108 protein-coding genes, 2 tRNA genes and 1 pseudogene (1 of these 111 cut by a window edge) are annotated in these 112606 nt (G+C 70.1%); 73 read left to right on the top strand and 38 right to left on the bottom strand.

All coding sequences use genetic code 11. The features are described from left to right. Together BKA18_RS17760 and BKA18_RS17755 are read left to right on the top strand one after the other, a co-directional pair. Nucleotides 1-312, top strand: partial view of a cytochrome P450 gene (locus BKA18_RS17760; RefSeq protein ID WP_366046938.1) — the 3' portion only. It extends 942 nt beyond the left edge of the window; the window shows 312 of its 1254 coding nt (coding positions 943-1254); its start codon lies off the left edge, out of view; its stop codon occupies nt 310-312. A gap of 119 nt (nt 313-431) precedes the next feature. Continuing rightward, complete coding sequence (locus tag BKA18_RS17755) at nt 432-1958, top strand: protein kinase domain-containing protein (RefSeq protein WP_366046939.1); 1527 nt, start codon at nt 432-434, stop codon at nt 1956-1958. Nucleotides 1959-1969: 11 nt separating this feature from the next. Here the strand turns inward: BKA18_RS17755 and BKA18_RS17750 are convergent, their stop codons facing one another. The 3 genes from BKA18_RS17750 to BKA18_RS17740 form a co-directional block, all read right to left on the bottom strand. Next, on the bottom strand, nt 1970-2584 hold the full coding sequence (locus tag BKA18_RS17750) for a hypothetical protein (protein WP_366046940.1): 615 nt from the start codon (nt 2582-2584) through the stop codon (nt 1970-1972). Between the two features lie 264 nt (nt 2585-2848). Further along, nucleotides 2849-3721: an SCO2400 family protein gene (locus tag BKA18_RS17745; protein WP_366046941.1), complete on the bottom strand. Its 873-nt coding sequence runs from the start codon at nt 3719-3721 to the stop codon at nt 2849-2851. A gap of 867 nt (nt 3722-4588) precedes the next feature. Then, entirely contained in the window at nt 4589-4936 is a 348-nt protein-coding gene (locus BKA18_RS17740) for a MerR family transcriptional regulator (protein ID WP_366046942.1), read from the bottom strand. 578 nt (nt 4937-5514) lie between these two features. Here BKA18_RS17740 and BKA18_RS17735 point away from each other — a divergent pair. The 3 genes from BKA18_RS17735 to BKA18_RS17725 all read left to right on the top strand — a co-directional run bounded on the left by BKA18_RS17735 (nt 5515) and on the right by BKA18_RS17725 (nt 8025). Then, nucleotides 5515-5718 (top strand): cold-shock protein, encoded by a 204-nt coding sequence (locus BKA18_RS17735; protein ID WP_006604579.1) that lies wholly within the window; start codon nt 5515-5517, stop codon nt 5716-5718. 397 nt (nt 5719-6115) lie between these two features. Beyond that, entirely contained in the window at nt 6116-7648 is a 1533-nt protein-coding gene (locus tag BKA18_RS17730) for a DEAD/DEAH box helicase (protein WP_366046943.1), read from the top strand. 95 nt (nt 7649-7743) lie between these two features. Beyond that, entirely contained in the window at nt 7744-8025 is a 282-nt protein-coding gene (locus BKA18_RS17725) for an SCO5918 family protein (protein WP_366046944.1), read from the top strand. 58 nt (nt 8026-8083) lie between these two features. On the opposite strand, the gene BKA18_RS17720 is transcribed toward BKA18_RS17725, so the two are convergent. The 8 genes from BKA18_RS17720 to BKA18_RS17685 form a co-directional block, all read right to left on the bottom strand. Further along, a complete protein-coding gene (locus BKA18_RS17720) occupies nt 8084-8371 on the bottom strand; it encodes a hypothetical protein (protein WP_006604582.1) in 288 nt (95 codons plus the stop codon). 73 nt (nt 8372-8444) lie between these two features. Beyond that, nucleotides 8445-8708, bottom strand: a complete 264-nt coding sequence (locus BKA18_RS17715) for a hypothetical protein (RefSeq protein ID WP_366046945.1) — start codon at nt 8706-8708, stop codon at nt 8445-8447. After that, nucleotides 8705-8938: a hypothetical protein gene (locus BKA18_RS17710; RefSeq protein ID WP_366046946.1), complete on the bottom strand. Its 234-nt coding sequence runs from the start codon at nt 8936-8938 to the stop codon at nt 8705-8707. The genes BKA18_RS17715 and BKA18_RS17710 overlap by 4 nt, the downstream gene beginning before the upstream one ends. Nucleotides 8939-9429: 491 nt before the next feature. Further along, complete coding sequence (locus BKA18_RS17705; protein ID WP_366046947.1) at nt 9430-9852, bottom strand: nuclear transport factor 2 family protein; 423 nt, start codon at nt 9850-9852, stop codon at nt 9430-9432. A gap of 88 nt (nt 9853-9940) precedes the next feature. After that, nucleotides 9941-10648 (bottom strand): helix-turn-helix transcriptional regulator, encoded by a 708-nt coding sequence (locus BKA18_RS17700; protein WP_366046948.1) that lies wholly within the window; start codon nt 10646-10648, stop codon nt 9941-9943. Between the two features lie 418 nt (nt 10649-11066). Next, nucleotides 11067-11294 carry a type A2 lantipeptide gene (locus BKA18_RS17695; protein WP_366046949.1) on the bottom strand — a complete coding sequence of 76 codons (228 nt, stop codon included), beginning with the start codon at nt 11292-11294 and terminating at the stop codon, nt 11067-11069. Between the two features lie 526 nt (nt 11295-11820). Then, on the bottom strand, nt 11821-12444 hold the full coding sequence (locus tag BKA18_RS17690; RefSeq protein WP_366046950.1) for a class F sortase: 624 nt from the start codon (nt 12442-12444) through the stop codon (nt 11821-11823). 43 nt (nt 12445-12487) lie between these two features. Continuing rightward, entirely contained in the window at nt 12488-13492 is a 1005-nt protein-coding gene (locus tag BKA18_RS17685) for a hypothetical protein (RefSeq protein ID WP_429638343.1), read from the bottom strand. Nucleotides 13493-14221: 729 nt separating this feature from the next. Between BKA18_RS17685 and BKA18_RS17680 the strand changes: the two genes are divergently transcribed. The 6 genes from BKA18_RS17680 (at nt 14222) to BKA18_RS17655 (ending at nt 22669) form a co-directional block, all read left to right on the top strand. Beyond that, nucleotides 14222-15316 (top strand): alpha/beta hydrolase, encoded by a 1095-nt coding sequence (locus tag BKA18_RS17680; RefSeq protein WP_366046952.1) that lies wholly within the window; start codon nt 14222-14224, stop codon nt 15314-15316. Nucleotides 15317-15365: 49 nt separating this feature from the next. Next, nucleotides 15366-17396: an NACHT domain-containing protein gene (locus BKA18_RS17675; RefSeq protein WP_366046953.1), complete on the top strand. Its 2031-nt coding sequence runs from the start codon at nt 15366-15368 to the stop codon at nt 17394-17396. Then, nucleotides 17344-17802 carry a hypothetical protein gene (locus BKA18_RS17670; protein ID WP_366046954.1) on the top strand — a complete coding sequence of 153 codons (459 nt, stop codon included), beginning with the start codon at nt 17344-17346 and terminating at the stop codon, nt 17800-17802. Before BKA18_RS17675 ends, BKA18_RS17670 begins: the two co-directional genes overlap by 53 nt. A gap of 293 nt (nt 17803-18095) precedes the next feature. Continuing rightward, nucleotides 18096-18884 carry an ABC transporter ATP-binding protein gene (locus tag BKA18_RS17665; protein WP_366046956.1) on the top strand — a complete coding sequence of 263 codons (789 nt, stop codon included), beginning with the start codon at nt 18096-18098 and terminating at the stop codon, nt 18882-18884. 77 nt (nt 18885-18961) lie between these two features. Next, complete coding sequence (locus tag BKA18_RS17660; protein WP_366046957.1) at nt 18962-21562, top strand: ABC transporter permease; 2601 nt, start codon at nt 18962-18964, stop codon at nt 21560-21562. Between the two features lie 180 nt (nt 21563-21742). Continuing rightward, complete coding sequence (locus tag BKA18_RS17655; protein ID WP_366046958.1) at nt 21743-22669, top strand: squalene/phytoene synthase family protein; 927 nt, start codon at nt 21743-21745, stop codon at nt 22667-22669. Between the two features lie 20 nt (nt 22670-22689). On the opposite strand, the gene nshR is transcribed toward BKA18_RS17655, so the two are convergent. Then, nucleotides 22690-23499, bottom strand: coding sequence for an NshR/TsnR family 23S rRNA methyltransferase (gene nshR / locus BKA18_RS17650; protein WP_366046959.1), 810 nt, complete (start codon nt 23497-23499; stop codon nt 22690-22692). A 135-nt stretch (nt 23500-23634) separates the two neighbouring features. Here nshR and BKA18_RS17645 point away from each other — a divergent pair, with 135 nt between their 5' ends. The 7 genes and pseudogenes from BKA18_RS17645 (at nt 23635) to BKA18_RS17615 (ending at nt 29806) form a co-directional block, all read left to right on the top strand. Next, a complete protein-coding gene (locus tag BKA18_RS17645; RefSeq protein ID WP_366046960.1) occupies nt 23635-24306 on the top strand; it encodes a TetR/AcrR family transcriptional regulator in 672 nt (223 codons plus the stop codon). Between the two features lie 18 nt (nt 24307-24324). Continuing rightward, nucleotides 24325-24453 (top strand): hypothetical protein, encoded by a 129-nt coding sequence (locus BKA18_RS17640; protein WP_366046961.1) that lies wholly within the window; start codon nt 24325-24327, stop codon nt 24451-24453. After that, nucleotides 24434-25837, top strand: coding sequence for an NAD(P)-binding protein (locus BKA18_RS17635; RefSeq protein ID WP_366046962.1), 1404 nt, complete (start codon nt 24434-24436; stop codon nt 25835-25837). Before BKA18_RS17640 ends, BKA18_RS17635 begins: the two co-directional genes overlap by 20 nt. Nucleotides 25838-26121: 284 nt before the next feature. After that, nucleotides 26122-26493: pseudogene (locus BKA18_RS17630) on the top strand (GTP cyclohydrolase I); the annotation flags it as partial. Between the two features lie 697 nt (nt 26494-27190). Then, entirely contained in the window at nt 27191-27466 is a 276-nt protein-coding gene (locus tag BKA18_RS17625) for a hypothetical protein (RefSeq protein ID WP_366047064.1), read from the top strand. Between the two features lie 468 nt (nt 27467-27934). Beyond that, a complete protein-coding gene (locus BKA18_RS17620; RefSeq protein ID WP_366046963.1) occupies nt 27935-29077 on the top strand; it encodes an LCP family protein in 1143 nt (380 codons plus the stop codon). A gap of 393 nt (nt 29078-29470) precedes the next feature. Further along, the gene (locus BKA18_RS17615; protein WP_366046964.1) at nt 29471-29806 is read left to right on the top strand and encodes a hypothetical protein; all 336 of its coding nucleotides are present in this window, start codon (nt 29471-29473) and stop codon (nt 29804-29806) included. Nucleotides 29807-29917: 111 nt separating this feature from the next. Here the strand turns inward: BKA18_RS17615 and BKA18_RS17610 are convergent, their stop codons facing one another. The 3 genes from BKA18_RS17610 to BKA18_RS36600 form a co-directional block, all read right to left on the bottom strand. Next, nucleotides 29918-30634, bottom strand: coding sequence for a hypothetical protein (locus BKA18_RS17610; protein ID WP_366046965.1), 717 nt, complete (start codon nt 30632-30634; stop codon nt 29918-29920). Continuing rightward, the gene (locus BKA18_RS17605; RefSeq protein ID WP_366046966.1) at nt 30631-30978 is read right to left on the bottom strand and encodes a PadR family transcriptional regulator; all 348 of its coding nucleotides are present in this window, start codon (nt 30976-30978) and stop codon (nt 30631-30633) included. The genes BKA18_RS17610 and BKA18_RS17605 overlap by 4 nt, the downstream gene beginning before the upstream one ends. Before the next feature lie 760 nt (nt 30979-31738). Continuing rightward, nucleotides 31739-32032 (bottom strand): hypothetical protein, encoded by a 294-nt coding sequence (locus tag BKA18_RS36600; RefSeq protein ID WP_488169140.1) that lies wholly within the window; start codon nt 32030-32032, stop codon nt 31739-31741. An 866-nt stretch (nt 32033-32898) separates the two neighbouring features. On the opposite strand from BKA18_RS36600, the gene BKA18_RS17600 reads away from it, so the two are divergent. Together BKA18_RS17600 and BKA18_RS17595 are read left to right on the top strand one after the other, a co-directional pair. Further along, entirely contained in the window at nt 32899-33555 is a 657-nt protein-coding gene (locus tag BKA18_RS17600) for a YeeE/YedE family protein (RefSeq protein WP_366047065.1), read from the top strand. Next, the gene (locus BKA18_RS17595; protein WP_006604602.1) at nt 33555-33971 is read left to right on the top strand and encodes a YeeE/YedE thiosulfate transporter family protein; all 417 of its coding nucleotides are present in this window, start codon (nt 33555-33557) and stop codon (nt 33969-33971) included. The genes BKA18_RS17600 and BKA18_RS17595 overlap by 1 nt, the downstream gene beginning before the upstream one ends. A gap of 900 nt (nt 33972-34871) precedes the next feature. On the opposite strand, the gene BKA18_RS17590 is transcribed toward BKA18_RS17595, so the two are convergent. From BKA18_RS17590 to BKA18_RS17575, 4 genes are all read right to left on the bottom strand, one after another. Then, nucleotides 34872-36365: an MFS transporter gene (locus BKA18_RS17590; protein ID WP_366046967.1), complete on the bottom strand. Its 1494-nt coding sequence runs from the start codon at nt 36363-36365 to the stop codon at nt 34872-34874. A gap of 218 nt (nt 36366-36583) precedes the next feature. Further along, the gene (locus tag BKA18_RS17585; RefSeq protein ID WP_366046968.1) at nt 36584-37819 is read right to left on the bottom strand and encodes a cytochrome P450; all 1236 of its coding nucleotides are present in this window, start codon (nt 37817-37819) and stop codon (nt 36584-36586) included. A 1-nt stretch (nt 37820) separates the two neighbouring features. Beyond that, nucleotides 37821-39026 (bottom strand): NAD(P)/FAD-dependent oxidoreductase, encoded by a 1206-nt coding sequence (locus BKA18_RS17580; RefSeq protein ID WP_429638342.1) that lies wholly within the window; start codon nt 39024-39026, stop codon nt 37821-37823. A gap of 16 nt (nt 39027-39042) precedes the next feature. Continuing rightward, complete coding sequence (locus BKA18_RS17575) at nt 39043-39234, bottom strand: ferredoxin (protein ID WP_361121489.1); 192 nt, start codon at nt 39232-39234, stop codon at nt 39043-39045. A gap of 441 nt (nt 39235-39675) precedes the next feature. Here BKA18_RS17575 and BKA18_RS17570 point away from each other — a divergent pair, with 441 nt between their 5' ends. Together BKA18_RS17570 and BKA18_RS17565 are read left to right on the top strand one after the other, a co-directional pair. After that, nucleotides 39676-40167: a hypothetical protein gene (locus tag BKA18_RS17570; RefSeq protein WP_366046970.1), complete on the top strand. Its 492-nt coding sequence runs from the start codon at nt 39676-39678 to the stop codon at nt 40165-40167. Between the two features lie 379 nt (nt 40168-40546). After that, nucleotides 40547-41188: a TetR/AcrR family transcriptional regulator gene (locus BKA18_RS17565; protein WP_366046971.1), complete on the top strand. Its 642-nt coding sequence runs from the start codon at nt 40547-40549 to the stop codon at nt 41186-41188. 497 nt (nt 41189-41685) lie between these two features. On the opposite strand, the gene BKA18_RS17560 is transcribed toward BKA18_RS17565, so the two are convergent. After that, a complete protein-coding gene (locus BKA18_RS17560) occupies nt 41686-42441 on the bottom strand; it encodes a GntR family transcriptional regulator (RefSeq protein ID WP_366046972.1) in 756 nt (251 codons plus the stop codon). Nucleotides 42442-42520: 79 nt separating this feature from the next. Between BKA18_RS17560 and BKA18_RS17555 the strand changes: the two genes are divergently transcribed. The 5 genes from BKA18_RS17555 (at nt 42521) to BKA18_RS17535 (ending at nt 46464) form a co-directional block, all read left to right on the top strand. Continuing rightward, a complete protein-coding gene (locus BKA18_RS17555) occupies nt 42521-42799 on the top strand; it encodes a hypothetical protein (RefSeq protein ID WP_366046973.1) in 279 nt (92 codons plus the stop codon). A 382-nt stretch (nt 42800-43181) separates the two neighbouring features. Continuing rightward, nucleotides 43182-43394, top strand: a complete 213-nt coding sequence (locus tag BKA18_RS17550; RefSeq protein ID WP_429638421.1) for a hypothetical protein — start codon at nt 43182-43184, stop codon at nt 43392-43394. Further along, nucleotides 43394-44137, top strand: a complete 744-nt coding sequence (locus BKA18_RS17545; protein ID WP_366047066.1) for a GntR family transcriptional regulator — start codon at nt 43394-43396, stop codon at nt 44135-44137. The genes BKA18_RS17550 and BKA18_RS17545 overlap by 1 nt, the downstream gene beginning before the upstream one ends. Nucleotides 44138-44196: 59 nt before the next feature. Next, nucleotides 44197-44481, top strand: a complete 285-nt coding sequence (locus BKA18_RS17540) for a hypothetical protein (protein WP_429638341.1) — start codon at nt 44197-44199, stop codon at nt 44479-44481. A gap of 495 nt (nt 44482-44976) precedes the next feature. After that, on the top strand, nt 44977-46464 hold the full coding sequence (locus tag BKA18_RS17535) for a hypothetical protein (RefSeq protein ID WP_366046975.1): 1488 nt from the start codon (nt 44977-44979) through the stop codon (nt 46462-46464). Between the two features lie 734 nt (nt 46465-47198). On the opposite strand, the gene BKA18_RS17530 is transcribed toward BKA18_RS17535, so the two are convergent. Beyond that, nucleotides 47199-48077, bottom strand: a complete 879-nt coding sequence (locus BKA18_RS17530; RefSeq protein WP_366046976.1) for a hypothetical protein — start codon at nt 48075-48077, stop codon at nt 47199-47201. Nucleotides 48078-48634: 557 nt separating this feature from the next. Beyond that, nucleotides 48635-49102: an NUDIX hydrolase gene (locus tag BKA18_RS17525; protein ID WP_366046977.1), complete on the bottom strand. Its 468-nt coding sequence runs from the start codon at nt 49100-49102 to the stop codon at nt 48635-48637. 18 nt (nt 49103-49120) lie between these two features. Here BKA18_RS17525 and BKA18_RS17520 point away from each other — a divergent pair, with 18 nt between their 5' ends. The 10 genes from BKA18_RS17520 to BKA18_RS17475 all read left to right on the top strand — a co-directional run bounded on the left by BKA18_RS17520 (nt 49121) and on the right by BKA18_RS17475 (nt 56103). Further along, nucleotides 49121-49900 (top strand): GntR family transcriptional regulator, encoded by a 780-nt coding sequence (locus BKA18_RS17520; protein ID WP_366046978.1) that lies wholly within the window; start codon nt 49121-49123, stop codon nt 49898-49900. 139 nt (nt 49901-50039) lie between these two features. Next, nucleotides 50040-50396 (top strand): SCO3933 family regulatory protein, encoded by a 357-nt coding sequence (locus BKA18_RS17515; RefSeq protein WP_366046979.1) that lies wholly within the window; start codon nt 50040-50042, stop codon nt 50394-50396. A 2-nt stretch (nt 50397-50398) separates the two neighbouring features. Beyond that, on the top strand, nt 50399-51754 hold the full coding sequence (locus tag BKA18_RS17510) for an FtsK/SpoIIIE domain-containing protein (protein ID WP_366046980.1): 1356 nt from the start codon (nt 50399-50401) through the stop codon (nt 51752-51754). Nucleotides 51755-51835: 81 nt separating this feature from the next. Next, nucleotides 51836-52522 (top strand): DUF2637 domain-containing protein, encoded by a 687-nt coding sequence (locus BKA18_RS17505; RefSeq protein ID WP_366046981.1) that lies wholly within the window; start codon nt 51836-51838, stop codon nt 52520-52522. 18 nt (nt 52523-52540) lie between these two features. Next, nucleotides 52541-52732 carry a mobile element transfer protein gene (locus BKA18_RS17500; RefSeq protein WP_366046982.1) on the top strand — a complete coding sequence of 64 codons (192 nt, stop codon included), beginning with the start codon at nt 52541-52543 and terminating at the stop codon, nt 52730-52732. 18 nt (nt 52733-52750) lie between these two features. Continuing rightward, nucleotides 52751-52906, top strand: a complete 156-nt coding sequence (locus BKA18_RS17495) for a hypothetical protein (protein WP_106974817.1) — start codon at nt 52751-52753, stop codon at nt 52904-52906. A gap of 23 nt (nt 52907-52929) precedes the next feature. Next, nucleotides 52930-53238, top strand: coding sequence for a SpdD-like protein (locus BKA18_RS17490; protein ID WP_366046984.1), 309 nt, complete (start codon nt 52930-52932; stop codon nt 53236-53238). A gap of 89 nt (nt 53239-53327) precedes the next feature. Then, nucleotides 53328-54731 (top strand): replication initiator protein RepSA, encoded by a 1404-nt coding sequence (repSA, locus tag BKA18_RS17485; protein WP_366046985.1) that lies wholly within the window; start codon nt 53328-53330, stop codon nt 54729-54731. Beyond that, on the top strand, nt 54728-54943 hold the full coding sequence (locus BKA18_RS17480; protein WP_366046986.1) for an excisionase family DNA-binding protein: 216 nt from the start codon (nt 54728-54730) through the stop codon (nt 54941-54943). Before repSA ends, BKA18_RS17480 begins: the two co-directional genes overlap by 4 nt. Further along, nucleotides 54943-56103, top strand: a complete 1161-nt coding sequence (locus tag BKA18_RS17475; protein ID WP_366046987.1) for a tyrosine-type recombinase/integrase — start codon at nt 54943-54945, stop codon at nt 56101-56103. The genes BKA18_RS17480 and BKA18_RS17475 overlap by 1 nt, the downstream gene beginning before the upstream one ends. Before the next feature lie 51 nt (nt 56104-56154). Here BKA18_RS17475 and BKA18_RS17470 read toward each other — a convergent pair. Continuing rightward, nucleotides 56155-56228: transfer RNA gene (locus BKA18_RS17470), tRNA-Gly, on the bottom strand. A gap of 258 nt (nt 56229-56486) precedes the next feature. Here BKA18_RS17470 and BKA18_RS17465 point away from each other — a divergent pair. The 4 genes from BKA18_RS17465 to BKA18_RS17450 all read left to right on the top strand — a co-directional run bounded on the left by BKA18_RS17465 (nt 56487) and on the right by BKA18_RS17450 (nt 59797). Continuing rightward, nucleotides 56487-56645, top strand: a complete 159-nt coding sequence (locus BKA18_RS17465; protein ID WP_006604620.1) for a hypothetical protein — start codon at nt 56487-56489, stop codon at nt 56643-56645. 155 nt (nt 56646-56800) lie between these two features. Beyond that, the gene (dcd, locus tag BKA18_RS17460; protein ID WP_006604621.1) at nt 56801-57376 is read left to right on the top strand and encodes a dCTP deaminase; all 576 of its coding nucleotides are present in this window, start codon (nt 56801-56803) and stop codon (nt 57374-57376) included. Between the two features lie 92 nt (nt 57377-57468). Beyond that, the gene (locus BKA18_RS17455; protein WP_040898916.1) at nt 57469-57966 is read left to right on the top strand and encodes a phosphoribosyltransferase; all 498 of its coding nucleotides are present in this window, start codon (nt 57469-57471) and stop codon (nt 57964-57966) included. A gap of 247 nt (nt 57967-58213) precedes the next feature. Then, nucleotides 58214-59797, top strand: a complete 1584-nt coding sequence (locus BKA18_RS17450; protein ID WP_429638340.1) for a ricin-type beta-trefoil lectin domain protein — start codon at nt 58214-58216, stop codon at nt 59795-59797. A gap of 109 nt (nt 59798-59906) precedes the next feature. Here BKA18_RS17450 and BKA18_RS17445 read toward each other — a convergent pair whose 3' ends face one another. After that, complete coding sequence (locus tag BKA18_RS17445; RefSeq protein WP_366047068.1) at nt 59907-60845, bottom strand: Yip1 family protein; 939 nt, start codon at nt 60843-60845, stop codon at nt 59907-59909. Between the two features lie 99 nt (nt 60846-60944). After that, nucleotides 60945-61508 carry a GNAT family N-acetyltransferase gene (locus BKA18_RS17440; RefSeq protein ID WP_366046988.1) on the bottom strand — a complete coding sequence of 188 codons (564 nt, stop codon included), beginning with the start codon at nt 61506-61508 and terminating at the stop codon, nt 60945-60947. Between BKA18_RS17440 and BKA18_RS17435 the strand changes: the two genes are divergently transcribed. Continuing rightward, nucleotides 61501-61668: a hypothetical protein gene (locus BKA18_RS17435; protein WP_366046989.1), complete on the top strand. Its 168-nt coding sequence runs from the start codon at nt 61501-61503 to the stop codon at nt 61666-61668. The genes BKA18_RS17440 and BKA18_RS17435 overlap by 8 nt on opposite strands. 72 nt (nt 61669-61740) lie before the next feature. Here the strand turns inward: BKA18_RS17435 and BKA18_RS17430 are convergent, their stop codons facing one another. Both BKA18_RS17430 and BKA18_RS17425 read right to left on the bottom strand, forming a co-directional pair. Next, complete coding sequence (locus BKA18_RS17430; RefSeq protein ID WP_366046990.1) at nt 61741-63066, bottom strand: FG-GAP repeat domain-containing protein; 1326 nt, start codon at nt 63064-63066, stop codon at nt 61741-61743. Between the two features lie 173 nt (nt 63067-63239). Continuing rightward, on the bottom strand, nt 63240-65507 hold the full coding sequence (locus tag BKA18_RS17425) for a (Fe-S)-binding protein (protein ID WP_366046991.1): 2268 nt from the start codon (nt 65505-65507) through the stop codon (nt 63240-63242). Nucleotides 65508-65795: 288 nt separating this feature from the next. Here BKA18_RS17425 and dnaK point away from each other — a divergent pair, with 288 nt between their 5' ends. The 4 genes from dnaK to BKA18_RS17405 are packed head-to-tail and all read left to right on the top strand — an operon-like array spanning nt 65796 to nt 69977. After that, nucleotides 65796-67649 carry a molecular chaperone DnaK gene (dnaK, locus tag BKA18_RS17420; protein ID WP_006604629.1) on the top strand — a complete coding sequence of 618 codons (1854 nt, stop codon included), beginning with the start codon at nt 65796-65798 and terminating at the stop codon, nt 67647-67649. Next, on the top strand, nt 67646-68305 hold the full coding sequence (gene grpE, locus BKA18_RS17415; RefSeq protein WP_366046992.1) for a nucleotide exchange factor GrpE: 660 nt from the start codon (nt 67646-67648) through the stop codon (nt 68303-68305). Before dnaK ends, grpE begins: the two co-directional genes overlap by 4 nt. Before the next feature lie 45 nt (nt 68306-68350). After that, nucleotides 68351-69523: a molecular chaperone DnaJ gene (gene dnaJ, locus BKA18_RS17410; protein WP_366046993.1), complete on the top strand. Its 1173-nt coding sequence runs from the start codon at nt 68351-68353 to the stop codon at nt 69521-69523. 1 nt (nt 69524) lies between these two features. Further along, nucleotides 69525-69977 (top strand): heat shock protein transcriptional repressor HspR, encoded by a 453-nt coding sequence (locus BKA18_RS17405; RefSeq protein WP_006604632.1) that lies wholly within the window; start codon nt 69525-69527, stop codon nt 69975-69977. Nucleotides 69978-70059: 82 nt separating this feature from the next. Here BKA18_RS17405 and BKA18_RS17400 read toward each other — a convergent pair whose 3' ends face one another. The 3 genes from BKA18_RS17400 to BKA18_RS17390 all read right to left on the bottom strand — a co-directional run bounded on the left by BKA18_RS17400 (nt 70060) and on the right by BKA18_RS17390 (nt 71595). After that, the gene (locus tag BKA18_RS17400) at nt 70060-70464 is read right to left on the bottom strand and encodes a hypothetical protein (protein ID WP_147246099.1); all 405 of its coding nucleotides are present in this window, start codon (nt 70462-70464) and stop codon (nt 70060-70062) included. 80 nt (nt 70465-70544) lie between these two features. Continuing rightward, nucleotides 70545-70949 carry a pyridoxamine 5'-phosphate oxidase family protein gene (locus tag BKA18_RS17395; protein ID WP_006604634.1) on the bottom strand — a complete coding sequence of 135 codons (405 nt, stop codon included), beginning with the start codon at nt 70947-70949 and terminating at the stop codon, nt 70545-70547. 64 nt (nt 70950-71013) lie between these two features. Beyond that, nucleotides 71014-71595, bottom strand: a complete 582-nt coding sequence (locus tag BKA18_RS17390) for a Uma2 family endonuclease (protein WP_366046994.1) — start codon at nt 71593-71595, stop codon at nt 71014-71016. Nucleotides 71596-71818: 223 nt separating this feature from the next. Here BKA18_RS17390 and clpB point away from each other — a divergent pair, with 223 nt between their 5' ends. From clpB to BKA18_RS17370, 4 genes are all read left to right on the top strand, one after another. Further along, nucleotides 71819-74449: an ATP-dependent chaperone ClpB gene (gene clpB, locus BKA18_RS17385; protein ID WP_366046995.1), complete on the top strand. Its 2631-nt coding sequence runs from the start codon at nt 71819-71821 to the stop codon at nt 74447-74449. A gap of 236 nt (nt 74450-74685) precedes the next feature. Continuing rightward, the gene (locus BKA18_RS17380) at nt 74686-75222 is read left to right on the top strand and encodes a YbjN domain-containing protein (protein ID WP_040898924.1); all 537 of its coding nucleotides are present in this window, start codon (nt 74686-74688) and stop codon (nt 75220-75222) included. 81 nt (nt 75223-75303) lie between these two features. After that, nucleotides 75304-75486 carry a hypothetical protein gene (locus BKA18_RS17375; protein ID WP_366046996.1) on the top strand — a complete coding sequence of 61 codons (183 nt, stop codon included), beginning with the start codon at nt 75304-75306 and terminating at the stop codon, nt 75484-75486. A 49-nt stretch (nt 75487-75535) separates the two neighbouring features. Then, nucleotides 75536-76021 (top strand): hypothetical protein, encoded by a 486-nt coding sequence (locus BKA18_RS17370; RefSeq protein WP_366046997.1) that lies wholly within the window; start codon nt 75536-75538, stop codon nt 76019-76021. Nucleotides 76022-76078: 57 nt separating this feature from the next. Here the strand turns inward: BKA18_RS17370 and BKA18_RS17365 are convergent, their stop codons facing one another. Further along, complete coding sequence (locus BKA18_RS17365) at nt 76079-77257, bottom strand: pyridoxal phosphate-dependent aminotransferase (protein ID WP_366046998.1); 1179 nt, start codon at nt 77255-77257, stop codon at nt 76079-76081. An 823-nt stretch (nt 77258-78080) separates the two neighbouring features. Between BKA18_RS17365 and BKA18_RS17360 the strand changes: the two genes are divergently transcribed. The 13 genes from BKA18_RS17360 (at nt 78081) to BKA18_RS17300 (ending at nt 91898) form a co-directional block, all read left to right on the top strand. Next, entirely contained in the window at nt 78081-78602 is a 522-nt protein-coding gene (locus tag BKA18_RS17360; protein ID WP_006604643.1) for a DUF2617 family protein, read from the top strand. 256 nt (nt 78603-78858) lie between these two features. Continuing rightward, complete coding sequence (locus BKA18_RS17355) at nt 78859-80583, top strand: polyamine aminopropyltransferase (RefSeq protein WP_366046999.1); 1725 nt, start codon at nt 78859-78861, stop codon at nt 80581-80583. Nucleotides 80584-80715: 132 nt separating this feature from the next. Next, entirely contained in the window at nt 80716-81645 is a 930-nt protein-coding gene (locus BKA18_RS17350; RefSeq protein WP_366047000.1) for an SRPBCC family protein, read from the top strand. Nucleotides 81646-81730: 85 nt separating this feature from the next. Then, nucleotides 81731-82624, top strand: coding sequence for an aldose epimerase family protein (locus BKA18_RS17345; protein WP_366047001.1), 894 nt, complete (start codon nt 81731-81733; stop codon nt 82622-82624). A 10-nt stretch (nt 82625-82634) separates the two neighbouring features. After that, nucleotides 82635-83177: an orotate phosphoribosyltransferase gene (gene pyrE / locus BKA18_RS17340; RefSeq protein ID WP_006604647.1), complete on the top strand. Its 543-nt coding sequence runs from the start codon at nt 82635-82637 to the stop codon at nt 83175-83177. A 216-nt stretch (nt 83178-83393) separates the two neighbouring features. After that, on the top strand, nt 83394-84416 hold the full coding sequence (gene fbaA, locus BKA18_RS17335) for a class II fructose-bisphosphate aldolase (protein ID WP_006604648.1): 1023 nt from the start codon (nt 83394-83396) through the stop codon (nt 84414-84416). Nucleotides 84417-84509: 93 nt separating this feature from the next. After that, a complete protein-coding gene (locus BKA18_RS17330; RefSeq protein ID WP_366047002.1) occupies nt 84510-86087 on the top strand; it encodes an MFS transporter in 1578 nt (525 codons plus the stop codon). 69 nt (nt 86088-86156) lie between these two features. Continuing rightward, a complete protein-coding gene (locus BKA18_RS17325) occupies nt 86157-86570 on the top strand; it encodes a DUF3151 domain-containing protein (RefSeq protein ID WP_006604650.1) in 414 nt (137 codons plus the stop codon). Between the two features lie 225 nt (nt 86571-86795). Continuing rightward, nucleotides 86796-87698: a tryptophan 2,3-dioxygenase family protein gene (locus BKA18_RS17320; protein ID WP_366047003.1), complete on the top strand. Its 903-nt coding sequence runs from the start codon at nt 86796-86798 to the stop codon at nt 87696-87698. Further along, complete coding sequence (kynU, locus tag BKA18_RS17315) at nt 87691-89028, top strand: kynureninase (protein WP_366047004.1); 1338 nt, start codon at nt 87691-87693, stop codon at nt 89026-89028. Before BKA18_RS17320 ends, kynU begins: the two co-directional genes overlap by 8 nt. Beyond that, complete coding sequence (locus tag BKA18_RS17310) at nt 89025-89807, top strand: alpha/beta hydrolase family protein (protein WP_366047005.1); 783 nt, start codon at nt 89025-89027, stop codon at nt 89805-89807. Before kynU ends, BKA18_RS17310 begins: the two co-directional genes overlap by 4 nt. A 115-nt stretch (nt 89808-89922) precedes the next feature. After that, entirely contained in the window at nt 89923-91245 is a 1323-nt protein-coding gene (locus tag BKA18_RS17305; protein WP_366047069.1) for a sensor histidine kinase, read from the top strand. Continuing rightward, nucleotides 91242-91898 (top strand): response regulator, encoded by a 657-nt coding sequence (locus BKA18_RS17300; protein WP_006604655.1) that lies wholly within the window; start codon nt 91242-91244, stop codon nt 91896-91898. Before BKA18_RS17305 ends, BKA18_RS17300 begins: the two co-directional genes overlap by 4 nt. A gap of 176 nt (nt 91899-92074) precedes the next feature. Here BKA18_RS17300 and BKA18_RS17295 read toward each other — a convergent pair whose 3' ends face one another. From BKA18_RS17295 to BKA18_RS17285, 3 genes are all read right to left on the bottom strand, one after another. After that, complete coding sequence (locus BKA18_RS17295; RefSeq protein ID WP_366047006.1) at nt 92075-92539, bottom strand: BP74-related protein; 465 nt, start codon at nt 92537-92539, stop codon at nt 92075-92077. Between the two features lie 290 nt (nt 92540-92829). Beyond that, on the bottom strand, nt 92830-94470 hold the full coding sequence (locus BKA18_RS17290) for an ABC transporter permease (protein ID WP_366047007.1): 1641 nt from the start codon (nt 94468-94470) through the stop codon (nt 92830-92832). After that, on the bottom strand, nt 94467-95399 hold the full coding sequence (locus BKA18_RS17285) for an ABC transporter ATP-binding protein (RefSeq protein ID WP_366047008.1): 933 nt from the start codon (nt 95397-95399) through the stop codon (nt 94467-94469). The genes BKA18_RS17290 and BKA18_RS17285 overlap by 4 nt, the downstream gene beginning before the upstream one ends. A 92-nt stretch (nt 95400-95491) precedes the next feature. Here BKA18_RS17285 and BKA18_RS17280 point away from each other — a divergent pair, with 92 nt between their 5' ends. Next, nucleotides 95492-96049: a GbsR/MarR family transcriptional regulator gene (locus BKA18_RS17280; protein ID WP_366047009.1), complete on the top strand. Its 558-nt coding sequence runs from the start codon at nt 95492-95494 to the stop codon at nt 96047-96049. A gap of 15 nt (nt 96050-96064) precedes the next feature. Here the strand turns inward: BKA18_RS17280 and BKA18_RS17275 are convergent, their stop codons facing one another. Beyond that, nucleotides 96065-97072 (bottom strand): diacylglycerol kinase family protein, encoded by a 1008-nt coding sequence (locus tag BKA18_RS17275; protein WP_366047010.1) that lies wholly within the window; start codon nt 97070-97072, stop codon nt 96065-96067. Between the two features lie 206 nt (nt 97073-97278). Between BKA18_RS17275 and BKA18_RS17270 the strand changes: the two genes are divergently transcribed. Then, a complete protein-coding gene (locus tag BKA18_RS17270) occupies nt 97279-98565 on the top strand; it encodes an adenylosuccinate synthase (RefSeq protein ID WP_093483954.1) in 1287 nt (428 codons plus the stop codon). Nucleotides 98566-98602: 37 nt separating this feature from the next. Here the strand turns inward: BKA18_RS17270 and BKA18_RS17265 are convergent, their stop codons facing one another. After that, nucleotides 98603-100447 (bottom strand): serine/threonine-protein kinase, encoded by a 1845-nt coding sequence (locus tag BKA18_RS17265; RefSeq protein ID WP_366047011.1) that lies wholly within the window; start codon nt 100445-100447, stop codon nt 98603-98605. A 386-nt stretch (nt 100448-100833) separates the two neighbouring features. On the opposite strand from BKA18_RS17265, the gene BKA18_RS17260 reads away from it, so the two are divergent. The 4 genes from BKA18_RS17260 to BKA18_RS17245 all read left to right on the top strand — a co-directional run bounded on the left by BKA18_RS17260 (nt 100834) and on the right by BKA18_RS17245 (nt 104800). Next, a complete protein-coding gene (locus BKA18_RS17260; RefSeq protein WP_366047012.1) occupies nt 100834-101628 on the top strand; it encodes a CYTH domain-containing protein in 795 nt (264 codons plus the stop codon). 179 nt (nt 101629-101807) lie between these two features. Further along, the gene (locus BKA18_RS17255; RefSeq protein WP_366047013.1) at nt 101808-103181 is read left to right on the top strand and encodes an aspartate aminotransferase family protein; all 1374 of its coding nucleotides are present in this window, start codon (nt 101808-101810) and stop codon (nt 103179-103181) included. Nucleotides 103182-103376: 195 nt separating this feature from the next. Continuing rightward, nucleotides 103377-104054 (top strand): GntR family transcriptional regulator, encoded by a 678-nt coding sequence (locus tag BKA18_RS17250; RefSeq protein ID WP_006604665.1) that lies wholly within the window; start codon nt 103377-103379, stop codon nt 104052-104054. A 95-nt stretch (nt 104055-104149) separates the two neighbouring features. Next, nucleotides 104150-104800: a hypothetical protein gene (locus BKA18_RS17245; protein WP_006604666.1), complete on the top strand. Its 651-nt coding sequence runs from the start codon at nt 104150-104152 to the stop codon at nt 104798-104800. A gap of 111 nt (nt 104801-104911) precedes the next feature. On the opposite strand, the gene BKA18_RS17240 is transcribed toward BKA18_RS17245, so the two are convergent. Beyond that, complete coding sequence (locus BKA18_RS17240; protein WP_366047014.1) at nt 104912-105673, bottom strand: SLATT domain-containing protein; 762 nt, start codon at nt 105671-105673, stop codon at nt 104912-104914. A 291-nt stretch (nt 105674-105964) separates the two neighbouring features. Here BKA18_RS17240 and purD point away from each other — a divergent pair, with 291 nt between their 5' ends. From purD to BKA18_RS17220, 4 genes are all read left to right on the top strand, one after another. Beyond that, complete coding sequence (gene purD / locus BKA18_RS17235; protein WP_366047015.1) at nt 105965-107239, top strand: phosphoribosylamine--glycine ligase; 1275 nt, start codon at nt 105965-105967, stop codon at nt 107237-107239. Between the two features lie 435 nt (nt 107240-107674). Further along, nucleotides 107675-109525 (top strand): hypothetical protein, encoded by a 1851-nt coding sequence (locus BKA18_RS17230; protein ID WP_366047016.1) that lies wholly within the window; start codon nt 107675-107677, stop codon nt 109523-109525. Nucleotides 109526-109797: 272 nt separating this feature from the next. Further along, entirely contained in the window at nt 109798-111279 is a 1482-nt protein-coding gene (locus BKA18_RS17225; RefSeq protein ID WP_366047017.1) for a N,N-dimethylformamidase beta subunit family domain-containing protein, read from the top strand. Between the two features lie 211 nt (nt 111280-111490). Next, nucleotides 111491-112390: a phosphoribosylaminoimidazolesuccinocarboxamide synthase gene (locus BKA18_RS17220; protein WP_366047018.1), complete on the top strand. Its 900-nt coding sequence runs from the start codon at nt 111491-111493 to the stop codon at nt 112388-112390. Between the two features lie 84 nt (nt 112391-112474). On the opposite strand, the gene BKA18_RS17215 is transcribed toward BKA18_RS17220, so the two are convergent. Beyond that, nucleotides 112475-112547, bottom strand: a tRNA-Gly gene (locus BKA18_RS17215). Nucleotides 112548-112606 lie beyond the last annotated feature (59 nt).

Genomic DNA, 112606 nt, shown 5'->3' with positions numbered 1-112606 from the left:
GGCCAACTGATCAAGGCCGGGGAGACCGTCACGCTCGCGGTGGGGGCCGCCAACCGCGACCCGGCCCGGTTCCCCGACCCCGACACCCTCGACCTGCACCGCAAGGCCACCGGGCAACTGGCCTTCGGTCACGGCATCCACCAGTGCCTGGGCCAGCAACTGGCCCGGGTCGAGATGCGGATCGCGTTTCCGGCACTGTTCCGCCGGTTCCCGACGCTGCGGCTCGCGGTCCCGCCCGAGGACGTGCCACTCCGCCTCCACATGGGCCTCTACGGCGTGCACCGGCTCCCCGTCACCTGGGACGAGGCGTAGTCCGGCAGGCATCGAAGCGGGCGGGGGAGCGGGCCGGGCGCTCGTGCCGCGGCGGAACCCGCCCGCACTCAGGGGCGTCTTCCGGCGTGTCGGCGTCGGCGGTCCGTGGAGGAAACCCGGTGGAGAACAGAATATTGGGGCAGCGCTACGAGCTGGTGGAGCAGCTCGGGCACGGCGGGATGGGAACGGTGTACCGCGCGCACGACCACCGGTTGCGCCGTACCGTCGCCGTCAAGACCCTCTCCGCCGAACTGGCGCTGCAGCCCGAGTTCCTCTCCCGCTTCCAGCGCGAGGCGCATGCCGCCGCCGCGCTCAACCACCCCGGCGTCGCCACCGTGCACGATGTCGGCGAGGACGCGTCCGGCGGCGTCGCCGAGCCCTATCTGGTCATGGAGTACGTGGAGGGCACGACCCTCAGCCACGTCCTCAAGGGCGGGGCGCTGCCGCCGGCGCAGGCGGCCGATGTCGTGGGGCAGGTGCTGGAGGCGCTGGAGCACAGCCACCGGCACGCCATCGTGCACCGGGACATCAAACCCGCGAACGTCATGCTCGCCGGTACGGGCAAGATCAAGGTCGTCGACTTCGGTATCGCCAAGGCGCTCAGCGAGGTGGCCACCCGCCTGACCGGCACGGGCGTAGCGGTCGGCACCCCCGCCTATCTGGCCCCGGAGCAGATCAAGGGCGGCGACACGGACCACCGTACGGACCTCTACGCCGTGGGCTGCCTGCTGTACGAGCTGCTGACCGGGCGTCCCCCCTACACCGGCGATTCCCCGTTCTCCGTCATGCACCAGCATCTGACCGCGGACCCGGTGCCGCCGTCACGGCTCCGCCCCGAACTGCCGCCCGCCGTGGACGCGGTGATCGTCCGGGCGCTGCACAAGGACCGGGCGGACCGTTTCGCCGATGCCGCCGCGATGCGTACGGCACTGAGCGCAGCGGCCCGGGCCACCCCGCCGGCCCCCGTCCCGACACCCACCGCACGCGATCCCCGGGCCGGGGCGGCGGTCCCCGCGGCGGTCGCCTCCCCCGCGCCCCCGGTCGAGGTGCCGGCGCCGCGGCCCGCCCGCCGGCGGCCGGGCCGGGTGGTGTTCCGGCCGACGGCCGAGGGGGCGGTCGCGCTGCTCGGCTGTCTGCTGTCGCTGGTGATTTCCCGGTCCGACGTGATGGAGGGCAGCGCGTTCTCCCGGGTCGCCCTGCTCGCCGCGGTGTCGGGGGGCGTGCTGCTGCTGTGGTCGGCGCGGCTGGCGTGCGCGGTGGCCTGGGGCCCGGTGGCGGAGGCCGTGGCGGTGTTCTCCGAACTCGCCCGCAGCTATATCGGCTGGGACACCCACTACGTCATCCTCGCGCTGATGCTGGGTGTGGCGGCCGCACTGTGCCTGGCCGCCGGGTACCGGGACGAGCGGGCCGGCGGATTCGCGCTGGTGGCCTTCTGGTTCACCGCCCTGACCGCCCTGTGGTTCTTCCTCGACGACGTGCGCAAGGTCGGGGTCTTCTACGTCCTGCTGCTGGGCGTCCCGCTCGCCATCGGCGCCCAGGTCCTCAAGTCCCGCACCCGTCCGCCGTCGCCCGCCCCGTCCGCCGACCCGCACGCCGCGGCGCCGCACGTCGAAGCCGCCCCTGCCGGCCGCCGCCGCGCCCGCTGAACCGGGGCCACCTAGGCCGAACGCCGAGCATCCGGCAGGTCAAGCGGTTCATGGTGGTGCCACAGCAGATGGCGATCGCCCCGGCGCAGCTCGGCGTCTCCCCACTCGAGGCGCATGACGCCTTCGCTCATCGAGCAGGCGTAGGCCAGCAGCACCAGGCGTGCTTCCGGGGCGAGTTGGTCAAGATCCCTGTGGAACTCCTGCTCCTGGAGCTCCTCGAGGCCGAGGTCCAATTCTTCCTGCATGGGCTCGGGCCCGTGACGCCGGATCAGGTCCGCTCGCAGACCGACCGCACGGCGAAGACTGGCAACGGTGACCGGGACATCGCGTTTCGCGTAGCGGATCGGATACAGCACCCGGCCGGCGACGACCATCACCGTGCGCGCTTGCAGACGCACCGCCGTGGCGCCGGGCAGGTCTGTCAGCCCTGCTGCCAGCTCCTCGTACTGCGAGGCGTGCAGACCATGTCCGTACGCTTCCAGAGTCTGTGTCCCCACGCCCCGGTGACCGTCACGCGCACGCTCGTGAGCCCGGAAGATGCACTCCGGGATCAGCTGGGCGAGCGGAGCGGCCAGTTCACCGAAGACGCCCCGCGACCATGACGAGCCCGTGCTCGGTTCCCCCATACGTTCCCCCTCGTACTCGTGGCACTGTCAGAGGCAACTGCCAATGTGACGGTGACTCACACGAGGGCGCCCCGCAAGGGCACATAGCGGGCGTACAGGCTCGGACCAGCGGCAACGCCGAAGTTCCGGCATCACGTCCTACAGCGAGAGCCGCCCGCCTCGGCCCGGGCAACCGCGGGCAGGCCGCTGTGCTCGCCTACGAGTCGGGCCTGCTCGCGGTCCGCTGCCAGGAGGACGGGCAGCGCTGAGGCGCCGCCGGAGCGGTCAGCCGACGCACACCACTCCCAGCAGGCACGTCGGCGAGGTCGGGTCGGCCGTCGGCGCGGTCTGTGCGGGGCTCGTCGTCGCGGTGCCCGTACCGGGCTGGGAGTCGGACGGGGGCGGGGTGGTCTTCGGTGCTGCCGCGGCGCCGTGGTGGTGTGTCGTCCCGGCCGGCGCGGAGGTGGTGTGCGGGGTCGCGCGCGGGGCCGCGGGGTGCCGGGGCGCGGGAGCGGTGGTGGCCGGCGGCTGGCTCGTCGGGGCGGCGGACGGCGTGCTGGCCACGGTGGGGTGCCGGCTGGCGGAACCCCTGGACGGGCGGTTGTCGTGATGCCGTGAAGGATGGCCGTCCGGCTCCTTCGAGGACGCCTTGGTGTTCATCGTCCGGGGGGTGGCCGCGTCCGTCGGATCCGGTGCCGCGGCCGCCTGGGCGTGGTCGGTGGCCGGCTTGTGCTGCAGGAGGCTTGCGGTCAGGCCGCCGCCCACGAGGGCGAGGGCCGTGGCGGCCGCGGCCCGCCGGCGGTACTTCTTCCAGCGCGCCAGCTGCCGGCGCCGGGCCGCCCGGCCGAGCCCATCGGGGGCGCCGCCCTCGTAGTGGCCGGCCGTACCGGCCCCTTCGGCCGCCGCCTCCGACGCGCCGGACGCGGCGTCGCCCTCGGGCGCGTAACCGGCGTTCGGAGCACCGAGGCCGGACAACGAGGCGGGATCATCGTCCTCCCGCATCGGCCAGGCCTCCCATGAGGGAGCGGTGGTGGCCGCATCCACCTGGGAGGCGTTGCGGCGGTGGGTCGGCGGGGCGATGTCGGGTGCGTAATCACCGCATCCCGGGCACACCAGCGCCCCATTGAGATTTCGACGGCACGACGAGCAGTAATCCATCTGCGATCTTTCTGTGCTGACTGCGTCGCCAGGGACGCCGGCGACGTTTTTTCACGTTCGCACGCGGGATCGAGCGGCCAGTAACGCTAACGGCACATACGGAAAGGCAACAAGTAGAGCTTGTAACACTTCCGTGCAGATTCCTTACCAGTCGGTATTTCCGCTCCGGACATGTCCGCATGAATGCCGGGATGCGCCAAGGAAATTGGCGACGTCGGCCGATCCCCCTTATACGGGACGGCAATTCACTTCCCAGATGTCCGCCCCATAGCGGAGAATTCGCTCAGGTGGGTGCGGGGGATCCGCTCCCGGAGCGTGCGTCCGCGACGGGCCCGCATCCGGGCCGTGCCCGCCCGCCCCGCCGGGGAGTGGGCCTGCCGCAGCCGCACGGTGCGTTCCATGATGATCTTCCCGGCACCGTCACGATATAACCCGGCACAGCTGTGGGAATCGCCTACAGGGTAGGGGTTTTGAGGAATCGTCACACACCGGGGAAACGGGAAGAGCGAGGAAAGCCTTCGCCGCCGGGCCGCGGGCGAAGCGACATCGAGATGAGGGGAACGATCGGGCCGAGGCCGGAAGCCGTGCCCCTCGGAAGCGGCGCCCACCGGAAAGGCGTCCGGCGGAAACCGCATCCGCCGGATCCCGGCCCCTCGGAAACCGCGTCACCCAGGATTCGTATCCGTCGGAATCCCTATCCCGCGGGATGCACGCCCCCCCCGGGAACCGCGTCAATTCGGCCATCCGTCCGGCCTCCTCGCGCCCCCGGTCCCTGGCTTCTCGACGCCCGACAGTCAGGAGCTGCCCGGACCGCCCCTCAAGGAGACATCCGGCCCGCCCGTCAGCAGTCCCCCGAACCGTCTCCTGTCAGGACCCGGGCGCCCGATCCGACCGACCCTCGCGCCGACGCAGCTCGTCGTTGAGGCGAAGGGCGTCTTCGAGCTGGTCTTCGAGGATGATGATGCGGCAGGCGACGTCGATCGGCGTGCCCTGGTCGACGAGTTCGCGGGCGCGGGCGGCGATGCGCAGCTGATAGCGCGAGTAGCGGCGGTGGCCGCCGCCGGACCGCAGCGGGGTGATGAGCCGGGCTTCGCCGAGGGACCGCAGGAAGGCGGGCGTGGTGCCGATCAACTCCGCCGCGCGGCCCATCGTGTAGGCGGGGTAATCGTCGTCGTCGAGATGGTCGGCGGCGTTCGGCGGGGGTTCCGGAGCCATGCGCACCCTTCGTCCTGGGCATCGAAGGGCCTCGGTCCGTGTACCCAGGCCCCACCGGGGTCGGTCTCCGCCTGTCCGCCCGGGGAGCCGCGTCCGGGATCGGGGGCGCACTCCGTGGCCCTGCTGCCAGGCAGTGCTTTCTCCGCAGTCCGTGGCCGTCCTGACCGGACGGCTTCGCGCTGCGCGCCCGAGCCTATCCGTTGGTGGTGAAGAATGTCTATTGCGGCCGCTACAGATTTGAGCCGGTCGGGGCCTGGGCCACAGAGGTGGCGTACATGGATTCGGCGTCGAATGGCGATGAATATCTCATGTCGCGACGGGAGAAATTGCGGATGCGCGGGCGCTGCTCCCGGGCTCGTGGCCGGTCGACCGGGAAACCTCTGTGCGGTGTTGTATGAGCCGTGCTACTGTCGATATCAGTTGCAGTTGTGGTTCCCAAAATCTTCAACGCTTCGGTCGGCTCTGAGCCGGTGGGAGCGTTTTGTGTAGCCGGAATTTTTCCGGGTGGGGCAATCATCGCGGCGACGCGAGGCTCGCGCAGTGCGGGTCCAAAGAATTCCCCGAAGGAGAAATCAGATATGGCTACTGGCACCGTGAAGTGGTTCAACTCGGAAAAGGGCTTCGGCTTCATCGAGCAGGACGGTGGCGGCGCTGACGTGTTCGCCCACTACTCGAACATCGCCGCCCAGGGCTTCCGTGAGCTGCAGGAGGGCCAGAAGGTGAGCTTCGACGTCACGCAGGGCCAGAAGGGCCCGCAGGCGGAGAACATCGTTCCCGCCTGACGCTGAAGCGTGTAACGCTGGGGCCCGCGCCTTGGGTGCGGGCCCCAGCGCTTGTCATTTCGCGGCCCACGCAGCCGTGCCGCTCCGGGCGGCGTCCGCCGTCCGGGAGGACGGCTACCGAGGACGGCCGCCGCGGGGACGGCGTATCCGGTCTTTACCTGCCGACGTCGCGGCTTTCGAGTCCTGCCGTTCGAGTCCCGTTTTCGAAGCCCGCCTTCCGAGGTCATCGGACGGGCCGCTGCGCTGAATTCCGCGAATTCCCGGCGCGCACCCCTCGAAAACCTCGTTCGCAGCCGGACCTGTTTCATATCTTGTTCGACTCGTCTGGCGATTCTCCGTGTGGTCCGCAGGGCCGAGATTCCTCGTACGTGTCGCTCTCGACCGAGGAAGGTTCACCATGAACCGCGCAGCACGTACGAACGGCCGCACCGCCCGCACGGGCCAGAGCAGCCCCACCGCCCGGGAGCGTTCGAAGACGCCCCATCGCGCAAAGACATCGACCCGCGGGAAGAATTCCCGTCCGTCGGCCGGCCGGAAAGGCCGCTCCGGTGGGCCGCAGGGTGAGTACAGCGTTCCGGCGTCCCTGACCCCGTCGCTGCCGGCCGTCGCCGCCTTCGATGAGCTGGACATGCCCCAGCCGCTCCTCGCGGCGCTCGGCGCCGAGGGCGTGACCGTGCCGTTCCCGATCCAGGCGGCGACGCTGCCGAATTCGCTGGCCGGTCGGGACGTGCTGGGCCGGGGCCGCACGGGCTCCGGCAAGACCCTGGCCTTCGGCCTCGCCCTGCTCGCCCGGACCGCCGGACAGCGCGCGGAGTCCCGCCGGCCGCTGGCCGTCGTCCTCGTCCCCACCCGGGAACTGGCCCAGCAGGTGACGGACGCGCTCACGCCCTATGCCCGCGCCCTGGCGCTGCGGCTGGCCACGGTGGTCGGCGGCATGTCGATCGGCCGTCAGGCCGGCGCCCTGCGGGACGGCGCGGAGGTCGTGGTCGCCACCCCCGGGCGGCTGCGGGACCTCATCGCGCGCGGCGACTGCCGGCTGGACCGCGTGGCCATCACCGTGCTGGACGAGGCCGACCAGATGACCGACATGGGGTTCATGCCGCAGATCACCGCGCTGCTCGACCTCATGCCCGCCGACGGCCAGCGGCTGCTCTTCTCGGCCACCCTGGACCGCAATGTCGATGCCCTGGTCCGCCGCTACCTGCACGACCCGGTCGTGCACTCGGTCGACCCCTCCGCGGGGGCGGTGACCACGATGGAGCACCACCTCCTGCACGTCCACGACGCCGACAAGCACGCCACGACGACCGAGATCGCCGCCCGTGACGGCCGCGTCATCATGTTCCTCGACACCAAGCACGCCGTGGACCGGCTCACCCGGCATCTGCTGAAGAGCGGCGTGCGGGCCGCCGCGCTGCACGGCGGGAAGTCCCAGCCGCAGCGCACCCGCACCCTGGCGCAGTTCAAGGAGGGCCACGTCACGGCGCTGGTCGCCACCAACGTGGCGGCCCGCGGCATCCACGTCGACGACCTCGATCTCGTCGTCAACGTGGACCCGCCCACCGATCACAAGGACTATCTGCACCGCGGCGGGCGCACCGCCCGCGCCGGCGAGTCCGGCAGCGTCGTCACCCTCGTCCTGCCCCACCAGCGCCGCGAGATGGACCGTCTGATGGCCGACGCCGGGATCACCCCGCAGACGGCCAAGGTGCGCTCCGGTGAGGCCGAACTGAGCCGGATCACCGGCGCCCGGGCCCCCTCGGGCATTCCCGTTACCCTTGCCGCACCGGCCGCGCAGCAGAACGCGCCGCGCACCACGGCCTCGCGCCGGCGGCGGGGAGGTTCCGGCCGGGGGCGTCGCTCCTCCGCGTCGGCGTACGGGCGGGCAGCTGCGCCGCGGGACCGTTCCCGCGGCGGCGCGACCGCATGAATCCGTCCGTCCGGACCGCTCACGCCATGAGCGGCCGCATTGATCCGGACCCGGCAGGAAGCGCCGGTCCCTCCCTTCAACCCTGTTGAGGCACCATGCGATGCGTTATCGCCCACTTCCCCTTCGACTTCCTCAAGAGTGAGGTGGAACAGCTCATGGCGGGGATCGCGCCGGAGCCCGCCCTCGGCCCCTGTGTGGTCATCGGCCGCCGCACCTACCCCGTCAAGCAGGTCGGTGCGGTGATCACCCGGCAGGACCGCCGGGACTTCACGGCGGGCGAGATGACCAGGGCGCTGACCCGCCTGGGCTTCACCTGTGTCACCGCCCCCGCCCCCACGCCGCCGGAGTCCACCGAACTGCCCGGTTTCCAGTTCTGACCGTCTCGGGTGGCGGGCCGGCGAGAGCGGCCCTGCGGCTGCGCGCCCGGCCGCCCGGTCAGCCGTGCTCCGCGCGCGCCTCCCGTTCCTCCTCCTCGGCCTCCATCTGCCGGATGCCCTCATGCGTCAGCGTGACCATCGCCGGCGTGTGGTGCGTCGTCCAGTCGACTTCGACCAGCCCTTCGCCCACCAGATACGTACAGGCCGCGGCCAGATCCTGCTCGGGCAGGCCGAGGTCGTCGAGCAGCCGCGCCCCCGTGGTGCCCGGCCGGTTCTCCTCGGTGGCCTGGTACAGCGCATTCAAGACCGCTCTGCGGTAGTTCTTCCGCTCGTGCAGTGTTGCCATGGCTGCCGCTCGCTCCTCGTTTCGGTACGGCGTGCGCCTCGCGGGCGGCCCGGCCGCGACCGGCACCGGCTCCTCAGATCTCGTCCGCCTGGAGGCGGTCGGACCCGGAAGACCTGCTGGTCACCAGCCAGGACCGGGGCGGCTCCGCGGTTTGGGTGGTGTCCACCGTGAGGTGCAGGCGGGTCGCGCCTTCGCCACCGGCGGGGTAGCTGCGCTGCTCGGTCGCGGCGAAGCGGCTGCGGAGCGCCTCCGCGATCATGCGGGCGACCTCCGGCGTCGCCGCGACGATACGGACCTCGGCCTGCCCGGCAGGAGGCAGCGGCTGGGTGGGTTTCATCGTGCGCCTCCCGGCGGGAACGTGGGCGGCTCGCCGAGCCCGGCTGTCCGTCGGCGCGCTGCGTTCCGGCCCCCGCGCGAGGGCCGGACCCCGCTGCGGGCGGCCGCCGTGCCCCGTCCGCCGTACCGCGCCGTGCCAGGGCCGCCCTGCTGCCCGTTGCGCAGGTTGATCAGGTACGCGACCACGGTGATCAGGGCCAGGATGGCCGCCACGGTGACAACTGTCTCCATGCGCTCACGTCCTTCGTGCCGACGGCATCCCGAGCGGCGTCCGGCCAGCGGAACCGGGAACGCCATCGGGAGAGAAAGAAGGCCGCGCCGGCCGGGCCGAGGCAGCGCGCCGGCGGGCACGGACGGTGCTGGTCTTCTCGGTCATACGACGGCCTGTCCCCGGGCTCGCGGCGGCCGCGTCCCGGTGTTGCTGCTCGCCGGGAACGACACCAACGGGGGAGCCGGTGCGCGAAGCGCTCCCGGTGCTTTCACCCTACTCCGCGCAGCGTTCCCGACGCCTTCCGAGGCTTCCGGGGCTGTGGTCTGAGCAGGGCAGATGGCCTGCAGTGCGGGACCGGCCGGGGCCGTCCACGGCGGGGTCGTGATGACGAGGGCGCCGGAGTGCCCGGCCCATAGGGCGCGTGACCCGCGGAGCCCCTGAGGTGTCCTCCGAAGGACACGGAGGGTGGCCGTCGGTACGTGCATCCGCGCCGGCCGGGGCCGCCCCACGGTCACGCCGCGAAGCGGCGGGCGCCCGTGATCGACCACACCCCGGCGATGCGGCCGCCGTCGAGGGCGAGCATGTCGATGCCGCTCTTGGTGACGACGGCTCCCTCGGGGTCCGGCACGTCGACGGTCCACCGGGCAACCACGTGTCCGGTCCCGGTGTCCACGACGGGGGTGCCGTCGACGGCGTAGCGCGGGCCAGGAGCGGGGTAGCGGCCCCGGAACGCGGCGATGTAGGGGGCGAGGTCATCGGGTCCGCGGAAGGCGTCGGTGTCGGCGGTGGGGACGCCTCCGAAGCGGATGCGGAAGCCTGGGGTGAGAATCCGCGTGGCGAGCGCCAACTCGCCGTTCCACAGCGCCGTCCACTGGTCGAACAGGCTGCTGGCGTGGTCGCGGGTCAGGTCGGTCGTCGGGGCGTGCGTGGTCATTGGGGTGCCTTTCCGCTGGGGCCGGCCGGCCCTCCGCTTGCTGTGGGCACCACTCTCCAGCGCTCCGGCGACACCGTCCCGTCGGTGATTAACCGGACCTTACGACCTCGCTCAGACCGGCCTTCTCCCGGCCGAGGGTGTCCAGTTCCGCGAGGTCGATCAGCCGCGGGGGCGCGGTCTCATCGAGCCGGTGGGCCTGTTGGATCCGGTCGAGCCGGAAACCGCGGACGGCATCGCGCAGCCTGCACCAGGCGATGAGGTACCACTGCTCACCGCCGAGGAACCCCAGCGGTTCGACGAGCCGGTCGGTCGTCGCGCCCCACGCGTCCGCGTAGACGAGCCGCAGCACGCGGCGGGCGGACAGGGCATCCCGCAGGACGCGCGGCACCTCGGGTGACGGCGAAGGGGAAACCAGGAGTTGGACCCGCGCGGCGAACTCGTCCGCCGCCGCCCGCTCCGGTTCCGGCATCACGGCCAGCACTTTGCGCAGGGCGTCGCGGGCGTCCGCGGCGAAGGGGGTCCCGCCGAGGGCATGCAGTCCGACGGCCAGGGCAGTGGCCTGGGCCGGGGTGATGTTCAGCGGTGGAAGGGTGCGTCCCTTGTCCAGGACGTAGCCCCCGGTACGTCCCTGCTCCGCGAAGACCGGCACACCGGACTGCTGGAGCGCGCTGAGATCGCGCTCGATGGTGCGCTTGCTGACCTCGAAGCGCTCGGCGAGCCACCGGGCACTGCGCGGCCGGGGTGAGGCGGCGCGCAACTCCTCGACGAGCGCGTAGAGCCGGTCCGTACGGTTCACGCGGACGACCTTAGCGGGGCCGTGCCGGGGCGCTGCGAGGGCTTCCGCCGGTCCGCGCAAGCGTGTGGTCGCACAGGACCGTCACCGAGCGCCGGCCAGAAGCTTCAGGCGCCTCGGCCTGATAGCGGGTCAACAGCCCGTCGAGCGCTGGCATTTCCGAGGGGCAGGAGGGGCATGCGCAGGGCTTGGCGTTGCCCGGCATTGCGAGAGGCCCCTGAAATGCGGCCGGGCTCTGTGTGCGTTCCGGCCGGACCCGGCAGCGTGTGGCGGTCGCCAAGTGCCGAGCTGCGGGACGGCGGCCGGGTGGCATGCCAGGGGCCCCGGAGCGATGGCTCCGGGGCCCGTGACCACCCCACTGGAATTGGGCTGGACCCGAAGGGTGAGTAATAACCACCCAGGGGTCACCCGGTGGAGAGGCTCAGAGGCCGGCGCCGCCGGAAAAACCTGCCTGGCCGGAGACGGGGCCTATCTGGCCGCTCACGCCGCCGGAGACCGAGCCGCCCAGGGCGGGCAGAGCCGGCAGAGCGGGCAGGGAGTCTGCGGCGCCCGTCAGGTTTCCGGCACCGAGCACTCCGCCGGAGATGTTGTCCAGGTCGCTGTCGGCGATCTCGTGGACCTGGTTCTGGGGCATGGAGGCCTTACGCATGACTGGCCCTTCCCTTCGTGGTTCGTGGTGATTCTGAGCGGTATCGGCCGACCGGCGCGACAAGTGACCCTGCCGTTCTGACGACTCCTGATACCCGGAAGCAGAAGCGGATCTGCAATTTCCGATTGCCGCGAGATCAAACCACGCCCACGGGCGGCCCGGCGATCCCGGACCGGTCGGTTATTTCTGTAGACGGTCCGGTATCACGTGATGTCGTCGAGCAGTATTTTCGACGGGATGGTGACAACTCCTTCACCTACTTTTGGGTGGCCAAGGATTGTGGCGGGTGCCGGCGGGGCCGCTCAAAGGACATATCAACCGCTGAAGCGGGCGCTCGGCGAGCGCCGGCCCGGTGAAACGCGATGCAGCAGCGGTTGCGTGCCCATTCTGCGGAGAGAATGCGCAGGGTTGGCAGGCCACGGAAGTATGAGACTGTGTCGCCGGATGTCGGGTTCACCTGATGTGTCCCGCGCGGGGAGGTTATGACGAGGTAGGGCCTGGCGGGCCGTCAGGGCTCCGATTGACGTCACGTCACCAGGTCGGCGTAGAAAATGATGTTGTCGGCCCGATGGCCCTTCACGATGGGGCCGCCGCAGGTGATCAGTCGTAGTTCGGGGCGGTCCGTCTTTCCGTACACCTTCTGGGTGGGAAAGCCGTCCTTGCCGACCTGCTGGATCTGTCGGACCTTGAATGTCGCCGTGGTCCCGTCCTGGCGTCCGACCTTGATCTCCGAGCCGATTTTGATGTCCCCCGCGTTTTTCATCAGCGCCGGACCCTTATCGGTGTCGTAGTGGGCGACCATGATGGCTGGTCCCGATTCGCCGGGGGTGACCGACTTGGTGTAATAGCCGGGAAGGTTTCCCTGCGAAGCAGGCGGGACTTGCAGCTGACCGGAACTGTCCAGGCCCAGCGGCAGGACCTGGTTCGCCTTCACTTTGGCGTCGGGGATATCCAGGCTGACCGGTGTGGACTTGCTCAGCGGCTTGGCCGGCTTCTGCGGAGCTTGACCGGTAGTGGACTTCACGCTGATATCTGGGGCGGCTTTGGCATCGGCTGTGCCGCAGCCGGAGGCTCCCGCCAGGACTCCGGCTGCGGCGAGCGCAAGGAAGCCTGTCCTGACAGCCTGCGGGAGGTTACCTAGGGAAAGCATGGTCGGTTGGCTCCTCACGCTCTGTTTTCGATGCCGCTGCTGATCAACCCGCCTGGCCGGCACCTATGCGGCGCTTGAGAACGAAGCCCAGACCGGCTGCGGACGCGGCGGCAGCGGCGCCGACCCCCATCAGGCTGCTGCCCCCGTTGTCGGCCGGCTGCTCGTAACCGGCGGCGACGGAGCCGGTCGGAACCTGGCTGACCTGCTTGCCACCGGCGGTGGGCACAACCGCCGAACCGCGGGACTTGGCCTTGGCTGCCACCTGCGCCTTGGAGGCGGCGTTCGCCTCGGACCGGGTCAGCTGGTGCGTGACCTTCTTGCCGTTGGCGGTGGCGCTCACGATGCTGCCGTCAGCCTTGAGGGTGTACTGCGCGTTCTTCCACGTAACGGTCTGACCGGCCTTGTCGATCGTGCCGCACTTGACCGTCTTTCCGGTCTTGGCGTCCTTGCTCCACAGCTCAGCGGCGTATTGCCCGTGCGCATCGACGTAGACCTTGACGGAGACGTTGGCGCTCGCGCTTGCACTCGCGTGGGCGCTCGAGTTGGCGCTCGCGCCAGCCTCCGAGACGGCCTTGGTGGTGACCAAAGTCCTGGCGCCGGCTTCGGCCTTGGCGTTGGCCTCGGCCTTTGCGTCGGCTTCGGAGTGGGAGTGGGTGTGGGTGTTGCCGTTGCTCTTGGCCTTTGCGTCGGCCTCGGCTTTCGCGTTGGCTTCGGAGTTGGCGCCGGCGTTGCCGTTGGCCTTGGCCTTGGCGTCGGCTTCGGCCTTTGCGTCGGCTTCGGAGTGGGTGTGGGTGTTGCCGTTGCTCTTGGCCTTTGCGTCGGCCTCGGCTTTCGCGTTGGCTTCGGAGTTGGCGCCGGCGTTGCCGTTGGCCTTGGCCTTGGCGTCGGCCTCGGCCTTTGCCTGGGCCTCCGGGGAGCTGGCCGAGGACTTCGGTGCCGGAGTTGCATCGTCGGCCATGGCGGAGGCAGTCGGCGCAATGACCGCACCTCCCGCGACGGCAGTAATGGCGGCGGTACGTACGAGACTGCTACGGAGCCTGGTGCGCATGTAGGGGTTCCTCCTGCGTAAACCTAGGAATTTGCTAGTTGTGCCACATGAGCCGTCCTGTCCGGTATATGCGGCAACACGGCACAAGCTACGAGGTGAACCCATCAGGCGAACTGCTGTTGTGTAACAGCGACGCATAGGGTCTATGACCGAAATATCATTGCTTTAAGGGTAATGAGCTTGCGGTGACTTCTCTCCGACGTGAATTCTTGGCGCTAAGCGGCCTGTTGGGTTCCAAATGACCTGTACATGCACTGAGCTGTGGCTTCTGTCGGTTGTCATGGTCTTCGCCAGGTGGTGGCGCGGTACTGGTGAATGACCTCGCTGCGGGGTTATTTCTGCGCCTCGCACTTTGCACTCGCCCGCGATTCGTGGAAATGCCCTGGTGGAGCACCGGCAAGCAGTCCGGGCCGGGAACTTCCGGCCGACCGGATGCCGGCACCACTTCCCATTCGAACGCCAATTCCCTTGGTATAGGGACTAGTTGACACCACCATCGAACCGCTTCACCATCTGGAATCAGATCTGTCCAGGCACCCCAGTACTGCGCACCACCGGCACAACGCTGCACAGACTCCACTGCACTGACAGCACTCCACAGCACTCCGCTCCACTGCACTGCACAGCAACTCCGGTGTCTCCGGGCGCACCACGTGGGTGGGCGCCTTCATCCGTATCCGCTCGCTCAGCTCGCGGAGCGGGTCCGCATTCGAAAACGGGGGAAAGCGTATGAAGATCCTGTCCAGGGCCGTATTACGTGGCTGGGGCGCCGCGTTCGCCGGCCTCGTCGCCACGCTCGGCATGTCCGGGCCGGCCGCGCCCGCCGCGCAGGCCGCGACCGCAGCACCGCACTTCGCAGACGGTTTCGGCCTCACCGTCGTCAGCCAGCCGAAGTGGGCGGGTCCCGAGAAGCGCACGTTCGTCGTCACGGTGAAGTCCCGACAGGTCCCCACCTACGACGCGATGGAGGGCCAGGTCTCGGGCGAGCACGTCCTCATGGTCACCCTGCCGACCGGGTACACCGGCGCCGCCGCCACCCGCTATCCCGTGCTGTACCACCTGCACGGCGCCGGTGACCGCCCGAACTCCGTGTGGACCAAGACCCTCGCCGAACAGGCCACCAAGGGCGTTCCGCTGATCACCGTGACGCCGAACGGCAGCGGTCACGGCTGGTACGCGAACTGGCGGAACCCCGGCTCGCGCGGCCCCCAGAACTGGGAGACCTTCCACCTCAAGCAGGTGATCCCGTTCATCGACGCCAACCTGAAGACCATCGCCGCCAAGGCGGGCCGGGCGATCGTCGGCCACTCGATGGGCGGCTTCGGCGCGTTCCACTACGCCGAGGACCGGCCGGACCTGTTCCGCTACGCGGGCAGCTTCTCCGCCGACCTCGACCTCCAGTCTCCCTGGGGGCGCGGCGCCGTGGTCGGCAGCGGAGTGGTTCCGGCGTACGGCAAGCCGTACGCCGCGCCCGACGCGATCTTCGGGTCACCGTTGTGGCCCCTGGACGGCGCCTGGAACGAGGCGAGCCCCGCCCACCACGTGAAGGCGCTGCGCGGTATGGGCGTCGCGCTGTACACCGGCGACGGCGGCAACCTGTTGGACAACCCGGTCCAGGCCGCGGTCGAGAAGGGGGCACAGGTGACGACCGCGACGATGGCGGAGCATCTGAAGGCGGCCGGCATTCCGTACCGTTTCGTGGACTACGGCGACGGCAGCAGGTGGGCCAAGGGCTGCACCGGCAAGCACGCCCAGTTCCCCTGCCTGCAGGCCGACATGAACGACTACGTGAAGCTGATCATGAAGCGTCTGCGGCACCCGTGAGCAGTGCGAAAGGCCGGCCGGCGGCGCTGCATGACGGAGGGGCAGCGGCGTGAAACGGCCGTCACCGGCCACCGTGGCCCTCGGCGCGATGGTGCCTGTCGTGCGGCTGCTGCTGCTGGCCGGCGGCCTGGTGGTGGCGGGGAACGGTCTGGTCCCGGCCCGGTACGCGCCGTGGGGCCGGGCCGTGGTCCTCGCGCTGGCAGCGGCGCTCGCCGTCCGTGAGGTGCGCCGCCGGCGAACCGGCGGCGCACCGGCGGGCCGGCCGGCACTGCGCGAGGGCGGGACGCACAACGAGCTGAACGGGATCACGTACGGTCACGCGCTCATGGCCGACGTGATCAAACAGGTGACGTTCAACGACGTCCGGATGCCCCCTACTTTCAAGGGCACCTTGGACGATGCCGCGGACCGGCTTGCGGAGTCGGTCCGCAAGCAGTGGCGGGACGAGGAGGAACAGCGCAAGGTCCAGGATCCGATCCCGCTGCCGGTCCGCTGGCAACTGGCGTCCGATGCGCTGTTGGACCACTGGTCCAACATCTGCGCCGTTCGGCCCGGGGCGCTCCCCGTCCCCGGCCCCCTGCCCCTGGCCGGTCAACTGCACGAGATCGTGGACGTGTACCGGCGGATCCCGTCCGGACGGCTGGTGGTGCTGGGCCGGGCGGGATCGGGAAAATCCATTCTGACCATACGGTTCGTCCTGGATCTGCTGAAGGCCCGGACCGCCTCGACCGAACCCGTGCCGGTGATCTTCAGCCTCGCGTCGTGGGACCCGGCCATGCCCCTGCGCCGCTGGATGACCGGCCAACTGGAGCGTGACTACCCCGGACTGGCGGTGATGAGCCCCGGCCCCGGCGCCTCGACACTCGCTGCCGAGCTGGTCGAAAGGGACCGTATCCTGCCCGTCCTGGACGGGTTCGACGAGATCGCCGACGGACTCCATCGCCGCGCGCTGGAGAGACTCAACGGCCACGCGGCCATGCATCTGCTGCTGACCAGCCGTCGCGACGAGTACGCCACCGCCGTGCAGCACACCAAGGCACTCACGGCTGCCGCGGTCGTCGAGCTGACCGACCTCTCCCCGGCCGACCTGGAGCACTACCTGCCGCGCACGGCTCGTAAGGCGACCGCCACCTCGACCGGGTGGGAGCCCGTCCTCCGGTCCGTGCGCGAGCATCCGCAGGACCCGGCCGGCGCCGCGCTCGCCGCGGTGCTGACGACTCCCTTGATGGTCGCGCTCGCCCGCATCCTCTACAGCGACACCCCGGACCGCACACCGTCCGAGCTGCTGGACAGCGGGTTGGGCACGCGCGAGGCGCTGGAAGACCACCTCTTGGACAACTTCATCCCCACCCTCTACCAGGATCAGTCCCCCGCTCGCCGCGCACGCGTCCTGCACTGGCTCGGCTACCTCGCCCGGCACCTGGACCGGCTCGGCACCCGCGACCTCGCCCGGCACGTCGACGGACCCGGCATCCGCGAGCTCGCCCAGCACCCGGCCCGTCCCGGCACCCGCGATCTCGCCTGGTGGCAGCTGGGCCACAGCCTGAGCCTTTCGTCGCGCAGGTGCGTGGTCGGGCTCGTGGCCGGTCTGGCCTTCGGGCTCGTGGACGGGCTGGTGATGTGGGGCGTGACCTGGTTCGCGTTCGGGTTCGGCCCCGTGACGGGACTCATGAACGGGCTCGTGAACGGGTTCGCGTTCACCTCCATGTCCGCTCTGGCCTTCGGGATCGTGTACGGGTACAGGTATGGCGAGGCGGCATGTGAGCCGTCGCGCGTCCGCGTACGGCTGCTCGGCGGCACGAAGGAGATGCGCAAGGAGTTCGCCCCCCCGGATGGCGATCGGGCTCGCGGGCGGATTCGGCGTGGGGGCCCTGACCTGGCTCATGGCCGCGCTGGAGTTCGCGCTCGTGGTCGCGGTGCGGGAATCGCCCGGGAGTGCGGTCACGGCCTTCCTCGCCACCAGGTTCGACCAGGGCTTCAACGCCGCGCTCCTGTACGGCCTGTCGGCCGGTCTCGCGTACGCGCTGATGGCCGGGCTGGAAGCCCCCATCGACATCGAAACCGTCGCCAGCCCCCCTGACCTGCTGCGCACCAACCGTACGACGGCGCTCTTCCAACTGCTCGTGCTCGCACTCGTCTTGGGGGGCATGGGCGGGGTGCTGTACTGGACCGGGTGGTTCAACATCGCCAGCTGGGTCGCGTTCGGGCTCGTGGGTGGTCTGGGGGGCGGGTCGGCGTACGCACTCAGCATGACCGCCTGGGGTCAGTGGGTGGCCCTCTCCCGCATCTGGCTGCCGCTGACCGGGAGGCTGCCCTGGAACGTGAGCGCCTTCCTGGCGGACGCCCACCGGCGCGGCGTGCTGCGGCAGGCCGGCGCGGTCTACCAATTCCGCCATGTCCGGCTCCAGCACCACCTGACCCGCGCCTTCGGGACGACCACCCCACAAGGCGGCGCGGACCGCGTCAGGGCCGAGCGGGCCGGCTGACGAACCGGGCCGCTCGCCGTACGCCCACCGGGGGCGGAGCGGGCTCCGCTCCATCCTGCCGCCGGCCTGCCTTCCTCAGCGGCCTCCGCCCCTGCGCGCACGGACCGCAGAGGTCATCCTTCAGGCGCCTGCGAGGTCATCCTTTGGGCAGAGGCGGGGTCTGCCTCGGGGCTTACGCCCGCCCGGCGATTCTGCCCTTCGGCAGGCCGCTGATCCCCCACTTCAGAGCGACGGATCCGGCCGCCTGCGCGACCACGATGGAAGCGAGTCGAGCACCCCTTCCAGGAGTAGACATGTCGCAGGCAGCCACCACCCCCACAGCTCCCCAGGCCCCGGCCCACGCCGGGGCCGCCGCGTGGGCCGCCGGCCTGAGCAAGGTCTACGGCGAGGGCGAGACCCGCGTGGTGGCCCTCGACTCCGTGTCGGTGGAGTTCGGGCGCGGCCGGTTCACCGCGATCATGGGGCCGTCCGGCTCCGGCAAGTCGACCCTGATGCACTGCATGGCAGGCCTCGACACCATCTCGGCGGGCTCGGCCCGGATCGGCGACACCGAGCTCTCCCGCCTCGGCGACCGGCAGCTCACCCGACTCCGCCGCGACAAGATCGGCTTCATCTTCCAGGCGTTCAACCTGCTGCCCACGCTGAACGCCCTGGAGAACATCACGCTGCCGATGGACATCGCCGGCCGCAAGCCCGACCAGCAGTGGCTGGACCTGGTCGTAGCCACTGTCGGCCTGTCCGGACGGCTCCGGCACCGTCCCTCGCAGCTCTCCGGCGGCCAGCAGCAGCGGGTCGCCGTGGCCCGCGCGCTGGCGAGCCGACCGGAGATCATCTTCGCCGACGAGCCGACCGGCAACCTCGACTCCCGCTCCGGCGCCGAAGTCCTGGGCTTTCTCCGGGAGTCCGTACGGGAGTTGGGACAGACCGTCGTCATGGTCACCCATGACCCGGTGGCCGCCTCCTACGCCGACCGTGTCGTCTTCCTCGCCGACGGATGCCTTATCGACGAGCTTGCCGCCCCCACGCCCGAAGACGTCCTCAACCGGATGCGGCGCTTCGACACCAAGGGCCGCACGAGCTGACGCCGGCTCCCACGCCGGCCCCTGCGCCCCCTCATCCGTCTCGCGATGTCCCTGTCGCGTACCTCCAGGACCACCACATGCTGCGTACAGCCCTGCGCAACGTCCTTGCGCACAAAGCCCGATTGATGATGACCGCGCTCGCGGTCCTGCTCGGCGTCGCCTTCGTCTCCGGCACGCTCGTCTTCGGCGACACCACTGCCCACGCTTTCCGCAACGCCTCCGCCGTGAGCCTCAAGGACGTCGCGGTCGCCGTGCAGGCGCAGATGTCCGAACCGGAGTCCCTCCCCGCCGGTGGCCCGGCCAAGGGCGGGGAGGGCAGGCCGACCACCGTGCTGGACACCGCCCTTGCGCACAAGATCCGCGCGCTGCCCGGAGTCACTGCCGTACGCCCCACCGTCAACGGTGAGGCCATCCTGGCCGACAAGGACGGCCGCCCGGTCAACGCCGACAACCCCGAACAGCACCTCGCCACGAACTATCAGCCCGGCAAGGACGGCAAGGACAGCCGCTTCCCGCTGAAGGAGGGCCGGGCCCCCGTCGGTGGTGGCGAGCTGGCCCTGGACGCCAAGACCGCCGAGAAGGCCGGCTATCGGATCGGTGACACCGTCCGCTTCGCCACCGACGGGCCCACGCTGGCCAAGAAACTGGTCGGCATCGTCACCACCGACGACCCGCGGGTGGCGGCCGGCAGCACGCTGGCGCTGTTCGACACCACGACCGCGCAGAACCTGTTCCTCACCCCGGGCCGGTTCCACGAGATCGCGGTCGCGGCGCAGCCCGGCACCGACGAGCGTGCGCTGACCGCCCGGGTGCAGGCGCTGCTCCCCGCCGACGGGGCCAGGGCCACCAGCGGCGCCGACCTGGCCGCCAAACAGTCCGCGCAGATCACCGCGGACACCGGGTTCCTGACCAAGACGCTGCTGGCCTTCGCGGGCATCGCGCTGTTCGTCGGCGTGTTCATCATCGCCAACACCTTCACCATGCTGGTCGCCCAGCGCAGCCGTGAGATCGCGCTGATGCGGGCGGTGGGCGCCTCGCGCCGTCAGGTCGTACGCTCCGTCCTCATCGAGGCCGCCCTCGTCGGGCTCGGGGCCTCCGCCGCCGGATTCGCGCTCGGCCTGGGGATCGCCACCGCGCTGCACCCGCTGCTCAATATCGGAGACGCCGGGCTGCCCGACGGCCCGCTGGTGATCTCGCCCCAGGCCGTGCTGTCGTCGTTGGCGGTCGGCGTCGTGGTGACCGTCCTGGCCGCCTGGCTGCCGTCCCGCAAGGCCGCGAAGATCGCACCGGTCGAGGTGCTCAGCAGTGCCGGCGTGGCGCCGCCCGCCCGCACCCTGCTGGTCCGCAATGTGCTCGGCACGCTGCTGACCGGACTCGGCATGCTGGTCATGTGCTACGTCTCCACGCTCGACAGCACCGACAAGTCGAACCTGCTGATCGCCATGCTCGGCGGCGTACTGACCCTGTGCGGCGTGATCGTCCTGGCTCCCCTGCTCTCCCGCCCCCTGATCACCCTGACCGGCAAGGTCACCACCCGCTTCTTCGGCGTCAGCGGCAAGCTCGCCAGGGAGAACGCGCTGCGCAATCCGCGACGTACCGCCGCCACCGCCTCGGCCCTGATGATCGGACTCACCCTGATCACCGGTCTCACCGTCGGCGGACACTCCACTCAGCAGGCCATGGACGAGGAGGCGACCCATGGCACCACCGCCGACTTCCAGATCAGCAACAGCAACCACACCGGCTTCGTGCCCACCGACGCGGCCAAGGTGGCCAAGGTGCCGGGAGTCGCCACCGCCGCGCCCCTCACCGGCGGAAACTTCCAGGTACGCGGCCGGCTCGCCGGGATCGCCGGTACCGACCCGGCAGCCTTCGCCAAGGTCTCGGACCTGACGTTCCGCGAGGGTGCACTGGACGGCGTCCGCGCCGGCACCGTCGCGGTGTCCGACAAGTTCGCCGCGAAGAACGGCTTCGGCGTGGGCGACACGCTTGCCGCCGCCACCGACACCACCGAGCCCGGAGCGCACCCGACCACGAAGAAGCTGAAGATCGTCGCCGTGTACGAGGCGAACCCCGCTGTGCCCGACGCGCTGGGCACCCTGCAGGACGTCCTGCCGTACAGCCCCACCCACACGCTCGACAGCATCATGGTCAAGACCGAGCCCGGCAAGGCCGGTTCACTGGAGCACGATCTCCGCGCGGCGCTCGGCAACAGCCCGCTGCTCAAGGTCCAGAACACGGAACAGATCACCAAGGAAGCACGCAAGAACGTCACCACCGCCCTCAACATGATCTACGGGCTGCTCGGCATGGCCGTCGTCATCGCGGTCCTCGGCGTCATCAACACCCTGGCCCTGTCGGTCATCGAACGCACCCGGGAGATCGGGATGCTGCGTGCCATCGGACTCGACCGCTCCGGCATCAAGCAGATGGTCCGCCTGGAGTCCGTGGTGATCTCCCTGTTCGGCGCGCTCCTCGGCATCGGCACGGGCACCTTCCTGGCCTGGGCCGGCGGCCACCTGATGACCTCGTCGATGGCGACGTACGAGACGGCCCTGCCGTGGGCCAAGCTCGGCCTCTTCCTCGCGCTGGCACTGCTGATCGGCGTCCTCGCGGCCATCTGGCCGGCCCGCAAGGCGGCACGGCTGAACATGCTGGAGTCGATCCAGGCGCACTAGGCAGAGCGGCCGCTCCGGCCCGCGCGGTCCCGGGTCCCGGGCCCGAGGCGATAATGCCCCGTTGCCGTCCCATGGAGGGGCAGCAACGGGGCAGCGTCGCTCATGATGACGTCGTTACGAGACCCCGGACCATTCGCTGCGCTCGTATACGGGACCAGCCGCACCACAAAGGAACGCCGGATGAGCATGTGGACCACCAGGCTGGATGCCGCGGGCATTCATGACCCGCAGCTGCGCGAGGACTTCACCCGGCAGCGTTCACTGGTAGCCCGTTACAAACGCGCGGCCTATATCGCGGTACTTCTGCTCCTGCCGCGTCCGCTGGCGCCCCACCTGATCGCGGCCACCGCATTCATGCACCACACCGACAACCTCCTCGACCACGGCCCGCTGCCCCAGCGCGCTGCCGCCTACACGGCATGGGAGAAAGAGGTGAACGAGGCCATTGCCACCGGCGCCGGCGACCACCCCGTGATCCGCCCGCTCCTGCACACCGGCGCCTGTCACCCCCGCTTCCTCGGGTATGTCAGGGACTTTCTCCGCACCGCCTCCACCGATCTCGAATTCACGGGCTTCGCCACGGAGTCGGACTACCAGCGCTACCTCGACGCCTACTCACTGCCGGCTTTCATGCTGGTCGCCGGCCTGCTCGTGCCCGGTGACGAACCTGCCGGATACCGCGCTGCCTGCCGCACCTACATAGACGGCAGCCAGCGACTCGACTTCGTCAACGACCTCGCCGAAGACCTGGCCGACGACAGGCCGACCATCCCTCAGGAAACCCTGCTGAGCCACGGCGTGACCCGTACCGACCTCATACGGGCTCAGGACACCCCCGGAGTCCGCGCCCTGCTGCGGCACCTCCTGCAACAGGCCCGCACCGACCTGGCCGCCAGCCGCCAGGTGACCGGGTTCCTGCCGCCCGCCAACCGTCCCTTCGTCCGGGCCCTGATAGCCCTGGAAGAGGCCACCACGGATGCGGCCGAGGTCAGGGGCCCCGGCCTCCTGAAGGCCCCTGCCCGCCCCGCCGTTTCCGCCACGCTGAAGATCCTCATGCGCGAATTCCGGCACGCGCGCGGCCTGCGCCGTGGACGAGAGGGAGGATGAGCTGCTCGGGCAGCAGCAACTCACCGGCTGACGGCGAAATTCCGCTGAGCCCTCTCGTGCAGCGCGATGCCGACCGACACGGAGACGTTGAGCGACTCGGTGGAGCTGGCCATGGGAATGGAGACCGAGGCTGCGGACGCCTGCTTGAACAGGTTCGACGGGCCGCCCTTTTCGCTGCCGAACGTCAAGGCCAGCCGCTCGCGCTCGTCGCCGAGGTCCTTCACTTCGAGGTCGCCGTCGGCCTCCAGCACCATCAGCCGGATGCCGCTGTCGCGGACGAAGGAGACGGCCTCCTCGCGGCTGGCGAGCACGATGGGGAGCGAGAAGACATAACCCCGGCTGGCCCTGAGCAGACGTCGGTCGGCGATGCTCGTGAGATCGCTGTCGACGAGCACGATTCCCGAAGCTCCGAGGGCGAGCGAGGTCCGCACGATCGCCCCGATATTCCCGACGATCTTCGCTCCGTCGAGAATGACGACGTCACCGTCCCGCTTCGCGATATCGCTGAATTTGGCCGGGCGGGGAACGCGGGCGATGGCGAATGTCTTGGCCTTCCGCTCCCCCTTGAACAACTGATTGACAATCGAGGAGTCGACGAGCCGGACGGGTACCTCGTGCTGCCTGCACAGGTCGAGCAATTCGGGGGAGAACGGAGTGTTGTCGCTCCCGTAGACCTCAATGAATTGGACCCCCGCCCGGAGGCATTCCATGAGCGGTTCGGTGTCCTCGATCAACGTCGTCCTGATGTTGGACCGTGAATGCTTGGTGACGTCGATGATGCGCTGTACCGCAGGGTCGGAATTACTGGTGATCGTGTCCAACTCAGTCATGTGCCGAGTCTAGCCGTGGTCTTTCGGCCGTCGCCGTCCGTGGATGCCGCGGGCGGCTGCCCGCTGTGCCGTCGGCCTGGAGGGCAGGCGGCGTAACTGGAGTTGGCAACTCCAGATAGGTGCTACGGTGGGCTCATGGACGGAACGGATTCATCCTCGTCCCGCGGCGCACGGCGCCTGAGACGCGATGCCGAAGCCAACCGACAGCGCACGCTCCGAGCCGCTCGGGAGGTGTTCGCCGAACGGGGGTTGGGGGTGAACCTCGACGACATCGCCCGCCATGCCGGTGTCGGAGTGGCGACTTCCTACCGGCTCTTCGGCAACAAGCAAGCACTGATCAATGAGCTCTTCGAAGAGCGGGTCGATGCCTTGGCGGTGTTCGCCGAGCAGGCGCTGACGCATGACGACCCGTGGGAGGGGTTCGTCGGCCTGCTGACCATGGCGTTGGAGCTGATGGCAGCCGATCGCGGACTGCGAGAAGTGGTGTTCTCCGAGGTCGGCGGCCGTCCCCAGGTGGCGCAGGCGCGCCGCAAGTTCGTGCCCGCGGCTGACGCGGTGATGCGTCGTGCCCAGGACGCCGGCCTGCTGCGTCCGGACTTGGCGACGACCGACCTGCCGCTGATCTTCTACATGGTGAGCTGCGCAATTCAGCACACCCAGCCGGTCTCGACCGCGGTGTGGCGGCGTTACCTGACGATCGTCCTGGACGGTCTGCGCGTACGCCCCGGGCTGACGGAGATGCCGGTAGCCGCGCTCACGGCCACCGAGGAAGAGCAGGTCTCCGGTTTGAGCCCGTCCGGTTCCTGAGCGTTTCCGTCCCCCCTCATGGCTGACAGCGACGCCGAGACCGAGACCGACACCTACAGCGACGCCGACGCCACGGAGACCACGGGAACCACGGGAACCACGGAAACCACGGAAAGGAAGACATCCGTTGAAACCGACAGCTCTTGAGGTCGACTACCTGATCGTCGGGGCCGGGGCCATGGGCATGGCGTTCGCCGACACCCTCCTTGCCGAAACCGACGCGACGGTGGCCCTTGTCGACCGCTATGACCAGCCCGGCGGGCACTGGACGGTCGCCTACCCCTTCGTACGCCTGCATCAGCCGTCGGCCTTCTACGGCGTCAACTCCCGCGAGTTGGGCAGCGGCGCGATCGACCAGGACGGATGGAACGCCGGACTGCACGAGCTGGCCTCCGCCAGCGAGATCCTGGCCTACTTCGACCAGGTGATGCGCAAGACGTTCCTGCCGACCGGCAGGGTCTCCTACTTCCCCAAGTCGTTCTACGACGGCCCGGATCCGGAGCGGCCCGACGTCCAGCGCTTCCACTCCCTCGTCAGCGGGGCCGGCTTCGAGGTGACCGTCAAACGGCGGACCGTGGACGCCACCTATATGAACGTCACGGTGCCCGCCATGGTGCCGCCCGCGTACGACGTCGCTCCCGGCGTCCGCCTGATCACCCCCAACCAGCTGCCCGCACTGCAGGACCGGCCGTCCCACTACACGGTCGTCGGCGCGGGAAAGACGGGTATCGACGCGTGCCTGTGGCTGCTGAGCCGTGGCACCGATCCGTCCGACATCACCTGGATCATGCCCCGCGATTCCTGGCTGATCGACCGCGCCCACTGGCAGCCCGGGAATCTCGGCGGCGAAGCGGACGCGGCCCGCCTCCAGGCCGTGGCCGAGGCGCAGTCGGTCCAGGACCTGTTCACGCGGCTGGAGAACAGCGGCCTGCTGCTGCGGCTGTCGCCCGACATCGAGCCGACCGCCTACCGCTGTGCGACCGTCGCCCCCGCCGAACTCGCGCAGCTACGCCGCATCGACGACATCGTCCGCGCCGGCAGGGTCCAGCGCATCGACGAGCGGGCGATCGCACTTGACCAGGCCACCCTTCCCGCGCAGGCCGGAACCCTCTACATCGACTGCACCGCCGACGGCCTGGAGCGACGGCCGACGGTGCCGGTGTTCGACCACGCGCGCCTCACGTTGCAGGCGGTCGTTCCCTGCCAGCAAGTGTTCAGCGCCGCCCTCACCGCCCACGTCGAGGCGGCTTACGCCGACGACGACACCAGGAACGCGCTGTGCGCACCCGCGCAGCACCCCCACTCCGCCCTGGACTGGATACGGTTCTTCGGCGACGTCCAGGAGCGGATCAAGCGCTGGACCGCCGACCCCGCGCTCATGGACTGGCTCAGCACCTGCCGGCTCATGGGCCGCCGGCTCCCCCAGCTCTCCCCCGAGCAGCGCACCGCACTCCTGCCCATGTTCCGGGACCAGCAGCTGAAGCTGGCGGAGCTCCTCCGGCAGGCAGACGCAGTCGCGACGGTGAACTGACCGCCTGCACCACCCGCACACCGACCACGCTGCCGACTCCGAACTGGGCCTCACCCCTTGGTGGGGCCCAGTCAGTCCACGTTCTGCGCCGAGCCGGCCGGGGCGGGTCTGCTCCCGCATCGCCGCACTCATCACCTGGGTGATCACCGCTCTCGGCGGCTTCTCCATGCTCGGCACCTGGCTCTCCCGCGGAGGTGCCAAGGCCGGCAACAGCCGCCTGCCCGTCCCCGTCCTCTTCGGGCACTTCGCCCTCGCCGCGGTCGGCCTGGTCGTCTGGGCCCGCGCTGCGCGTCGCCCAGGAAACCGACGGGATCGACCTGGCCGCCGCGGAACGCGCCGCCGGACAGTTCCTGCAGGCGCTCGGCATCAGCACCGAAACCGAGAGCCTGTACGGAACACCGGGGCGCATGGCTCGCGCCTACGCCGAGCTGTTCAGCCCCCGCCCGTTCGACCTGACGACTTTCCCGAACGACGAGGGCTATGACGAGCTCGTCCTGGCCCGCGGCATCCCGGTGCGCTCGGTGTGCGAGCACCATCTGCTGCCGTTCGTCGGCACCGCCCACGTCGGCTACCTGCCCGGCCGGCGCATCCTCGGCCTGCCGAAACTCGCCCGCGTCGTCGAGCACTTCGCCTGCCGTAGCACCGCACGCGGGCGGTCGCCGGTGCTGGAGGTGTGCACGGTCTTGACGGTGGTGTAGGTCGTGGTGCCCGCCTTGCGGAACTGGAGCCGGACGGGCTGGTTGGTGAAGAGGCCCCGCCCAACGGGCAGGGCGGGGTAGTTGAAGCGCAAAGCTGAAGGCTCGGCCTTGCCTCTTCGGCGTGGAGGGGCAGCCTGGCCCGCGCCTGAGCTCCTGTTTGCGAGGCACCGGCAGCCGGGTGTGACACTTTCGCCCGGCGCGCCGCAGGGGGTGGTGCCGATCGTTTTCGGCCGCGCGGTGCCTTGATGTTTGCGGTCCCCCCGCTTCAAGTGGCCGCGCGTGGCGCGGGCGGTCCCCCCGGCCGCCCGCGCCATCGGCCCGTCTACTGCGAAGTGGCGGTCCGAGGACTTCGATGTGAAATAGCGGTGAAGGGAGTTTTGGAATCGTTCAACGGGCAATGCGCGGCACCGTGACTCACCCCAATGACGGCATACCGCAAAATCGCCCATACGGCTCCAGTGCAAACTCTCCCTACTACGGCGGATCAAACTCACCGGCTGGCGGTGATACGGCTCCGCTGCCGAATGCCGGGGCGCACGCTCCGCATGCCGGCAATTCACCCTCGTCGTACCACCCCGCCCCGGCCGACCCGTACCGCCCCGCTTCGCACACCACCTCCCGCACCAGGGAGAGTTGGCGAGGAAACCAGCAAGGCATCGGAGCGCACCGACTCGCCTTGATCATTCACAGCCTCGCGGATGTCGCCGCGGCATTTCTCGGGTTGTGGATCTTGCTGTATCTGCTCGAAGCGAATCAGGCGAATGTCTTCGTCGGCTTCGTGCGCGGTGTGGCCGACTGGCTCGCCGGCTGGTCGCAGGACATCTTCATCATGGAGACGGAAGGGCTGCGGGTGTTCTTCAACTACGCCCTTCCTGCCCTGGTTTACCTCGTGGTCGGGCATGGCGCAGCCGCCTGGCTGCGCCGCCTCTGACGGTGCTTCCGCGGAGCTCAGGGGCTCACGGGGGGCAGACGGCCCGTGTCCCCTGAGCGCCGAGGGCGGCTTCCCCACTGCCCCGCCCGCCCGGAGTTCCCCCCCCACGCGGCGAATTTCCCGGAAATCGCGATACCTGCTCCGGCCGCCGATCGGCGCCACATATTCGTTCTGCACTCGTTCTGCACGCGTTCTGCACTGCTCTTCTACACTCGTTCTGCAGTCCTGCAGTGAGGGTGCTGAGCGGGACAGTGATGCGCTGAGTCGGGGAGCGAAGAAGGCGCCGGTTTCCTTCGCCTGCCCGAATTCTCGTCATCGGCCGTTCTGCCCGTTCAGTCGCCCCCTTGCGCATTTGGCAGGACATTGCAGCCGCTTCCCTCGGGCGCTGTGCATCAGCTCGGAAACAGTCTTCCCTGAGTCGCCCCCCGGGTTGCGTACGAGACAACCGGAGAATGCACACTGCCGGGCATGAATCCAAGGCCCCATGGCAGGTACGCCGACTTCCAGGATCCGTATGAGCCCGCACATGCCGCACGCCCGCCGAATTCCTCCCCTGGCATTCCCAACCAGCGCTCCGCGGTGCCGCCCCACTCCGGAGACGGCGGGCCATATGAGTACGGACCGGCCCCACGCCGGGGCGGCAAGGTCAAGCGGATTCTGATATCCGTCCTCGTCATCCTGCTCGTGGTGGCGGCCGGCACGTATTTCTGGGCGGACTCCAAGCTGCGCAAGGAGGTCGACCTCAGCAAGGTCATCGACCGCCCGGCCGAGGGCTCCGGCACCAACTACCTGATCGTCGGCTCGGACAGCCGCAAGGGCATGTCGGCGGCCCAGCGCAAGAGCCTGCACACCGGCGGCAGCGCGGAGGCCGGCCAGCGGACCGACTCGATGATGATCCTGCACGTCGGCGCAGCCGGCCCGACGCTGATCTCCCTGCCGCGCGACTCGAACGTGACCATCCCCCGGTTCCGCGGTTCCGAGTCCGGCAAGACCAGGCCCGCGATGGGCGCGAACAAGCTCAACGCCGCCTACGCCTTCGACGGCCCGCAACTGCTGGTCCGCACGGTCGAGTACAACACCGGGCTGCACATCGACCACTATGCCGAGATCGGCTTCACCGGCTTCGCGAACATGGTGGACGCGATGGGCGGCGTCGAGATGAACCTCGACAAGGGCTTCAAGGACAAGTGGTCGGGCGCCGACTTCAAGGCCGGCAAGCAGACCCTCGACGGTGCCCAGGCGCTCGCCTTCGTCCGTACCCGGCACGCCTTCGCCACCAGCGACCTGGAGCGCACGAAGAACCAGCAGAAGTTCCTCTCGACGCTCGCGAACCAGGCGGCCGCGCCCGGCACGGTCCTGAACCCGTTCGAGCTCTACCCGGTCATGGGCGCGGGCCTGGACACCCTCGTCGTCGACAAGGACATGAACCCCTACCTGCTCGGCAAGATGTTCTTCGCCATGAAGGACGTCAACAGCGGCGAGGGCAAGTCGATGAACATGCCGATCTCCGGAAGCGTCGGCGGCAACCTCCAGTGGGACCGGCCGAAGGTCAAGCAGCTCGTGGACCAGCTGAAGAACGACGACCCGGTCACCGTCACCAGCGAGCGCTGACCGACGAGCGCTGACCGACGAGCGCTGACCGGCGCGGGCGGGGCCGGGGGGGAGGTGGCACCGCCCGCGCCGTGTGGGCGGATCCGCCGGCACGGGGGGAACGTCGGATCCGCGTCCGCCGATGACCAGTCGGCTACTCCTCCTGCGTCACCGGTTGATCGGTTGTCACACCCGCACGACCAGGCGTCTGAAAGAGCGCATATGTCCGCGCGTATCGGACGTATCGCTTGGCCGGGTAACGCGGCAGCATCCCGCGGCGCAGAACTGCATACGGGCGCGTGAGCGCCCCCGTGTGTGATCACGGCCAGGGTGACTCCTGTGGGGGGTGGCCGCCCTGGCCGCGATCGCTCTCCCTGCCCGTCGATGCGCCGCGTACGTCAGATTGCGACTCCCATGAGCCACAGCCCCGAATCCCTGCCCGTAAATGATCGGTACCGCGGCGGCCGTGGCGGCACCGCCGCACAGCGGGCGGCCCTGATCATCCACACGATTGCCGACATAGCCGCCGCGTTCTTGGGGCTCTGGATCGTGCTCTACCTGCTCGACGCGAACCAGGGCAACGTCTTCGTCCAGTTCGTGAAGGGGATGGCGGACTCGCTCGCCTGGTGGGCGCGGGACATCTTCACCATGAACACCGAAGGGCTGCGCGTCGCCCTCAATTACGGCCTGCCCGCCGCGATCTATCTGCTCGTCGGACACCTGATCGCCGGGCGCGTGCGCAGCCTCTGATTACATCCGGGTACCGGGTACCGGGAGCCGGAAACCGGGCACTGGGCTGGGCCGCTGCGGCGCTCCGCCCCCGGCCCGTCGGGAACGGGCAGGTGGCCCGCAGCCTGTGGTTCAGCTGGTGGCGGTCACGGGCGGGCAGGTGCGGTGGCGGACCCAGGCGGCGCCGGCGGCGACGGCGCCGATCATTCCGGCCGGCGCGACGGGGGCGGTGAAGAGGACCTGGTAGTACCCCACCACGGAGGCACCGAAGAGGCCGATCGCGACGCCCAGCGCGGCCGCTGCCATGAGAATGACGGGAAGAGCCTTGGTCAGGGCCTGCACGGTCGCTTCGACCAAGGGGGCGTGATGGTGCTGGAGCGTCCCGCGCACGGCGCGCCGGATCAAGAAGAAGGCGACAAGCGCGCAGAGGGGCAAGCCCACCCACATCAAAGGAACGCCGGGATTGGGGAACCGGCGCACCTCCCGCAGCACCTGTCCGTCGACCGTGGTTTGCAGGGATTCACCGCTGGGGTCCAGGAGGTGGGACCAGTTCACGAACCAGAAGGCGAGGGCGGCAAGGGCGGGCAGCACGGCGCCCTGGGCCGCCGCGACGGCGGTCTCCTTCAGGTGCCGGCGCACCGGCAGCAGACCGCGTTCGTCCGCCCAGGAGGTGGCCAGCGCCTCGACGTCCCCGCCCATGTAGTCGGTGACCGACCGGCCGTCCGCGGAGGCGGCAGCCAGGTCCGCGGCCAGCTCCTCAGCCATCTCATCGGCCGTCGCCTGTTCGACGCCGAGGCGGCGCCACGTCTCCGTGGCCGTGTGTATCGCGTCGTCGACCGTCGGTGTCATGATTCCTCCCGCGCAGGTGGGCCGATGATGGTGTGGATGCTCGTGGCGAATGCGCCCCAGTCGCGGCTCCACGACCGGAGCATCCGCAGGCCCGCTTCGCTGGGCAGGTAGTAGGTACGGGCGGGCCCCCCGCCCCCGCTGCGGCGTTCGACCGTGACCAGCTCGCGTTTACGCAAGCGCGCCAGCGCCGGGTAGATCGAGCCGTCCGCGACATCGAGCCCGGCCTTGGCGAGCCGGACGGTCATCTCGTACCCGTAGACCGGGGCCTCCGCCATCAGGGCCAACAGGCACATATCCAGTACCCCTCGCAGCCACTGGGCGCGGGGGGTGGACGTCTCTTCCATGGCCGGTACCGTACACAGCAAGAGTCATGCACTACAAGCTAGTGCGGTGCAAGGTAGGGCATTCTCCGGATCTCCTGGGTCAGGGGCCCACACGGCCTGCCTCCCGGGCTCCAACGGGACCTTCCTTCCTCAGCCCCCTGCCCTCTCTCGGAAATGCCGGGCGGAACATCCGAGTTGGGGGAGGTATTCGCGAGCGGCTGTGTTGTGACGGCTTTACGTTGCTCTGTTCACAAGGGCGCCGGATTGGTGACCATCTCTCGCCACCAGTGACATTCCAGGGGCGCAGCGCGCTGGAAGGAGTGACCCGCTTATGAGGGTCGAGGCGCTCGCTCTTCTGCGGAGGTACGCGGGCGCCGACCGCAGGAGCGGGCCGGTTCCCCCCGTGCCGGCCCGCTCCAGCGCGCATGCGGCAGCCCGGCGTCCCACGTCCGGCAATGCCCCGCGGGCTGCCGTCATCAGTTGACGGCTTGCCGGGCATTCACGTCGGCGACGAGCGACTGCCGGTTCTACATCCGGAGGATCCTCGTGCTGAGGCATTCTTTGGTGCAGCTGGCCCGCAGAAAGTGGATGAGGTCAATCAGGCGAAGCGCATGCTGTCATGCAGAGCGCCGATGACGTTCGTCGCGAGACGCGGGTGTCGGTGCCGGCTCCGCGCTCGGTGCCACTTGGCACCCCGGAGTTCTGAAATCCGTATTCTCCCGGCCCAATAACCAACACCTTGCACTCAAGGGACCCAAGCGGGCGCACTCGGATCCCCATTTCATGCCGGTCTTTTCACCCAGTCGATGAGCCGAGCCCAGCAGCCGCCCCTCGATCGGCCCGGCCGACTCCCTGGGTACCCAGGAGCGTGTGTGCGTCGCGACGCCCCGCTCTGTCGGGCCGGCGCCGATTCCGATCGAGTCGTCGCCTCGACCGTGCGTGCACGCTTGCGTTCCGCGGGCTCACACATGCACCGCTGAGCCGTTGGCACACCCATGAGAACTTGGTCCACATGCCTTCCGCAGCCCTCATGGGTCAACTTCCGGCACGACCGACAGACAGCACGTTGACACATGATTACTCTCCCTTGGCCCTTCGTTTGACATACGACATTCACGCCATCGCCACAAGGAACTCCAGAATTCACACCCTCTCCATAAACGGCTGACTTGCGCCGGCGCGGGTCGCGATCACGAAGTCGAATCACGATCCAAGCGGCCTCGCCGGCGGTCGTAAATATCCGGACACGAGAGGCAGACGCCGCAAATCCGTCGCGGAGAGTATCTTACCAAGTAGTGCCAAGTGACCTGTTTGGAAAAATTCCCCGAGTTGCTTGGCGCACCGAAACAATGATTGCATCGCGCCCGGTCGAGGAATGGAGGCACAGCGCCTTCTGTCACTGCCCGCCACCGCATTGCTTTTCAGGCCGTCGACCGGGCCGGCGGGGCAGGAATCGAGAACAGCAACCGCTCTCCCCCAACGGGTGGTACGCCAGTCAGGAGGGAGCAACGTGGGTTGCTCGCACGCCGCAGGATGCCCCCTTTTCCCCCTACTCAGGGCGAGCTTGCAAGGTTGGCGCGAGTACTACTGCGACAGCGCGGATCGATGGCTCGGCTGTGCGCGCTACCAGATGTCACTCACCGGCGAGCGCGTGCCGATCAGCCTGCTGCCCAACGGAGCCCAGGCGCGGCACCTCGAAGCCCCGGCCGAGGGGGGCCAATCCAGCGCCACCCGGACGACCCGGCCACCTGAGCAGTCAGGACCTGCAACCGCGAGACCGGAGGCCATGGCCCAGTTCGGGGCAACACCTACGCAAGCAGGTGACTGGCATCACCAACCGTCACCGTCACCACAGGTTGCCCGACCTTCGGACAGCCTCGCTGCGCCCGGCTCAAAGCGCGGCTGGTGGACTCGATTTGCCGATTGGATGAGAGGACCCGCATGAGTGCCTACTGGCCCTGGTGGGCGGGCGCTATCGGGCTCGCTCTGATCACCATCAACCACACCCTCATCACCGATCGGTCTCTCGGGGTGTCGGCCGCGTGGGATCGCGTGTTGCACTGGCGTCGCGAACGCCAACTCGAGCGGATGGACGAGGAGTTCACCGACGACCAAGCTCTGGCCGAGGCGCTTGCCGCAGCCACGGCGGAGCACTTCGGCACCGGCACCGGCGCGTCCACCGTGCCGCAGGATCCGTACGAGAAGTCGCCGCCGCTCGAAGCCGAAGCCGAACCGGCAGCGAGTGAGCGCCCGGCAGCCACGAGCCTGCGCCCGGCCCCGCTGGTCACTCAGGCCGCCCTGCTGATGTCGATCTTCCTCGGTGGGTTCATCGCCGCGGTCGCCTCCGGGCGGTTCCACCTCCGCTACGACATGGGCCCGGGTTTTCGGGACCTCGTCACCGCCGATTCGACCACCATGATCGCCATGCTGTTCGTGGGAGGTGTGCTGGTCGGCTTCGGCACTCGGCTGGCCGGTGGGTGCAGCTCCGGCCACGGACTCAGCGGCTGCGGCCGCCTGCGGCCGGTCAGCATCGTCGCGACCGCCGTGTTCTTCGGCACCGCCGTCGCGGTGTCGTTCCTCCTGTGGAAGGTGATCTGATGCGCACCCGGGGCGCGATTCTGCTGGCCAACATCATCACCGGACTGGCCCTCGGTTATACCGTCACCAACATCGGTTTCGGCGACTACGCCGAGCTGAACCGCATGTTCACCTTCCAGGACCTGCGCATGTTCCTGACCTTCGCGGGTGCTGTGGTGATCCTCGTGTGTGCGTTCCTTCTGCTGCGGGTCCGCCGCACCCCAGGGCGCATCCACGCCGGCGTGATCCCCGGCGCGGTGTTGTTCGGTACGGGCTGGGCGATCTCAGGTGGGTGCCCTGCAATCCCGATCATCCAGGTCGCCAGCGGCTACCTGCCTGCCCTGATCACCATCGTCGGCGTCATCGTCGGTATCCGGTTGTGCCGCTGGGCCAACGCCCGGTACTTCCACCTCGACCGCGGCTCCTGCGGGCTGTAATCAAGCACGCCCACCGACACGAGCCATGAAGGTCGGGGCTCTCGCTTGGCTCAGCGAGAGACTGTGGGGGTCTCTCCAACGGGCAGCCGCGGAAAGCCGAAGCGCGGCGGCCCGAAGGTCGCTGTCATGGCCGGGGCGGCCACCGCCCCGGTCGGGGCCGCTGGTTACGGCGCATACGACCGCATGGGCGACTCATCGGCCACCGTTTCCAAGCCGTGCCCCGGCTGAACACCAGCCCGCCCAGCGCAACCGAGGTGCGGGCCGTCACCCGGAACTTCCTCGAATTCTGGGCGGGGGACGACGCCCGGCGGCCGCGGAGATTTGAGATGACGGCCGATCAAATCGCTCAGGAGGGTCTGGCGGACGCCAACTCGGTGCGTTAGTCGGCCCCTTATGGCACGCAACTGGCACGCGGCCCAGAATGATCCAGACAACAACTAAGCCCCAGGTCGCTGACCTGGGGCTTCCGTATGGAGCGGGTGACGGGAATCGAACCCGCGCTCTGAGCTTGGGAATCAGGGGGCTTCTGTGCACCCACGCCCTTGCTGACCAGGTAAAAAGGACGCTGCTCCGGCTGGTGAGGACGAAGAAGTTTCCCTTTGCTGACCGTGGTTTACCGCTCGAACTGGCACGACACAGGCACGACGGTCTGAGTGGCTGCGGCAGGGGGCGTTTTCGTGGTCGTCGGGTTGCCGGGGTGCGTGGGGAGTGTGGCTCGGTCGTGCGCGGATTGCTTGTGTGAAGTGATGCTCCTAGGTGGGTGCAAGCGGGGTGGGCGCGGCTGCGATGCGCCCGCATCCGCGTCGAATCAACTCGGTTCGCAGCTGCTTCGTACTTCGGTGAGACGTGCGTTCAGAGTCTTGGTGGCGTTGGGGACCAGTCGTGCTACTGCCCTGTCGATTACGTCCGGCCGCGAGAAGAAACGTGCGGCCACCGCCGGGGCCGCTCGAACGGCCACGATCTCAGCGATGGCCGTCTGCTGGCCGGTGGAGAGTGAGGGGGTCGGCCGGGGATGCACAGGGTCACCAGGGCGGCCAGCACGGCACCGGCTCCTCCGAGAACGAAGCCGGTGCGGAAGCCCGCCTGGCTCGGAACGGTGACCGACCCCATGCGGGTGGTCATGTGGGCCAGCACGACACCGACCACGGCGCTGGAGGCCGAGGTGCCGATGGAGCGCATCAGGCTGTTGAGCCCGTTTGCCGCCGCCGTTTCGTCCACCGGGACCGCACCCATGATCAGCATGGGCACGGCCGCATAAGCCAGGCCGATGCCGGCGCTGACGACGCTGGAGACGACCAGGACACCCCACAGATGACCCATCAGCGGCAGCGCGAGGGCGTAGCCCGCCGCGATGACCAGGGTGCCCAGCAGCAGCGACGTCTTCGGCCCGCGCGCCGCCGAAAGCTTGGCCGTGTATGGCGAGACCGCCATCATGACCAGACCGGAGGGGGCCATCCACAGGCCGGCGGCCATCATGGACTGGCCGAGCCCGTAGCCGGTCTCCTTGGGGAGGGCGAGCAGTTGGGGCGCGATCAGCGACATGGCGTACATGGAGAAACCGACGGCGACCGAGGCCAGATTGGTCATCAGCACCTGCTGCCGCACAGTGGTCCGCAGGTCGACCAGCGGGGCCGACGTACGAAGTTCCCACCAGCCCCAGGCGAGGAGCACCACGATCGCGGCCGCCAACAGGCCGAGCGTGGTAGGGCTGCTCCATCCCCAGTCGGCTCCCTTGGACACCGGCAACAGCAGGCAGACCAGGCCCGTGCCCACTCCCAGTGCCCCTACCAGGTCGAAACCTCCGGCTGCGGTGGCCGGTGTGCCGGGAACGAGGAACAGCACGAGGAGCGCCATGACTATGCCCAACCCTGCTGCGCCCCAGAACAGCACATGCCAGTCGGCGTGCTGCGCGATGAGTGCCGCGGCAGGCAGGCCGAGTGCGGCGCCGACGCCGAGGGAGGAACTCATCAACCCCAAAGCGCCACCCAGCCGTTCCGGCGGAACGACGTCGCGCATCAGGCTGATGCCCAGCGGGACCACGCTCATGCCCATGCCTTGCAGGGCTCGGCCCACCACCATGGCTGTGAGTGAGTCCGTCAGGGCGCAGCTCACGGAGCCGAGCACCAGCAGGGCGATGCTGACGAGCAGCAGACGCCGCTTGCCGTAGAGGTCGCCGAGGCGGCCGATGACCGGGGTGGCCACCGCGCCCGCGAGCAGGGTCGCCGTGATGGTCCAGGAGGCGTTGCCGGCAGTGGTGTGCAGGAGGCGGGGAAGGTCGGGGAGGAGTGGCACGACCAGGGTCTGCATCAGCGAGACCGTGATCCCGGCCGCGGCGAGCACGCCGATGACGGCGCTGCTGCGGGTGGTTGATGTGGTCGAGCGGTGTTTGCTCACGGGGCGGACTCCTACGGTGCGCCGAATGGCAGACGAGCGGGGAACAGGTGGCGGGCGACATGGTCGGCCGGGGATATCAGGGGCGGCCGATGGTTCACCTGCATCTCGGACAGAGGTGACAGCTGCGGCTGACGGCACACCGGTGCTCGGCCGGTCAGCCGGCGTCGGCAGCGACGGCACCGTCTCGGTCGACTGGCCGAGACGGTGCTTCTCTCAGGTCACCAGGTCACCGGCAGTTCGAACACGCCGTTGATGTTCGCCCATGACTTGAACGGGACGTCTTCGACAGGGATGGCCAGTCGCAGTGTGGGGATGCGGCGCAGCAGAGTTTCGAAGATCACGTGTAGTTCCATGCGGGCGAGCGGCTGGCCCATGCACTGGTGCACTCCGTAGCCGAAGGCCATGTGGTCGCGGGCTTGGCGGTGGATGTCGAAGCGGTCCGCATCGGGGTAGTGGGTGTCGTCGCGGTTGGCGGCGAAGTTGAGGGGGATGATTCCTTCTCCTGCGGGGATGACCACGCCACCGACTTCGAGGTCCTCGGTCGCCACGCGTGTCACCACCAGGTGGACGATGGTGAGGTAGCGCAGCAGTTCTTCTATGGCGTTGGGGATGAGTGCGGGGTTCTGCTGCAGTTCGGCGAGCTGGTCGGGGTGTTGCAGCAGGGTCAGGGTTCCCAGGGCGGTCATGCTGGCGGTGGTGTCGTGGCCCGCGACGGTCAGCACCAGGGCGATGTTGGCCACCTGCTCAGGCGGGATGACGCCCTCCCGGGCTGCCTTGACCAGCTGCCCGAGGATGTCGTCGCCGGGGTCCTCGGCGGCTTCCCGCGCGGCGCCCAGCCGGGACACGTACGCGTGGAGTTCCGCGTGCGCGTTCCGGGCCTCGTCCATGACGGTGGGGTCGGAGCCGTCGCCCCGGTGTCCCAGCTGCTCGGCGATCTTGTTGAAGAACGCCTGGTCCTCCACCGGTACGCCCAGGATCCAGCTCAGTACGGTGGAGGGCACCGGCAGCGCCAGCGCTTGGACCAGGTCGATGGGGCGGTGCGGGTTGGTGAGCATCGCGTCGATGGCGTCGTCGACCAGCGCCTGGACCGCGGGGCGCATTGCCTCCACTCGCTTGACCTGGAAGTTCTTCGACAGCAGGCGGCGGTAGAGGGTGTGTTCCGGCGGGTCCATCCGCAGGAAGGAGCGGGTGTTGTCGGGCGCCGATTCCTCATGGCTGGAGAAGATCAAGGGGAATCCCGGGTGGCGAATGTCGGCGCTGACCCTCGGGTCGGCCAGTACGGCGCGGACATCGTCGTAACGGGTGACCAGCCAGGCCGGTTCGCCGGCCCTGGTGGTCACCCTGGTGACCGGGCGCTCCTCACGGAGCCAGGCGTAGATCTCCGGCGGGTCGAAGGGGAGGCGCGGCCAGGGGAAGGACGTGGCAAGGGTGACTTGCGCGGTTTCCGGGTTCATCTCACGCACCTGTCTCATATCGCTCGAACGAAGGGGTTTCCAGCAGTTGCTGCCGATACCGGCGGAGGTGTTTGGGGCTGTTCCAGCCGAGCACCGCGACGGGACGGCCGGCCGCGTGGAAGAGGGCCACGAACGCCCCTTCGGCGGGGTCGCCCTCGACGACGGTCATCTCCGCGCCGGCCGGGATCAGGCCGTACACCTGGATCTTGGCCTCGTACTGGTCCGTCCAGAAGTACGGGAGCGGGTCGTACGCGTCCACGTTGCCGTGGAGCAGGTTGCGAGCCGCCGCCATGCCCTGTTCGGTGGCGTTCATCCGGTGCTCCAGGCGCATCCGCCGCCCGTAGCGGGCGCTGGGCCACGAGGACACGTCCCCGGCGGCGAAGACGCCCGGGGCCGCCTGGCAGTATGCGTCGCACGCGACCCCGTCCATCAGTGGCACGGCGGAGGAACGCAGCCACTCCACCTGCGGCGTGGCACCGATGGCGACCAGCACACAGTCGGCGTCCAGCACGTCGCCGTCGCTGGTTCGTACGCCCGTCACCCGTCCGCCGTTGCTGACCAGGCCGGTGACGCCTCGTCCGGTGTGGAGCCGCACACCGTGTGCGCGGTGCAGCTCGGCGACCAACGCGCCTGTCTGTCTGCCGAGCTGGCGTTCCATGGGTGTCGGTTGCGGGTCCACGACGCTGACGTCGAGGCCAAGGTCGCGGATGACGGCCGCGGCCTCAAGGCCCAGGAAGCCGGCGCCGATCACGACCACGCGCGGTTCCTGCCGCAGATGGTCACGGAGCGCGGCAGCATCGTGTTCACCGCGCAGGACGTGGACACCGTCCAGGCCGTCTGCGAACGGCAGCCGACGCGGCGCGACCCCCGTCGCGATGAGCAGGCCGTCGAAGGCCAGTTGCCCACCCTGGTCGAGGTGGAGTCTGCGCCCTGGCAGGTCGAGTCCGGTCGCGCGGCACCCGGTGCGCAGTTCGACGTCCAGCCCGGCGTAGTGATCCGCGGTGCGTAGCAGCGTCTGCGGGAAGTCCCATGTACCGGCGAGGACTTGTTTGGACAACGGTGGACGGTCATAGGGCGGACTCGGCTCATCGCCCAGGAGAGTCAGCCGCCCGGTGAACCCTTCTCGACGCAGGGTTTCGACGCCGGTGAGCCCTGCGGCTCCCGCGCCGACGACAGCGATGTGTTGCAGGTGTTCGGGCGGAGGCACGGCGGGGGTGTTCACCTCACGCCTCGGCCATGATCGCGGCTGCCGGGCAGAGCTGAATCGACTCCTGCGCCGCGCCCCGTTCGGCTTCGTCGGGCTGTTCCTTCAACAGGACCACGACGCCGTCGTCATCCTGGTCGAACAGGGTGGGGGCGACCAGGACGCACTGCCCGGACGCAACACAGCGCTCCGCTTCTATTCGTACTCGCATCAAGAGCCTCCTTCGGCCGGCGCCGCGCGGCCGCGCGGCGCCGATGGGTCGGTAAGGGATCGGTCGAACAGCTGATGTGGCGGGATCTGCGGTGCGAGGTGTCGGTCCCCCGAGGGTGGTGCCAGCGCCGCGCCATGCCGGGTCGCCTGAGGGGTATGCCAGGCGGTGAGTCGTGCTCAGCAATTTCAGACGATCAGCGTCCGTTATTGATGGTGCGACGCTATGGCTCTGGCCTTCAGGCTGTCAAGTGAGGGAAGGGCAGGCCCGTATTCAGGACGCACAACGCCCCCTCGCATCCGTGCACCCGACCACGGAGCGCACAGGAGGGCTCTTCCTGCCCGGTGCCACCTCGTCTGCGCAATCCTTGCTTTCAACACCGGTTGTTGGGACGACGCCCTCACGGAAATCGAGGCCGACCTCGATCCCGGCGAACACTTCGCCATGAGCCGAGCGCTGCGCGCGCTCGCCGCGCTCATTGCGCTGCACCGCGGTCGGCAGTCCATCGCCGCGGTCCACTTCGACGCCCTGGCAGCGGCAACCGACGTCGGAACGGTCGCCTGGTTCTACGAGTACCTGCCCCTGCGCGCCCACGCTCTCGCCGACGAGGCCCAGGGCGATCCCGAGAGCGCCTACGTCCGGCTCGCAGCTGCCTTCGACCACGGAGTCGGAAACCTGCCCAGCCGACTGATCCTCGGCTTCCTGGCCCCGGACCTCGTCCGACTCGCCCTGGTCAACGGCGACACCAGCAGTGCGCAGCGCTACGCACACGCCGCGCCCGCCCGCGCCGGACACCGCGGCGCGCCTTACCACCTCGGCGATGACCTCCGATGCCAGGGACTCCTGGCAAAGGACCCGGACCTGCTTCTGGAAGCGGAGACCTTTGAGCGAGGCGCATGCCTACACCGACGCGGCCGAGCTGACGGCCCTGCGTGAACAACCAGCCGAGGCCCGCACTCTGCTTGACCAAGCACTGACGATCTACCGAAGCCTGAACACGCGCCGGGACGCGGACCCTGCCATGTCCCGCCTGCGTGCCCTCGGCGTTCATCGCGGCGTACGCCGACCGCACACCAGCACCCGCTACGGTTGGGAGGCGCTCACCACCACCGAACGCATCGTGGCGGATTACGGCCATGGGCTCCCACCGCTGTGGAGACCCTCCTCGCTGCTGCACCCAAGACATCGGTCGCGGCCGAGCCCCGGCCAGGGCGGTCTCGTCCACCGGCGAGAACGGGACCGGCGAGGTCCCCGCCGAGGAGCCCCCCGCCCGCCACCTGCACCAACGCCGTCCTGACATGGCAGACTCGTCGTCGTGCCTCACGACACCCCCAGCAGAAAAGGGCCCGGCCGCCCTGCCGATCCCGACATCGAGCCGCGGATTCTGGCCGCCACACTCGACGTCTACCGAGAGGTCGGCTGGTCCGGGCTGACCCTGGACCTGGTGGCACGACGGGCCGGCGTCGGTAAGGCGGCGCTGTACCGACGCTGGGACAGCAAAGAGAAGCTGATCGTCAGCGCACTTGCCTCGCAGCGTTTCACCGACGAACTCCCCGACACCGGTTCACTGCGCGGTGACCTCATCGCCACCACCCGCGTTCTGCGCCAGTCGTTCTTCGGCCCATCCGGCCTGGTGCGACTCCGCGCAGCAGTCGAAGCCAAGATCTACCCCCAGCTGTTCGGACAGGCCGTGGCCGAGCTGAGACACCTGCACAGCAAGACAGTTGCCGAGGTCCTTCGCCGCGCTATCCAGCGCGGCGAAGTCGCCGACGACGCCACCACGCCGCTGATCCTGGAAACCTTGATCAGCACCCTGATACAACGCTTTCTGGTCACGCCCGTCGACGAACAGGCTGACTTCGAAACAGCCTACGATGACAACGCCACACGACTCGTGGACTTCGTCCTCGCCGGCGCCGGCTACCACCCGCCCAGAACAGCTACCGAAGACATGTAGCCGCTGCGCCGGACGCGCACCTCTCTCAATCGGGCCGCTTCCTCATACGCGCCAGCACGACCGCTTGGACCACCTGCGACGGCCGAGGGACGAGATCGGCTGCGACTCCGGGAGAACAGCTCTACGCGCTGATGGTGCTCGCCGCGTGACCTCTGAGGTGTCGTGTGCTACCTCTCTGTCCGCCCTGTAGAAGGGCGTTGGGGCAGGCCGAGGGCGTGCCCACTCCGAAGGGGTCTAGGCAACGCTGAAGCCCCAGGTCGCTGACCTGGGGCTTCCGTGTGGAGCGGGTGACGGGAATCGAACCCGCGCTCTGAGCTTGGGAATCACCGGCGGTTTGGCCTACTTATGGGCGCTGACCAGGCAGTACGGTCGTCGTGGCGCTGCCGCGAACCCTCGGATCTAACCGCCGTTGACCGCGGTTCTCCGCTGCAACTGGTGCGCTTCTGGTGCGCTAGTCGTGCGGTCGTGCCGGGCTGCGAGCGTCATGCCCGGCCCCGCTAACGACTGATGGGGATCTCGTAGACGATCTCGCACAGAGCGGCGGGGACGACGATGTCGGCCGTCTCCACGGGCCGCCCCTGGTCGCTGTAGTACGTCCGCCGGATGTGCGTGACCAGGCTGGCCTTCTGGATGCCGAGGAGCGACGCCTCCTCGGCATTCGCTTGCCGCGGTTCCGGTTGCTCTACGGCGTGGCTGACCGTGATACCGATCTCGGCCATGCGGTTCACTACCCCTACCCCGGCGTGCGGCCCACCCTCCGGGAGGACAACGAGCGTGCCGCCCGTGAGGTCGTACGGCTCCCAGCTCGTCGACAGCTGTACCGGCTTGCCGTCGGCGAGGAACTCGTACACGGTGCGGACGCACAGCTCGCCCTCGTCGATACCGAGGCGCGCCGCGATCTCAGCCGGCGCCGGCACCTTCGCCTCGGTCCGGCTTTCCCAATCGCCCTGCCTGCCCACGGCCTTCATGTCCGCACGGAACGGGGAGCCGACGGGCTGCTCGCGGGCCGAGGAACGGACCATGCGTACGCGCTGACGAGGGGCGGCGACGTACGTGCCGGAGCCGGCACGGCCCTCCAGTACTCCCTGAGAGATCAGCAGCTCCTGAGCACGACGAATCACGTTCTCCCCGACACCGCACTCCTGCCCGATCTGGGCACGTGACGGGAGCCGGTCTCCGGGCGTCCACTCATGCTCCGCGATCCGTCGCCGGAGTTCGTCAGCGATGCGGAGATACGGCGGCTGCTCAGGCATATGGAAAATCTAGTCCACTAGCTCTAATCTAGTTAACTAGCTTTACTCCAGGTGATCACTCGACGACGGAGGCTGCCCTGTGCCTGCTGAGGAAGCAAGCGCCGAAGGCATCGCAGCCCGGTTGTCCGCCGTCGGGCTCACCCCGCGCGTGGAACAGCACGCCCAACTCACGTCGATGGAAGCGGAGGTACCGGAATCGCTCTCCGCCGAGACATGGCGGGAGGTCTTGGAAGCCGTGGCGGAGGCCGATCGGTTCGGTCTCCTCGCCAACAGCTTGAACGGCCGCACCTTATGGGCCGCCGTACGCACAGCGGCCCCCGCGACGGGCGATGTCCGGGGGCCTGGCCATCAGCGATAGGAGCTGATCAGCGTGTTCAACCGTATCTGCCATACCGTCTCGCAGACCGATGAGAGGTCCAACCCGCTGGGCTGGGGGCACCACCGTTACCCGAGGCCCGTCCAGCCGGCGGCCGCCCTTCGTGATCACCTTGCGCCCCACTGGCTCGCAACGGCGGAGGCTCTCTGATGCCCCCTCGTAAGCAGCTCGGCGTGACCCACACGAAGGCCGTTACCTACCAGTCCAGTTCCTGCCGTATGGGTACGCACTGCGAGTGCGCGCATTCCTCGCCCACGGCCGCTCCGATCGGCATCCCCGTGGTCTACGAGGCGTGCAACTGCTCCTGTCACGCAGAGGCCGCCCGTGCTGCTCGAACGGACGGGCTTCAGTGAGGGGCCGCACGCTGACCGGTGCAGCGGTTGCCGCACCTATCGAGATCACCTCTGCCAGCGTCCAGCGCGGCGACGTCATCCAGATCGGCGGTTGCCCGTGCCGCGTCACGGACCTGCTCCAGCTTCCCGGCGGAGCGAAGCGCCTGTGGTTCGAGTCGGGCGAACTGCTCACCATGCACTCTCGAACTCGGCTCGTAGCCCTACGAACGCTGAGAAGGTGGTGATGCGGCCCGTGCCCCCACTCCGACACACCATCGCCAATGACATCCGAACCAAGATCGCAACCGGCCGAATCAAGGCCGGCGAACGTCTCCCCTCCGAGGCACAGCTCGCTTCCGACTACGCGGTCAGTACAGCGACGCTGCGACTCGCCCTTGCGGTGCTCCATGCTGAGGGGCTCGTCGAGAAGATCCACGGCAAGGGAAACTTCGTCCGCTATCCCCTCCGCAGAGTCACCTACGTCGGCGGCGGTCTGATCCCAAGCATGAAGCCCTCAGCCCCCGGCTTGGCATTACGTGTCAGCGTCCGCACCACCAACCTCCAGGCGCACGGTCAACTGCTCGGCCTGCTGGGGGCGTCGGTAAGCAGCCCCCTCACCGAATTCTTCTGCCTCAGCCATCAGGGGGAGTCGCCACATAGCCTCGCTCGCATCTACGTACCTCACGAGCTCGCGCCGACCGACGTTCCTGCCGAGTCGCACTGCTATGAGGGAATTGAAGCGAAGCTGGCAGAGCTCCGTCCGCCACTGGCCGAGGTCCGAGAACGAGTCAGCGCTCGTCCTCCGACGCCGGAGGAAGCAGCCACCCTGCGAATCAGCTCGGCCTTGGGAGTGCTCGCGATCACACGCGTGGCGTCCGACCACACGGGACGCGTGGTCGAGGCGGCCCTCCTGGTGCTCCCCGGTGACCGCGCCGACGCACTCTTCACCACCCACCACATGACCCATGAGGGGACGACCGGACAATGACGACCCACAGCGAGTTGCGGCTCCTCCCATGGTCAGGCATGGACGGCCAGCCTTGCTACTTGAGTACCGAGGACAGCGGTGGCTACCTGTCCCGCCTGGCTGACAACACCGAGGCGCTGCAACTGGAAGTCGCAGCCGAGCTCGGGGAGCACGCGCTCGAAGTACTCAGCGACTGGCAGAACTGGCCCAACGAGCTACGGCTCCTGGTGACGGACATGGCTGGAGCATTGCGTGACGTGCGTCGGGTAGCGATCAGCCGCGGTCACCGCCTACCGCCAACAGACCCTCCCGCGGACGAGGGAAGCGACGAGGAGCATCAGCTGCCGGCGGAGGCCTTCGGCTAACAGCAACATATGCAACAGCAGGGGAGCCCCAACGCTCTTGGGGCTCCCCTTCTATTCGATCCGGTCCCCCGACAGCAGCCACTGTTCTGCGAATGAGTGCCTGAGCTCGCGCGGTGGTGTTGCGAGCTTCTGGCCCCGTGAGCGCTGCTTTGTAAGCTTGGGGGGTGAGTCGAGCGGTTCTGCTGGTTGCACCGACGCTCGTCGGCTCCGGCCCAGGTGCCGTCATCGGGACTCCTCCACCCCCTCGTAACCGTGGTTGACCGAGTGATCTGGCACGGTTCCGGCACGGTCGAACCGACGTTCGCCCCCCAAGGCAGTCGACTGCAACCGACTCCGGAGGCCCCAAGCGATGCTCGTGTCACTGGCTCTACACCCGCCGGCCGTTCCATCGATCACCTGAACGGGGAACTCCTAGACCACTTTAGTGTTTACAGACGGTTACAGGCCGGGTAGGCAAAGGCTCTGTCGCTCAGCGCTGATCGTTTAGGGGGGATCATGCGGGTTTCGGAGTACTACAACCTCGGCCGCACGCAGGGGACGCTGGACTTTGTCGATGTCGATACCGTGGCAGACATCCCTGTCTACATCGACCCCAGCACTATCCGCCACCTGTCTGACGACTGGGGGCAAGAGTGCATATTCATGCTTACTACGTTCTTCGATAGCGTTCTGGACGCTGTCCGACACGGAGACAAGGAACGGTCAGCATATCTCCTTGGAAACCTCGGGGAACCCAACGAAACGCACCTCGGAATCTCGAAGGGGAAAAGCGCCGGGAGGGGCTTCGGGAAGCGGATGAGCGAGGACTTCGCGACTAAACTGGCCGCAAGCCAAGCCGCAAAATCCGGTCTGATCGAAGACCTGGAAGACACAGCCTTCTTCATCGATAAAGTCGACAAGGACATCGTTTCAGACATCACGACGAACATCATCCGCGGGCCATTGATTACTTACACTCAACAAATGGCTTCAGTTTTTAGGATTCCGCTCGTAGAAGGTGTTGACAGCGGGCCTGTTTGGAACCCGCAGTCGCTTAAATGGGAACAGGAATACATTAAGCTTCCGATCGCGGATGGTGAGAAGCTTCTACTGGTGCCCAAATTGATTGTACGGCGCGACCTGCACTTGTCTCGCGGTGAGTACTACAAAAACCATCTGGTGCCCGCTTTGCAAGCAGAGGAGGAGTCTGACCCTCGGAGCAAACTGGTGACGGTTTTGAAGAATGGAACGAAGAAGGTTTACAGGGGTGACATTGTAAGGGAATACGGGAGCTCGAAACCCGATATCACAAGGGAGACCCTGCGTAGGGCATCCGTGTACCATCACTACAAGGAAATAAAGAAGGGTATCGCCCCGAGGCCCATTTCGCATGAAGAGTTGAGCGAGGTGGGCAATACGGCGCCGCCCGACTATAGGGCACTGCTCAAGTCCGTAGTTGAGACGCCGTCGGGAAAAGAACACGCGAATCTCTACCACGCGCGCGTAGAGGCTCTCCTTAGCGCGCTATTCTACCCCGCACTCGCCATGCCTGAGATGGAGGAAGACATTCACGAAGGTCGCAAGAGGGTTGACATTTCCTACACCAACAACGCGACTGATGGATTTTTTCGGTTCTTGTCTCGTCACAAGATTCCATCCCAGTACGTTTTCGTGGAGTGCAAGAACTACGGAAAGGAAGTCGGAAACCCTGAGCTCGATCAACTTTCGTCTCGCTTCTCGCCGCTGCGAGGTAAGTTCGGTATTCTAGCCTGCCGGTCTTTCGCAGACAAAGAACGCTTCTTAAGTCGTTGCCGAGACACAGCGATGGATCACCGAGGGTTTGTAATCGCACTGGACGACAGCGACATGAAGCAGCTCGTCGACGACGTCTTGGAAGCAGTCAACTGGACTGCGCCAAATTCACCACCCGCAGAGCCAGTCGCACCCCCGCGAGTTCATGACTACCCGCTCCTCCACGAGAGGCTTAAAGCCCTCGTGAGCTGAAAGTCGTACGGGTATCGGCTGGTCAGCTCGCCGAGGGACAGATCCCGACTTCTGTGCGGTAGACCGCGCTGCCTCTGCGGACTTTCTCACATCGCTTCCCGTTCGGCACGTAGTGGCACGTTGCCGAGGCCTGGCTGAGGCCGTTGTCAACGCCCACGGCTCACGTTCCTCGTGTTGGGCCGGCCTGGCGCCGCATCTGCGGCCACCGCGGTCAAGGGGGCGCAGAAGAGTTCGCCCAGCGCAATTGATCTGCAATCTCGTGTGGCTCCCCCTTAGCAGCCGCCTCCTGGACCGTAGCTCTATCTGGATCGGTCGACGAGGGGTATACAGGTCGCGGCACGGTTCCCCAGTGTGGACGTCGACCGTGGTCAGTTGCTGTGACGGCTGTACAGTGCCCGAGGCGATTCCGGTGATCAAGGCTTGCTTGCCGAGTGCCGTTGGACGAAGTCGTCTGCGAGCAGGCCCAGAATGATGGCATCGTGCGAAGCGCGGGCCTTCGCGCAGTGCCCTTGTTACAGCCCAGAACGCTGTCATCCTTTGGATCAAGTGAGCCAGCTCGCGCCCAGGTCGAACGGGCGCACACTCAGTTTGGGAAGCTTGGGGTGATTTGCAGAGCATCACTGAGCCGACCTGCAGGGAAATGATTGCGACGCTGCGCGTCTCCAACTTCCCCATGGTTCCCGAAGGAGACTGGCGCGCCCCTCCCTACCCAATTAATTAGCCCCTATCGGATCTCAGCCTGAGCCACCCTGGGGTTCATCGTTGGGTGTAGAGCCGCAATTCCAACGCATTTGATCCGAATCCCAGGACGCATAGAAGGCGGCCTGGTTTTTAGTGCCCTGTGCACGCCACAGCTGGACATCATTCGACCAAATGACATACGGAGGTGAATCGTACTCATTTACCAAGAATGAGAAGTCAAGGTGGAATAGTTCAGCCACGGCCTCTGCGGGGGTGTGCGCGTCGAGTAGTACCGTACACCCGTTTTCCTCAGCCAATTGGAGTGTAGGGACTGGAATCCCAGGGCGTCGCCCTGGTCCTATGGCTCCCGTTCCAGCTCCAGCTCGAATTTCTCGCCTGATAATTCGGCGGAGGCGGAGACGCATCCACGGCCCAATCCCACCTGCCACCCGGTTTCCATAAGTCGTGGAAATTGCCTGCAGGAATGGAGTAAGGGAGGCTCCGATAAGAAGGGTCGGCCAGTCGAATGCCGCCTCCTGCTCCTCTATCCGCTCAGGGGTGTAACTAGGAGGTTCAGTAAGAACATCGTCAAATAAACCCCCAATATCTTCCCTTTGGCGCCTGCGCCGCACCAACTCTTTCAGGTTCTGCCCCGATCCAGCCATGCGATATTGAGCATATCGATGAAACCCTTCCGGGAAGCAGTTGGAGTTTACGGCGAAGAATATCCTAAGTGCTTGAAGCTTATTTTGATAATCGAGTGCTTCGACTTCACCCTGTCTTGCCAAAAGCGTATCGGTGGCTCGATCCCATGAAGAGAGGAGCTGCTCGGCTTCCGCTGTCAAGGCTTCACGCCTCCGCCGTTCCTCATCTGACATTTCAAAGCCGAGCTCTCGCATAAGCTCTCGCATAAGCTCGCGCGTATCGCGCACGGAGCACCTCTCTTCTGGTCTTGGCAAGCATATGATGCCCCGTCGATCACCAGGTTGGCGGCGATCTAGATCCCAGACCTCCTGTGAGTAGTGGGCCGGTTGATTCACTACCGCTACAGAGATTCGGGACCCCTGGACTCTCATCGCTCCCTCTGCGCTTCCGGATTCAGCTGATCGTGACAGGTGGACCGGCTATCGCACAGGTGAATGGCCACACGCGGTCGGCGGAGCGGCTTTGGGCTGGAGCTGCTTTGGGGCGAGTGATCATGGCCCCGTAAGCTGATGGCGCGTCGGGCAGTCTGTGGACCTGCCCGGTAAAGCACGACGTTGGGGCCATGATCTTAGAGGCTCGCCCCAAAGTGGCTGCCTAAAGCCGTGGAGCCGACCGCCCCAGCCACGACGTACCCCTTCTCTGACATCAGGCGGCTGATTGCTCGGTGCGCGGCACGGACGCCGGCCGGGCTGGAGCGGGGCGGAGACAGGAGCGCAGGCCCGGCCGGGGGTCGGGCCGCGCGCGGCGAGCGGGAGCGAGCCGCCTTGATGAAGTAGGGAAAGTTTTATCGCGCCGGTGTCAGGCGCTTGCCGTCATGGCTTCGCACGTGAGGGCCCGCGCTGTCCAGGGCGTCCAGGAATCGGATCGAGTAGACCTCGGACATGGACTCGGCCACCTCGTCGGGCGTGAGCCAGGTGACTGCGGTCGATTCGCTGGAGGTTCGTTCCTCGCCGCCGACCGGCTTGCAGCGGAAGACCAGGGCGACGATGCCTCGCGTTGTGTTCTTGTAGACGCCGGTGAGCTCGTCGACCTCGACGTGGATGCCCGTCTCTTCCCAGACCTCGCGTCGTACGCCGACCTCCGGGGTTTCGTCGAGTTCGAGCACTCCGCCTGGGAGTTCCCAAGCGCCGTTGTCGGCCCGCCGGATCGTGAGGAGTCTGCCGTCCTCGCGGACCACGACCCCGGCCACGGACACGGAGTGCAGTGGCGTTGACTGGGCTTTCGCGGCGCTGTTACTCATGTACAGGAGCATAGGAGGATGGGAAGAGCTATGGGAACCGCGGTAGGAGGGGGTAAGGCCGTACCTCGGTACGTGCAGATCGCCGACGACATCGTGCAGCAGATCAGGGCCGGCGTTCTCAAGCCCGGCGACATGGTGCCGAGCGAATCGGAGCTGGTCGAGCGGTACGGCGTCGCGGGCGGCACGATCCGGAAGGCGATGGTGGAGGTCCGGGCGAGCGGCCTGGTGGAGACCCGCCACGGCAAGGGCTCGATCGTGAAGGATCGGCCACCGGTCCGGCACCGTTCCTCCGACCGCTTCCGCCGCTCGCACCGGCAGGGCGGCAAGGCTGCGTATCTGGCGGAGTCGGCGCAGTCGGGAGCCACGGCCAAGGTCAGCGTTCTGTACATCGGCCCCGTGGAGGCCCCGGAGGATGTGGCCGAACGCCTCGGAGTCGAGCCCGGTGCTCAGGTCCTCGCTCGCCGGCGGCTCTACTTCCGTAACGGCACTCCGGTCGAGACGGCGAGCTCGTACCTGCCGTGGGACGTCGTGAAGGACATCCCTGAGCTCTTCGCCGAGAACCCCGGTGGTGGTGGCATCTACGCCCGACTCGAAGACCACGGGCATGAGTTCGCCGAGTTCGTCGAGACCTTGCAGGCTCGGCCGGCTACCAAGGCCGAAGCGTCCGAGCTGGCGCTCAGCCCTGGTGCTCCCGTCGTGCATCTCGTCCGTGAGGCGCTGACGACCGAGGGGCGCGTGGTGGAGGTCTGCGACACCCTCATGGCGGCTGACCAGTTCGTTTTCAGCTACCGCATCCCTGCCACGGACTGACGCTCGCTCAACTCCTCTCAGCCCGCCCCGACTTCTTCGTCGAGGCGGGTTGACTCATGTACAGGAGTGGGGCACTCTTCTTCATGTCACTCATGTACATGAGTGACGGAGTACGTCATCTGTAGAGGAGTGATCCGTAGTGCGTCAGATCCCTGTCGACACCTCCGCCGCGACCGTGATGGTCGCGAAGCAGCCGCAGATCAAGGTCAAGGACCGCCGTACCGGTGAGGTCGCCCTCGACGTCGAGACCGGGGCGAAGCTGATGACCGTGGACGTGATGTTCGCGGCGAACAACGAGGTGGAGATCCTCTCCGTCACCGTCCCCGAGACCGGGGTCTCCGGTGAGCTGGGCATGGGCACTCCGGTGGCGCTGACCGGCCTGATCGCCCGGCCGTGGGAGAACGAGTTCAACGGGCAGAAGCGGCACGGCATCGCCTTCCGCGCGGTGGCGGTCACGTCCCTCGCTGCCGGTGGCCCGCAGGCTGAGGCGGCCTGATCATGGCCCGCCTCTCGGTCGTACTGCTGCTGGTCGTCGCCACCGCTCTCGTTCTGCGGTGGCGGCGTCCCGCCTGGTACTGGATGACCTTCGGGGTCGTTCTCGCCGCGCTGCGGGTCTTAGTCCAGTACGCCTCGGTCATGGACGCCTGCGGACTGACCGTTCCGCCCTCCCGCTGGCGACTCGCGCTCGCCCGCATGACCGATCGCCCGGCCCCCGAGCCGCGCGCCCCACGCATCCTGCGCCTCCTGCCGACCCGTACGGGGCTCGTCCTGCGTCTCAAACTCCGTCCCGGCCAGGACGCGTTCGACGTCTCCGCCGCCACCGACCGGCTGCGGCACTCCTTCGGGATGTACGGCGTCACCGCCCGGGAGATCCGCTCCGGCGTCGTCGAAGTGCGGATGACGGGCTACGACGTGCTCAAGCGCGTGCAGATGCCCGCCAAGATCGACCGTGCTCCGATGCGCATACCTGTCGCACTGCGCGAGGACGGGGCGGTCCACTACCGCGACTACCGGGCCGTTCCGCACGGTCTCACGCTCGGAGCCACCGAGTCGGGCAAGTCCGTCTACCAACGGAACCTGGTGGCCGGTCTCGCCGCTCAGGACGTCGCGCTCGTCGGCATCGACTGCAAGCAGGGGGTGGAGCTCTTTCCGCTTGCTCGCCGCTTCTCCGCCCTCGCGGACGATCAGGACACCGCTCTCGAACTGCTCGAAGCACTGGTGTCACACATGGAGTCCGTCTATCAACTCGTCCGCGAACAACAGCGCATCAGTGTGAACGTCCCGGATGCAGAGATCGCCGCCGACATCTGGGACTTGGCCGAAGAACTGCGGCCTCCTCCCGTGGTCGTCCTGGTGGACGAGGTGGCCGAACTCGCGCTCTTCGCTTCCAAGGAGGAGGAGAAGCGCAGGGACCGGATCATCACCGCGCTCGTCCGCCTGGCCCAGCTCGGCCGCGCCGCCGGCATCTACCTGGAGATCTGCGGCCAGCGCTTCGGCTCCGAACTCGGCAAGGGCATCACGATGCTCCGGGCCCAGCTCACCGGCCGCACCGCTCACCGCGTCAACGACGAGACCAGCGCCAACATGGCCTTCGGCGACATCTCCCCGGACGCCGTACTGGCAGCCATCCAAATTCCCGCGGACGCTCCCGGGATCGCGGTCGCCGGTGACTCGACCGGTGGCTGGTCGCGCATTCGTGCCCCGCACACGTCGCTTCGCGCGGCGGTCAACCTCTGCAACAAGTACGCCGACCGCACGCCGGACGTGCCCGCGCTCGCGCCCTTCCGGCCGGTCGTCGCCTCGTCGGCCACCGGTTCTCTGACGCTCAACAAGGCGTCCACCGCGACTGCTTGACCCTCCCCGTCAAAGGTTGGCGCTACCTCGACGCGCCAAGTCCCTACCCCCTCCATGCCAGATTCCGGAAGGACAACCGTCATGGGACGCATTCGCCCGGACCCCGTTCTCGTACAAGCCGTCATCGCCGGAGCGCTCTCCTTCGCCCACCTTCACGACCTGGCCGCCGCTGCCGGGCAGGACGGGTGGAAGGCGTGGGCCTACCCGATCAGCGTCGACCTGCTGCTGGTGGTGGCCTGGCGGCGGCTCCGCGGCGGCGGACCGTCCCGGCTCGCCTGGTGCTGGTTCCTGATCGCCCTGGTGGCGTCGCTCGGCGCCAACGTCGCCACCGCCGGGTTCCTCGACCTCCGGCACCCACCCGCCTGGCTTCGCTTCGGAATCGCCGGATGGCCGGCACTCGCCTTCCTCGGTGGGACCTTGCTGGCCCATACGCGGAACGTGGCCGAAGCAGCCGATCCCGCCTCGCTGGCTGACGGGACTCCGACCGCAGTTCCCGAACCCGTACCGGCTCCGGGCGGGGAGCCTGCGGCCGGTCCGCCCGCATCAGAAGCCGCCGACCTCACCGCGGCTGCACCGCCCGCCGAACCGCCCCGGCCTGCACATGCAGCCGTACCTGCGCCGGTCCCGGCCGCGCTCGTCGCCCACGCCCGCAAGGTCGCCGACGAGCACCGTGCCCGGACCGGAGACCGGATCGACACCGACACCCTGCGGGCCCGCCTCGGCGTCCCGCCTCAGCTCGCCGAATCCATCGCCGCCCAACTCACCTGATCAGGCAGGAGATCGACCATGCCCGCCCGCGACCACTTCCACTCCGTCATGCGGATCGGCCCTGTACAGATCGGCACCTACCGCGACCATTACGGCCGCACCAAGCACGCCGCCGTCTGCACCGCCGACCGCTGCGGCTGGTCCGCCGACTTCAACAGCCGCTCGGCCGCCCAGCTCGCGGCCCGCACCCACCGCTGCACCGTCCGCTGACCGACTGAGGAGATCCCCGTGAACGTCCCTCTCTGGCTCGCCCTGATCGTCGTTGGCTACCTCGGCATCAAGCTCATCCGCCCGCCCTGGTGGCTCGTGGCGGTGCTCCTGCTGGGCGGCTACCTCCTCGCCGACAGCCTTCTGGCCCCCGTCATCGACACCGCCGTCAAGTAACGCCCACAGAAGGGAGAACCAGCATGTTGCGCCCCAAGGTCCCGACCAACCCGACGCCCACCGGGCTCGTCGATCTTCCCGCCGTCGAACCGACCGCCATCGTGCGGCATACCCCGCCGCCGACCCCCGTCGCCCAGTCCTCGACCCGCCCCGCGGTCGAGCTGACGCCCGGCACCGCGCTCACCCTCGTCGGCGGTGGTGCGGCCGTGGTCCTGGTCGTCGGCGCCGTCCTGGTCTCGATGCTCCTCGCGGTCGCCATCAGCGGGGCGTCCGTCGCCGTCTGCGCGGTCGTCCTCCGCTCGCTGCTCGCCTCCGGGCGTACGCACCGTTGACCGGCCCCCGGGCGGCCTCAACCGCCAAGTCTCCGCCGCCCGGGCGCCGTGCTCCTGTCCGAACCACAGATCCGGAAGGAACCCCCATCATGACCGACCGCACCCGCGTACGCGGGAGGTCACCCGTGCCTGCCCCGCTCCTCGACCCGACCACCCTCGGCGACCTGCTGAGAGTGGCCTCGGCCCCCGACTACGACCGCTGGGCCGACCAGATCCACCGCACCGGCGGCTGCTCCGACCCGATCCACCTCGCCGGCTGGACCGTCACCAAGGACCGCATGTCCGGCGAGACCCTGCACCGCTACACGACCGCGTCTGAACCGGGCGGACGACTCCGCCTCGCCTGCGGCAACCGCCGCGCCTCCCGCTGCCCCGCCTGCGCCTGGACGTACGCAGGCGATACTTACCGCCTGATCCGCGCCGGCCTGGCCGGCGACGACCGCCGCGACATCCCCGCCACCGTCCGAGCCCACCCCCGCGTCTTCGCCACCCTCACCGCACCGTCCTTCGGCCCGGTGCACAACCGGCCTGACCGAGGCATCTGCCGCTGCGGCACACAGCACCGCGCGGACGACGCAGAGCTCGGCACCGCCCTCGACCCCGAGACGTACGACTACGCAGCCGCCGTCCTGTTCAACAACCACGCGGGCGACCTCTGGCAACGCTTCACCACCCGACTCCGCCGCGAACTGGCCGCCCGCGCCGGCCTCACCCAACGCGACCTCAAGGAATCGGCCCGCCTGTCCTACGGCAAGGTCGCCGAGTTCCAGAAGCGCGGCGCCCTTCACTTCCATGCCGTGATCCGAATCGACGGACCACACGGACCCGAAACACCCCCGCCGTCCTGGGCAAGCGTCGACCTACTGACCAACTCGATCCGCGCCGCCGCCGGGCACTCCTACACCTCGGTCACGGTCCCGGCCGCCGGCGACCAGCCCACCCGAACCTTCCACTGGGGCACACAGCTCGACGTACAGCCCGTCAAAGCCTTCGGCGACGACTCCGACATCACCGAACAGGCCGTCGCCTCCTACGTGGCGAAGTATGCGACCAAGGCCGCCGAGACCACCGGCACCCTCGACCGGCGCATCGGCGAACTCTCCGAGCTCGACCGCCACCAGGTCCCCGACCACACCCGCCGCCTGATCACTGCATGCAAGACCCTGGACCCCCTCTACCCGGACCGTCGCCTCTGGGCCTGGGCGCACATGCTCGGCTTCCGCGGTCACTTCTCCTCCAAGTCCCGCCGCTACTCGACCACCCTCGGCGAGCTCCGCGCGGCCCGCGCCGACTTCCGCGCCGCCCAGGAGCGTGAAGCCCTCGGCCTCGAAGCCCCGGAGCCGGACACCGTCCTCGTCCTGACCGACTGGCAGTACGTCGGCCACGGCCACACCCCCGGCGAATCCGCCCTCGCCGCCACCATCGCCCGCGACATCCAGCTCAACCGTGAGACCGCCCGCGAAGCCCTCGCCCAGGAAGGGGAACGAGCGTGACCGACCTCCTGCTCAACGTCGATCAAGCCGCCGAACGCCTCGGTACCACCGCCCGCTTCCCTCGCCGGCTCATCGCCGAACGCCGGATCGCCTTCGTCAAGATCGGCAGCCACGTGCGCATCCCGGAAAGCGTCCTGGTGGCGTACATCGAGGGGAACACCGTTCAGCCCGTCCGTCTTCGTCACCGCTCACGCCTCGGGAGGGCCGCCTGATGGGGAACGCCAAGGGCACCCGCCGGCGCTTCGGCGCAGTGCGCCAGTACAGGTCCGGCCGCTGGACCGCGAGCTATCGGGGACCGGATGGCGAAGAGTTCCGCGCAGCTGAGACCTTCGAGACCAAGAAGGACGCCGAGGTCTGGCTCTCGCAGATCGAGGCCGATCTCACGCGCGGGAACTGGCAGGACCCGGACGCCGGTGCGGTGAACTTCAAGGAGTACGCACTCCAGTGGGTGCAGGAGCGCGGCCTGTCCGCCACCACGGACGAGCTGTACCGGCGGCTCCTGCGGCTGCACATCCTGCCCACCTTCGAGGGCCTTGACCTCGACGAGATCACCGCACCCCGCGTCCGCACCTGGCGCACCGAACGGCTGTCGACCACCGGGGCCGCCACGACCGTCGCCAAGTCCTACCGGCTCCTCAAAGCCATCATGGAGACCGCGGTCGACGACGAGCTGATCCGCCGCAACCCCTGCCGCATCAGGGGCGCTGGCAAGGAGTCCGCCTCCGAACGCCAAATCGCCACCGTCGACCAGGTTGACGCGCTCGCCAACGCCCTCGGGCCTCGCTGGCGTCTGATGGTCTTCCTCGGCGCGTACGGTCCCATGCGGCCGGAGGAGCAGGCCGAGTTGCGGCGTAAGGACGTGGACCTGGACGAGATGACCATTCGCGTCCGCATGGCCGCCCCCGAGCTGACGACCGGCCGTCGTGCCCCTGACGACACCAAGTCGGATGCGGGCAAGCGACTTGTCGTCCTGCCGGCGTTCCTCCGGACCGACCTCCGGCGCCACCTCGACTGGTACGCGGAGAAGGGCCCGGACGGGCTGCTGTTCGTGGGGGAGAAGGGCAAGCCCTTCCGGAGGTCCAGCTTCGGGCGGAAGTGGCGCAAGGCTCGGGTGCTCGTCGGCATGCCGGAGGGCTTCCGCTTCTACGACCTTCGTCACACCGGTCACACCCTGGCGACCCGATCCGGGGCCACCCTCAAAGACACGATGGTCCGTGCCGGCCAGTCGTCGGAGAAGGCCGCGCTGATCTACCAGCACTCGGATCTTGAGCGGCAACAGGAAGTCGCGAGCGGACTGGACGCCCTCGTACGAGCTGCCCGCGACAAGCCCGCTCAGAAGCCTTCTGGTGCGGATCTGGTGCGCGACGCCTAGCGCGGTCTAGACAACAAACAAGGCCCAGGTCTCCGACCTGGGCCTCAACTATGGAGCGGGTGACGGGAATCGAACCCGCGCTCTGAGCTTGGGAAGCTCATGTTCTACCATTAAACTACACCCGCGTGATTCCGACTCTGCTGGAGAGCGGAACATCGTCGCACACTCTACCCCATCGCCACCTCGTGGTGCATTTGGCATGCCCGCGAGGCTGTGTGGGGGCGTGCCGGGGGCGTGGGTCCGGCGTGGCTCGGCGGGTGGGATGCGGGTGCGGGGTGCGGGAGTTGAGGCGTACGGTTGGGCATCGGAGTGCCGCCTGTGAGGGCGCCCAGTTCATCCCCTAATGTGGCTTTTGTTGTCCACGCAGTTGGGAGAGGGACTTGATGGAGCGCACCGTCGTACGTTGTGCCGAGGGCCACGTGTTCAGCACCGCTTCGTTCCCGATGCAGACCACCGACCGGCTCGGCCCCGGACGGCTGTTGCGCTGCCCGCGCTGTGCTCGGCTGCGGCACTCGGTGCCCGTCGAGTACGCAAAGCGGTAGCGACCGGTAGAGCGGCGGCACGCCGGACGAGCGGCAGCGGCGAGCAGAAGGAACGAGCAGAAGCGATAAGGAATGGTCTGGAGCCCGGCTTCCCTGATGGGGGGCCGGGCCCTCTTCGTGTGAGGGGGGCCGGGCGGGCGCGTATCCTCGTCTGCGTGCTTCTCTCAGACAAGGACATCCGGGCCGAGATCGATGCTGGTCGGGTGCGCATCGACCCCTATGACGAATCGATGGTGCAGCCGTCCAGCATCGACGTGCGGCTCGACCGCTATTTCCGGGTGTTCGAGAATCACCGCTACCCGCACATCGACCCCGCCGTCGAGCAGTGCGATCTCACCCGTGAGGTCGTGCCCGAGGGCGATGAGGCGTTCATCCTGCACCCGGGCGAGTTCGTGCTGGCCTCGACGTACGAGGTCATCACGCTGCCTGATGATCTTGCGTCCCGGCTCGAGGGGAAGAGCTCGCTGGGGCGGCTGGGGCTGCTGACGCATTCGACCGCCGGGTTCATCGACCCGGGGTTCAGCGGCCATGTGACGCTGGAGCTGAGCAATGTCGCCACGCTGCCGATCAAGCTGTGGCCGGGCATGAAGATCGGGCAGCTGTGCATGTTCCGGCTGACCTCGCCGACCGAGCACCCGTACGGCAGTGAGAAGTACGGCTCCCGCTATCAGGGGCAGCGCGGTCCGACGCCGTCCCGGTCGTTCAAGAACTTCCACCGTTCGCAGGTATGACCAGGTAGGACACAGCCGCGTCGGTGCGGGGGGCGCGCTCCACAGGGCGGGCGCGTGGCAGAGCGTGGAGACAGAAGGTCTGAGAGAGATACGTGAGTGACGTGCGGGAAAACCTGACGTACGAGCGGTTCGGCGGGGCGATCCGCGAGCTGGCGCAGACGATCGCCGATGACGGGTACGAGCCCGATGTCGTGCTGTCGATCGCCCGTGGCGGGGTGTTCGTCGCCGGGGGGCTGGCGTACGCGCTGGATTGCAAGAACATCCACCTGGTGAATGTGGAGTTCTACACCGGGGTGGGGACCACCCTGGAGATGCCGGTCATGCTGGCGCCGGTGCCGAACGTGATCGACTTCTCGGAGAAGAAGGTGCTGATCGCGGACGATGTCGCGGACACCGGTAAGACGCTCAAGCTTGTCCATGACTTCTGCCAGGGGACCGTGGCGGAGGTCCGCAGCGCGGTGATCTATGAGAAGCCGCACTCGCTGGTGAAGTGCGAGTACGTGTGGAAGCGCACGGATGAGTGGATCAACTTTCCGTGGAGTGTCGAGCCGCCCGTGGTGCGGCGTGCGGGCCAGATACTCGACGCCTGAAGGATCGGCATGTGAGCACTCGACGTCTCGATGCTCGACGTCTGGATGCTCGACGTCTGAGGTGAGGCGGGCGGATGCCCGCTGTGCACGTTGCGTCGTTGCGCCACCCGGTCGCCGCTCTCCGTAAGGGAGTTGGGGGCCGGGTGGTCTGCTGTGTGCGGGAGCCGGCCAATCCCGTTCCGGGTGTTCCGTCCGGGTCTGCCTGCGACTACAACCCGCGGTAACAGCAGACCGGAGGGGAGGCCCCATGGTGCGTGCGAGACGTGGGCGGGGGGCGTTACGTGGGTGGCGTACGGGGTCCGGGGCGGGTGCCGGGCGGCGGCTGCGGGCGGTGGTGGCGACCTCGGCGGCGGCACTGACCTTGGTGTTCACGGTGGCGGCGGGTGGGGCGAGCGCCGCGGGCGGGGCCGTGGGGAGGGACGGGCCGGTCGCCAAGCCGCTGGCGCCCGAGCTGGAGAGGATTCGGGCGCAGGAGGCGGCCGGGCTGTACGGGGATCCGGCCGAGCGGCCGGTCGGGGAGCGGAAGACCGCGTTGATCTCGCTGGGGGACAGCGAGATCTCGGGGGAGGGCGTCGGGACGTACGAGCCGGGTACCGACGGGCCGGACAACTGGTGTCACCGGTCACCGGACTCGGCGATCCACCGGACCGGGATCGCGGCGGATGTGACGTACAACGCCGCCTGCTCGGGCGCCTCCAGCGGCAACATCGTGATCGGTGGCAGCAAGCAGTACGCCGATGAGCTGGTGCAGAGCGACAATCTGGCGATCAAGGCGCGGAATACGCGGCTGAAGATGGTGCTGCTGGTTGCGGGCGCCAATGACGATCTGCAGTTCGGGCCGGTGATGACGGACTGCGTGGAGCGCTGGTTCCTGCTCCAGGGCACCTGCGAGCCGAAGTACCGGCCGGGCTGGCAGGCGCGGGTCGACGCTCTGGTGCCGAAGGTCGAGCGGACGGTCGGCGATCTGCGGGCCGTGATGCGGGACGCCGGGTACGCGGACGGTGACTACCGGCTCGTGGTGATGTCGTATCCGAGTCCGATCGGGCCGGATGTGACGGACAACCCGCACTACCCGGGGAAGCTGCCGGGCGGTTGTACGGGCTACACCTCCGATGCGGGCTGGGGGCGCAATGCTGCCGTGCCGGCGTTCGAGAAGGGGATGCGGACGGCCGCGCGGGACACGGGAGCGACCTATCTGGACGCCTCGCGGCTGTTCCACGGGCACGAGGTGTGCATGGAGGACACCTGGGCCCGCGGGCTGTGGGTGAACCTCACCAACCCCTTCCCGCCCAATGCGAACTCGGTGCGGCAGTCCTTCCACCCCAACGCCCGCGGGCACGGCGCGTTCGCCTCGTGTCTGACCCAGCTGTATGCGTCGGAGCTGCGGGAGGCGTCCTGCGCCGATCCGGCGAGCACCGGGCAGCCGAAGCTGTACGCGGGGGCCTGGGACGACGCGTACCGGCCGCTGAAGAACGCTGCCACGGGCAGCTGTGTGGATGCGGCCGGCGGCGCGAGCGGCAACGGGACGGCGGTCGGCGGCTGGGCCTGCCACGGCGGGCGCAACCAGGGCTGGTGGTACGACCCGGAGCGGCGGTCGGTGCATGTGGAGCTGACCCAGGACCGGTGTCTGGACGTGCCCGGTGCCCGGTACGCGGCCGGGGCCGGTCTGGTGCTGTGGAACTGCTCGGGCGCGGCCAACCAGGAGTTCGTACGGGCCGGCGGCACGATCCGGCCGGCCGCCGCGCCGTCGCTGTGCCTGACGCTGGGGGCGGCGAAGGAACCGCTGCGGCTGCAGGGGTGTGACGGGTCGGCCGGGCAGCGGTTCGCCTAGGCCGGGCGACGTCCCTCCTGGGGCCGGTCCCTGTGCGCCCGTACGACAAGGGGCCCGCTCCGGAGCTTGTGTGCTCCGGGGCGGGCCCCTTGCCCGTGGCCGGTTGGCGTTACAGCGTGCCGAGCTTCAGCAGGGCGAGCAGGGCGACCAGCTGGATCGCGGAGGCGCCGAGGGCCTTGGGCCACGGCAGGTCGTGCGACTTGCTCACCATGGAGGTGAGCAGATAGCCGGTGGCGAGCCAGGTCAGCCAGCCCAGGACCTGCACCAGGGTGCTGTCGCCGCCGAGGAACATGGCGAAGAGCAGCCGGGGCGCGTCCGTGATCGTCATGATCAGCATGGCCAGGCCGATGGTCGGCTGCCAGGCGCCGTCGCCGCCGAGCTGGCGGGCCATCGTGTGGGTGACCGCGCCGAGGATCAGGCTGCCGATGATGAACATCACCGCGGTGATCAGCACCCAGGGGATGCTGTTCGAGAGCGTGGCGTTCAGCACGTCCGCGCGGGCCTTGTCGAAGCCGAAGACCGCGAGCAGGCCGTAGATGAAGGTGACGAGGAGTGCGGGGGCCCAGACCGCGTGGTCGCGCATCTGCCAGAACGTGGCCTCGGGGCGCAGCACGATGCCGGACAGCAGCTGCTTCCAGTGCAGCTTGGGGCCGGCCGGCGGTGCGGTGGTCTGCCCGGCGCGGTAGGTGCCGCCGGCCGCGTACTGGCCGTCGGGGCCGTTGTCGTACCCGCCCGGCTGCGCGCCGTAGGCGTCCGGCGCCTCGCCGACGCTGAACTGCTGGGTGTGACCTGGGTTGTTGTCGTTCGTGTACGGCGCGTAGGACTGCTGGGGGTGGTAGCCGCCGTCGCCGAAGTACTCGGGCTCGCCGTGCTGACCGCGCGGCTGTCCCTGCGGCCCGCCGCCGTACTGCTGCGGTGGCTGCTGCCACTGCCCGTGCGGCGGTGGGGGCTGCTGTCTGTACGGCCCTTGCTGTCCGTACGGAGCCTGCTGCCCCTGCTGCCCTTGCTGTCCGTTCTGCGCGGGGCGGGCATCCCGTCCGCGACCCATCCTGAATCCAGCCACGTACTCGAAAGTACCTGGTCCGCGGGGATGGGGTGGTCGAGCTGGGGGATCGGGGCCGGGTTTGCTGCTGACCTGTGACATCCCCTAGGGGGTTCCCCGACGGGGAACCGGCACGGAAGCCGGCGTCCATCGGAGGGTGAGCTGCGGCAGGTTCTCCATGTTGCCACTGCCGTCGTCCCTGGCCACGACGCGGAAGCCGTGGTGTGCGTAGAACGCCCGGGCGTCCGCGTTGAGTTGGAAGACATGCAGGGACAGGCCGTCGGGGCGGTGCCGCCGTGCCGCGGCGAGCAGAAGGCTGCCGATGCCGGTGCGGCGGACGTCCGGGCGCAGATAGAGCTGGTCGAGCAGCTCGCCCCGCACGGCGGCATAGCCGAGGAGCTCCGGTCCACGGGCGGCGACGACGGTGTGACACTGCGGCAGCACGATCTCCCGGACCCAGCGGGTGACCTCGTCATGGGTACGGCGCTGGGGCGGCAGGTAGGGCATGGTGACCTGCCGTGATGCCAGGTGGATGGCGGCTATCGCCGGGGTGTCGGTGGGTATGGCGAGCCGGATGGTGAGGGGCGGGGCGGGGGCCGCGGTGGGGGCTGCAGTCGGTGGGGCGCCGGGGCTTGAGACGGTGGCGTACGGGGTGTCAGGCATGTTCATGCTCGCGTTGATGGCGGTGGTGCTGGTGTTGCTGCTGGCGGCGGTGGCGGTGTCCCTGTGGGGGGCCGTGCCGGTGTGGGGGCGCGCTTTCCTGTCCATGTCGTCATGGTCGGGGCGCGCCTCGGGAGCGGGCAACTTCATTGTCAGGGGGGTGTTTTGACTGGGTGTCGGCCCCCACGGCCCCATCGCCCCAATGACCGCCGTGGTCCCCTGACTCATGGTCATGAACCGGTCAGGGAGTCGTGAAGTCCGCCGTGGTGAACGACACAGCCGGCTGCGGGGGGAGGCCTGACGGGCCGCCGGGGTGGACCGTCACCCTGTCGTGGGTGTGGCCGCGCCGGGTCAGCAGTACGAGGTCGGCATGGCCGTCGCCGTCGAAGTCGGTCAGGGCGAGAACCGTGGAGAGCGGGCGGCGGGTCCCGGGGAGGCGGGGCACCGTGAGGCGGCGCACGGCGGACGGCCCTTTCGCGGAGCCGACGAGGAGGGCGGGGCGGGTGCCGCCTATGACGAGGTCGGTGTAGCCGTCGCCGGTCACCTCGCCGGCGACGAGGGTGGGTATGCCGCCCGTCCCCGTGCGGAGCGTGCCGGGGCGGCCGGCGACGGACAGCAGGCCGTCGGTGCCGGCGGTGACGGGAGTCGGTCCCCGGCCGCCGGCGGAGAAGTGGCCGAAGACCGTGGCGTAACCGGGCGGGTAGGCGGCCGGGCCCGCGCGGACCGGGCCCCGGGGGCTGCCGAGCGCCAGACGGCTGCGGGCCCGGTGGCCGGGGGCGGCGGCGCGTACGAGGAGGTCGTCGGCGCCGTCGTGATCGAGGTCGGCGGCGGAGGAGAGGGGCGCCGCGGTGGCCAGGGCGGTGCCGGGGACGTTGATCGGTGCGCCGGCTGCCTTGGGGGCGCCGGTGCGGGTGAACGGGCCCCGGAGGTAGCTGATCCGGGGGCCGGAGGCGGTGACGGCCAGGTCCGCGGCGCTGTCCCCGTCGAAGTCGCCGCAGACCGGCTGGTCGGGCCATTCGTTGCCGAATCTCGCCCGGTCGGGGATGCGGAGCTGCACGGCGCGGCCGGCGCCGAGCCCGCGCGGTGAGCCGAAGAGGAGCTGGACGGGGACGGGCGGGCGGCCGATGCCGTCGTATGGCGGGTCGGTGGTGACGACGAGGTCGCTGAAGCCGTCCTGATCGAGATCGCAGACGGTCTCGGCCTCGAAGGACGCGGGCACGGCTCCGCCGATGGACGCGGCGTTCCGGGCCGGGGTGAGCAACTCCCTGGTGGCCGGGGCGAGTCCGTGCGCGGAGCCGTAGACGATGCCGATGCCGGGGTCGTCGTCATGGCCTTTGGCGGGCGCGAGCAGGCTGTCGACGACGAGGTCGGGATGGCCGTCCCCGTTGAAGTCATGGGCGGTCCGGCTGCCGTGGCCGGCGGGGACGGGGCGCGCGGCAGGGAGCGAGGAGGCACGGTGCCGGGCGGCGGGGCGGCCGGCACCGGAGGAGGAGAGCGGGCCGCAGGAGCTGAGGAGAAGGGCGAGCGCGAGCCCGAGCCCTGCTGCCGCGGCAGACCGTCCTCGCATGCCGTCCCCACCCCGTTCGTAGCGCTGTCGTCGTGTCGTGATTCGCCGAACCTGATGATCCCCGGCGGTCCGGCCGCCCCGCAACGCCGGCCGCACAGCCTGTGGATAACGCCGGCGGCCGGCCCCGTGCACCTCCCGGGACCGGCCGCCGGCCAACGCTCGTGACCGTGCGGTTACTGCACCGGCTCCGGCTCGGGGGCGTCCTCGGACTCCTCGTCGCCCGCCGGGTCGACGGGGGTCTTGACGGAGTCCAGCAGCAGCTGGGCGACGTCGACGACCTGGATGGAGTCCTTTGCCTTGCCGTCGTTCTTCTTGCCGTTGACCGAGTCGGTCAGCATGACGAGGCAGAAGGGGCAGGCCGTCGAGACGATGTCGGGGTTCAGCGACAGGGCCTCGTCGACGCGCTCGTTGTTGATGCGCTTGCCGATGCGCTCTTCCATCCACATCCGCGCACCGCCGGCGCCACAGCAGAAGCCGCGCTCCTTGTGGCGGTGCATCTCCTCGTTCCGCAGGCCCGGCACCTTGGCGATGATCTCGCGCGGCGGGGTGTAGACCTTGTTGTGGCGGCCCAGGTAGCAGGGGTCGTGGTACGTGATCAGGCCCTCTACCGGGGTGACGGGGATCAGCTTGCCCTCGTCGATGAGGTGCTGCAGCAGCTGGGTGTGGTGGATGACCTCGTACTCGCCGCCCAGCTGGGGGTACTCGTTCGCGATCGTGTTGAAGCAGTGCGGGCAGGTCGCGACGATCTTCTTCTTGGCCGCCGGCTTCTTGGTCGACTCGTCCTCGCTGTCCTCGCCGAAGGCCATGTTCAGCATCTCGACGTTCTGCTGGCCGAGCTGCTGGAAGAGGAACTCGTTGCCCAGACGGCGGGCGGAGTCACCGGTGCAGGCCTCGTCGCCGCCCATGATCGCGAACTTCACGCCCGCGATGTGCAGCAGCTCCGCGAAGGCCTTGGTGGTCTTCTTGGCGCGGTCCTCCAGGGCGCCGGCGCAGCCGACCCAGTAGAGGTAGTCGACCTCGGTGAGGTCCTCGACGTCCTTGCCGACGACGGGGATCTCGAAGTCGACCTCCTTGGTCCACGCCAGGCGCTGCTTCTTGGCCAGGCCCCAGGGGTTGCCCTTCTTCTCCAGGTTCTTCAGCATCGTGCCGGCCTCGCTGGGGAAGCTGGACTCGATCATGACCTGGTAGCGGCGCATGTCGACGATGTGGTCGATGTGCTCGATGTCGACCGGGCACTGCTCCACACAGGCGCCGCAGGTGGTGCAGGACCACAGCACGTCCGGGTCGATGACCCCGCCCTCTTCGAGGGTGCCGACCAGCGGGCGCTCGGCCTCGGCCAGCGCGGCGGCCGGAACGTCCTTGAGCTGTTCCGCGCTCGCCTTCTCCTCGCCCTCCATGGTCTTGCCGCCGCCGGCGAGCAGATACGGAGCCTTGGCGTGGGCGTGGTCGCGCAGCGCCATGATCAGCAGCTTCGGCGACAGCGGCTTGCCGGTGTTCCAGGCCGGGCACTGCGACTGGCAGCGGCCGCACTCGGTGCAGGTGGAGAAGTCGAGGATGCCCTTCCAGGAGAAGTGCTCGATCTGCGAGACGCCGAACTGGTCGTCCTCGCCCGGGTCCTCGAAGTCGATCGCCTTGCCCTCGCTGGTCATCGGCTGGAGCGCACCCAGCGCCACGTCACCGGACGCCTCGCGCTTGAACCAGATGTTGGGGAAGGCCAGGAAGCGGTGCCAGGCGACGCCCATGTCGGTCTTGAGGGCGACCGTGATCATCCAGATGAAGGACGTCGCGATCTTGATCCCCGCGACGAGGTAGGTGATGTTCTGGATCGCGGTGAGGCTGAGCCCCTTGAAGGCCACGATCAGCGGGTACGAGGCGAAGAACCCGATCTCGAAGTGGTCCACGCCGTGCTGGACGCCCTCCAGGGCGCGCAGCGTCATGATGCACACGCCGACGATGAGAATGACGGCCTCGACGAAGTACGCCTGGCCGAAGTTGGAGCCCGAGAAGCGGGACTTGCGGCCCGCCTTGCCGGGCTTGCTCAGCTGGCGGATGACGATGAGGGTCACGATGCCCAGCGTCGTCGTCAGGCCGAGGAACTCGACGAAGATCTCGTACGGCAGCCAGTCGCCGATCACCGGGATCAGCCAGTCGGCCTGGAAGAGCTGGCCGATGGCGTTGACGATCGTCAGCAGCAGGGAGAAGAAGCCCACCGCCACGAACCAGTGCGCCACCCCGACGACACCCCAGCGGTTCATCCGGGTGTGGCCGAGGAACTCCTTGACCACCGTGATCGTGCGTTGCTTCGGATCGTCCGTCCGGGTGCCGGCGGGCACCGGCTGACCGAGCCGCACAAAGCGGTAGATCTGCAGGAGGGCACGGCCGAACAGCGCGACGCCGACCGCGATTAGGACCAGCGACACGATGATCGCGGCGAGTTGCATGGGTGGCTCCTCGAACCTGCGAGAGCGGAAAACTGAGCGGAACTACTAAGCGGTAACTTTTCGGGTCTGCGCTGAGGTTACCCATTCTCCCGGGCGCCATGAAGCCGCCCGGCCGGTGATCTGCGTCGCGAAGGCAACCCTCTGCGGCCTTGCGGGCGTCCTTGTGATGACGTGGTGACGATAAGCGCGATATAAAAGTTGAGCGGCACCGACTCACCTCTGTTGACAGGCTTTCCTCGGTGCTGCACTGTTGAGCCTGTTCCACTCAAGTCAGCTGGAGGAATTGAAATGGCACGTGCGGTCGGCATCGACCTGGGCACGACGAACTCCGTCGTCAGTGTTCTCGAAGGCGGTGAGCCCACCGTCATCACCAACGCCGAGGGCGCCAGGACCACGCCGTCCGTCGTCGCCTTCGCCAAGAATGGCGAGGTGCTGGTCGGCGAGGTCGCGAAGCGCCAGGCGGTCACCAACGTCGACAGGACCATCCGGTCGGTCAAGCGCCACATGGGCACCGACTGGAAGATCGACATCGACGGCAAGGGCTTCAACCCGCAGCAGATGAGCGCCTTCATCCTGCAGAAGCTCAAGCGTGACGCCGAGGCGTACCTCGGGGAGAAGGTCGTGGACGCGGTCATCACCGTTCCGGCCTACTTCAACGACTCCGAGCGTCAGGCCACGAAGGAGGCCGGCGAGATCGCGGGCCTGAACGTCCTGCGTATCGTCAACGAGCCTACCGCTGCCGCCCTGGCCTACGGCCTGGAGAAGGACGACCAGACCATCCTGGTCTTCGACCTCGGTGGCGGTACCTTCGACGTCTCGCTCCTGGAGATCGGCGACGGCGTCGTCGAGGTGAAGGCCACCAACGGTGACAACCACCTCGGTGGTGACGACTGGGACCAGCGCGTCGTCGACTACCTGGTCAAGCAGTTCCAGAACGGCCACGGCGTCGACCTGTCCAAGGACAAGATGGCGCTCCAGCGCCTCCGCGAGGCCGCTGAGAAGGCGAAGATCGAGCTGTCGTCCTCCACCGAGACGACGATCAACCTTCCCTACATCACCGCGTCCGCCGAGGGCCCGCTGCACCTGGACGAGAAGCTCACCCGCTCGCAGTTCCAGCAGCTCACCTCGGACCTCCTGGACCGCTGCAAGACGCCGTTCCACAACGTCATCAAGGACGCGGGTATCAACCTGTCCGAGATCGACCACGTGGTCCTGGTCGGCGGCTCGACCCGTATGCCGGCCGTCGCCGAGCTCGTCAAGGAGCTGACCGGCGGCAAGGACGCCAACAAGGGCGTCAACCCGGACGAGGTCGTCGCCATCGGCGCCACCCTCCAGGCCGGTGTCCTCAAGGGTGAGGTCAAGGACGTCCTCCTGCTGGACGTCACCCCGCTGTCCCTCGGTATCGAGACCAAGGGCGGCATCATGACCAAGCTCATCGAGCGCAACACCACGATCCCGACCAAGCGCTCCGAGATCTTCACGACGGCCGAGGACAACCAGCCGTCCGTGCAGATCCAGGTCTACCAGGGCGAGCGCGAGATCGCGGCGTACAACAAGAAGCTCGGGATGTTCGAGCTGACCGGTCTGCCGCCGGCCCCCCGTGGGGTCCCGCAGATCGAGGTCTCCTTCGACATCGACGCCAACGGCATCATGCACGTGACCGCGAAGGACCTGGGCACGGGCAAGGAGCAGAAGATGACCGTCACCGGCGGCTCCTCGCTGCCGAAGGACGAGGTCGACCGGATGCGCCAGGAGGCCGAGCAGTACGCGGACGAGGACACCAAGCGCCGCGAGGCCGCCGAGACCCGCAACCAGGCCGAGCAGCTCGTCTACCAGACCGAGAAGTTCCTCAAGGACAACGAGGAGAAGGTCCCGGGCGAGGTCAAGACCGAGGTCGAGGAAGCCCTCACCGAGCTGAAGGAAAAGCTCAAGGGCGAGGACACCGCCGAGATCCGCACCGCCACCGAGAAGGTCGCGGCCGTCTCCCAGAAGCTGGGCCAGGCCATGTACGCCGACGCCCAGGGTGCGCAGGCCGCCGAGGGTGCCGAGGGCGCCGCCGGTGAGCAGGCCAAGGCCGAGGACGACGTCGTGGACGCCGAGATCGTCGACGACGAGAAGCCGAAGAAGGATGGTGCCGCGTGACGGAGGAGACCCCGGGCTTCGAAGAGAAGCCCGACGTCCCCTCTGACGCCGCTCCCGAAGACGCGGCGCAGGCCGAGTCCGCCGACAAGGCGGGCTCGGCCCCGGCCGGGGACGTAACCGACGTAGGGCTCCAGGCGCAGCTGGACCAGGTGCGTACGGCGCTCAACGAGCGCACGACGGACCTCCAGCGGCTCCAGGCGGAGTACCAGAACTACCGCCGTCGGGTGGAACGGGACCGGGTCACGGTCAAGGAGATCGCCGCGGCGAACCTCCTGTCCGAGCTCCTGCCCGTGCTCGACGACGTCGGCCGCGCCCGTGAGCACGGCGAACTGGTCGGCGGCTTCAAGTCGGTGGCCGAATCGCTGGAGACCGTGGTCGCCAAGCTGGGTCTGCAGCAGTTCGGCAAGGAGGGCGAGCCCTTCGACCCGACGATCCACGAGGCGCTGATGCATTCGTACGCACCGGATGTCACCGAGACGACGTGCGTGGCGATCCTGCAGCCCGGGTATCGCATCGGTGAACGAACGATCCGCCCCGCGCGGGTCGCCGTCGCCGAGCCGCAGCCGGGCGCGCAGGGCGCCAAGTCCGGATCCGATGACGACGTCAAGGGCGCCGCGGCTTCGGACGAGGAGAGCGGTGGCCCGGACGAGGGCTGACGTGAGCACAGAAAAGAAGACCGCGCGGGAGGAGGGACGTCGGGGATGAGCACCAAGGACTTCGTCGAGAAGGACTACTACAAGGTCCTCGGCGTCCCGAAGGACGCCACCGAAGCGGAGATCAAAAAGGCGTACCGCAAGCTGGCCCGCGAGTACCACCCGGACGCCAACAAGGGCGACGCCAAGGCCGAGGAGCGCTTCAAGGAGATCTCCGAGGCGAACGACGTCCTGGGCGACAGCAAGCGCCGCAAGGAGTACGACGAGGCGCGCGCGCTGTTCGGCAACGGCGGGTTCCGGCCGGGACCCGGCGGGGGCGGCGGCAGCTTCAACTTCGACCTGGGCGACCTCTTCGGGGGCTCGCCGGGCCAGGGCCAGGGCGGCGGTTTCGGCGGCGGCCTGGGCGATGTCTTCGGCGGCCTGTTCAACCGCGGCGGTGCCGGTACCCGTACCCATGCGCGCCGCGGCCAGGACATCGAGTCCGAGGTGACGCTCAGCTTCACCGAGGCGGTCGACGGGGCCACGGTCCCGCTGCGGATGTCCAGCCAGGCGCCGTGCAAGGCGTGTTCGGGCACCGGCGACAAAAACGGTACGCCGCGGGTCTGCCCGACCTGTGTCGGCACCGGCCAGGTCAGCCGGGGCACGGGCGGCGGGTTCTCGCTCACCGATCCGTGCGGCGACTGCAAGGGCCGGGGCCTGATCGCCCAGGACGCCTGCGAGGTCTGCAAGGGCAGCGGGCGCGCCACCAGTGCCCGCACGATGCAGGTCCGTATCCCCGCGGGCGTCTCCGACGGGCAGCGCATCCGGCTGCGCGGCAAGGGCGCCCCGGGCGAGCAGGGCGGCCCGGCCGGCGATCTGTACGTGGTCGTGCATGTCGACGCCCACCCGGTCTTCGGCCGCAAGGGCGACAACCTCACCCTCACGGTGCCGGTCACCTTCCCGGAGGCCGCCCTCGGCGGTGAGGTCAAGGTGCCGACGCTGGGCGGTCCGCCGGTGACGCTGAAGCTGCCGGCCGGCACCCCCAATGGACGCACCATGCGGGCCCGCGGCAAGGGAGCGACCCGCAAGGACGGCACCCGCGGTGATCTGCTGGTCACCATCGAGGTGCTGGTCCCCGGTGATCTCAGCGACGAGGCCAAGGCGTCGCTGGAGTCGTATCGCGAGGCGACCGCGGGCCCGGACCCGCGGACGGAGCTGTTCCAGGCCGCGAAGGGAGCATGAGATGGACAGCCGGGGCGGGCAGCGTCGTAACCCGTATGAACTGACCGAAGAGTCGCCGGTGTACGTCATCTCCGTCGCGGCCCAGCTCTCCGGCCTGCATCCGCAGACCCTTCGGCAGTACGACCGGCTGGGGCTGGTCTCGCCCGACCGCACGGCCGGGCGGGGCCGCCGCTATTCGGCCCGGGACATCGAACTGCTCCGTACGGTGCAGCAGTTGTCCCAGGACGAGGGCATCAACCTCGCCGGCATCAAGCGCATCATCGAGCTGGAGAACCAGGTCGCGGCCCTGCAACAGCGGGTCGCCGAGCTCCAGGGCGCCCTGGAGGGCGCGGCCAGCGCGATGCAGCAGCGGGAGGCGGCGGTGCACGCCTCCTACCGGCGCGATCTGGTGCCGTATCAGGATGTGCAGCAGACCAGCGCGCTGGTGGTCTGGCGGCCCAAGCGGTCCGAGTAGCGGGCCGGCCGGGCGGCCGCCCGGCGCAGCAAGCGGCGAAGGGCCGGGGAGACCCGGCCCTTTTCGCTGTGCCGGGGCGCGGTCAGCAGCCGCTGTATCCCGCGGTCGGCATCGACAGCCGCCGGTGCACCTGCGACTTCATCGCCAGGGTGTAGACCGGCTCGTCGAGGTCCGCGGTCTCCAGCCGGACGCCGGCCGCGGCGCACCGCGCGCCGAATTCGTCGGCCCCGTCGATGGCGTTCTCCAGCGCCCGCCGGTTGGGCGTCACGAACACGTCGACCAGGCCCTCTTCGACGTCCCGCCACAGCGCGCAGTGATCGGCGCGCAGCTGGTGCAGGCTGAGGCGGCAGGCGAGGTGGTAGTCACGGGCCGCCGCCCACCGGGTGCACATGTCGTGCTGGCTGCGGTCGTCGACCAGAAACGGATCCTCGTCCAGCTCGGACAGCGGCATCAGGCAGGCGATCGCCGTGACTCGGACCGAGTTCATCGTGCCCTCCGGGGCGTGGCGACTGTGGGGGCGACGATACCCCCGCGGGCGGCCCGCGGTGGAGGGTTGTACCGGGTGGATCAGGCCCGGCCCATGGCCCGGGTCACCGCGATCTCGATCATGATGCGGTCGGGGTTGGGTGCCGGCGTCCGTCCGTACCGCTCGGCATAGCGGCGCACCGCGTCGGCCACCGACTCGGCGTCCGTACGCACCCGCGCCCGGCCCTCCAGCGTCGCCCAGCGCCCCTTGTCGACCTGGCAGACGGCCACCGTGGCACCGTCCGCCCCGGCGGCGAGGACGTTCTTGACCTTGGCGCTGTCCTTGCGGGTGATGATCCGCGCGATCCGCTGCCCGGCGTCGTAGGTGACGCCCACGGGGACGACGTGCGGCGTGCCGTCCGGACGCAGGGTGGTGAGCGTCGGCATCAGGTACTCGCCCCAGAAGGCGAGGTACTCCGGGCTGAGGGCGCTGAGGTCATGGGCCATGGGGGCAGGGTAGTTCGCGGCCCGGGGGGCAGCGGAAGCCCGGGGGGCAGCGGGAGCCCCCGGCTCAGAGGAAGTCGGTGGTTTCGAGGTCGAAGGAGAAGGGGGCGGGGAGGGGGAGGGGTTTGCCGAAGGGGACGGTGTTGTGTCCGGCGTAGTCGGTCGCGGAGGGCCCGCTGAACAGCGTGAGGGTGGCGTCGCCGCGGTCCACGAGGAGGTAGAAGGGGATGCTGGCACGGGCGTAGCCGTGCCGCTTGGCAACCCGGTCCCGCTGGGGATTGCTCCACGTCACCTCGACGACCATGACGACGCCGTCGCTGGGCATCCAGGGCGGGGCGCCTCGGAAGAGGCGCAGCGCGCGCGGGGCGATGGTGGCGTCGGGGATCACGTGGTCCGCGGGCCGGTTGCCCGAAGCGGAAAGGACGAGCCCCTTGCGGCCCGAGCTCTGCATGGCGGTCGCGGACCTGTGTGTCACCTGCTCGAAGACGGTGCACAGGTAGTCCTCGTGGTCGCCGTCCGGCGGCGGTGTCACAGCGATCTCCCCCTCGATGAGCTCGGCCCGGAATCCCGTCGGGGTCTCCAGCGCCAGAAAGCCTTCCAGGAGGATGTCGTCCTGCGTGGGCATCGGCTCGTGTGCCATAGCCGTCATGCTGCACCTCCTTGTGGTCGAAGGCCAGTGTCGGCGGGCGGCGCGGAGGGATCGGCCCCGATTCCCTCGAACGAGTGAGCGAGAACCGGGCGAGGGGGCTCGCAATCAGCCTTGAGTGGAATAGACTCAACTTATCGCACGTTGGTGTGTGCAGGATGTGCCGAAGTGGGTCCAGACTGGGCACTGAGGCCGGGCAGGACGAGTCGAGGAGGATCACGAGCACGTGGACGCCGAGCTGACCAACAAGAGCCGGGAGGCGCTGAGCGCCGCCAATGAGCGGGCGGTCACCGCCGGGCATGCGGACATGACGTCCGCCCATCTCCTGCTCGCGCTGCTGGCCGGGCAGGACAACGAGAACATCATGGACCTGCTGGCCGCCGTCGAGGCGGACGCCGCCGCGCTGCGCAACGGCGCCGATCGCCAGCTCGCCGCGCTGCCCAGCGTGCAGGGCTCGACGGTCGCGCCGCCGCAGCCGGACCGCGACCTGCTCTCCGCCATCGCGGACGCCACCCAGCGTGCCAAGGAGCTCGGTGACGCGTACGTCTCCACCGAGCATCTGCTGATCGGGATCGCCGCCAAGGGCGGGCGCACCGGCGAGCTGCTGGAGCAGCAGGGCGCCTCCGCCAAGAAGCTGCTGGCCGCCTTCGAGGCGAACCGCGGCGGGCAGCGGGTGACCAACGCCGACCCGGAGGGCACGTACAAGGCGCTGGAGAAGTTCGGTACGGACTTCACCGCGGCCGCCCGTGAGGGCAAGCTCGACCCGGTCATCGGCCGGGATCACGAGATCCGCCGCGTGGTGCAGGTGCTCTCCCGCCGTACGAAGAACAACCCGGTGCTGATCGGCGAGCCGGGCGTCGGCAAGACCGCCGTCGTCGAGGGGCTGGCGCAGCGGATCGTCAAGGGCGACGTGCCCGAGTCGCTGCGCAACAAGCGGCTGGTCGCGCTGGACCTCGGGGCGATGGTTGCGGGCGCCAAGTACCGCGGTGAGTTCGAGGAGCGGCTGAAGACCGTCCTGGCGGAGATCAAGTCCAGCGAGGGCCAGATCATCACCTTCATCGACGAGCTGCACACGGTCGTCGGTGCGGGCGCCGGCGGTGACTCGTCCATGGATGCCGGCAACATGCTCAAGCCGATGCTGGCCCGCGGTGAGCTGCGGATGGTCGGCGCGACCACCCTCGACGAGTACCGCGAGCGGATCGAGAAGGACCCGGCGCTGGAGCGGCGCTTCCAGCAGGTGCTGGTCGCCGAGCCGACGGTCGAGGACACGGTGGCCATCCTGCGCGGGCTCAAGGGCCGCTACGAGGCCCACCACAAGGTCCAGATCGCGGACTCCGCGCTGGTCGCCGCTGCCTCCCTGTCCGACCGCTACATCACCTCCCGCTTCCTGCCCGACAAGGCCATCGACCTGGTCGACGAGGCCGCCTCCCGGCTGCGGATGGAGATCGACTCCTCCCCCGTCGAGATCGACGAGCTCCAGCGCGCCGTCGACCGGCTCAAGATGGAGGAGCTGGCGCTCCGGAACGAGACCGACGCCGGCTCCGTCCAGCGCCTGGAGAAGCTGCGCAAGGACCTCGCCGACAAGGAGGAGGAGCTGCGCGGTCTGACGGCCCGGTGGGAGAAGGAGAAGCAGAGCCTCAACCGGGTCGGTGCCCTCAAGGAGAAGCTCGACGAGCTGCGCGGCCAGGCCGAGCGCGCCCAGCGCGACGGCGACTTCGACACCGCCTCCAAGCTGCTCTACGGCGAGATCCCGGGCGTGGAGCACGAGCTGGAGGAGGCGGCCGCCGCCGAGGCCGAGCAGGAGGCGTCCAAGGAGTCCATGGTCAAGGAGGAGGTCGGCCCCGACGACATCGCGGATGTGGTCGGCGCCTGGACCGGCATCCCGGCCGGCCGCCTCCTGGAGGGCGAGACCCAGAAGCTGCTGCGGATGGAGGAGGAGCTCGGCAAGCGGCTGATCGGCCAGACCGAGGCCGTACGGTCGGTCTCCGACGCCGTACGCCGCACCCGCGCCGGGATCGCCGACCCGGACCGTCCCACCGGTTCCTTCCTCTTCCTCGGCCCGACCGGTGTCGGCAAGACCGAGCTGGCCAAGGCGCTCGCGGACTTCCTCTTCGACGACGAGCGGGCGATGGTCCGGATCGACATGTCGGAGTACGGCGAGAAGCACAGCGTCGCGCGGCTGGTCGGCGCGCCGCCCGGCTACGTCGGATATGAGGAGGGCGGCCAGCTCACGGAGGCGGTGCGCCGCCGTCCGTACTCCGTCGTGCTGCTGGACGAGGTGGAGAAGGCCCACCACGAGGTCTTCGACATCCTGCTGCAGGTCCTCGACGACGGGCGGCTCACGGACGGTCAGGGCCGCACGGTCGACTTCCGCAACACCATCCTCATCCTGACCTCCAACCTGGGCTCCACCTTCCTGATGGACCCGCTGCTCAAGGAGGAGCAGAAGAAGGAGAAGGTGCTGGAGACGGTCCGGGCCTCCTTCCGGCCCGAGTTCCTCAACCGCCTCGACGACGTGGTGGTGTTCCATCCGCTCGGCACCGACCAGCTCCAGCGGATCGCCCGGATCCAGCTCGACCATCTGCAGCGCCGCCTCGGCGACCGCAGGCTGACGCTGGACATCACCGACCGCGCCCTGACCTGGCTCGCCTGGCTCGGCCAGGAGCCGGTCCCCGACGCCCCCGCGCCGGACCTGTCCTACGGCGCCCGCCCGCTGCGCCGCCTGATCCAGACGGCCATCGGCGACCCGCTCGCCCGCGCCATCCTGGCCGGCGAGGTGCTCGACGGGGACACCGTGCGGGTGGACGTGGACGGCGACCAGCTGTCGGTGGAGTCGGCGGAGCACGTCGCGGGCTGACCGGGGCGCTGCGGCCGCGCTGTCCGGCGGGCGCGCCCCGGCCCGGATCCCGGGCTGCACGGGCGGGGCGTACCGTCGGGCCGCACCGCAGGGCCGTCACGGCCGGTGGTCGCCCGACGGGCACCGCGTGGCCGTGGCCTTGCCCGACACCTTGCCCGCATCCACCTCGTCCCGGGTTGCCAGTACGGGGCGGATGTGGGGGAGGATGGCAGGGACCATACGAAGGGAATTCCACGGTGAGCATCGACCCGTCCTCGATTCCGAATTTCGGGGGCCAGCCCGAACCCGAGCCGTCGGGGCCTGATGGTCCCGTCGTGCCAGACCAGGACCTGGTCAAGCAGCTCCTCGACCAGATGGAGCTGAAGTACGTCGTCGACGAGGAGGGTGACCTCGCCGCCCCGTGGGAGCAGTTCCGCACGTACTTCATGTTCCGGGGCGAGGAGGAGCAGCAGCTCTTCTCCGTTCGTACGTTCTACGACCGTCCCCACGGCATCGACGAAAAGTCGAAGCTGCTGGAGGCGATCGACGACTGGAACCGCCGGACGCTGTGGCCCAAGGCCTACACCCACACCCACGACGACGGCACGGTCCGTCTGATCGGTGAAGCATCGATGCTGATCGGCACCGGTGTCTCGCTCGAACACTTCGTGTCGAGCACGGTCAGCTGGGTTCGCGCCTCGATCGAATTCGACAAGTGGATCGTCGAGCAGCTCGGCCTGGAGGCCGAGATCGAAGGCGACTCCGACGAGAAGCCGGGTGACGACGAGGCCTGAGCCCCGTCCGTCCCACACCCACCCTGCTGCGCGGGCCCCGGAGCTTCATCGCTCCGGGGCCCGCGTCTGTCTGTGCCGGGGGTGGGGGCGCTCGGCATCGCCGCGGCTGCCGAGGCGGCAGCCATCGAGGTCGGCAAACGCATCGTCAGAGAGGTCATCCAGGAGATCGAGGACGTCCTCATCGCCGAATTGGTCTCCATGGCGGTCGAGCCCTTTCCGGCCGAGATCGAGAAAGCCGTATCCGGTCTCGTTCAAGGGCGTTGACGCGGCGCTCGGTGCTGCGGGGGGTGCCGCATGAGCAAGCAGCGGTGAAGTGAACTATGTCTACGCGGACTTCTCGACGCGCGGCCTGCTGTACGGGGTGTACCGCCCCGCTCAGGAAGTGGAGAGCGAGGACGGGCCGGAGAAAGACGCCGACCTGCGGAACACCACGCTCTACCCGTACCCGGGCGGCTACGAGGAGATAGACCCGGTCACCGCCCCGCTGGCCGACCTGGGGCTGGACGTACCCGGCATCGACCGCCGCTTTCTGCATTTCTGCGCAGGAATTCTCGGGGTCGAGGCGGTGGACGATCTCGGCATGCTGCGGGCGACGTTCGACGCGGCCTGGCCCGACTATCAGGACACGATTCGTGCGGGGTTGAGGCACCTCGTGACGAACGAGCCGCTGACGGTGGAGCAGTGGTTCGGGCTGACCTATGTGCGCTTCCCCGACCAGCGGGAGCTGCGGGCCTATCTCGCGCAGGTCTATGCCTACCTCTTCGAGAATTTCGAGGCCATGCCGCTCGCTCCGCAGTGAGCCGGCGGTGAAGTGTGCGGCCCCGGACGTGACGGCCGGGGCCCTGGCCGGTGGCCGTCAGAGACGCTTCAAGCGGTCCGCCGCCTCCTGGAGCACCTCGGGGCTCTTGCAGAACGCGAACCGCACAAACGGCGCGCCCGCGTCCTTGTGGTCGTAGAAGACGGCGTTGGGGATGGCGACGACGCCGGCGCGTTCGGGGAGGGCGCGGCAGAAGGCGAAGCCGTCGTCGTGGCCGAGGGGGCGGATGTCGGTGGTGATGAAGTAGGTGCCGGAGGGGCGGTAGACGCGGAAGCCGGCCTCGGACAGTCCGTGTGCCAGGACGTCGCGCTTGGCCCGCAGGTCGTCCCGCAGCCCTGTGAAGTAGTCGTCGGGGAGGGCGAGCGCCTCGGCGACGGCGTACTGGAACGGGCCGGCGGAGACATAGGTGAGGAACTGCTTCGCCGAGCGGACGGCGCTGATCAGCTCCGGGGGTGCGGTGACCCAGCCGACCTTCCAGCCGGTGAAGGAGAAGGTCTTGCCGGCCGAGCTGATGGTGACGGTGCGCTCGCGCATGCCGGGGAACGAGGCGAGGGGGAGGTGCGCGCCCTCGAACACCAGGTGTTCGTAGACCTCGTCGGTGATGACGAGGAGGTCGCGCTCGACGGCGAGGCGGGCGATCTCGGTGAGTTCCTCGGGGGACAGGACCGTGCCGGTGGGGTTGTGCGGGGTGTTGAGGAGGATCAGGCGGGTGTCGGCGGTGATCGCGTCGCGCAGTTCGTCCAGGTCGAGGCGGTAGGCGCCGGCCTTAGGGTCCGGGCGCAGGGTCACCGGGACGCGCCGGCCGCCGGCCATCGCGATGCACGCGGCGTACGAGTCGTAGTACGGCTCCAGCGCGATGACCTCGTCACCCGGCTCCAGCAGCGCCAGTAGCGCGGCGGCGATGGCTTCGGTGGCGCCCGCGGTGACCAGGACCTCGGTGTCGGGGTCGTAGGACAGGCCGCGGTGTCCGTAGAAGCGCTCCTGGTGGGCGGCGACGGCGGTGCGCAGTTCCGGGATGCCGGGGCCGGGCGGGTACTGGTTGCCGCGGCCGTCGCGCAGGGCGCGCACCGCGGCCTCCCTGACCTCTTCCGGCCCGTCGGCGTCGGGGAAGCCCTGGCCGAGGTTGATGGAGCCGGTCCGTACGGCAAGTGCCGACATTTCGGCGAAGATCGTGGTGCCGAATTCGGCGAGGCGGCGGTTGAGCAGCGGTCGGTCCATGCCCGCCATCCTCCGCCGAACCTCTGGAGTTCCTCAACTGTGCTTTGAGACCGCGCGGCGGGGGCATCAGCCCCGCACGAAGGACAGTGACGGCCGTCGACGAGGACGGCCACCGGCGCGGGGCGGCGCCGGAGCGGCGCACAGGGCGCCGGACGGAGCGGATGCGCCCCCATTGCCTGAAGGGCGTGGGAGGTGCCCCACGCTTCGGGGGAACGAAAGGAGTGTGAGGCACATGGGAATCGTGATGTTCCTCGTGATCTGCGCGGCGGTCATCGTATTCGTGGCCGTTGCCGCGCGGAGCGGCGCCGGGCGCGGAGGGGGCTCCCGGGGTTCGGACGGCGGCTGGTGGATCGGCGGTGACGGCTCGGGCAGCGGGCACCACGGACATCACGGCGGCGGCGGGCACCACGGCGGGTGCGGTGGCGGCCACTCCTGCGGGGGTGGTGGCTGCGGTGGCGGTGGTGGCTGCGGCGGCGGTGGAGGCGGCGGTTCCTGATCCGTCGGCGGGCCGCTCCCACCGCACTATGCGGGTGGCTCATTGCTGTCGCATATGCGCACGGGCGGGTGTGGAGGGAAACCTCAACACCCGCCTTACGTATGGGTGTTGAACAACTGAACTGCAAGGCCCCCGAGCGGATGTAAACCCGGGTGGAGATGGGTAAAACCGCTGTGGGCGACCGGACTTTCATGATTCCCTCTTCATCAGAGAATCCCCCACGTTCTCCGATCCCGCGTGGGCACGAGCCGGCAGGCAGTCGTACATTCCTGATCCTTCATGGGCGGGCCGGCCCACCATTCCACTGCGTGCTTGCGGAGCCGACCCATGCTCACCACTTTGACAACGGCGTACACCGATACCCGTGCATCCGACCTGGCCTGGGCGCTGGGCAGGGAGCCCCTGCCGGCGCTCGCCGTACTCGATCTTCAACTCCATGGCGTGCAGCTGCAGTTGAGGCTGCTCGGCGCCTCTCACCAGGTGCTTCTTGAGGAGGAGCGCGGCACGTGCTCCGAAACGGTCGCCTGTATGCCGGGCAGCAGCACACCGCTGCCGCTCGGTGTGGCGAAGCGGCTGGGGGACTGGGAGTACGAATTCGCCGCCCATGTGGAGACCCTCTCGCGCGGCTCGTTCGCCGGGCGGGCGCAGGAATTGCTGGCGCTGGTGGCCGAGCATCCGCACGGCCTCGCCGGTACGTTCCCCGGCTCGCCGCACGCCTTCACGGCCATGCTGGCGCAGTGCCAGCAGGGGCAGGTGCGCTGGCGGACCTGGCACGCGTATCCGCAGGAGGGCCGCTTGGTGGCCACCCGGACCCGGGTGGGCGTACGGGCGGCGGTCGCGGCGGTCTAGTAGGGGCCGGGTGAAAGTGACCGGTCGGCTCGACAGGAGGATGTGGGGGCGTGTGCGGTGCGAGGTGCGCGAGGGTGATGCGCCGGGGGCGTGGAGGTCCGGCGGGGCGCGAAGGAGGGTGTGTGCGCGGTCTGTGTCGTGCGGGTGCCCCCACCGTGCCCTGTGCGTCGCCCCGGTCCCAACTGGCGTCTGGGGCCCGCAGACTGTACTCGTGTGGGTGACGGAGAGGCACGGAATCGTCACGTAACGTTCACGCATGATCGACCCGCCAGAGCCCGCTCCCACCGGAGTCCTCGGGCCGCCGGAGGACCTGACACCGGCGCGGCTGCCCGTGCCGGCCGGTCTCGGCCGGCTGCTCGTCCTCGGCGTCGTCTTCGTCTGCGCCGCCTGCGGTCTGGTCTATGAGCTCGAACTCGTCGCCCTGGCCACGTACTTGGTGGGCGACTCCGTCACCCAGGCATCGGTCGTGCTGTCCGTCATGGTCTTCGCGATGGGGGTCGGTGCGCTGCTCGCCAAGCGGCTGCGGTGCCGGGCGGCGGTCGGCTTCGGGGCGGTCGAGGCGGGCCTTGCGCTGGTCGGCGGCGCCTCCGCGATGGCGCTCTACGCCTGCTTCGCATGGTTCGGCCAGTCCCGTTCCGCGCTCGTCGGCTTCTCCCTGGCCATCGGCATCCTGATCGGCGCGGAGGTGCCGCTGCTGATGACGCTGATCCAGCGGGTGCGCCGGCAGGACGCGGGCGGTGCGGTCGCCGACCTCTTCGCCGCGGACTATGTCGGTGCGCTCGTCGGCGGCCTGGCCTTTCCCTTCCTCCTGCTGCCGAGCTTCGGCCAGCTGACCGGCGCCCTGCTCACCGGCGGTGTCAACGCGGTGGCCGGCGGCGTGCTGGTGCTGTGGCTCTTCCGCCGCGATCTGACCGCCCGCGCCCGCTGGGCGCTGCTCGGCGCCAATGCCCTGGTCCTCGCGCTGCTGGCCACGGGCATGGTGCTGGCCACGCCGTTCGAACGGGCCGCCCGGCAGGCGGTGTACGGCTCCTCGGCGCGGGTGGCGGTGCAGACCGGCATCCAGGAGGTGGTGATGACCGGCGGCACGGGCGACGGAGCCGGTGCGGGGCAGGGGAGGAAAGGTTCCGGCGGGCCGCTTGCGCTGTATCTGGACGGCCGGCTGCGGGTCAGCGCGGAGACCGAGTTCCGCTACCACGAGGCGCTGGTGCATCCGGCGATGGCGGGCGGTCCGCACCACCGGGTGCTGGTCCTCGGTGGCGGCGACGGTCTCGCGGTGCGCGAGATCCTGCGCTATCGCTCGGTCCGTTCGGTGACCGTCGTCGAACTCGACCCGGGTGTCCTGCATTTGGCGCGGACCGACCCCGGCCTCTCCCGGCTCAACCGGCACTCGCTCAGCGACCCGCGGGTGCATGTGGTGACCGAGGACGCCTTCGACTGGCTGCGGGAGCGGGGGATGCGCGGCGGCGGCCGGCGGCCGGCTCCGTACGACGTCATCGTCTCCGATCTGCCCGACCCCGGGATCGCCGCGAGCACCAAGCTCTACTCCCAGGAGTTCTACGGCCTCGCGGCGCGGATGCTGGCCGGGGACGGGCGGCTGGTGGTGCACGCCGGGCCGCCGGTCGAGCGGGCGCGGCTGTATTGGACGGTGGAGGCCACCGTCCGGTCGGTGGGCCTGGCGACCGTGCCGTACCGCCTGCCCGGCCGGCCCGCGTCCTTCTACGGAGGCCCGGACCGCGCGGCGGACCCCCTGCCACTGGTGGACGCGGAGGTGCCCGCCGCCGCGCCCTCGGCCGGCCGGGGCCGCTACTGGGGCTTCGTCCTGGCCGCGCGGCACCGCCCGCGGTTCGGCCTGGCGCCCGACGCACCCCCGCTGGGGGGCCTCGGGCGTGAGGAACTGGAGGCCGGCCGGCGCGGGGTGGCCCGGGGCCGGATACCGGGGCTGCCGGCGTCGACGCTGATACATCCGCGCTATCTGGGTTGAGCGGGCGGCACCGGATCCGGGCGGTGCGGGGAGCGTGCGGGCGCGGGCCGGGGCGGGCCGATGCGGGCCGGTGCGCGGAAAACCTTGCGCGGGCGGGCACGGGTCCGGGCGCGCTGGGTAGGCTCCCATGTCATGGAGCATGAGGTGTACGTTCCGTTTCCCGTCGGGACCGTGCGGCAGGCGCTCACCGAGCCCGAGCGGGTGGCGCGCTGTGTCCCAGGAGTCCAGCTCGATGCCGAGGCGCTCCCCCGGCGCCCGGAGGGACGGCTGCGGCTGCGTATCGGAAGCTCCACCATCACCTATCGCGGCTCGCTGACGGTCGCCGCCGCGGACGCCGAACCCGGTGACGACGCCACGGCCGTGGTGGCCGTCGAGGCGAAGGGCGTCGAGTCGCGCGGTGACGGGGCAGCGGTGCTGTCCCTGACCCTGCGGCTGTTCCCGGCCACCGAGCCCGGTCCCGGTACGCGACTGGTCTGCGGCGGCACGGTCCACAGCGACGGCCGGCTCGCCGACGCCACCGACCAGTCCGCGGCGGCCGCCGGGCGCCGGCTGCTGGACCGCTTCGCGGAGCACCTGACGGAGGATCTGCGGCAGCGGCCGGTGGCGGAGGCGTCCGGGGAAGGCGGTCCGGCCGGTCCGGCGCCCGAGGGGCCCGACGCCGAGGTGCTGCCGCTGTCCCTGGATCCGCTCAGTGACGAGGACGCCCTCGGGACGGCGGACATCGGTGAGGTGGCCGGTGCCGAGGACCTCGATGCCGTCGAGGACCTCGACGCGGACGACGCGGCGGACGCCTTCCACGCCGCGCACGAGGCGCGCCCCGAGCATGCGTACGGCCATGACGAGGACGGGATCGCCCCCGCCGAGGCCGCGCATGCCCGCCGGACGATGATCGGGCGCAGCGCGGAGGAGGTCGATCACGCCCCGCCGCGCGGACGGTATGCGCCGGTGCCGGCGCCGGAGCCGAATGCCACCTCGATGACGCTGCGCTGGGCGGCGCCCGCCGCCGCGGTCGTGCTGGCGTCCGCCGTGGTCGTCGGCCGGGTGCTGCGCCGGCGCCGCTGACCTTGCTGTTCGCGGTCCGGGCGGCCGGTGGCGGGCCGCCCCGGCGTCCCGCGCCCGGTGCCGGGGCACCGCTAGGGTCGCTTCCGTGAGTACCGACAACACCACGCAGCGCGCAGCGCGGACCGAGGCGCCGGAGGGCGTACGGCTGGCCGCCGGAGACGCGGAAGTGATCGTCCGGCCGGACAACGGCTGCCGGATCGCCGGCCTTCGCGTCGGCGGGACGGAGCTGCTGCGGCAGGGCGACCATTACGGCTGCTTCCCGATGGTTCCGTGGTGCGGCAGGCTCGACCACGGGCAGTTCCGCAGCGGTGTCGCCCTCGGGGCGGGGGCGCACGGCGGTGGTGAATTGCACCAGATGCCGCTCGATGCCGCGCCGCACGCCATCCATGGCACCGGCCGCAACCTCCGCTGGCGGACGGCGCGTTCGAGCGCCACGGAGGCGGTCTTCACCTATGAGCTCACCGACCCGGCGGCTCCCTGGCCGTACCCGGGGCGGGTCACCCAGCTCGTCGAGCTCGCCGAGGATGGCGGCTCGCTCACCCTGACCATGGGCATCGAGACGATCGATGACTCCTTCCCCGCCCAGGCCGGCTGGCACCCCTGGTTCCTGCGGAACCTGGGCGAGGGCGGCGAGGACGTCCGCCTCGACTTCGCACCCGAGTGGCAGGAGGAGCGGGGCGAGGACCATCTCCCGACGGGCCGGCGGATCCCGCCGGCGCCGGGCCCCTGGGACGACTGCTTCGGTATGCCGCGGGGGGTCGAGGCCACGCTCACCTGGCCGGGCCGGCTGCAGCTGAAGATCAGCAGCCGTGCCGAGTGGGTGGTGGTCTACGACGAGCAGGAGGCCGCGGTCTGTGTCGAGCCGCAGTCCGGGCCGCCGAACGGCCTCAACACCATGCCGCGCCTGGTCACGCCCATCGACCCCCTGGAGATCTCCATGACCTGGAGCTGGCGGAGCCTGTCCGGGGAGACCGCATAAGCTCGTGCGTATGAGTGACGACGTGCGCGGTGCGCTGCTGCAGCAGATCAAGGACAAGGCCGTGGTGCACGGCAAGGTGACGCTTTCCTCCGGCAAGGAGGCCGACTACTACATCGACCTGCGCCGGATCACCCTGGACGGCGAGGCCGCGCCGCTGGTCGGGCAGCTGATGCTGGACCTGACCGCCGAGCTGGACTACGACGCGGTCGGCGGGCTCACGCTCGGTGCCGACCCGGTCGCCACCTCGATGCTGCACGCCTCCGCCGCGCGCGGCCGGCGGCTGGACTCCTTCGTCGTCCGCAAGGCGCAGAAGGCGCACGGTATGCAGCGCCGTATCGAGGGCCCGGACATCACGGGCCGCCGGGTCCTGGTCGTCGAGGACACCTCCACCACCGGCGGCTCGCCGCTGACCGCCGTCGAGGCGGCGCGGGAGGCGGGCGCCGAGGTCGTCGCGGTGGCGACGATCGTGGACCGGGGTGCCGCCTCGGCCATCGCCGAGGCCGGTCTGCCGTACCTCACCGGCTACCAGCTCGGTGATCTCGGCCTGGGCTGAGGGCCGGCCGAGCCCGCTCCGGCGTGCGTAACGGCTCTGAACTGCGGCTTTGCCGAGGGGCGGCTGGTTTCACGTGAAACCGGCCGCCCACTGTGCGAGACGGCCGGGCAGGCGATGCGGCCCAAACGGCCTCGTCTGGGAAGATGTGCTCGGCGAAGTCCTCGCCCCCTGGTCAGGGCCAAGAACGCACACCCCGCACACACAAGGAGCGGACAGATGCCCATCGCAACCCCCGAGGTCTACAACGAGATGCTGGACCGGGCCAAGGCAGGAAAGTTCGCCTACCCGGCCATCAACGTCACGTCGACGCAGACGCTGCACGCCGCGCTGCGTGGCTTCGCCGAGGCCGAGAGCGACGGCATCATCCAGATCTCCACCGGTGGTGCGGAGTTCCTGGGCGGCCAGTACAACAAGGACATGGTGACCGGCGCGGTCGCGCTCGCCGAGTTCGCGCACGTCGTGGCCGACAAGTACGACGTCACCGTCGCGCTGCACACCGACCACTGCCCCAAGGACAAGCTCGACGGCTACGTACGCCCGCTGCTGGACATCTCCGCGGAGCGCGTGGCCAAGGGCCAGAACCCGCTGTTCCAGTCCCACATGTGGGACGGCTCGGCCGAGAACCTGGCCGACAACCTGGCCATCGGCCAGGAGCTGCTCGCCAAGGCCGCCGCCGCCAAGATCATTCTTGAGGTCGAGATCACCCCGACCGGTGGCGAGGAGGACGGCGTCACCCACGAGATCAACGACGAGCTCTACACCACGGTCGACGACGCGCTGCGCACCGCCGAGGCGCTGGGCCTGGGCGAGAAGGGCCGCTACCTGCTCGCCGCTTCCTTCGGCAACGTCCACGGCGTCTACAAGCCGGGCAACGTCGTGCTCCGCCCCGAGCTGCTGAAGGACCTGCAGGAGGGCGTCGGCGCCAAGTACGGCAAGTCCGCCCCGTTCGACTTCGTCTTCCACGGCGGCTCCGGCTCCACCGAGCAGGAGATCGCCACCGCGCTGGAGAACGGCGTGGTCAAGATGAACCTGGACACCGACACCCAGTACGCCTTTACCCGCCCGGTCGCGGACCACATGTTCCGCAACTACGACGGTGTGCTGAAGGTCGACGGCGAGGTCGGCAACAAGAAGACCTACGACCCGCGCAGCTGGGGCAAGCTGGCCGAGGCCGGCATGGCCAAGCGCGTCACCGAGGCCTGCACCCACCTGCGCTCCGCCGGCACCAAGATCAAGTAGTCCGTCCCTTACGGGTCCGAAGGCCCCGCATCTCATGGAGAGATGCGGGGTCTTCGCCGTGCAGAGCGCCCTGTCGGCGGGCAAGCTCGCGGTATGAGTGCACGGCAGGAGTCCCCGGCCCCCGGCGGCGTCCGGCTCACCTCGGCACAGGGCCGGTGGGTGCTGGCGACGGCCGTGCTGGGGTCCGGCATGGCGATGCTCGACAGCACCGTCGTCAATGTCGCCCTGCCCAGGATCGGCGAGGACCTCAACGCCGATCTGGCCGTGCTCCAGTGGACGGTCACCGCCTACATGCTCACCCTCTCCTCGCTGATCCTGCTGGGCGGTGCGCTCGGCGACCGGTTCGGCCGGCGCCGGGTGTTCGTGATCGGCGTGGTGTGGTTCGCCGCGGCCTCGCTGCTGTGCGGGCTCGCGCCGCATGCCGGGGTGCTGATCGCGGCCCGGGCGCTGCAGGGCGTCGGCGGTGCGCTGCTCACCCCCGGGTCGCTGGCGCTGATCCAGGCGGTCTTCCACCCGGACGACCGGGCGCGGGCGGTCGGCGCCTGGTCCGGGCTCGGCGGGGTGGCCGCGGCCGTCGGCCCGTTCATCGGTGGCTGGCTGGTGGACGGCGCCGGCTGGCGCTGGGTGTTCTTCCTGAACGTGCCGCTGGCGGCGGTGTGCGTGCCGGTGGCGCTGCGGCACGTACCGGAGACCCGGGAGCGGGACGCCCGCGAGCGCCGTGGCTTCGATGTGCCGGGCGCGGTGCTGGGGGCGCTGGCGCTGGCCGGGGTGACCTATGCGCTGATCGCCGCGCCGGGCGGGGGCGCGTCGCCGGGCGTGATCCTGCCCGCCGTCATCGGGGTGCTGCTCGGGGCGCTCTTCCTCCATGTCGAACGGCGGCGCCCGGATCCGATGCTGCCGCCGGCCATCTTCGGGATCCGGCTGTTCTCCGCGGTCAACGCGGTCACCGTGTGCGTCTACGCCGCGTTCGGCGGGTTCTTCTTCCTGGCCGTGCTCCAGCTCCAGGTCGTGGTGGGCTACTCCGCGCTGCAGGCCGGTACGGCGCTGCTGCCCACGACCGTGCTGATGCTGCTGCTGTCCGCCCGCTCCGGGGCACTGGGGCAGCGCATCGGGCCCCGGATACCGCTCACCGTCGGGCCGCTGCTGTGTGCCGCGGGGATGCTGCTGATGACGCGGGCGGGCCGCGGCGCCTCGTACCTCACCGACGTGCTGCCCGCGCTGGTGGTGCTGGGCGCGGGGATGGTGACGCTGGTCGCGCCGCTCACCTCGACCGTGCTGGCGTCGGTGGACGTGGACCGGGCGGGCCTGGCCAGCGGCATCAACAATGCGGCGGCCCGGGCGGCGAGCCTGGTGGCGGTCGCCGCGCTGCCGCTGCTGGCGGGCATCGGCCCGGAGGCCTACCGCTCGGCGGACGAGTTCGGGGCGGCCTTCCGGCGGGCGATGCCGCTGTGTGCCGGGATCCTGGTGGTCGGCGCGCTGATCGCCTGGCTGACGGTGCGCGCCCCGGCGCTGCGGGCCGCCGAGCCGGCCCCCGCGGAGCGGTGTCACCCGGAGTGCGTCTACCACTGCGGAGTGAGTGCACCGCCGCTGGATCCGGGCGAGGCCCGGGCCCTGGAGGCGGAGCGGCCGCCGGGCGGCGAGGAGCCGGCGGGCGGAAGCAGCAGCCGGTGAGCCGCCGCGGACCCCCGTCTGATCCCGGCCGGTCCCACCCCGCCCCCGCGACCAGGCAGACTGGGAGACATGGCCATTCACGAGAACCTCCTCGGGGGACCGCCCCCGACCCATCTGCCCGACGACCCCGAACCCCGCGAGATGCTCGCCGCGGGCACGGCGCCGTCCGACGTCGCCGCGAAGTACCCGGCCTCCTCCCTGGCCTGGGCGCAGCTGGCGGACGACGCGTTCGAGGGGGGCCGGGTCGTCGAGTCGTACGCGTACGCCCGCACCGGCTACCACCGCGGTCTGGACGCGCTGCGCCGGGCCGGCTGGAAGGGCCACGGCCCGGTGCCGTTCGAGCACGAGCCCAACCGCGGCTTCCTGCGGGCGCTGCACGCCCTCGCCCGCGCCGCCCAGGCGATCGGCGAGCAGGAGGAGTACGAGCGCTGCTCGACCTTCCTGCGGGACTCCTCGCCGACCGCGGCCGACACCCTCACCTGACGCCCGCCGCGGTCCTCCGGCGGTTTCCGGGGGAGCCCCGCCCGCCGGGGCACCGGGTACGACCGAGGGCCGGCCGCGTGATCGCAGCCGGCCCTTGCGCGGTCGCTGTCCAGCACCGATGATTTCAGTGGGCCGGGCCATCCCGAGCCCGAGGGGACCGGGGCTCCCGAGCCGACGAGGAAGGGGCGGACCGCTACCCGGTAGTTCGCACCTGAGGAGTCCCTCATGTCGCAGCCGTCTCCCATAGATCCCGCGAACAGCGCGGCGAGTGCACCCGCCGGTCCCGTACCGGCCGATGCCGAGTCCGACCCGCCGTTCGCCCCCGATCTCAGCATCGGCTCCAGCAGCACGACCCCGTACGAGGACTATGTCCAGGCGGACGTCCTCACCCATCTGCAGCACCCGCTCTCCGACGACCCCGGCGAGATGGTCTTCCTGGTCACCACCCAGGTCATGGAGCTGTGGTTCACGGTCATCGTCCATGAGTGGCGCACCGCGGCCGAGGCGCTGCGCCGCGACGACCTGACGGTGGCCCGGGACGCGCTCCGCCGCTCCACCTACGAGCTGGAGGCGCTGAACGCCGCCTGGAAGCCGCTCGCCCGGCTGACCCCGGCGCAGTTCAACGCCTACCGCAGCGCACTCGGTGAGGGCTCCGGATTCCAGTCCGCGATGTACCGGCGGATGGAGTTCCTGCTCGGCGAGAAGTCCGCGTCCATGCTGGTGCCGCACCGTGGCGCGCCGCGCGAGCTCGCCGAGCTGGAGAAGGCCCTCCAGGAGCCGAGCCTGTGGGACGAGGTGCTGGGGCTGCTCGCCCGCCGCGGCTACCCGGTCCCGGAGGCCGTGCTGCGGCGGGACCCGGCGCTGCGCTACGAACCGGACCCGGGCGTCGAGGCCGTCTGGGCCGAGATCTACGACGGCCCGCAGGAGTCGGACCTCGTCCGGCTCGGCGAGGCGCTGACCGATGTCGCCGAGCTGGTCTGGCGCTGGCGCAACGACCATCTCGTCGCGACCCGGCGGGCCATGGGCGCCAAGATGGGCACCGGCGGCTCCGCGGGCGTGGCCTGGCTGGAGAAGCGGGCCCGCAAGAATGTCTTCCCCGAGCTGTGGACGGCGCGCAGTCATGTCTGAGACTCCTGGATTCCCTGCCGCCGCCGCCCGCCCCGGGTCCGCCGGCGCCCGTGAACAGGTCGCCCGTGCCGCGGAGTTGGACGCCGCCGACCCGCTCGCCGCGATCCGCGACCGCTTCGTCCTCGACGCCGCGCCGGACGAGGCCTCGGGCGGCGCCGGTGTCTATCTCGACGGCAACTCCCTCGGTGCGCTGCCCCGTGCGGTGCCCGGCCGGATCGCCGATGTCATCGCCCGCGAGTGGGGTGAGCTGCGTATCCGGTCGTGGACCGAGTCGGGCTGGTGGACCGCGCCGGAGCGGATCGGCGACAAGATCGCGCCGCTGATCGGGGCGGGACCGGGCCGGGTGGTGGTCGGCGACTCGACCAGCGTCAACATCTTCAAGGCCGTGGTCGGCGGGGTCCGCATGGCCGGCAAGGGCTGCACGGAGATCCTCGTCGATGCCACGACCTTCCCCACCGACGGCTATATCGCCCGGTCCGCGGCCCGGATGACCGGCCTCGCGGTACGCCCGGTCGAACCCGGCGGCATCGCCGACGAGGTCACCGAGCGGACCGCGCTGGCGCTGGTCAACCACGTCGACTACCGCACCGGCCGGCTCAACGACCTGCCGGGCATCACCCACGCACTGCACTCCGCGGGCGCGCTCGCCGTCTGGGACCTGTGCCACAGCGCCGGTGCGCTGCCGGTCGGCCTCGATGCGCACCACGTCGACCTCGCCGTCGGTTGTACGTACAAGTACCTCAACGGCGGCCCGGGTTCGCCCGCCTACCTCTACATCCGCGAGAGCCTCCAGGAGCGGTTCGAATCGCCGCTGCCGGGCTGGAACTCCCACGCCGATCCGTTCGCGATGGACCCGGGCTACACCCCCGCCGACGGCATTTCGCGCGCCCGGGTCGGCACCCCCGACATCCTCTCGCTGCTCGCGCTGGAGGCGGCGCTGGAGGCCTGGGACGGGGTGTCCATCGAGGCCGTACGCACCAAGAGCCTGGCCCTGACGGACTTCTTCCTGGCGTGCGTGCAGGCCTATGTGCCGCCGGACCTGGTCCGCTCCCTGACGCCGCAGGCGCACGAGCGGCGCGGCAGCCAGGTGTCGCTGGCGTGCTCCCCCAAGCTCGGCTCGTCGTTCGGGCGGGGCGGCACCCCCGTCGCCGGCCAGGTCATGGACGAGCTGATCCGGCGCGGGGTGGTCGGCGACTTCCGCCACCCCGATGTGCTGCGCTTCGGCTTCACCCCGCTCTACACCTCCTTCGCGGACGCGGAGCGGGCGGCGTGGGTGCTGGGTGAGGTGCTGCGGGCGCTGCCCGGGGTGTCGTCCGGGGACGGCGGGTGACGGTCGCGGACGAGGAGCCGGCGCTGCTGGGGCTGGCCCCGGTGGCGCCGGACCGGACGGTGGCCTACGGGCCGCATCCGGACCAGCTCGTCGACCTGTATGTGCCGCGGGCGGGCGGCGGTGCGCCGGCGCCCGGCCCGCTGGTCGTCCTGCTGCACGGCGGCTTCTGGCGCGCGGCCTACGACCGCCGCCATCTGTCGCCGCTCGCCGCGGAGCTGGCCGGGCGCGGGCTGCTGGTCGCGCTCGCGGAGTACCGCAGGGTCGGCGCGGGCGGCGGGGCGCCGCAGACGTTCGAGGACGTCACGGCCGGCATCGACGCGGCGTGCGCGGCCCTGGCGGGGGCCTCGGCGGACCCGTCCCCCGTCCTCGTCGGCCACTCCGCGGGCGGCCACCTCGCGCTGCTCGCCGCCGCCCGCCCGGACACCCCCGTGACCCGGGTGCTGGCCGTCTCCCCGGTCGCCGACCTCGCCCGCGCCCATGCGCTGGGGCTGAGCGACGGTGCGGTCGGCGAGCTGCTCGGCGCGGGGCCCGGCTTCCCGGAACGCCTCGCCGCGGCCGACCCCGCGCGCCATCCGCCCGCCGCCGTCCCGGTCACGATCCTGCACGGCACCGACGACCCGGACGTCCCGCTCGACCTCTCCCGCCGCTACGCCGCACAGAGCCCCGCCACCACTGTGCTGCGCGAGCTGCCGGGCGTCGGTCACTACGCCCCCGTCACTCCCGGCAGCCCCAGTTGTAACGTTCTGGTCGGGCTCGTGTGTCGGCCGTCTAGTACCTGAGGCGGACGCCGGCAGATCCCCACTGGTGAGGACGCCCAAGGGCGCGCGGTTGCTTACCGTTGTCAGCGTGAATGACACGACCCAGACGCAGGGCACCCTGCGATCGGAGGCCCGGATGGCGCACGGCGCGCTGCACCGGCTGCGCCAGGACCTGTTCGTCGACGCCTTCGCGTTCCGCCCGATGCCACCGTTGGAGGACGCCAAGGTGTCCCGGTGGGTGCCGTGGCTGCCGGAACGGCTGCGGCACTGGACGCGCTGGCTGCCGCACTTCACCGTCGGCTTCTTCTCGATGTGCGTCTTCCTGGCGACCCTCACCGGCGGCTCCGGCATCGGTGCGGTGCGCGGCATCCTGATCACCGGCTTCAGCGCGCTGGTCGCCGCGGGGCCGATGCTCACGCTCTTCCGCCCGGTGGGCGCCTACTGGCTGTCGCTGTCCGCGGTCGTGGTGTCGGTGGCCGCCTATGTGGGCTTCTCCTCCCCGTTCGCCAGCATCTTCTCGGGCAGCGCCTTCGTCACCCATCTCGCCGTGATGGTGCTCGTGGTGCTGCGCACCCGGCCCCGGCTGGCCATCGAGATGTGGCTGGTCACCTTTGCCCTGGCGGCCGTGCTGACGGCGGTGTTGGGCAGGGACCCCGGTGATCTGCCGCCGGTCGCGTTCTTCTGTGGTGTGGTGCTGGTCTCCGCCGCCGCGGTGCGCGCCTGGCGCGAGGAGCGCCGGCAGGTCGTCGAGACCCGGACGGTCACCGCCGAGGAGCGCGGCCGGCGCACGCTGCTGGAGGAGCGTGCCCTGATCGCCCGCGAGCTGCACGACGTGGTGGCCCACCACATGTCCGTGATCGCCATCCAGGCCGAGGCCGCTCCGTACCGCGTGGAGAACACCCCGCCCGAACTCGCCACGTCCTTCGCGACGATCCGCGAGAACGCCGTCGCCGCGCTGACCGAGCTGCGCCGCATCCTGGGCGTGGTCCGCTCCGCGGACCCGGATGCCTTCGCCGAGGGCGACCCGGAGGCGCCGCAGCCCACGCTCGCCACCCTCGACTCGCTGCTCGACAGCGTCCGCAGTGCCGGGCTGAACGTCGAGGCCGTGGTCACCGGGGCGCCCCGGCCGCTGCCGCAGGGCGTGGAGCTGTCCGCATACCGGATCGTGCAGGAGGGGCTGAGCAACGCGCTGCGGCACTCGCCGGGTGCCGATGCCCGGGTGGAGATCTCCTACGTCCTGGGGGGCCTCGGCCTGCGGATCGTCAACGGCCCGCCCAGCCGCCTCGCCAAGCCGTCCCCGGGGGCGGGGCACGGTGTGCTGGGCATGCGCGAGCGGGTACAAATGCTGGGCGGTGAGATGACCGCCGACCACACCGAGGACGGCGGCTTCGAGGTCGCGGCGTTCATTCCGGTGGGGAGTGCGGCGGGCGAGGCCGCGACAGGGGGAAGCAAGGCATGATCCGCGTACTGATCGTCGACGACCAGGTGATGGTCCGCGAGGGCTTCTCCGTCCTGCTCAACGCCATGCCGGACATCGAGGTCGTCGGTGAGGCCGTCGACGGCCGCCAGGCGGTGCAGAAGGTCGGGGTCCTGCGGCCCGATGTCGTCCTGATGGACATCCGGATGCCGGAGATGAACGGCCTGGAGGCGACCCGCGAGATCGTGGCCGCCGACGCGGACGCCAAGGTGCTCGTCCTGACCACCTTCGACCTGGACGAATACGTCTACCAAGCGCTGCGCTCCGGGGCGAGCGGCTTCCTGCTCAAGGACGCCTCGGCCGGCCAGCTCGCCGAGGGCGTACGGATCGTCGCCTCCGGCGAGGCGCTGCTCGCCCCCACCGTCACCAAGCGGCTGATCTCCGAATTCTCTCGGCTGGGCACCCCGCGCGCCCCGGCCCAGGAACGCATCGCCGACCTGACGGAACGGGAGACCGAGGTCCTGGTGCTGGTCGCCCAGGGCCTGTCGAACGGTGAGATCGCCGAGCATCTGGTCGTCGCCGAATCCACGGTGAAGACGCATGTCAGCCGCATCCTGGTGAAGCTGGGGCTGCGGGACCGCACCCAGGCGGCGGTGTTCGCGTACGAGGCGCGGCTGGTGACTCCGGGAGGCTGAGGGCCGCCGCCCCGGCGGGGACCCCGCCCGGGAGCCGTGGGCGGGGCAGGCCGGCGGCCCGGATCAGGGGCCGATGGCGTGTCCGCAAACTCCCGCCCGGCCCGCGGCGTCTGGCGCGCACGCTCACGCCGCGGGCCCCGCCCTTCGGGCGGACGACGGGACTTTGCGGACACGGCCTACGGCTGGGGCACCTCCCGCACGAGTGACGAGCTCCAGGGGCACCAGATCAGCCCGGGCAGGAACGGGCCGCCGGCCTCGTCGAGATGGTCTTCGACATAGGGGGTGGTGGCGTCACAGACCTCGATGGCGAAGTCGAAGAAGTCGATCGTTTCCGGGCGGAGATGGAAGCTCCAGCGCATGTTGTACGGGGCGGGGCGCTTCTCGATCCGGCCGATGACATGCGGCTCCGAGCTGGTCGCTCCGCTCAGCAGCTCCCGGGCGTGCTGGATCTTGCGGGGGTCGGTGAGCTTGATGACGAACTCCGCATGCGTGATGTCGGTCATCACGAAGTAGGCCGCGGAGTCGGTGTCGGTGCGCCGGGCGGTGTCGGTCGCCTGCTGTCCCCGGGCGGGCCCGGCCGCGGTGACGGCCAGCAGCGCCGCCGCCGCGAGCATGACGATCCTGGTGCTGATGCGTCGCATGGTCCCCTCCGATGCCGCGGGCCGTGGCACGACCGCGCATACGGAAAGTAACAAGACGATCACCCTGAGCTCTAGAGTTACTGTGGGTTATCGCACCGTCAGGTGAAATGGCGCAGGGTGACTGGCCATCGGGTCCGCGCTGTGCTGCCGACGCAGGGCGGCACCCGGCATCCACACCCTGTGGATGCCCGCGCGCCGCCCCGTTTCCGCGCGTGCAAGTGCGCCGCCGGAGTCCGCTACAGCTCCGGCGGCGCACGGATGCGGGGGCGGCCGGGGCCGGCCGCCCGGGATCAGCCGAGGTCGCGTCGGCGTACGCCCACCAGACCGGCGGCGGTGAAGAGGGCGGAGAGCGCCAGCAGCCAGAGGAACGGGGCCGCGGTGGCGTCCGCGCCGGGCAGCTTGGGGAGATGGCTGTACGGGGAGAGATCCATCGCCCAGCGGGGGAAATCGAGGGAGGGGCCGACCCAGCCGAGGGTCAGGCAGCCGCCGACCAGGGCCCAGACGGCGGGGGTGGCCCGGGGGAGCAGGCCGAAGACGAGGACCGCCAGGCCGGTGAGCGTCCAGACGGCCGGGGCCTGGGCGAGGGCGGCGGCCAGGACCCGGCCCGTCCGGCCGCCGGGGTCGCCGGCCGAGAGGTCGTAGGAGACGCCCAGGGCCAGACCGCCGAAGGCCAGGATGACGGCGCTGCCCCCGTAGGCGAGGGCCAGATGACCGGCCGTCCAGCGGAGCCGGCTCACCGCGCCGGCCAGCACCGGCTCGGCCCGCCCAGCGGTCTCCTCGCCGTGCAGCCGCAGCACCGCGCCCACCGCGTAGAGCGCGGCGACCATGCCGAGCATGCCGGCCATCGTGGCCAGGAAGGCGTCGGTCAGGCTCTGCTGACCGCCCATCCGCGCGAAGATCTCGCGGGTCCGTTCATTGCCGCCGACCAGGTCGGCGGCGCCCTTGGCGATACCGCCGAAGAGTCCGCCGGCACACACGAAGCCGAGCGTCCAGCCCCCCAGGGCGGTGCGCTGGAGCCGCCAGGCCAGGCCGAAGGGGCCGCTCAGGGAGCGGGGTGCGGCGGCCGGGCCGGGGCGGGCGGGCAGAAAGCTCATCCCGAGGTCGCGGCGGGCGGTCAGGGCGTAGGCGACGGAGCCGGCCAGGGCGGTCGCCGCCAGGAACAGCAGGACGAGCCACCAGCGTTCGCCGGCGTAGGCGCGCAGGTTCTGCGACCAGCCGATCGGCGAGATCCAGGTGAGCGGGGAGGTGGCGTCGGCGGTGGCGGTGTCGCCCGCGGCGCGCAGCGCGAAGGCGAGGCCGAGCGCGGCGCCGGTCAGACCCTTGGCGAGCCGTGCGCTCTCGGTGAGTTGGGCGGCGATCGCGGCCAGTGTGGCGAACAGCATGCCGGTGCCGCCGATGGCGAGGCCGAGCGCGAGCGAACCGGCGGCCGGCCGCCCGGAGCCGGCCAGGCCGCCCGCGATCACCACGGCGAGCGCGGCGTTGGCGGTCAGCGCCGTCAGCAGGGCCGCGGTCAGCGGGGCGCGACGGCCGACCATGGCGGCACAGAGCAGCTCCTGACGCCCCGTCTCCTCCTCCTCGCGGGTGTGCCGTACCACGATCAGCAGGCTCATCACGGCGGCGAGGACGGCGCCGAAGCCGGCCATCCGCCAGGCGATCAGCCCGCCGACGGAGTCGCCGAAGACCGGCCCGTACAGCGCGCGCATCGAGCCGTTGCCGTTCATCGAGGCGGCCAGTGCGGCGCGCCGGCCGGCGGTGTCGTAGAGCGACTCGAAGGACGAGCCGGTGCCGGTGACGACCAGGCCGAGGCCCAGGACCCACGCCGGGATCAGTACCCGGTCGCGGCGCAGGGCCAGGCGCAACAGGGGCCCGGTGCCCGCCAGTTGGCGTGCACGCGCGGCGGGGGCGGACAGGGGTGCGGCCACGGTGGTCATCGTGCGATCGCCTCACTGCGGGCGTCGTCCTGGTAGTGGCGCAGGAACAGCTCTTCCAGGGTGGGTGGGGTGCTGGTGAGGCTGCGGACGCCGGAGGTGCCGAGCGAGCGGAGCACGGCGTCGAGCTTGTCGGTGTCGACCTGGAACGTGACGCGCTGCCCCCGGAGCTCCAGCCCGTGGACGCCGGGGAGGGTGGCCAGGCCGTTGGGTGCGCCGGCCAGTTCGGCGACGACCGACGTACGGGTCAGATGCCGCAGTTCCCCCAGCGAGCCGGATTCGACGGTCCGTCCGTTGCGGATGATGCTGACGCGGTCGCAGAGCGCCTCGACCTCGGACAGCACATGGCTGGAGAGCAGAACGGTGCGCCCGCGGTCGCGCTCCTCGGCGACGCAGTTCTGGAAGACCTCCTCCATCAGCGGGTCGAGGCCGGAGGTCGGCTCGTCGAGGATGAGCAGCTCGACATCGGGGGCGGAGGCGAAGGCGGCGACCAGGGCGACCTTCTGCCGGTTGCCCTTGGAGTACGTCCGCCCCTTCTTGGTGGGGTCGAGTTCGAACCGCTCCAGGAGCTCGGCCCGGCGCGCGGTGTCCAGCCCTCCGCGCAGCCGCCCGTAGAGGTCGATGACCTCGCCGCCCGAGAGATTGCGCCACAGGGTGACGTCACCGGGGACGTAGGCGATACGGCGGTGCAGTTCGACGGCGTCCTGCCAGGGGTCCCTGCCCAGCAGCCGGGCGGTGCCGCCGTCGGCCCGCAGCAGACCGAGCAGGACGCGGATCGTCGTGGACTTCCCGGCGCCGTTGGGGCCGAGGAAGCCGTGTACCTCACCGGCCCCGACCCGCAGATCGAGGCCGTCCAGCGCGTGGGTGCGGCCGAACGACTTGTGCAGCCCTTCGACCCGGATCGCGGGAGCGGGAGAGAGTGCCGTGGTCATGATTTCGAAGGTACGCTAGATTCACAAATTTGTGAAGCTAAGAAACCATATAAAGTTGAGGGGCGGTTCTGATCAGGGGAGATGATGCGGATATGAGCGAGCAGCCACAGCAGAGCGCGGACCGGACCGCTGACGTCCGCCCGGACGGCGCCGACGCCACGCGCGATGCCGAGGCGGTCTCGCAGTTCGTCGAGCGCTTCGCCTCGCAACTGGTCGACGCCGGAATGCAGCGGATGTCCGCCCGGGTCTTCGCCTGTCTGCTGGCCTCCGACTCCGGTGTGCTGACCTCCGCCGAACTCGGCGAGCGCCTCCAGGTCAGCCCGGCCGCCGTCTCCGGCGCGATCCGCTATCTCTCCCAGGTCGACATGGTCAGCCGCGAGCGCGAGCCGGGCTCCCGCCGCGACCGCTACCGCGTGCACAGCGACCAGTGGTACGAGGCACTGGCCCGCCGCGACAACGTCCTCACCCGCTGGGAGGGCACCCTGCGCGACGGCGTCGCGAGCCTCGGCGAGGACTCGCCCGCGGGCCGCAGGATCGGCGAGACGCTGGTGTTCTTCGAGTTCCTGCAGAAGGAACTGACCGGGCTGCTCCAGCGCTGGCGCGAACACCGCGACCAGATGCGGGCCGACCTCGAAGACGCCGGCCGCTGAGCTGCCGGCCGGCGCTCAGCCCCGCGGCAGCTGCAGCCGCCAGGCCCCTGGCTGCACCGTCCACGTACGGGTCCGGACCGGCCCGCCGACCAGCGCATCCGCCCGGTAGTGGAAGTCCGCGCCGGACACCGTCACCGCGCGCGCCCGGGTCCGTACCGGCCGCGCGCCGCCCGGCCAGTGGACGATGACCTCGGCCAGCTCGCCGCCGTTCCCCGCCCCGGGGCCGGCCGTCCCGGGGCGGCCGCCCGGCACCACCGACACCCCGCGCACCGGCCGGTCCAGATCCGCCAGCAGCACGCCGTCCGCCTCGATCCGCAGCCGCTGCCCCGGCACCCGGGTGCGCCGCGTGCCCGCGCGCCCGCCGTCGCCGGACCGGGGGGCGGCCCAGCGCCCGGCCGCCGGTGCGCCCAGCAGCGACAGCGCCGTACGGGCGGTGCGCGCATACGGCTTCCACCAGGGGTGGTGCCCGTTGACCGCGTCCACCGGGCCGCCCTGCGCCGCCAGGGCATCCGCCGAATCCGCCGCGGCCACCGCGGACGACTGCTGGGGCACGGACACCCCGCGCCCCGCCCCGGTCGCCTCGCTGCCGCCCGGGATGCGCAGACTGCCCAGCACGATGCCGTCGCTGTCGTCCGTGAGCAGGTCCATCGGGCGCTCCCCGCCGTCCAGGACGGCACGGGCTGCGGCCACCGTGTCCGTCGGGATGCCCAGGGTGCGGCTCAGCGCGACGGCGGCCGGTGACCCGACCGGGACCATCGACAGCGGCACCCCGGCCAGCTCCCGCTCCTTGTGCAGCAGGCCCACCACGCGCAGCAGCGCCCGGTCGTCACCGATCACCACCGGCCGTCGCTGCCCGCGCCGGGCAAGCATCCGCGCGAATTCCTCCGGGCCCTCCGGAAGGCAGATTTTCGCCCCCGCGCCCGCGCACAGGACATCCTTCGCGATCCGTACGGCCTCGCCGTCGGTACTGCGGGCATCCGGGTCGATGACCACGAGCAGGGGGTACCCCCGAACGGAGTCCACGGGAGAGTGCCCAGAAGGCTGCGCCGACACCTCGGTCCTTCCTCAGGTAGCATCTCGGTGCAAGAGCCCCTTGCGCTATTGCGCCAGGGGCTTCGTCTATTCCGGGGCACCGGTTCGACGGCTCTGGCGATGACGTACGCGTGAACACGCACGTTGTCGCCATCCACGCACGTTGGACATGCCCCGCCCGGAAGGGGTGTACGCCTGTGCCCGCACTTGTGCTGCTCGGTGCTCAGTGGGGTGATGAGGGCAAGGGAAAGGCCACCGATCTGCTCGGTGGGTCCGTTGACTATGTGGTGCGCTACCAGGGCGGCAACAACGCCGGCCACACGGTCGTCGTCGGCGACCAGAAGTACGCACTGCACCTTCTCCCTTCCGGAATCCTCTCGCCGGGATGCACCCCGGTCATCGGCAACGGCGTGGTCGTCGACCCGGCGGTCCTGCTCTCCGAGCTGAGCGGACTCAACGAGCGTGGCGTCGACACGTCCAAGCTGCTGCTCAGTGGTAACGCGCATCTGATCACGCCGTACAACATCACCGTCGACAAGGTGACGGAACGGTTCCTCGGCAAGCGGAAGATCGGCACCACGGGGCGCGGCATCGGCCCGACCTACGCCGACAAGATCAACCGCGTCGGTATCCGCGTGCAGGACCTCTACGACGAGTCGATCCTCATGCAGAAGGTCGAGGCGGCGCTCGACGTCAAGAACCAGCTGCTGACCAAGCTCTACAACCGCCGCGCCATCGAGGCCGGCCAGGTCGTCGAGGAGCTGCTGGGCTACGCCGAGCAGATCAAGGGCTACGTCGCCGACACCACCCTGATCCTCAACAAGGCCCTCGACGACGACAAGGTCGTGCTCTTCGAGGGCGGCCAGGGCACGCTGCTCGACATCGACCACGGCACGTACCCCTTCGTCACGTCCTCGAACCCGACCGCGGGCGGCGCCTGCACGGGTGCCGGCGTCGGGCCCACGAAGATCAACCGCGTCATCGGCATCCTCAAGGCCTATACGACGCGCGTCGGTGCCGGTCCGTTCCCGACCGAGCTGTTCGACGAGGACGGCGAGGCGCTGCGCCGCATCGGCGGTGAGCGCGGTGTCACCACCGGCCGCGACCGCCGCTGCGGCTGGTTCGACGCGGTCATCGCCCGCTACGCGACCCGCGTCAACGGCCTGACGGACTTCTTCCTCACCAAGCTGGACGTGCTGACCGGCTGGGAGCAGATCCCGGTCTGCGTCGCGTACGAGATCGACGGCAAGCGCGTCGAGGAACTTCCCTACAGCCAGAGCGACTTCCACCACGCCAAGCCGGTCTACGAGACGCTGCCGGGCTGGTCCGAGGACATCACCAAGGCGAAGTCCTTCGCCGACCTGCCGAAGAACGCCCAGGCGTACGTCAAGGCGCTGGAGGAGATGTCCGGCGCCCCGATCTCCGCGATCGGCGTCGGCCCCGGCCGCGACGAGACCATCGAGATCAACTCGTTCCTGTCGTAGGACGGCAGGCACACCGCAGGCAGACACAGCCGCGCACCTACTCCGCCCGGGAGTAGGTGCGCGGCTGTTTGTCGTCGCCCAGGAACTCGCGGTGCAGGGTGCCGTCGCCGCCCAGGCGGAGGACGGAGGTGCTGCTCGCCGTGCAGCCGGGCGCGGGCCGGTCGACGACCGACGGGCCGACGGTCAGCGCTCCGCGCTCGGCCGCATAGAGATCGGCGTGCGCCGTGCAGCGGCCGCCGCGGCCCGCCACGACGGTGGTGAGCACCGTGCTGCCGGCCGGGGCCCTTCGGATGGTGAGCCGCTGGGTGCCGGTGTCGGTGCCGTCGTCCGGCCGCCGCTGCCAGGTGCCGAGGAAGCCGGCCGGGACGGTGCCGTCGGCCGGGCCGGTGCGGTGCAGGACCGCGGTGCGCCCGGCCGCCGCCCAGGTCAGGGTGGCGCCGCTGCCCGCTTCGAGGGTGTGCTCGCCGAGCGCGGAACAGCGGCCCGCGGGGACGGACCGGACGACCGTGGTGTCCAGCCGGAGCGCCGGATGCCCGTCGTGCGGGGTGACCGAGACCAGCTTGCCGTCGCTGCGGCACTCGTAGGTGGCGCCCAGGCTGGTGCTGTTCGCCACGACCTCGCCGACCGTGCCGTTGGTGAGCACGAACCGCCGCTGCTGCCCGGTGGGTTCCCCGTCCCGCAGTACCGGGCCGGACCAGGTGCCGAGGTAGCGGGCGGGGATGTCGGACGCGTGGTCGGCGCCGTCCGCCCCGCCGCTCAACAGCAGGGCCGCGGCTCCGGCCGCCGCGGCGCCGACGACGGCGGTGGCGAGGAGGGGGAGCCACCGGCGGCGCCGGCGGGGCGGCGGTGTGGCGTCGTCCCGGGGCGGCGGCACCGGCCCGGTCGCCTCCGGGGCCGTGGCGAGCGTCCGGGTCCGGGCCCCCGGCGGGGTGTCGGTGTCCAGGAGGCGTACGGCCTGCTGCCCCAGGCGCGCGATCAGTTCGGCCGGCAGCCAGGGAGCGGCCGGGGAGAGTGCCGGTCCGAGGCGGCCGGCGATCTCCTCAGGGGTGGGCCGCGCCGCCGGGTCCTTGGCCAGACAGTCCTGGAGCAGACCGCGGATCCCCTCCGGGGCGCCGCTCAGATCGGGCTCCTCCTGGGCGATCTTGAACATCACCGCGTGCAGACCCGAGGCGGCCCTGCCGAACGGCTGCCGCCCGGTCGCCGCGTACGCCAGCACCGAGCCCACACAGAACACGTCGCTCGCCGGGCCGACCCGATGCCCCTGGACCTGCTCGGGCGACATGAAGGCCGGCGAGCCGACGACCATGCCGGTACGGGTCTGCGTCCGGTCCCCGACCGTGTCCAGAGCCCGGGCGATACCGAAGTCGATGACCCGCGGCCCGTCGATGGTGAGCAGCACATTGGACGGCTTGAGGTCGCGGTGCACCAGACCGCCGCCGTGGATGTCGCGCAGCGCGCAGGCCAGCCCGTACGCCAGCCGCCGCAGCGAGTGCTCCGGCAGCGGGCCGTAGCTCCCGGGGCGGCCGTACGAGCCGCCGACGACCTCGCTGAGGGTGGGGCCCGCGATGTATCCGGTGGCGACCCATGGGACGGCGGCGTCGGTGTCGGCGTCCAGGACCGGGGCGGTCCAGCGCCCGCCGACCCGCCGTGCGGCCTCGACCTCGGCGCGGAAGCGGTCGCGGAACTCCTTCTCCGCGGCCAGCTCGGTCTTCACCAGCTTCACGGCGACGGTCCGGCCGCCCTCGGACCGGGCGAGGTAGACCCGCCCCATCCCGCCGCTGCCGAGGCGGCCGATCAGCCGGTAGTCCCCGATCCACCGCGGATCGTCGGCCGTTAGTCCGCCCAGTCCGCCCAGTCCGCCCAGTCCGCCCAGCCCGTCCATCCGGGCGCCCTCCCCCGTGTGTTGTTCCCCGTGCGTCGTTCTTCCCGTGCCTGCGGCGCGTTCCGGCAGCAGGCGTCCCCTGAGAGTAGGCGGCCGGGATCGCACGACGGCCGAAAGATCGTCACGACGGGAGAACGATCGGGGTCCGGGCGGAGCACGGCGGTCCGCATCCCTCCGCGGCCGGCCGCCGCCACCGAGGGGGCGCCACAACCGGCCGACTTTGTCCGAGACGCGGTGGGTGGCGGAGGTCGGTTTCCGCGTTCCGGAACTCCCCGGCGCCTCAAGGACGTAGAACGCGTACGACAACGACGCCTCCGCTACAGCCGCGCCTCCGACAACGGCGCCTCCGACAGCCACGCACCCGACGCCCAGCCGAAGGAGACCGTGTGATTCCCGCCGTACGTGCCCTCGCCCGCGCCGCCATGGCCGCGCGTCCCGTGCCGCTCACCGACGTACGGGCGCGGGCCGGCCTCCTCGATCCGTTCGACCGCAGCTACCTCGTCCCGGTCGAGGTCTTCACCGCCGTGGCGGCCGAACTCACCGACCGGCGCAGGCCGGGCGGCGCGTTCGTGGCCCTGTGCCACAACGGCCGCCGCTGGTTTCGCTGCCGCTCCGTCTACTACGACACCCCCGATCTGCGGTCCTTCCACGACCACCGACTGGGCCGCCGGGCGCGCTACTCGATTCGGGAGGCGCTCTGCGAGGACACCGGGGAGCGGCAGTTCGAGATCGAGCTCACCGGAGGGCGCGGCGCACCGGTCATACACCGGCGGCCGCTGCTGCCGGGTGACGCGGCGCTCGGCCCGGCCTCGCGCGGATTCCTCGCCTCCGTACTGGAGCGCTCCTACGGCATCGCGCCCCCCGACGGCCTGGGCCGCGTCCTCGAAACCGACTGCACCCGGGCCACCCTGGTCGCGGACGGACAGCGCCTCACCTGTGACGCGGCGCTGCGCTGCCGGGACGTGGCGACCGGCCGCACGGTGCGCGCCGAGGGCGGACTGGTCCTCGTACGGACCCGCACCGCCGGCCGGCCGGGCGAGGCGGACCGGCTGCTGGACGACTGCGGTATACGCGCCGGGGAATTCACCGCCCACTGCGGCGGGTTGTCGGCACTGCGCCCGGAGCTGACCGCCCATCCCTCACGGCGGGTGATACGCACGGTCTTCCCCGCGGCCGGCTGACCTCCCGGCGTCCGCCCCGGAGGCCGGGAGGTCAGCCGGCCCGTAGACAGTCTGTCCGCGCGCGTGGTGAGCGCCATACACAATGTCGGTGTTGTCCGGTGCCCTGTGATCCCTACGCTGAGGTCGTTCGCCGCGCCCATCCCCGGCGGACCCGAGCGACCCGATCCGAGGTACTGACCGTGACCACGACGCAACCCTCCTCCGCCGCTGCCGACCCCGCGACCGGTGCGGCCGTCAAGGCCACCGACCGTGCGCATGTCTTCCACTCCTGGTCCGCGCAGGGACTGATCGACCCGCTGCCGATCGCGGGCGCCGAGGGCGCGTACTTCTGGGACTACGACGGCAACCGCTACCTCGACTTCTCCTCCCAGCTGGTCAACACCAACATCGGCCACCAGCACCCCAAGGTCGTCGCGGCGATCCAGGAGCAGGCCGCGAAGCTGTGCACCATCGCACCGGGCTTCGCCGTGGACGTCCGGTCCGAGGCCGCCCGGATGGTCGCCGAGCGCACCCCCGGCGACCTCGACAAGATCTTCTTCACCAACGGCGGTGCGGAGGCCGTGGAGAACGCGGTCCGGATGGCCCGGCTGCACACCGGCCGCGCCAAGGTGCTGTCCGCCTACCGCTCGTACCACGGCGCCACCGCCGCCGCGATCAACCTGACCGGTGACCCGCGCCGCTGGCCCTCCGACACCGCCTCGGCCGGTGTCGTCCACTTCTGGGGTCCGTTCCTCTACCGCTCGGCCTTCCACGCCGAGAGCGAGCAGCAGGAGTGCGAGCGCGCCCTCGCGCACCTGGAGCAGACGATCGCCTTCGAGGGCCCGCAGTCGATCGCGGCGATCATCCTGGAGACCGTGCCCGGCACCGCGGGGATCATGGTCCCGCCGGCCGGCTACCTCGCCGGGGTCCGCGAGATCTGCGACCGCCACGGCATCGTCTTCATCCTCGACGAGGTCATGGCGGGCTTCGGCCGTACGGGCAAGTGGTTCGCCGCCGAGCACTTCGGCGTCACCCCCGACCTGCTGACCTTCGCCAAGGGCGTCAACTCCGGCTATGTCCCGCTGGGCGGCGTGGCGATCAGCGCCGAGATCGCGGCCACCTTCGACCAGCGCCCCTACCCGGGCGGTCTGACCTACTCCGGACACCCCCTGGCCTGCGCCTCCGCCGTCGCCACCATGAACGCGATGACCGAGGAGCGGATCGTGGAGAACGCCGCCGAGATCGGCGAGAAGGTCATCGGCCCCGCGCTGCACGAGATCGCCGGACGCCACCCGTCGGTCGGCGAGGTCCGCGGTATGGGCGTCTTCTGGGCCCTGGACCTGGTCAGGAACAAGGAGACCCGCGAGCCGCTGGTCCCGTACAACGCGTCCGGCGCCGCCAACGCTCCGATGGCCGAGTTCGCCGCGGCCTGCAAGCGCGGCGGACTGTGGCCGTTCGTGAACATGAACCGGACGCATGTCGTCCCGGCCTGCACGATCACCGAGGCCGAGGCCAAGGAAGGCCTCGCCGCCCTCGACGAGGCCCTGACGGCGGCCGACGCACACACCGTCTGAGCCCTCGGCGGCGGTGGCCGCACCCCGTCCGAGCTGTGACCTGCGGTGCCCGCGCGCACGGAAACCGCAGGTCACCGCCGCCCCCTGGCACCTCCCGGAGCAGCCTCGCCCGGCGGCCCGCCGCGGCTCTCGCCTATCGTGGGCGGGGGCCGCTCCCACCTGCGCGGTCAGGATGGCGCGAAGGAGACGCACGAGATGGCCGCCGGCGGAGACAGCTCAGTCATACGACGCAGCACCCTGCGCCAGCAGATCGCCGACGCGCTGCGCGACGAGATCCTGGCCGGCCGGCTGCCCTGCGGCCACCCGTTCACCGTCAAGGAGATCGCCGAGCAGTACGGCGTCTCCGCCACCCCGGTGCGCGAGGCGCTGCTCGATCTGTGCGCCCAGGGCCTGCTCGACGTCGAACAGCACCGCGGCTACAAGGTGCACGCCTTCACCTCCGACGACTTCCGCGCCATGGTCGAGGCCCGCACGCTGATCATCGAGGGCATCTTCCGCAGCGGCGCCGACTTCGCCCTGCGCGCCACCCCCGCCGAGGTGCTGGTCTCCATCCGGCGCCGCGCCGACGAGGCCGAGCGGGCCGCCCGGGCCGGCGACCTCGACGTCCTCATCGGCTACGACCTGCGGTTCTGGCGCGAGCTCAGCAGCATCGTGCGCAACGCCTACATCAGCGATTTCCTCGACCGGATCCGCGTCCAGACCTGGATGTTCGCGGTGCCGCTGCTGCGCCGGCAGCCCGACCTCCGGGGTCATCTGTGGCAGGGCCACAGCGCGCTGGCCGACGCCCTGATCCACCACGACCTGGCCACCGCCCAGCGGCTGATCGCGGAGTACAACGAGCACACCCTCGCTCTCGTCGGAACGCGCGGCTAGCACTACGCTGTCCCGACCGTCGGCCGTAATGGGCCGTACCCGTGGCCGTACGTGCGCCGGAGTCCCTGTTCCCGACCGGAAGCGAGCTCTCACTCGTGGCATGTGACCTGTGGCTGGTACCCCTCGTCGATGTGCTGTGCCACAGCCCCGACAACCCGTTCTCCGAAGAGATCGCCGCCTATGACAAGGCCCTGACGGAAGCGGGCCTGCCGGCGGTCCCGGTCTTCAGCTACATGCCGGGTCTCTCCGGTGACGTCGCGCCCATCGCCGGCTTCGACTACGACGCACTGCACTTCCTGCGCCGCGCCTACCTGCTGCGACTGTGCGGCCTGGAGGTGACCCCGGTCGACGAACTGGGCGGCGACTACGAGCAGTTGCTGGAGATGTTCGAGGCCACCGCGCAGGAGTCCCATCTGGTGTGGCACTACGACCACGCGGGTGCGTACGTCCCGGTCGACTTCCCGCATCCGCTCGCCAACGACGAACTGCTGGAGGGCGGCGGCCCGCTGGGCTCCTCGCACGGTCTGCTGCGCGAACTCGAACTCGTCGCGCCCTCCCTCGGTATCGATCCGGCCAATCCGCCGGCCGCACCCGCACCGCCGGCCGGGCCCACCTCACTGGAGGAGCGGGCGAGCGCGGTGCCCCTGGACGACAGCCCGTTCGCCCGGGAGCGGCACGTGTGGCTCGGCCTGCATGCGGCCGCCACCCGGAGCCTGGGCCAGGGCTCCATGATCGTCTTCAGCTGACCCGGAGCCGTACGGGCGGGAGCGGGGCGGCGGCGGGGCGCCGGAAGCCGGGGGAGCCCCGGCCGCTCCCGCCGCGCGCCGGGTCCGTACGGCGGTGCGGGCGGCCCGAGTTCAGCGCGGTGACTCCGGTGGCCGCTGCCGCGGCATGTTCGGGCGGGTGCCCGGCGGCGGCAGCGGGTACCGCGCCTGCGGCGCCGCGCCCTCCTGCCGCGGCGCCCACGGCACCATCGACTGCGTCGCCTGCGGCACCGGCCCGGCCCGGAACTCCGCCATCCAGTCGGCCGTTTCGGCCCGCACCAGCTCCCCCAGGTCCTCGTTGAACCGCCGCAGCACCCCCAGACAGCGCTCCGCCGCCTCGCCCGCCGTGCCCTCGGCCGGCCCGAGCACCTCGCGCACGCCGGCCGCCGCCCAGTCGAACTGCAGCGCCTCCAGCCGCCGGTGGATCGCCTGAGCGGTCGCCAGGTCCCGCATCCAGCCCGTCGTCACCCCGAAGTACCGGTCAGCGCCCACACACACCGCCGCCAGCAGCAGCGACAGACAGCCCCAGGACGCCCCGCCCGGCCAGACCCCGGCCAGATCCAGCAGCGGCAGCGCCCCGCCCACCGTCACCCCGGCCGCGGCACCCAGCCGCAGCACCCGCGCCCCGCGCCGTTTGCCCAGCCGGTCGTGCAGATACCAGTCGGCGGCGCGCAGCGCGCCCTCCTCGGTCCACAGATAGAGCGCGTCCAGACGGTCGGCCGGCTCGCCCCAGTCGCCGAGCGGAAAGACCCGCCCCGCAAGATCTCTCCGGCCGGAGGCCCGGCGGCCGTTCTCCCGCGTGGGGCTGCCGCCCTCCCGAGGGGGTCCCTCGGGCTGCATCTCCGGCTGACTCACCCGTGCACTCCCTCTCCATGGCTCTCTTCCGATACGTGCGATGCACGCGTGACCTCCGGGACGGTCGTTGCACGCAGCCCCCTACTTCCTACCGCCGAACGGCTGGCGTCGGCCCCACGATCACACGCTTTCCGCCCGGAAGGAGTGCCATGTCGGGTATAGGGGCATCGGGCAACTCACCCGAAAGAGTTGCCGCCGCGGCGACGTACGGTTTCCGGCCGCTTCGCGCCCGCCCGCCGCCGGGGACCGGCCGACGTCGGGCCGGCCGACGCTCTCGTCTAGGCTGCCACCGTGAAGGTCCTCGTCATCGGCGGCGGCGCCCGCGAACACGCCCTGTGCCGCTCTCTGTCCCTCGACCCCGACGTCACCGCGCTGCACTGCGCTCCCGGCAACGCCGGCATCGCCGAGGTGGCCGAATTGCATGGGGTCAACGCCCTCGACGGCGCCGCCGTCGCCGACCTCGCCGTCGGCCTCCGGGCCGACCTGGTCGTCGTCGGCCCGGAGGCCCCCCTGGTGGCGGGCGTCGCGGACGCCGTACGCGACCGCGGCATCCCGGTGTTCGGCCCCTCGGCCGAGGCCGCCCAGCTGGAGGGCTCCAAGGCCTTCGCCAAGGATGTGATGGCCGCCGCGGCCGTCCCCACCGCCCGCAGCTACGTCTGCACCACCCCGGAAGAGATCGACGAGGCCCTGGACGCCTTCGGGGCGCCGTACGTCGTCAAGGACGACGGCCTGGCGGCCGGCAAGGGCGTCGTGGTCACCGAGGACGTCGCGACGGCCCGCGCGCACGCCCTGGCCTGCGACCGCGTCGTCATCGAGGAGTTCCTCGACGGCCCCGAGGTCTCCCTCTTCGCGATCACCGACGGCGAGAGTGTCGTCCCGCTGCAGCCCGCCCAGGACTTCAAGCGCGCCTACGACGGCGACGAGGGCCCCAACACCGGCGGCATGGGCGCGTACAGCCCGCTGCCCTGGGCCGACCCCCAGCTGGTCGACGAGGTCATGGCCACCGTCCTGCAGCCCACCGTCGACGAGCTGCGCCGCCGCGGCACCCCGTTCTCCGGGCTGCTCTACGCGGGCCTGGCGATCACCTCCCGCGGGGTGCGCGTGATCGAGTTCAACGCGCGCTTCGGCGACCCGGAGACCCAGGTCGTCCTCGCCCGTCTCAAGACCCCGCTCGGCGGGCTGCTCACCGCGGCCGCCACCGGCAACCTCGCCGCTCTCCCGCCGCTGCGCTGGCGCGACGACGCCGCGGTCACGGTCGTCATCGCCTCGCACAACTACCCGGACACCCCGCGCACCGGCGACCCCATCGCGGGCCTGGCCGAGGTCGCGGAGCAGGACGCGCCGGACGCCTACGTCCTGCACGCCGGCACCAAGCGTGACGACACCGGCGCGGTGCTCAGCGCGGGGGGCCGGGTGCTGTCCGTCACCGCCACCGGCGCCGACCTCACCACCGCCCGCTCGCGCGCCTACCGCGCCGTGGACCGGATCCGGCTGGACGGCTCCCAGCACCGCACGGACATCGCCGCCAAGGTCGCGGACGAGGCGGCTCAGGCGCCGGGCGCGTAGCGGGAGCGGGCGCGCGGGGCGCACCCGCTCCGGCCGGCGAGATCTCTTCTGGGGCATATGTCACATACCGTGGCATATGCCCCAGTCTTTGTGGGTGCAGACAGGGCCGAATCGCCCGCTGCCCACATCATCCCGGCACCGGTTCCCGGCTTTGCCCAAAGCCATTCCATCGGGTGACCGCACCACATATCCCGCTGACGGGGCACGCACCCCCAACTAGGGTGCCGCGCAAGCGTCCTGCGGTGGTGGTGCCGGAATCCGGCACGGTTGCCGCGGTGGCGTCCGGCAACTGGCTCACCGGCATTGCGATGTCAGTGGCCGGTGCCACAGTGGTGGTGGAGCGCTCGCGCGCATCACCCGACGCGCACATCTCGTACGTCCGTCCCGTGTTCTCTCCGTCCGGCTCCGTCAGGACAGCAGGGGGTGTACAGGCTCGTGGCAAGTCCGGAAACAGGCGTCCTGGCGGCGCGTGCCCGCGCCCTTGCCGTGCTGCGGATCCGCAGCACGGCAAGGGCGGTGGCGCTGCTGCCCGCGGCGGCGGCCGTGGTGCTGTTCGCCGGCCGGGCGACCGGCCGGCTCGGCGCCGGCTGGGATCTCGCCGGCTGGATCGCCGGCGGTGCCGCCGTGGTCAGCCTGCTGCTGGCCGGGCTGGTCACCGCCGTCGTCGCGCGCGCCCGGCCCGCCCTCAGCCCGTCCGTGCCGATCTCCGAGAAGTCGGCCCCCGATCTCTACCGCCTCGTCCGCGATCTCGCCGAGCGCCTGGAGGTCCCCGCGCCCTCGGCCATAGCGCTCACCCCGGACTGCGACAGCTGGCTGGAGGACCGCACCCACCGCGCACACGGCCCGCCCCGCCGCCTCCGCAGACCGGACGGTGCGGGGCGCCGGGCCCCCGAGGCACCGGTCCTGGTCATCGGCTCACCGTTCCTGTGGTGGATGCGGGTCGCCGAGCTGCGCGCCCTGCTGGCGCCCGTCGTCGCCGGCACCGGTCCCTCGGCCCACCCCGACATAGCCGCCGCCCGCCGGTTCATCCGCGGCCTGGACGCCGCCGTCGCGGTCTCGGCCCGCGCCGGGGGCCGGCTGCGCGGTCTGCCGCTGCGCTTCGTCGGCCGGGTGGCGCGCCTGCTGCTGCGCGCCGGCCGCGAGCACGCCACGATCATGGAGCGCGCCGTCGCGGCCGCCGCCTCCGAGCGCGCCCAGAACGTCGACTACGGCCTGCGGATCGTCGCCCAGGAGCAGGTCGGCCTGGCGTACGCGGGCTGGGACCGGCTGCTGACCCGGGTCGCGCTGCCCGCCTGGCGGATGGGCCGCTGGCCGTCCCGGCTGGACGCCGGCGTGGTCTCCGCGCTCACCGAACTCTCCCGCCGCGACCGCCTCGCCGACGGCTTCGCCTCCCGCCTCGGCGAGCGCCCCGCCTGCGACCTCCTGGAGGAGCCCGGCGCCATCGACCGCGCCGCCTCCCTGCTGGCTGCCCGGCTCTTCCACGGCGGCCCCGCCGAGCCGGGACCGGACTGGTCACCGGTCGGCTGGCAGCAGTATCCGGAAGAGGTCGTGGACCGGAAATGGCGTCTGGAGGCCGCCCGCCTCCATCGCGTTCTCGACAATCTTCCGGCCACCGCGCTTCCCGCGGCCCCGCCCGCTACGGGTGCCGACCCCGCCGCTTCGCCCCTCACGTACGCCCACACCCCGGCCCATGCGCCCGCGGGCCGCCGCCGGGCAGCGCCCGGACCCGACGGCCGCCCGGCCGTGAGCCCGCCCGCCGACGGCCCGCCGCGCACCGAGAGCCCGCCGCCCGCCGACGGCCCGCCGGCCGCACCGGCCCCGGGCCCGACGCTGGCCCGGGTCATCGACCGGCTCGTCCAGGACGAGCGCGCTGGCGACCTGGTGGCCGCCCGGCTGGGCGCGGAGGTCGAGCGGGAGGAGCGCGAGGAGGCGGCCCGGCAGGCCGCCCGCGGCCGCTGTGAGCAGGACGCCGCCATCGGCGTGGCCTGGGGCGACGGCCTGGCCGAGGGCGGCCTTCCGCTGTTCCCGCTGCAACCGCCCCGCACCGGCCGCGAACTCCTCGCCGACCACGTCACCGCCATGGTCTGCTGCGCCGCCGTCGACACCGCCGGTGCCACCCCGGGCCTGGACTGGCTCGACGGCCCGGCGCTGCTGGTCGACGGCGCCCGCCGGGCCGACCTCGGCCGCCCGGTGCTCAGCCTGGTCGACGACGGGGATGCCGGGCCGCTCCGCGGCTGGCTGACGACCGTCGGCGTCCGCCCCGAAAAGCCGGTCCGGCTGGTATGACTCGACGGCCGCAGCTGCCCGCAACCACTGCCGCAAGGACGCGCATCGGGCAGCGAGATCCGGGCCGGTCGTCCGGGGCCGCTCGTCCCACCGGCTGAATGTTCCCTTCCAGTTCGCATTTCGGGGGCGGTGCCCTCTAAATTCACGACGAAGGGTGACGAAGTGAGTGCGTAATGTGATGTGCTGGGGGATGGCCGGCCGGGTCTGCTCAGCCGGGCGCAGCACCGGCCCGTCGGCCCGGGCCGACGGGGGATGCGGGAGGGGAGTGGAAGGTGGCGACGGATCAGATCAGGCGCTGGGAATCGGGCGCGCTGGCGCACGCGGTCACGGACCCGTTCGGACAGGGCCCGCTGCCCTGGCTGCGCGGAAGTGAGACGTACTTCAAATCCGGCCACATCATTCCCTGGTACGTCGACCCCGCCGTGGCCCAGGGCGATCTGCGCGAGCCCGTACCCCACAAGCACAACGGCCCGCGCACCGCCGATGACGTCCACCGCCAGATCAAAGGTTTCGCCGGCACCGGCGCGGTGGCCCCCGGCGAGGCCATCGACTTCCGGGTCTCGGTCGATCCGCCCCAGCCGTTCAGCATCGACATCTACCGCATCGGCCACTACGGCGGCACGGGCGCCCACAAGGTCACCACCAGCCCCCGCCTGGCCGGCATCGTCCAGCCGCCCCCGATGGCGGTCGAGCGCACGGTCTCCTGCCACCACTGGTGGCTGTCCTGGCGCCTCCAGGTCCCCACGTACTGGAACCTCGGCGCCTATGTCGCGGTCCTGACCACCGCCGACGGCCGCTACCGCTCCCACATCCCCTTCACGGTCCGCGACAACCAGCCCGCCGACCTCCTCCTGCTGCTGCCCGACATCACCTGGCAGGCCTACAACCTCTACCCGGAGGACGGCCGCACCGGCGCCAGCCTCTACCACGCCTGGGACGAGCAGGGCGCGCTGCTCGGCGAGCGGGACGCCGCCACCACCGTCTCCTTCAACCGCCCCTACGCCGGCGCCGGACTGCCCCTCCATGTCGGCCATGCCTACGACTTCATCCGCTGGGCGGAGCGCTACGGCTACGACCTCGCCTACGCCGACGCCCGCGATCTGCACGCCGGCCGGGTCGACCCGTCCCGCTACCGCGGCCTGGTCTTCCCCGGCCACGACGAATACTGGTCGGTGCCCATGCGCCGCACGGTCGAGAGCGCCCGCGACACCGGCACCTCCCTTGTCTTCCTGTCCGCCAACACCATGTACTGGCAGGTCGAGCTCTCCCCGTCGCCCTCGGGCCCGGATTCGCTGCTGAAGTGCCGCAAGCGGCAGGGCCCCGGCCGTCCCGCGCTCTGGCGCGAGCTGGGCGAACCCGAGCAGCGGCTGATGGGCATTCAGTACGCCGGACGGGTCCCCGAGCCGGCGCCCCTGGTCGTCCGTAACGGCGAGCACTGGCTGTGGGAGGCCACCGGCGCCCATGAGGGCGACGAACTGCCCGGCCTGGTCGCCGGGGAAGCCGACCGCTACTTCCCCCGCACCAGCCTCCCCGACCACAGCGAACGCATCCTGCTCGCGCACTCCCCCTATCGCGACACCGAAGGGGCCCGCCGCCATCAGGAGACCTCCCTCTACCGCGCCCCCAGCGGCGCCTGGGTCTTCGCCTCCGGCACCTTCGCCTGGTCCCCCGCCCTCGACCGCCCCGGCCATGTCGACCAGCGCATCCAGCGCGCCACCGCCAACCTCCTGGACCGCATCTGCAAACGCGACTGAACCCGCCGGCCCAGGTCGGCAGAAACGTTGCCGTACGCCGTACCGCGCGGCCGCACCCCTGGTGACCGCCCGCGGGCCGATCGCCCGCCGAGGCTTCCGCTTCGGCGGGCGACGATCACCGCCACCGGGCGCATCCGGCCCCCGCCCGTCACCACCGCCCGCGGTGAGGGAGAATCGAGGGGATTCCTGGATCAACCTACGCGGAGGAAGCGTGCCCGGTTTTGTAGAAAAGCCTGAGCCGGTGGAGGTCCCCGGGCTCACCCACCTCCACACCGGGAAGGTCCGCGACCTCTACCGGAACGCCGCCGGCGAGCTGGTCATGGTCGCCAGCGACCGCACCTCCGTCTACGACTGGGTGCTGCCCACCGAGATCCCCGACAAGGGGCGCATCCTCACCCAGCTGTCCCTGTGGTGGTTCGAGCAGCTCACCGACCTGGTCCCGAACCACGTCCTGTCCACCGACGTCCCGCCCGGCGCCCCCGCCGACTGGGAGGGCCGCACCCTGGTCTGCAAGTCGCTGGACATGGTCCCCGTCGAGTGCGTGGCCCGCGGCTACCTCACCGGCTCCGGCCTGGCCGAATACCGGCAGACCCGTACGGTCTGCGGGCTGGCCCTCCCCGAAGGCCTGGTCGACGGCTCCGAGCTGCCCGCCCCGATCTTCACCCCGGCCACCAAGGCCGCCGTCGGCGACCACGACGAGAACGTCTCCTTCGAGGAGGTCGCCCACCAGGTCGGTGCCGAAGTCGCCGCCGAGCTGCGGCACACGACCCTCGCCGTCTACGGCCGGGCCCGCGACGTCGCCCGTGAGCGCGGCGTCATCCTGGCGGACACCAAGTTCGAGTTCGGCTTCGACGGGGAGCGGCTGACCCTGGCCGACGAGGTCCTGACGCCCGACTCCTCGCGCTTCTGGCCGGCCGATCTGTGGCAGCCGGGCCGCGCCCAGCCGTCGTTCGACAAGCAGTTCGTCCGCGACTGGCTGACCTCCCCCGCCGCGGACTGGGACCGTACGGGCGAGCTCCCGCCGCCCGCCCTTCCGCCGGAGATCGTCGAGAGCACCCGCGCCAAGTACGCCGAGGCCTACCAGCGCCTCACGGGTCTTCCCTGGTCGTAGCCGCACGCGGCCCGGGCTCCGAGGGCCCGGGCGCACGAAAAGACCCCGGCCGATATCTCTACCGACCGGGGTCTTCCCCTTCTGAGCGGACGACGAGGCTCGAACTCGCGACCTCAACCTTGGCAAGGTTGCGCTCTACCAACTGAGCTACGTCCGCATGCCCCGCACAAGGCTCCTGAAATCAGTCGCCGCCGCGCGGTGCGGGGACCACTATAG

Source organism: Streptomyces auratus, from assembly GCF_050433025.1.
Lineage (GTDB): Bacteria > Actinomycetota > Actinomycetes > Streptomycetales > Streptomycetaceae > Streptomyces > Streptomyces sioyaensis.
Note: the sequence above shows the minus strand (reverse complement) of the source record. Positions and strands in the feature narration are given on the sequence as shown.

What these genes read in the sequence shown, in the direction of transcription:
- BKA18_RS17320 (WP_366047003.1), top strand. Translation starts at nt 86,796, where the DNA reads ATGTCGCAGCCGTCTCCCATAGATCCCGCGAACAGCGCGGCGAGTGCA.
- BKA18_RS17685 (WP_429638343.1), bottom strand. Translation starts at nt 13,492, where the DNA reads ATGCGCACCAGGCTCCGTAGCAGTCTCGTACGTACCGCCGCCATTACT.
- BKA18_RS17720 (WP_006604582.1), bottom strand. Translation starts at nt 8,371, where the DNA reads ATGGCAACACTGCACGAGCGGAAGAACTACCGCAGAGCGGTCTTGAAT.
- BKA18_RS17365 (WP_366046998.1), bottom strand. Translation starts at nt 77,257, where the DNA reads ATGGACCGACCGCTGCTCAACCGCCGCCTCGCCGAATTCGGCACCACG.
- BKA18_RS17330 (WP_366047002.1), top strand. Translation starts at nt 84,510, where the DNA reads ATGAGTGCACGGCAGGAGTCCCCGGCCCCCGGCGGCGTCCGGCTCACC.
- BKA18_RS17600 (WP_366047065.1), top strand. Translation starts at nt 32,899, where the DNA reads ATGAGTGCCTACTGGCCCTGGTGGGCGGGCGCTATCGGGCTCGCTCTG.
- BKA18_RS17445 (WP_366047068.1), bottom strand. Translation starts at nt 60,845, where the DNA reads ATGGGTCGCGGACGGGATGCCCGCCCCGCGCAGAACGGACAGCAAGGG.
- BKA18_RS17290 (WP_366047007.1), bottom strand. Translation starts at nt 94,470, where the DNA reads ATGACCACCGTGGCCGCACCCCTGTCCGCCCCCGCCGCGCGTGCACGC.
- BKA18_RS17500 (WP_366046982.1), top strand. Translation starts at nt 52,541, where the DNA reads ATGCCCGCCCGCGACCACTTCCACTCCGTCATGCGGATCGGCCCTGTA.
- dnaK (WP_006604629.1), top strand. Translation starts at nt 65,796, where the DNA reads ATGGCACGTGCGGTCGGCATCGACCTGGGCACGACGAACTCCGTCGTC.
- BKA18_RS17705 (WP_366046947.1), bottom strand. Translation starts at nt 9,852, where the DNA reads ATGACCACGCACGCCCCGACGACCGACCTGACCCGCGACCACGCCAGC.
- BKA18_RS17690 (WP_366046950.1), bottom strand. Translation starts at nt 12,444, where the DNA reads ATGCTTTCCCTAGGTAACCTCCCGCAGGCTGTCAGGACAGGCTTCCTT.
- BKA18_RS17715 (WP_366046945.1), bottom strand. Translation starts at nt 8,708, where the DNA reads ATGAAACCCACCCAGCCGCTGCCTCCTGCCGGGCAGGCCGAGGTCCGT.
- BKA18_RS17670 (WP_366046954.1), top strand. Translation starts at nt 17,344, where the DNA reads ATGGCCGGGCTGGAAGCCCCCATCGACATCGAAACCGTCGCCAGCCCC.
- BKA18_RS17490 (WP_366046984.1), top strand. Translation starts at nt 52,930, where the DNA reads ATGTTGCGCCCCAAGGTCCCGACCAACCCGACGCCCACCGGGCTCGTC.
- BKA18_RS17465 (WP_006604620.1), top strand. Translation starts at nt 56,487, where the DNA reads ATGGAGCGCACCGTCGTACGTTGTGCCGAGGGCCACGTGTTCAGCACC.
- BKA18_RS17440 (WP_366046988.1), bottom strand. Translation starts at nt 61,508, where the DNA reads ATGAACATGCCTGACACCCCGTACGCCACCGTCTCAAGCCCCGGCGCC.
- BKA18_RS17735 (WP_006604579.1), top strand. Translation starts at nt 5,515, where the DNA reads ATGGCTACTGGCACCGTGAAGTGGTTCAACTCGGAAAAGGGCTTCGGC.
- BKA18_RS17710 (WP_366046946.1), bottom strand. Translation starts at nt 8,938, where the DNA reads ATGGAGACAGTTGTCACCGTGGCGGCCATCCTGGCCCTGATCACCGTG.
- BKA18_RS17450 (WP_429638340.1), top strand. Translation starts at nt 58,214, where the DNA reads ATGGTGCGTGCGAGACGTGGGCGGGGGGCGTTACGTGGGTGGCGTACG.
- BKA18_RS17295 (WP_366047006.1), bottom strand. Translation starts at nt 92,539, where the DNA reads ATGCGACGCATCAGCACCAGGATCGTCATGCTCGCGGCGGCGGCGCTG.
- BKA18_RS17425 (WP_366046991.1), bottom strand. Translation starts at nt 65,507, where the DNA reads ATGCAACTCGCCGCGATCATCGTGTCGCTGGTCCTAATCGCGGTCGGC.
- BKA18_RS17575 (WP_361121489.1), bottom strand. Translation starts at nt 39,234, where the DNA reads ATGCGAGTACGAATAGAAGCGGAGCGCTGTGTTGCGTCCGGGCAGTGC.
- BKA18_RS17395 (WP_006604634.1), bottom strand. Translation starts at nt 70,949, where the DNA reads ATGGCCCATGACCTCAGCGCCCTCAGCCCGGAGTACCTCGCCTTCTGG.
- BKA18_RS17665 (WP_366046956.1), top strand. Translation starts at nt 18,096, where the DNA reads ATGTCGCAGGCAGCCACCACCCCCACAGCTCCCCAGGCCCCGGCCCAC.
- nshR (WP_366046959.1), bottom strand. Translation starts at nt 23,499, where the DNA reads ATGACTGAGTTGGACACGATCACCAGTAATTCCGACCCTGCGGTACAG.
- BKA18_RS17725 (WP_366046944.1), top strand. Translation starts at nt 7,744, where the DNA reads ATGCGATGCGTTATCGCCCACTTCCCCTTCGACTTCCTCAAGAGTGAG.
- BKA18_RS17355 (WP_366046999.1), top strand. Translation starts at nt 78,859, where the DNA reads ATGATCGACCCGCCAGAGCCCGCTCCCACCGGAGTCCTCGGGCCGCCG.
- BKA18_RS17570 (WP_366046970.1), top strand. Translation starts at nt 39,676, where the DNA reads ATGAGCCGAGCGCTGCGCGCGCTCGCCGCGCTCATTGCGCTGCACCGC.
- BKA18_RS17535 (WP_366046975.1), top strand. Translation starts at nt 44,977, where the DNA reads ATGCGGGTTTCGGAGTACTACAACCTCGGCCGCACGCAGGGGACGCTG.
- BKA18_RS17610 (WP_366046965.1), bottom strand. Translation starts at nt 30,634, where the DNA reads ATGACACCGACGGTCGACGACGCGATACACACGGCCACGGAGACGTGG.
- BKA18_RS17305 (WP_366047069.1), top strand. Translation starts at nt 89,923, where the DNA reads ATGGCGCACGGCGCGCTGCACCGGCTGCGCCAGGACCTGTTCGTCGAC.
- BKA18_RS17405 (WP_006604632.1), top strand. Translation starts at nt 69,525, where the DNA reads ATGGACAGCCGGGGCGGGCAGCGTCGTAACCCGTATGAACTGACCGAA.
- pyrE (WP_006604647.1), top strand. Translation starts at nt 82,635, where the DNA reads ATGAGTGACGACGTGCGCGGTGCGCTGCTGCAGCAGATCAAGGACAAG.
- BKA18_RS17695 (WP_366046949.1), bottom strand. Translation starts at nt 11,294, where the DNA reads ATGCGTAAGGCCTCCATGCCCCAGAACCAGGTCCACGAGATCGCCGAC.
- BKA18_RS17250 (WP_006604665.1), top strand. Translation starts at nt 103,377, where the DNA reads ATGGCCGCCGGCGGAGACAGCTCAGTCATACGACGCAGCACCCTGCGC.
- BKA18_RS17285 (WP_366047008.1), bottom strand. Translation starts at nt 95,399, where the DNA reads ATGACCACGGCACTCTCTCCCGCTCCCGCGATCCGGGTCGAAGGGCTG.
- BKA18_RS17745 (WP_366046941.1), bottom strand. Translation starts at nt 3,721, where the DNA reads ATGGATTACTGCTCGTCGTGCCGTCGAAATCTCAATGGGGCGCTGGTG.
- BKA18_RS17300 (WP_006604655.1), top strand. Translation starts at nt 91,242, where the DNA reads ATGATCCGCGTACTGATCGTCGACGACCAGGTGATGGTCCGCGAGGGC.
- BKA18_RS17645 (WP_366046960.1), top strand. Translation starts at nt 23,635, where the DNA reads ATGGACGGAACGGATTCATCCTCGTCCCGCGGCGCACGGCGCCTGAGA.
- BKA18_RS17390 (WP_366046994.1), bottom strand. Translation starts at nt 71,595, where the DNA reads ATGACGGCTATGGCACACGAGCCGATGCCCACGCAGGACGACATCCTC.
- dnaJ (WP_366046993.1), top strand. Translation starts at nt 68,351, where the DNA reads ATGAGCACCAAGGACTTCGTCGAGAAGGACTACTACAAGGTCCTCGGC.
- BKA18_RS17585 (WP_366046968.1), bottom strand. Translation starts at nt 37,819, where the DNA reads ATGAACCCGGAAACCGCGCAAGTCACCCTTGCCACGTCCTTCCCCTGG.
- BKA18_RS17350 (WP_366047000.1), top strand. Translation starts at nt 80,716, where the DNA reads ATGGAGCATGAGGTGTACGTTCCGTTTCCCGTCGGGACCGTGCGGCAG.
- kynU (WP_366047004.1), top strand. Translation starts at nt 87,691, where the DNA reads ATGTCTGAGACTCCTGGATTCCCTGCCGCCGCCGCCCGCCCCGGGTCC.
- BKA18_RS17660 (WP_366046957.1), top strand. Translation starts at nt 18,962, where the DNA reads ATGCTGCGTACAGCCCTGCGCAACGTCCTTGCGCACAAAGCCCGATTG.
- BKA18_RS17620 (WP_366046963.1), top strand. Translation starts at nt 27,935, where the DNA reads ATGAATCCAAGGCCCCATGGCAGGTACGCCGACTTCCAGGATCCGTAT.
- BKA18_RS17640 (WP_366046961.1), top strand. Translation starts at nt 24,325, where the DNA reads ATGGCTGACAGCGACGCCGAGACCGAGACCGACACCTACAGCGACGCC.
- BKA18_RS17520 (WP_366046978.1), top strand. Translation starts at nt 49,121, where the DNA reads ATGGGAACCGCGGTAGGAGGGGGTAAGGCCGTACCTCGGTACGTGCAG.
- BKA18_RS17730 (WP_366046943.1), top strand. Translation starts at nt 6,116, where the DNA reads ATGAACCGCGCAGCACGTACGAACGGCCGCACCGCCCGCACGGGCCAG.
- BKA18_RS17325 (WP_006604650.1), top strand. Translation starts at nt 86,157, where the DNA reads ATGGCCATTCACGAGAACCTCCTCGGGGGACCGCCCCCGACCCATCTG.
- BKA18_RS17505 (WP_366046981.1), top strand. Translation starts at nt 51,836, where the DNA reads ATGGGACGCATTCGCCCGGACCCCGTTCTCGTACAAGCCGTCATCGCC.
- BKA18_RS17680 (WP_366046952.1), top strand. Translation starts at nt 14,222, where the DNA reads ATGAAGATCCTGTCCAGGGCCGTATTACGTGGCTGGGGCGCCGCGTTC.
- BKA18_RS17525 (WP_366046977.1), bottom strand. Translation starts at nt 49,102, where the DNA reads ATGCTCCTGTACATGAGTAACAGCGCCGCGAAAGCCCAGTCAACGCCA.
- BKA18_RS17510 (WP_366046980.1), top strand. Translation starts at nt 50,399, where the DNA reads ATGGCCCGCCTCTCGGTCGTACTGCTGCTGGTCGTCGCCACCGCTCTC.
- BKA18_RS17265 (WP_366047011.1), bottom strand. Translation starts at nt 100,447, where the DNA reads ATGGACGGGCTGGGCGGACTGGGCGGACTGGGCGGACTGGGCGGACTA.
- BKA18_RS17740 (WP_366046942.1), bottom strand. Translation starts at nt 4,936, where the DNA reads ATGGCTCCGGAACCCCCGCCGAACGCCGCCGACCATCTCGACGACGAC.
- BKA18_RS17750 (WP_366046940.1), bottom strand. Translation starts at nt 2,584, where the DNA reads ATGGGGGAACCGAGCACGGGCTCGTCATGGTCGCGGGGCGTCTTCGGT.
- fbaA (WP_006604648.1), top strand. Translation starts at nt 83,394, where the DNA reads ATGCCCATCGCAACCCCCGAGGTCTACAACGAGATGCTGGACCGGGCC.
- BKA18_RS17560 (WP_366046972.1), bottom strand. Translation starts at nt 42,441, where the DNA reads ATGCCTGAGCAGCCGCCGTATCTCCGCATCGCTGACGAACTCCGGCGA.
- BKA18_RS17605 (WP_366046966.1), bottom strand. Translation starts at nt 30,978, where the DNA reads ATGGAAGAGACGTCCACCCCCCGCGCCCAGTGGCTGCGAGGGGTACTG.
- BKA18_RS36600 (WP_488169140.1), bottom strand. Translation starts at nt 32,032, where the DNA reads ATGTGTCAACGTGCTGTCTGTCGGTCGTGCCGGAAGTTGACCCATGAG.
- BKA18_RS17400 (WP_147246099.1), bottom strand. Translation starts at nt 70,464, where the DNA reads ATGAACTCGGTCCGAGTCACGGCGATCGCCTGCCTGATGCCGCTGTCC.
- BKA18_RS17615 (WP_366046964.1), top strand. Translation starts at nt 29,471, where the DNA reads ATGAGCCACAGCCCCGAATCCCTGCCCGTAAATGATCGGTACCGCGGC.
- BKA18_RS17430 (WP_366046990.1), bottom strand. Translation starts at nt 63,066, where the DNA reads ATGCGAGGACGGTCTGCCGCGGCAGCAGGGCTCGGGCTCGCGCTCGCC.
- BKA18_RS17545 (WP_366047066.1), top strand. Translation starts at nt 43,394, where the DNA reads ATGCGGCCCGTGCCCCCACTCCGACACACCATCGCCAATGACATCCGA.
- BKA18_RS17655 (WP_366046958.1), top strand. Translation starts at nt 21,743, where the DNA reads ATGAGCATGTGGACCACCAGGCTGGATGCCGCGGGCATTCATGACCCG.
- repSA (WP_366046985.1), top strand. Translation starts at nt 53,328, where the DNA reads ATGACCGACCGCACCCGCGTACGCGGGAGGTCACCCGTGCCTGCCCCG.
- BKA18_RS17595 (WP_006604602.1), top strand. Translation starts at nt 33,555, where the DNA reads ATGCGCACCCGGGGCGCGATTCTGCTGGCCAACATCATCACCGGACTG.
- BKA18_RS17435 (WP_366046989.1), top strand. Translation starts at nt 61,501, where the DNA reads ATGTTCATGCTCGCGTTGATGGCGGTGGTGCTGGTGTTGCTGCTGGCG.
- BKA18_RS17475 (WP_366046987.1), top strand. Translation starts at nt 54,943, where the DNA reads ATGGGGAACGCCAAGGGCACCCGCCGGCGCTTCGGCGCAGTGCGCCAG.
- BKA18_RS17360 (WP_006604643.1), top strand. Translation starts at nt 78,081, where the DNA reads ATGCTCACCACTTTGACAACGGCGTACACCGATACCCGTGCATCCGAC.
- BKA18_RS17280 (WP_366047009.1), top strand. Translation starts at nt 95,492, where the DNA reads ATGAGCGAGCAGCCACAGCAGAGCGCGGACCGGACCGCTGACGTCCGC.